The sequence below is a fragment of the Streptomyces sp. WAC03905 genome, from assembly GCF_057371075.1.
The window spans coordinates 3,406,315-3,516,564 of record NZ_JBXYDZ010000003.1 but is presented as its reverse complement, the minus strand read 5'-3'; the positions used below and the strand labels follow the sequence as shown (position 1 = coordinate 3,516,564).

The following is a 110,250-nucleotide window of genomic DNA, read 5'->3' as shown; positions in this document are numbered from 1 at the left end:
TGGGGGCCGAGGGCGGCCGCGGGTTGCTGCTCGTGGCGGCCGTCGCGGACCACTGGGGGACCGTGCCACGGGTGCCGGGGAAGACGGTGTGGTGCGAGTTCGCGGTCGGGGCGGGTGGGCCGCCGGACGGGCTCTAGGCTTGTGGCGACTGCTGTCGAAGCTCGAAGAGGCGACTGAAGATGAGCGCGTACGGATCCTTCCCCGGTTCGCGGCCCCGCCGGCTGCGCACCACCCCGGCGATGCGGCGGATGGTCGCGGAGAACCGGCTGCACCCCTCTGACCTGATCCTCCCGGCCTTCGTGCGCGAGGGCATCAGCCAGCCCCTCCCCATCTCGGCGATGCCCGGCGTCGTCCAGCACACGCGGGACACGCTGCGGAAGGCGGCCGTCGAGGCGGTCGAGGCGGGCGTCGCGGGGATCATGCTCTTCGGCGTTCCGGCGGACGAGAACAAGGACGCGCTCGGTACGGCGGGCACCGAGCCGGACGGAATCCTTCAGGTCGCGATCCGCGACGTGAAGGCCGAGGTCGGGGACGACCTCGTGATCATGTCCGACCTGTGCCTCGACGAGTACACCGACCACGGTCACTGCGGCGTCCTCGACGAGAACGGGCGCGTCGACAACGACGCGACGCTGGAGCGTTACGCCGAGATGGCGCAGGTCCAGGCCGACGCGGGCGTCCACGTCGTGGGTCCCAGCGGCATGATGGACGGCCAGGTCGGCGTCATCCGCGACGCCCTCGACGAGACCGGGCACGAGGACGTGTCGATCCTCGCCTACACGGCGAAGTACACCTCCGCCTTCTACGGTCCCTTCCGCGAGGCCGTCGCCTCCTCCCTCCAGGGCGACCGCAAGACGTACCAGCAGGACCCGGCGAACGCCCGCGAGTCCCTGCGGGAGCTGGCCCTCGACCTGGAGGAGGGCGCGGACATGGTGATGGTCAAGCCGGCCGGCCCGTACCTCGACATCCTCTACCGGGTGGCGCAGGCCGTGGACGTGCCGGTGGCGGCGTACCAGATCAGCGGCGAGTTCGCGATGATCGAGGCGGCCGCCGAGAAGGGCTGGATCGAGCGCGACCGCGCCATCCTGGAGACCCTGCTCGGCATCAAGCGCGCGGGCGCGGACACGATCCTCACCTACTGGGCCACCGAGGTGGCGGGCTGGCTCCGCGAAACCCGCTGAGGGGCGGGCCGGTAGGCGCGGCGGGGGGCTCCGGGGCTCGGGGTCCCGGACGGCCGGGATCAGAGATGTCCTGGGGTTTCCCGTCAGTCCCATCGTCTTCCGTGTCGGGCCGGCCCCTCAAGGGCGCTCCCTACGGTCGCGTCACTGCGTGATGGCCTTCGGCCACCCTTGACCGTCCGTCCCGCCACGGAAAGTCGAGGACTGTCGGGAAGCCCCCAGAAGAACGGGCCGGGCGTTCCGTTCCAGGGACGGGCAGATCACAGATGCGGGCCGGTGGTTGGGGTGCGCCCCACATCGCTACGCGCTCCTCGACGACGGCGTCCGCGAGCCTCTCGGGCTGGGCATAAGCCGCCATCGATCGCTACGCGCTTCTCGATCACGCGTCCGCAGGCCTCTGGGGCTGGTCATAGGCCGCCACCTGTTGCGCACGCTTCTGCCTCACGCGGCTGCGGTCCGTCCGGGGCTGGGCAGAGGCCGCAGAAGCCCTGTGTCTTCTTCTCGCGGTTGGCGTCCGGCGCTTGTTCGTGGTCTGGAGGGGCGATGTTGGGGGGCAGGGGAGCGATCCATCGGTTCAGCCGATGTCAACCCAGGAGAGCGGGGTGGTGGGATCCCACTCGCCGGTACAGACAGGGGTGATTGGGGCATATCGGCGGCTTTCTGAAGTGCCCACCCAGGCAGACATGGATTGGGTTCGCTTCAGCCGTCGTCTGAGGCTTTTCCACCCCTCGCGAGGGGCGATGGAAGGTTTTTGCGGCCTGCGGCCAGCCCAGGACGAACTGCGGAGGCGTGATCGAGAGCGCGCCACATCGATGGCGGCCCATGCCCAGCCCCAGGCGGGATCGCAGCCGCGTGAGAGAGAAGCGTGCGCGACAGGTGGCGGCCTATGACCAACGACAGGAACTCGCAGGCGCCGTCTCGCAGGAGCGCGTAGCGATTGGTGGCGGCTTATGACCAGCCACAGGAACTCGCAGGCGCCGTCCTTGAGTAGCGCGTAGAAAGCGGTGGCGGCCTATGTCGAGCCACAGGGGCTCGCAGGCGCCGTCGTTGAGGAGCGCGTAGCGATTGGTGGCGGCCTATGTCGAGCCCCAGAGGCCTGCGGACGCCGTCGTTGAGGAGCGCGTAGCGATTTGGGGCGCGCCCCCACCCCTGCCGCGTGTGGCCGACGCCCCGTCCCTTTGTCGAACGCCCGGCTCGTTCTTCTGGGGGCTTCCTGGCAGTCCTCGGATTTTCCGTGGCGGGGCGGGCGGTCAAGGGTGGAGCGCAGCGACATCGCGTAGCGACGCGACCGGAGGGAGCGCCCTTGAGGGGCCGGTCCGACACGGAAGACGATGGGACTGACGGGAAACCCCAGGACGGCTCTGATGCCGCCCTGCCGAAGTCCCGCTTACCGCACCCCGTCCCGCTGGCCACCCGCCTCCGCCCCGACACCGGCAGAGGCGGGTGGGCAACCACCGGCCCAGGGGGCTGGGCCGCGGGGGTGGAGGTCCCGCCCAGGCGGGAACCCCGTACAGCACCCCCCGGCTCCCAGCCCCGCTCGCGTCCGGCCGGGTGTGGGCGCACCCTGGAGGGAACGGGTGACCCCCTGGAGGTGATGCACCATGGCCACGCTCGTCGGGTGGCATGTGGAGCTCGAATTCACCGAGGAGGGCCACCGCACCAGTGCGGCGGCCCTGGTAAGGCTCGGGGACGGCTCCGAGATCAGGGCGCGGGGTTATGCCTTGCGTCATCCCTCCGACCCGGAGCAGATGAGGGTCGGGGAAGAGATCGCGGGCGCCCGTGCGCTCATGGATCTCGCGCAGCAGATGTTGCAGAAGGCCCACTCGGAGATCGACGAGGCGACGGGCCGTCATTCCTACCCGCTCAACCGCTGAGCGGCGGGCGGACCACCGGCCCGCTGAGGGGCTCTGGCGAGCCGCTCAGCGGGTCCTGCTGCGGAACAGGGCGCCGGCCAGGGTCACGGCCACGGCGGTGATGCCCGCGCACCAGGTCAGGGCCGTCCAGGGGGCGCTGCCCGCGGGCTGCGCGAGGAGCAGCGCGCGCAGGGATTCGATGACCGGGGTCAGCGGCTGGTGCTCGGCGAAGTCGTGCAGCCAGCCGGGCATGGTGTCGATGGGGACGAAGGCGCTGGAGGGGTACGGCAGGAACATCATCAGGAAGGTGAAGCCGCCCGCGGCCTCCGGTGTCCTGGCGAGCAGGCCGAGTACGGCGGCCAGCCACGAGATCGCCGTGATGTACGCCAGCAGCAGGCCGGCGGCGGCGAGGAGGGCGGCCGGGCCGGCCTGGGGCCGGAAGCCGATGGCGAGGGCGACGGCGAGGACGAGGGTGGTGGAGAGCAGGTTGCGCAGGACGGAGGCGGCGACGTGTCCGGCGAGGATGGGGATGCCCCCGATGTCGAGGGTGCGGAAGCGGTCGATGATGCCGGTCCGCATGTCGTCGGCGACGCTGACGGCGGTGGAGGCCGCGCCGAAGCCGGCGCAGAGCAGCATGGCGCCGGGTACCACGTAGGTGACGTACTCCGTGCCGGTGTCGATGGCCCCGCCGAAGAAGTAGACGAAGATCAGCATCAGCATCACGGGCAGCATCAGGGCGGCGATCAGGGCGTCCGGGCTGCGGCGGCTGATGCGCAGGCTGCGGCCGGCCAGTGCGAGGGCGCTCACGGGTACGGCGGCCACGGGTACGGCGGTCATCGGTCGGCTCCCGTCAGGGTGAGGAACACGTCGTCGAGGGTGGCGGTGCGGACGGCGAAGCGGTCCACGGCGGTGCGGTCGGGGTCGAGTTCGTCGAGGAGGGCGCGCACGTGGGCGGCGCTGCCGTCGGTGGCGACGCCGAGGGTGAGCTCGTCCGGCGCGAGGTGGACGGCGCGCGGGGCGAGTACGTCGTAGGCGGCCCGGGTGGTGAGGGTGAGGTCCAGGCGGTGGCCCGCGACGCGCGCCTTGAGTTCGGCAGGTGTCCCCTCGGCGGCGATCCGTCCGTCGGCGAGGACGGCGACGCGGTCGGCGAGCCGGTCGGCCTCCTCCAGGTACTGGGTGGTGAGCAGGACGGTCGTGCCGTCGGAGCGCAGTTCCCGTACGAGGTCCCACAGGTCCTGGCGGCTGCGGGGGTCGAGTCCGGTGGTCGGCTCGTCGAGGAAGATCACCTCGGGGCGGGAGACGAGGCTCGCGGCGAGGTCGAGGCGGCGGCGCATGCCGCCCGAGTACGTCTTGGCCGTGCGGGCGGCGGCGTCGGTGAGGCCGAAGCGGGTGAGGAGTTCGTCGGCGCGGGTGCGGGCGGCGCGCGGGGTGAGGCCGCTGAGGCGGCCCATCATGCGGAGCGTCTCGGCGCCGGTCTGGAGGTCGTCGACGGCTGCGAACTGGCCGGTGAGGCTGATGCGTTCGCGGACGAGGGCCCGCTCGGTGACGGTGTGGTGGCCCGCGACGCGGGCGGTGCCGGCGTCGGGGGCGGTGAGGGTGGCGAGGATCCGGACGGTGGTGGTCTTGCCGGCGCCGTTGGGGCCGAGGAGGGCGAGGACGCTGCCGCGGGGGACGGCGAGGTCGATGCCGTCGAGGACGCGGACGTCGCCGTAGGACTTGGTCAGGCCGGTGGCGTGGATGCCGAGGGCATGGGCGGCGGTGGAGTGGGGGGCGGTGGCGGGTGTCCGGGGGCCGGCGGTGTGGGTGCCGGAGGTGCCGGAGGGGTGTCCGGAGGCGTGCGTGGTCATGAGGGGTGGTGCTCCCTTCCCCGTCTTCTGCGTATGCCTTACGCTCTTCTGTGTAAGTAATACACAGAACTAGGATGGGGGTCAATCGAGGAGTGGGCGGTCATGGCGGACGAGGACGACGGCAGCGAGGGCGGCGAGGGGAGCGAGGGCGGGACCGGGCTCCCGGCGAGCCTGGAGATGGCCTGGGGCCTTCGGGAGCGCCCCGGCAAGGGGCCGCGCCCCACGCTCACACTGCCCCGCATCGTGGAGACGGCCGTGGCGCTGGCGGCCGGTGAGGGCATGGACGCGGTCTCCATGGGCCGGGTGGCCAAGGAGCTGGGCGTCTCGACGATGTCCCTCTACCGGTACGTCACGGCGAAGGAGGAGCTCTACATCCTGATGGCGGACGCGGGCGTCGGCCGCCCGCCGGCGCTGCCGCCCGAAGCGGACGGTTGGGGCTGGCGCGAACTGCTGACGCAGTGGGCCCTCGCCCAGCGGGCGGTGCTCATGGCCAACTCCTGGATCCTGCGCATCCCGATCACCGGCGCTCCGGTCAGCCCGAACCAGCTGGCGTGGATGGAGCGCGGGCTGGCGGCGATGGCCGGTGCGGCCCTGACGGAGGGCGAGAAGATCTCGACGATCATCCTGATCGGCGGTCTGGTCCGCAACGAGGCGACCATGGCGGCCGACATGATGGACGCCATCGTGAAGTCCGGCGTCTCACCGGACCAGGTCATGGGCCAGTACCTGCGCACGCTGCGGATGATGACCGGCCCGGACACGCACCCGGCCGTGACGCGGCTGCTGGAGTCGGACGCGTTCACGGGCGCGGACGAGCCGGACTTCCAGTTCCGCTTCGGCCTGAACCGCATCCTGGACGGTCTGGAGACGCTGATCGCGGGACGGGCACAGGCGCGGTGAGGCCGGGCCGCAGTGCAGCCGGGGCCGGGGTGGAAGCGGGGCCGGGGTGGAAGCGGGGCCGGGGTGGAAGCGGGGCCCGCGGTGCACCGCGGCGCGCCTTCCGCCTGCTGTCGCGCGGAACGTGGCAGGAGGCGGAAGGGACGGGAGCCCACCGGTCAGGCGGGCTGTTCCGGAGCGGTGGCCCTGATCACCGAGAAGACGCCGCCCTGCGGGTCGGCGAGGACGGCCATGCGGCCCGCCACCATGTCGAAGGCCGGCGCCATGACGCTGCCGCCGGCCCGGACGGTGGCGGCCTGGATCTCGTCGACGTCGTCGGCGTGGAAGTACGGCATCCAGTGCGGCGGCACCCCGGCCGGCAGCTTGGCGAGGTCCATCATCCCGCCGACGGCGCGGTCGCCGACCTTGAACTCGGTGTAGTCCCCGGCGTCGGGCATCTGCGACTTGGCCGTGGTGACGGGGAGGACGGAGGTGTAGAAGGCCGCGGCGGCGGGGACGTCGCCGGTGTTCAGCTCGCTCCAGATCAGCGCGCCGTGCTCGTTGACGATGCCCGCGCCGTCGAAGGTGCCGGCCTGCCACAGGCCGACCGCGGCACCGGTCGGGTCGACGACCACCGCCATCCGGCCGAGGTCCATGACGTCCATCGGACCCATCATCACGGAGCCGCCGGCGTCGGTGACGGACTTGACGGCGGAGTCGATGGAGTCCGTGGCCAGGTACGTGGTCCACGCGGTCGGCGGCATCGGGTCGGGCACGGTGCCGTCCGGGTTGGACGCCTTCATGATGCCGGCGACGGGCCTGCCCTTGAGGAGGCAGACGGAGTAGCCGCCCTGCTCGGCCGGGCCGATCTCGCCCTGCCAGCCGAAGAGGTCGCAGTAGAAGTCGAGGGCCGCCTGCTGGTCGGGGACCATCAGGTCGATCCAGCACGGGGTGCCGGGCTTGTAGGGGCCGTTCATGTCGGGCACGGATGCCTCCGCTGGTGGATGGGGGAAGGACGGGCCGTCCCCTACCCGGCCCCCCTGCCCCGAATCGACCCGTCCGGGTGAAGGCTGCGCGGCCCGTACGGGAGGTCGCGGACCGCAGGCGCCGGGCGGCGGCCATCGAGCGGATGCGGGAGATGGTGGACGGGGGCGAAATGGACTTCGCGGCGATCGGGCACCCTGACGCGGGCGAACAGGCCGAAGACAAGGGGCATTCGGCCGCGTGAGCGACGACTTCCTGATCGACAGCAGCGCTCTGGTGCGCTTCTACCGGCGTCAGGCCGGACCCGAGCGGGGCCGACTGGTCGAATCCGGCCGCGTGGGGCTGTGCGAGCCGGTACGACAGGAGTTCCTGCGCGCGATCTGCGGCCGAGCGGCCCACTGCGGCGGATCCTCGGCTGAGAACGGGGCTGCCCCCGGCCCACGGGCCGGGGGCAGCCCCGTCAGGTCGGTCAGAGCTTCTCGGGCGTGCGGATGCCGAGGAGGGACATGCCCTTGGAGAGGGTGCGGGCCGTCAGCTCGCACAGGAACAGACGGTTCTCGACCTGCTCCGCCGTGTCCGCCTTGAGGACCGGGCACTCCGAGTAGAACGACGTGTAGAGCGACGCCAGCTGGTACAGGTACGCCGCCAGCTTGTGCGGGGCGTGCTCCGCGGCCGCCTCGGCGATCAGTTCGCCGAAGGCGTCCAGGTGCAGGCCCAGCGCGCGCTCGGTCGGCGCCAGCGCCACCTTCGGGTGGGCGGCCGGCCCGGCGTCGCCCGCCTTGCGCAGGATCGACTGGATACGGGCGTACGCGTACTGCAGGTACACGGACGTGTCGCCGTTCAGGGAGACCATCTGGTCCAGGTCGAACTTGTAGTCCCGGGCGGCGGACGTCGACAGGTCGGCGTACTTCACCGCGCCGATGCCGACCTGGGCACCCCGCTCGGCGATCTCGGCCTCGGTGAGGTCCTGGGCCTTCTCGCGGACCACGGCCGAGGCGCGCTCGATCGCCTCGTCCAGCAAGTCCACCAGCCGGACCGTCTCGCCCTCACGGGTCTTGAACGGCTTGCCGTCCTTGCCCAGGACCGTGCCGAAGGCCAGCTGCACGGCCTTGACGCCGTCGTTCAGCCAGCCCGCCCGGCGCGCCGTCTCGAAGACCATCTTGAAGTGCAGCGACTGCCGCGCGTCGACCACGTAGATCAGCTCGGTCGCCCCGAGGTTCGTCACCCGGTCCCGGATCGCCGACAGGTCGGTCGCCGCGTAGCCGAAGCCGCCGTCCGACTTCTGCACGATCAGCGGGGTCGGGTTGCCGTCCGGGCCCTTGACGTCCTCGAAGAACACGCACAGCGCACCGTTGGAACGGACGGCGACGCCCGACTCCTCCAGCAGCTTGCACGTCTCGACCAGCATGTCGTTGTAGCCGGACTCGCCGACCACGTCGGGGTCCTGGATGTCCATGTCCAGCTTGTTGAAGACGGAGTAGAAGTAGATCTTCGACTCGTCCACGAACCGCTGCCACAGCGCCAGCGTCTCCGGCTCGCCCGCCTGCAGGTCCACCACCCGTGCCCGCGCACGGGTCTTGAACTCCTCGTCGGAGTCGAAGAGGGCGCGCGAGGCCTTGTAGAGGCGGTTCAGGTTGGACATGGCCTCCTCGCCGGAGGCCTGCTCGTCGCCGTCCGCGGACGTGTGGTCCAGCTCGTGCGGGTGCTCCAACAGGTACTGGATGAGCATGCCGAACTGGGTGCCCCAGTCGCCGATGTGGTGGCGCCGGACCACCTTCTCGCCCGTGAACTCCAGGATCTCCACCATCGCCGCACCGATCACGGCGGACCGCAGGTGCCCGACGTGCATCTCCTTCGCGACGTTCGGCTGCGCGTAGTCGATCACCGTCGTGCCGGCGGACGGGTTCAGCGGGACGCCGAGCCGGTCGTCGGCCGCGCGTGCGGCCAGCGTCGAGATGATCGCCCGGTCGGCGACGGTGATGTTCAGGAAGCCGGGGCCCGAGACCTCGATCTCCTGGATCAGCTCACCGGTCGGGATGCCCTCGACCACGGTCGTGGCCAGCTCGCGCGGGTTGGCCTTCGCCTTCTTCGCGAGCGCCAGGATGCCGTTGGCCTGGAAGTCGGCCCGGTCGCTACGTCGCAGCAGCGGGTCGGCGCCACCGGCCTCCGGCAGGGCGGAGGCGAGGGCGTCGGCGACGCGCTGGTTGACGGACGAAGCGAGCGAAGGGACCGAGGCCATGAGCTGCCGTTCCTGTGAGGTTCCGTACGTGGTTCGTACGGGGTGCGTACTTGGGTCTTCCGACAAGTGCCGAGTATCCCACGCGGGCGCCATCCGTTTCGCGGGATATCACGGGGCGGAAGCAACCCCGGAGTGACTGCTTCCGTCTGGGAGAATGGCCGAAGCCAGCATTCGAGATAGAAGGACGTGTCGTGGCTCAGAGCGCGCAGAGCAGCACCGAGACCGACTGGGTCTCCCGTTTCGCGGACGATGTCATCGCCGAGGCGGAGCGCCGGGCCCCGGGCAAAACCGTCGTGGTCGCCTCCGGCCTCTCCCCCTCCGGCCCGGTCCACCTCGGCAACCTCCGCGAGGTCATGACCCCGCACCTGGTCGCCGACGAGATCCGCCGCCGCGGCCACCAGGTCCGCCACCTCATCTCGTGGGACGACTACGACCGCTTCCGCAAGGTCCCCAAGGGCATTCCCGGCGTCACCGAGGAGTCCCACGCCCAGCACATCGGGCGCCCGCTGACCGCCGTCCCCGCCCCCGAAGGCTCCGCGTACCCGAACTGGGCCGAGCACTTCAAGGCGGCCATGGCCGAGTCGCTGGCCGAGCTCGGCGTCGAGTACGACCCGATCAGCCAGACCGAGCAGTACACCACCGGCGCCTACCGCGAGCAGATCCTGCACGCGATGAAGCACCGCGGCGACATCGACGCCGTCCTCGCCCAGTACCGCACCAAGGTCAAGCCCGGCGGCAAGAAGCCCCAGCAGAAGCAGGTCGACGAGGCCGAGCTGGAAGCCGCCGAGGGTTCCGGTGCCGCCGCCGAGGACGACGGCAGCGCCGGCGAGGGCGGCTACTTCCCGTACAAGCCGTACTGCGGCCAGTGCGGCAAGGACTTCACCAAGGTCACCTCGTACGACGACGAGACGACCGAGATGACCTACGTCTGCACCGAGGACGAGTTCACCGAGACGGTCAAGCTCAGCGAGTTCAACCGCGGCAAGCTCGTCTGGAAGGTCGACTGGCCCATGCGCTGGGCCTTCGAGGGCGTGGTCTTCGAGCCCTCCGGCGTCGACCACTCCTCGCCCGGCTCCTCCTTCCAGGTCGGCGGCCAGATCGTCCACATCTTCGGCGGCGAGCAGCCCATCGGCCCCATGTACGCCTTCGTCGGCATCAGCGGCATGGCCAAGATGTCCTCCAGCAAGGGCGGTGTCTTCACCCCCGGCGACGCCCTCAAGATCATGGAGCCGCAGCTGCTGCGCTGGCTCTACGCCCGCCGCCGCCCCAACCAGTCCTTCAAGATCGCCTTCGACCAGGAGATCCAGCGCCTCTACGACGAGTGGGACAAGCTGGAGGCCAAGGTCGCGGACGGCTCCGTGCTGCCCGCCGACGCCGCCGCCCACAGCCGCGCCGTCCGGGTCGCCTCCCACGAGCTGCCCCGCACCCCCCGCCCCCTCCCGTACCGCACCCTCGCCTCCGTCGTCGACATCACCGCCGGCCACGACGAGCAGACCCTGCGCATCCTGGCCGACCTCGACCCGTCGCAGCCGCTCACCTCCCTCGACGAGGTACGGCCGCGCCTGGACCGCGCCGAGAACTGGATCACCACCCAGGTCCCGGCCGACCAGCGAACCCTCGTGCGCGAGGACGCCGACACCGAGCTCCTGTCCTCCCTGGACGACGAGGGCCGCGAGTCCCTGCGCCTCCTCCTCGACGGCCTCGACTCGCACTGGTCGCTCGACGGACTCACCACCCTCGTCTACGGCGTCCCCAAGGTCATGGCCGGACTGGAACCCGACGCCAAGCCCACCCCCGAGCTGAAGGTCGCCCAGCGCACCTTCTTCGCACTGCTCTACCGGCTCCTCGTCACCCGCGAGACCGGACCGCGACTGCCCACGCTGCTGCTGGCGGTGGGCGCGGACCGCGTGCGCAAGCTGCTCGCCGTCTGAGACCACCGCACCGGCGGACACGCGGAAGGGCCCGCACCCCTCGGGGTGCGGGCCCTTCCGCGTACCGGTACCGGCCGGCGGTGCTACGCCGGCTCGGCCTCCCGGTCCTTGTGGTGCTGCTGCCGGAACGTCGCGATCATCCGCCGCAGGAGGGAGCCACTGCGCGGGTGCGTCACGCCATAACGGTCCGCCAGCACTATGTCGAGGGCTTCGGCGGTCGGATAGTCCTGCGTCTCCTCGGCCAGCGCACAGAACACCTTGTAGGCGATCTGCGCGAACTCGACCTCGTCAGGGGACTCCACCTCCGGCACCTGCTCCGCGAGGTACCCGTCCGGAGCCGCCTCGTGCCGCGGCTCCGGGATCGGGAGCTGCTGGGCCTGCTGCTCGTCCGGACCCATCGGGGGCAGCACCGGGGTCGGCTCCAGCCCCTCCACGTACTGCGGGTTGTAGCCGCCCTCGTACGCCGCCTGCGGCGCCTTCGGCGCTGCGAACCAGGCACTGTTGTGGGCCGCGGGCATCGCCGTCGGGTCCACCGCGAACGCCGGCGGGGCGTGGGCGACTCCTGCCGCCTGCCCGGCCTGCTGGTCCTGCGCCCCCTGCCGGCCGGGCTGCGGCTGCGGGAACTGCTGGGCCTGGACGTCCTGCGCACCCGGGGCGGCCTGCGCAGCCTGCCCGTCCCGCTCCGGGCCGCCCGCGGCCGGGGCCTCCAGCGCCGGAGCCGCACCCGCACCCGCACCCGCGAGCTGCTGCGCCAGCGGCGGCAGGACCGCCGGGTCGATCCCCGTCGCCGCCAGCGCGTCCGGCGCCGTCTCCGACAGCGGGACACCGATCCGCGCCAGCTTCAACGGCATCAGCGCCTCCACCGGAGCCTTCTGCCGCCAGAACCGCCCGTACCGGGCCTGCAGCCGCGCCTGGTAGATCAGCCGGTCCTGCTCCATGCCGATCGCCTGCTCGTAGGAGCGCAGCTCCCACAGCTTCATCCGCCGCCACAGCTTGAACGTCGGTACCGGCGACAGCAGCCACCGCGTGATCCGCACGCCCTCCATGTGCCGGTCCGCCGTGATGTCCGCGATCCGGCCCACCGCGTGCCGGGCGGCCTCCACCGTCACCACGAACAGGATCGGGATCACCGCGTGCATGCCGACACCGAGCGGATCCGGCCACGACGCCGCGCCGTTGAACGCGATCGTCGCCGCCGTCAGCAGCCACGCCGTCTGACGCAGCAGCGGGAAGGGGATCCGCAGCCAGGTCAGCAGCAGGTCCAGCGCCAGCAGCACACAGATACCGGCGTCGATGCCGATCGGGAACACCAGGGAGAAACTGCCGAAGCCCTTCTTCTCCGCCAGCTCGCGCACCGCGGCGTACGAGCCCGCGAAACCGATGCCCGCGATGACGACGGCTCCGGCGACCACGACACCGATGAGTATTCGGTGCGTACGAGTCAGCTGCATCGCGGCCACCCGCGATCCCCTCCCCTTGTCGAGCACAAACCGAGCGCTTACCGCGTCTTTACCGAGCCGCGGCAGGCACAGCGTACGGGTGACCGGACGTCAGCGCTCCAGGAGGCCCCGGCCCCGACCGGCCACCGCTCCTACTGGGGCGCGGGGGACTGCGGCTGCTCAGCCGGCTTGTTGGCGGTCGCGACCGAGGCCACGGCCTCCTTCGCCGCGGTGAGCGCGTCCTGCAGCAGCTTCGCCTGGTCCGGAGCGCCGGCACCCTCGTAGGCCGCGCCGTTGTAGTCGAGCGTGACCACCACGTTCTGGGTGCGCGCCACGATCGTGGTGTTGAAGAAGTCGACGTCCTTCTTCACCGAGTAGACGATCGACGTGCCCTGGTCGCCCAGGCCCTCGGCCGGCTCGGCCTTGACGTTCTGCGCGCCCTCGGTGGCCTTGGCCGCCTCGACCTGCTTGCCGTACTGCTCCTCGGCCCGCTTGTTGGCGTTGCCGAGCGAGGCGTGGGAGTCCGTACGGAAGAAGGAGAGCGAGAGCCAGCGGTACTGGGAGCCCTTCAGGCCGTCCTCGTCCAGGCCGTTCCAGGAGCAGCTGGCGCGGCTGGCCAGGTCGTTCGACTTCGTCGCCGTGCCGTTCTTGTCCTTCGCCTCCGGCACGAGCGTGTCTATCGTGCCCGTCTGGAGCGCCTTGCAGGGATCCGGGAGCGCGGCGAAGGCCGCCTTCTCCAGCTCCGGCTTCTTCGACTTCTCACCGGGCTTCGCCGAAGCGGACGAACCGGACTTCTTGTCGCCCTTCGCGGTCGATTCCTTGCCCGAGTCGGAGGAACACCCGGCCACGGTGAGGATCACCGGGACGGCTGCGCAGGCGAGAACGCGGGTGAGGCGCGAGGCTGATCGGTGCATGGTTCCTTCAGTGCTCTGGGGGTCTTCTTCGGACAGGGGACCCGGTCAACGGTAGCCCGATCGGGTGACCGGCTGCTGTGCGCGCTGTCACGCCCGGGCGCGGCGCGCACCGCTCACTCGTTGAAGCGCTCGGCCAGCGCCAGCGCCAACTGCCGTGCCCTGTCCTGGGTTTCGGCGCTCGGAGGCACCGTGCCGGGCAGGGCCGGCTGGACGCTGTACTCGACCTTGACGATGACATTCGAGGTACGGAACACAATCCGTACGGTGCGGGACTGCGCGGCCGTGGCCCCGGCGGGGCTCAGCTTGTCGTCGAGGAACGCCTCGGTGCCGAGCCCCTGCAGGACGCGCGAGCCGAGCTCGGGCTGCGGGGACGGGCTCGCGCCCGGCGCCGGTGTCCCCGAGGCCGGAGCGCCGGGCATCGGTGCGCCGCTCGCGGGCGGGGAGGCGTTCGCGGGCGGGGAGGCGGCCGGCGCGGCCGGGTCGGCGGGCGCGGCCGGGTTGGCGGCGCCCGGGCTCGGCGTCGTGGCGGGGCCGGGGAAGGGCAGGTGCGCGTCGGTGAGGAGGCGTACGTAGACCTGCTTGGCCTTGTCGTCGTCGCTGGCGGTGGCGCGGTCGTAGGAGACGACGCGTTCGAAGCCGACCGACAGCAGCCGGGTCTCCTCGGGGGTCTGCGACGTCCAGCGGCAACCGACGTGCCGGTCGCCGTCGTAGGAGGCGTCGGCGACGCCCGCGTACAGCTGGTCGAGCTGCTCGGGGGTGAGGTCGTCGGGCTCGGGGAGCATGGCCTTGAGCTTCTTGCTGTCCGCGCCGGCCTTGCAGGGCGCCGGCAGGCTGCGGTACTTGCCCGGCTGGGCCGGTGCGGCGGCGCTGCCGCCGGCCTTCGAGTCGCTGGTGCCCGCCCCGTCGCCGCCGCCGGTGCACCCGGTCAGGCCGGCCGCACCGGCCGCGAGCGCGGTGAGCATCGCGATGCCGGGCAGGACTCGCCGTACCGCCTTGCGCTGCACGTCCACTGGCTCCCTTCGACCGGCGGGCCCCCCGACGGTCCGGAAAATGCGTTGCCGCGACTTGGGCACGGCTGGACACAATGTCTATCGCACACGCTGGTGCTGGCGCCGGTCCCCTGTCGTCTTTGGGATCAAGAGCGAGGCTTTTGCGCATTCTCACTTTTCTGTTGGTTTCGGGGGATTGATTCCTTATGTCGTATGTAGAGGTACCGGGGGCACAGGTCCCGATCCGGATGTGGACGGACCCGGCGTCGGTCGAGGCCGGCGCGATGCAGCAGCTCCACAACGTCGCCACCCTTCCGTGGATCAAGGGCCTGGCCGTCATGCCGGACGTCCACTACGGCAAGGGGGCCACGGTCGGCTCGGTGATCGCCATGAAGGACGCGGTCTGTCCGGCGGCGGTGGGCGTGGACATCGGCTGCGGCATGTCGGCGGTGAAGACGTCCCTGACGGCGAACGACCTCCCGGGCGACCTCTCCAAGCTCCGCTCGAAGATCGAGCAGGCGATCCCGGTGGGGAACGGCATGCACCGAGAGGCGGTGGATCCGGCCCGCCTGTACGGGTTCACCGAGGCGGGCTTCGGGGACCTGTGGGAGCGCTTCGACTACGTCGCGGACGCGGTGAAGTTCCGGCGGGATCGTGCGATGCGGCAAATGGGAAGCCTTGGCCAGGGCAATCACTTCTGTGAAGTTTGCATCGATACCTCCGGTTCGGTGTGGCTCATGCTGCACTCGGGCTCACGGAACATCGGCAACGAGCTGGCTGCCTTCCACATCGGTGTCGCCCGCGGGCTGTCGCACAACCAGAACCTGGTCGACCGGGACCTGGCGGTCTTTCTCGCGGCCACCCCAGAGATGGAGGCGTACCGCAACGACCTCTTCTGGGCGCAGGAGTACGCCAAGTACAACCGTGCCGTGATGATGAGCCTGTTCAAGGAGGTCTTCCGGAAGGAGTTCCGCAAGGCGAAGGTCTCCTTCGACCGCGAGATCAGCTGCCACCACAACTACGTGGCGGAAGAGCGGTACGACGGCATGGACCTGCTGGTCACCCGCAAGGGCGCGATCCGCGCCGGCAGCGGTGACTACGGGATCATCCCGGGGTCGATGGGCACGGGCTCCTACATCGTGAAGGGCCTCGGCAACGAGAAGTCCTTCAACTCCGCCTCGCACGGAGCGGGCCGGAAGATGAGCCGGACGGCGGCGAAGAAGAAGTTCTCGGCGCGCGACCTGGCGGAGCAGACGAAGGGCGTCGAGTGCCGCAAGGACTCGGGCGTCGTGGACGAGATCCCGGGCGCGTACAAGTCGATCGAGCAGGTCATCGACCAGCAGACGGACCTCGTCCAGGTCGTGGCCAAGCTCAAGCAGGTCATCTGCATCAAGGGCTGACGCCCTGACGGCCTGACGCGCTGGCCGGCGAGCGGAGGGCCCGTACCGATCGCGGTCGGTACGGGCCCTCCCGTCTTGCACTGTCAGCCCCTACCCGTACGCAGGCGCCACAGCCGCATGGTGCAGCTCTGCTCGGTCCGCTCGAGCGCGACTGCTGCGGTAGCCGGGTCGTTCAACCGCAGAAGGGTCTCGTCGTCCGTCCGGTTCCACCGACGGCGGGGCGGGGCGACCCGCATCTCTGCTGGGCGGACCCAATCGCGGATCCCGGAGGCCTTTGCCTTCTTGCGCTCCAAGCCCAGGCAGCCGTCGTAGTAGAGGTGCGCGGCCAGCTCCTGAGCCGCCTCCTTGGTGTAGAGGATGTTGTAGATACCGTCCCGCGCATTGCGCTTGATGGTCCGCTCGGCTCCCGTCATCTTCCTGGCGTAGTGGCACAGGTAGGCAGCGAGCGCTGTGCTCGCGGTGGTGAGCGAGATGAACGGCAGTCCCTTGCTCGTGTGGCCGACGGATCCGTCCGCGTCGATCACTCCCCGCAGGTAGTCGCGACGTGAGAAGTCCACGCGGGGTGGCCTGATGTTCGTGGACTTGCGCCCGTAGGGGATCCCCAGCTCGTTGAGTGTGCTGCGGGCTTCGAGGGAGCACAGGCTCCATGTGGCGGAGGTGTGCGAGTCGGAGAAGTTGGTCGCTCGGGTGCGCTGGGAGATCGAGCTGTAGTAGGGCGTGAGACGTTGGAACGCGCGAAGGATGTCGATGTCCCGCGCGTTGACCTCGGCGGTGAGCTTGCCCTTCTGCCCAGTGCCCCGGGCCAGGTGTCCGTCGGCTTGCAGGAAGCCGAACATATAGGCATAGCGGGGGTCTTGGAGGTCCATGAAGCGTTCGGGGGCGCTAGGGTCCTGGTCAGCCACGAGGAAGCCTTTCTTCCCTGTTGGTGAGGCCCTCGGTCGGGACTGCCATCCCGGGCGGGGGCCGCTGTCGTGGCTGAACCTAGGGGTGGGTTCGTGGTGCGACGGGTCGATTGTGCGCCATTCACTCGAACGTATGGCGGAATCTAATGATCCGGAATGGGGCGGGGAGCGGCCTCGGCCGCCGCCGTGCCGTGGCCGAGGAGGGCCGGGGTGGGGCTAGAGCTCGCGGTGGACCTTGGTGTTGGAGGCCTGGGCGCGGGGGCGGACGACCAGGAGGTCGATGTTCACGTGGCTGGGACGGGTGACGGCCCAGGTGACCGTGTCGGCGACGTCGTCGGCGGTGAGGGGCTCGGCGACGCCCGCGTAGACCTTCTCCGCCTTCTCGGCGTCGCCGCGGAAGCGGGTCGTGGCGAACTCGTCCGTCTTGACCATGCCGGGGGCGATCTCGATGACGCGGACGGGCTGGCCGACGATCTCCAGGCGGAGGGTCTCGGCGAGGACGCGGGCGCCGTTCTTGGCGGCGACGTAGCCGGCGCCGCCCTCGTACGTGGCGTGACCGGCGGTGGAGGAGAGGACCACGACCGTGCCGTCGCCGGATGCGATGAGGGCGGGGAGCAGCGCCTGGGTGACGTTGAGGGTGCCGATGACGTTGACCTCGTACATGGTGCGCCAGTCGGCGGGGTCGCCGGTGGCGACGGTTTCGGCGCCGATGGCCCCGCCGGCGTTGTTGACGAGTACGTCGACCGAGGGGTAGCGGTCGAGGGACGCGGCGAGGGCGTCGACGGCGGCGCGGTCGGTGACGTCGAGGGCGTGGGCGGTCGCGGAGTGCCCGGCGTCGGTCAGCTCTGCGGCGAGGGCCTCGATGCGGTCCTTGCGGCGGGCGGTGAGGACGACGTGGTAGCCGGCGGCAGCGAGCTGCCGGGCGGTGGCCGCGCCGATGCCGCTGCTCGCGCCGGTGACTACGGCGGTTCGGGTGGCGGCCGTGCTCATGGGCGTGCTCCTCGGTCGTTCGTACGGGCGATTACCCGCCAGCATAGGCGCGACCGGGCCGGTCAGCGGCCGCGCGGGGCGTACATGATCACGGCCATTCCGGCGAGGCAGACGAGGGCGCCGACGACGTCCCAGCGGTCGGGGCGGTAGCCGTCGGCGACGGCGCCCCAGACGAGGGAGCCGGCGACGAACACGCCGCCGTAGGCGGCGAGGACCCGGGCGAAGTCGCCTTGGGGCTGGAGGGTGGCGACGAAGCCGTAGAGGCCGAGGGCGATCACGCCGGCGCCGATCCAGGCCCAGCCCTTGTGTTCGCGCACGCCTTGCCAGACCAGCCAGGCGCCGCCGATCTCCAGGAGGGCGGCGAGGGTGAAGAGGGCGACGGAGCGGGCGATCAGCATGGCTCAAAGGTACGCACGGCAGATGGGGGTGGGCGCGCCCTCGTTCGTGTGATGGTCCGACTGGTGGGTGGTGGTGCGGGCTAGCCTCCGCGCGAGACGCGAGGAGGTGGTGGCGGTGCGCCGTGTCGCCGTACGGAGTGTGGTGGTGGCGGGGTTGCTGGCGTTCGGGGCGGGTGTGCCCGGGCCGGCGCTGGCGTCGGCGGGGGCGCCGGCGGCGGGTCCGGTGCCGGGTCCGGTGCCGGGTCCGGTGCCGGTGGGGGCTCCGGCGGCGGCGGGGCCGGAGGCCGATGTGTCGTACCACGGCCGGGTGGCCCTGTCCGGGGCGCGGCTGCGGGTGTGGCTGGTTCCGGAGAACGACGGGCCGGCCGCGCTGCCGAACGCGACGCTGCGGGTGCGGCTGTCGGCCGACCTGGCGGACCGGCAGCGGCTGGCGGAGGGCTGCGCGCGGGCGGGACTGCGCGAGGTGGTCTGCGAGACGGGGCCGTTGCCGTTGCACGGGCGGGGCCGGCACGTGGGGCTGGCGCTGGAGCTGCGGGAGCGGGTGCCGGAGGTGGTGGTGCGGGTGGACACGTGGTGGAACGGCGGTGCGACGGACCGGAACCACGCGAACAACGATCACGTGGTACTGGCCCTGGACACGGGGGACGCCTACGCGTTCTAGGGGGTCCCGAATTCGACGAGGGCCTCGTCGACGATGCGCTCCAGGCGGGCGTGGTGGGCGCCGCGCCAGTAGACGCGTTCGCAGGCGCCGCACTGGGCGAAGACGTCGTAGGTGCGGTGCGTGCCGTGTTCCAGGCGGTCGCCGACGCTCTCCTTGTCGGCCTCGTGGAGCGGCCCGTTGCAGGCGGTGCAGCGGGTCCACGGGGCGAGGGCGGGGGCGAACCGGCCCAGGACGTCGCGCAGTTGCTCGTCGGGGTTGTCGCTGTAGACGTACGCGCCTGCGAAGATCTCGCGGCGGCGGAGCAGGCCGCGGTCGCGGGAGAGCAGGACGCGCTGTTCGGCGGCGGAGCGGGTGGCGAGGGCGGGGTCGCCGATGTCCTCGTTCTCGTAGGCGGCGTCGACGCCGAGGAGGCGCAGGCGGCGGGCGAGCGTGCCGAGGTGGACGTCGAGGAGGAAGCGGAGGGGGGCGCCGGGGACGTGCTGGGGGCGTTCGACCCCGAACACCTCGACGCTCTGGCCGTCCTGGGGCACGTAGGAGACGGGGACTTCGTGGCCGTCGACGAGGAGGCGGCCGACCTCGGTGAGCGGGACCCCGGCGGATTCGACGACGTGGCCGAGGCTGGACGTGCCGTCGGTCGCGGTCGGTACGCGGTCCGTGCGCCGGCTGGGTGGGGCGAAGAGGCGCAGTTCGGGGGCGAGGGTGAGCTGAATGCCGGGTCCGTTCACCTGGTCAGCATGCCATTGCGGGGTGCGTGGCCGCGCCTGATTTCAGGAGTCGGCGGTGGCCCGGTCGTAGGTGTCGCGGTGGGCGTTGACCTCGTCGAAGTGGTTCTCGGCCCAGTCCTTCACGGAGGAGAGCAGGCAGCCGAGGCTGCTGCCGAGGTCGGTGAGGCGGTAGTCGACGCGGACCGGGACGGTGGGGGTGACGTGGCGGGTGACGAGGCCGTCGCGTTCGAGGGAGCGCAGGGTCTGGGTGAGCATCTTCTGGCTGACGCCGGGGATCCTGCGGCCGAGGTCGCTGTAGCGCATGGAGCGGTCGTCGGACTCGCCGAGGGCGCTGACGATGAGGCCGACCCACTTGTCGCTGATGCGGGCGAGGAGCTGGCCGGTGGGGCACTCCTTGAGGAAGGCGTCGTAGGCGGTACGGGCTTCCTCGCGGCGGGCCGCGGCGGTGCTGGTGGCCATGGGTCCCCACTTCCAGGTCCGGTACGCACTTCGAAGTGCGTACTTACGGAAAGAGAGTACCTCTCCCTAGGTTAGTGCTCATCGGACGGGCCGGAACACGGACCGGAAATCGGAGCGGAACGGGGAGAGCGATGAGCGGGAAGACGATGCTGGCGGCCGTGGTGAACGGATTCGGGGGCCCGGAGCGGGTCGAGCTGGCGCAGGTGCCGGTGCCGCGTCCGGGGGCGGGCCAGGTGCGGATCCGGGTCGCCGCCGCGGGGCTCAACCCGGTGGACGGCGGGGTCCGCGCCGGGGTCTTCGGCGGCGCCGGGCAGCGGCTCGGCCTCGGCTGGGACGTGGCGGGGGAGATCGACGGGACCGGCCCCGGCGTGACCGGCTGGAGCCGCGGCGACCGGGTGGTCGGCCTGCACTACGGCACGGTGAAGCCGCTGGGCACGCACGCCGAGTACGCGGTGCTCGACGCGGACGCCGTGGCCGCGGCGCCCGCGACGGTGGACGTCCCGGCCGCGGCGGCGCTGCCCCTGGCCGGCCTGACCGCGGCCCGCGCCGTGGACCAGCTGGGGCTCGCGCCCGGGGCCTCGGTGCTGGTCCCCGGCGCCGCGGGGATGGTCGGCGGGCTGGCGGTGCAGCTCGCGGCGCGGGCCGGGCTGGTGGTGACGGCCCTGGCGGGTCCGCAGGACGAGCAGCTCGTACGGTCGCTGGGCGCGGCCGCCTTCGTCCCGCGCGGCGGGGCTCCGGCAGGGCCGGTGGACGGGGTGCTGGACGCGGCCGTGCTGGGCGGGGCAGCGCTGGCCCACGTCCGGGACGGCGGGGTCTACGTCGGCCTGATCCCGCACCACGCCCCGGCGGCGGAGCGCGGTGTCCGGGTGGAGGAGCAGGAGGTCGCCGCGGACGGGGAGCTGCTGGCGCGCCTGGTGGCGCTCGTGGACGAGGGTGCGCTCACCCTGCGGGTCTCGGAGGTCTTCCCCCTCGCGGAGGCCGCGAAGGCGCACGACCGGCTCGCGGCGCCGGGCGTGCGCGGCCGGATCGTGCTGACGGCGTGACCGCCCCCGCAGCGGGATCGTGCTGACGGCGTGACGGCGTGACGGCGTGACGGCGTGACGGCGTGACGGCGTGACGGCGTGCGGACGGGTCGCGCTGAGGGCGTGACCGTCCGCCGCCGGATCGTTCCTGACGGCGTGACGGTGCGCCGTCGGGTCATCCTGACGGCGTGACCGGCTGCGGCGGCCCCAGCCGGTAGCGCCAGTCGACGCTCGGGTGGGGCACGCCGGGCGGGTACTCGAAGTCCACCTCGCCGAGGCGTTCGAAGCCGGCGCGCCGGCAGACGGCGTTGGAGGCGGGGTGGCCGGTCCCGGGGAAGGCGTGGACGCTGCCACGGGTGCCGTGGGCCCTCACGTAGGACAGGAGCTGCGTGAGGGCTGCGACGGCCAGGCCGCGGCCCTGGAACTCGGGCAGGATGCCCCAGCCGGCCTCGTAGACCGGTTCGCCCCGCCATGTGCGTTCCCAGAAGCCGATGGAGCCCGCGCTCTCGCCGGAGGCTTCCAGGACCACGCGGAACATCCGTCCGGCGGCGGGCTCCCGTGCGTTCAGGGCCTCGTAGCGGCGCTGGCGGTCGCGGAGCTTCTCGTCGGACTCGGGGCCGCCGAGGTACTGCGTCATGACGGGTTCGTTGGCGCGCAGCAGCAGCCCGGAGTCCGCCGGGGACCACGGCTCCAGTCGCACGTGTGCCTCCATGGGCCCACCCTACGGATCCCGGGATTCTGCCGCGGGCTCGCGGTCCGTCCGGGGGTGGTGGAACCGGACGGCGCGCGTCGCCGGCTCCGGGGCACGTGCCCGTGGTGGGCCGGCCGCAGGGCTGTACCCGGCCCTGCGGCCGCCCGCATCCCGCCCGCCGAGACGCTCCGCACGGGCGTACAGGTCAGCTGCGCTGGAAGAACTCCACCTCCGCCAGGGCGAGATGACCGTCCGCCGCCGAGCCCGCCGGTTCCGCGAGCGTCAGCCGGACGGTGGTGGCGTTGCTGATGCCGAGGGGGAAGGTCTGCGGTCCGGGTTTGTCGCTGAGGACGAGCTCCTTGTGGACCGTGGCGCCGTCCCGGTCCGTCACCTCCATGTCGATGCGCAGGGCCCGTCCCTGCTTGGCGTACTCCTCGGGGGCGGGTGAGGCGCCGTTGGTGATGATCACGTCGACGAGGCGGAACGGCTTGTTGAAGGTGTACGTCGCGGACGCGCCGGGGTCGGGGGAACCCCAGTAGCGGTTGCTGAGGCCGTCGGTGCTGTGGGCCACGGGGTGGCCGGGGAGTTCGGCGGTCGCCTGGACGCGGGCCGGGGTGACCGCCTTGGCCTTGCCGAGCTTGTCCCGGGTGTCCTCGATGAGGTGGCGTCCGGCCGGCAGCAGCAGGAACGCGGCCGCGCACAGGGCCAGTACGACGGCCAGGACCACCAGGAAGCGGGCCAGGCGGCCGGAGCCGGCGCGGGTGCGGCGGCGGAACGGCCAGACGGTCCGCCACCACGGCAGCGGGGCCGCGACGGTGGTGGGCGTGAGGGGCGTCGCGCAGCGGCGGCAGAAGCGGCGGTCGGGCGGGTTGGGGGTGCCGCAGGCCGGGCACGGGGCGCCGGTGACGTCGTCGCCGGCCGGGAGGGGCCGTACGACGGGTCGCGGCGCGACGGCCCTGGCGGGCAGCACGGGCGCCGGCGAGGCCGGCCGTCCCGGCGCCACGGGCGGGGGCGACCCCCCGGCCGCGGCCGCCGGCGCGACCGGGCGGGGCTGCACCCCACCGCCCCCCGCCGCCCCGGCCTCGGCCCCGGTTTCGGCTTCGGAGGGTGCGCCTGGCCGGGAACCGGTGGCTGCGGCGGGTGCAGACCTCCTGCGAGGCCAGGGCAGCCAGGGCAGCCACCGCTCCCCGCGGGATGCGGTCTGCGCCCCGGCGGTGACCTCCCGCGCGCCCCGCGGCGCCGAGGGCTCCTCCGGCGTATCGGCCCGCTCCGTGCGGCTCTGACCGGCGGCCTCCGGGGCCGCGGCCCGGCGGGGCGGGATGGCCTGGGGGGTGTCCGGCTGGGCCGACGTGGCCGGGCTGATGTCGCCCTGACCGGTGGCTCCTTGGGCCGTGCGGCTCTGGCCGGCGGTCCCTGGGGCTGTGCCTCGGCGGGGCGGGATGGCCTGGGGGGTGGCCGGTTGGACCGACCTGCCCGGGCTCACGTCGCCCTGACCGTCGGCGCCTTGGGGCGTGCGGCTCTGGTCGGCGGCCTCCGGGGCTGTGCTCCGGCGGGGCGGGCCGGCCTGCGGCAGGGCCGCCGGAGGCGCGTCCGGCTGGGCGGCCCCGTCCTGGGCGGGCCCGTCCGGGCTCATGTCCGGCTGGCTGGTGGCCCCTTGTGCCGTGCGGCTCTGGCCGGCGGCCTCCGGGGTTGCGGCCCGGCGGGGCGGGATGGCCTGAGGGGTGTCCGGCTGGGCCGACGTGGGCGGGCTGATGTCGTCCTGAGTGGTGGCTCCCTGGGGCGTGCGGCTCTGGTCGGTGGTCTCCGGGGCTGCGCCCCGCTGAGGTCCGTCGGCCTGGGGTGTGGCCGCCGGGGTGACGTCCGGCCGGGTGCCCCCGCCCTCGGCGTGTCCGTCACGGCTCATGTCGCCCTGGCCCGTGGCCCCTTCGGGCGTGCGGCTCTGGCCACCGGCCGCCTGGGCTGCGTCCCGGCGGGGCGGGCCGGCCGGGGGTGCGGCCGGCTGAGGGGCGTCCGGCTGGGCCGGGGCGGTGCCGGGTCGGGCAGCGGCCTGCCGCGGTGCGGGAGTGGCGCCCTGGGCCGCGCCGCTGCCGGGCGTCCCGCCTTCGGCGGTGGTCGCCCGGGGCGGGGCGCCGGCCGGGGTGGGGTCCTGGGCCGTCCCGGCCAGGGGTCCGCCGGGGGCGGTGTCCTCGCCGGTCCGGCCGGCCTCGGGGGTGTTCTGCGGGGCTCGACCTCCGTGGGCGGCCGTCCCGTCGGCGGGTGGGGCCGGTTCGGGGGGCGTGGCCCACCAGGGGGTGGTCTCCTCCGCCGGGGCGGCCTCGCCCCGGCTGGGGGAGGACCAGTTGAGGTAGGCGCCGCAGTTCGTGCAGAAGTCGTCCGTCGGGGTGGTGGACGCCCCGCAGGCGGGACACGTACGCATGGCCGTCAGCTCCCTTCGGCCGCGGGCGGCGGCCCGGGCAGGATCTCCACGCGGCAGGCCGTGTGGACGGGGCACAGGGTGTGGACGAGGGCGCGGACCCGGTCGGCGTCCACCTCGTACGCGGCGCCGGGGCCGCGCGGCCACACCCGTACGAGGACCTCGCCGGCCGGCGCCGGGGCCGGTTCGGTGCCGGCCGTCCGGGACCAGACGGCCGTGCCGTCGCCGCTGACGTCGGCGGACACGCCCAGGACCAGGCGCAGCGCCTCGACCAGTCCGCGTCGGGTGCCGCGCCACCGGTGGAGTTCCACCGCGCGGGCGACCGCCTCGCGCCGCAGCGCGGTCGGCCAGTCGGGGTCGTCCGCGCCGCCGACCCAGGTGGCCAGCCAGGCCAGGAAGTCGGCCGGGGCCAGCCGCGGGTCGAAGTACGAGGGCAGGTTGTCGAGGGTCGTGAACACCGGTGCCAGCACGGTGTCCAGGCCGGCGGTGAACCGCTGCGCGAAGTCGTCGTCGGCGTACAGCGCGGGCAGCTGCTCGCCGATCGGGTATCGGCTGGGCAGGCCGGGTACGGCGGCCCGGCTCATCCGTGCGCCTGCGCTTCCGGGCCGGTGACGACCACCTGGTGCTGGTAGGAGAAGACGAGCGTGCCCGTGCCGATGTCGATGCGGTCGACGGGGGCGCCGCGCCGTCCCGTGATCGGGTCGGCGGCGAACATCCGGATCTCCTCCACCAGGACGTCCCCCACGGCGCGTTGCAGTACGCCGAAGACCTCGCCGTACTGCACGGGCCGGCCGAACGGCCAGCCGGTGCCGTCGGGGCCGCCGTGCAGCGGGTTGAGGTGCCGGTACAGCGCGGCGAGCGCGGCGTCGCGCACCCGGTCGGTGTCGGCGGCGGTGGTCGCCGACAGCCGGGCGACGACGGTGACGCCCTGGTAGACGGGCGGTTCCACGACGAGGCTGGTGCCGATCAGGCGGCGTTCGTCGAGGGTGTCCGTGATCGCGGTCAGGACCTGGTCGGAGGGGATCAGCTGCTCGAAGCGGAGCCGGTCGCCCTCGTCGGCGACGGCGTCCGGTACGACCAGGACCCGTACCGAGCCGGCGCCGCGTCCGCCCTCGGTGGCGGGCAGGCAGCGGACGCGGCGCACCGAGGGAGCGGCCCGGCGGGCGATGATCTCGTAGTCCTCGGCGGTCACGGCCCGCTCCTGCATGCGCAGGGCCTCCGGGGCGCGCAGCTTGGCGTTGTCGATGGTCTCGCCGGCGACGCCGCCGCGTGCCGCCTCGCGGTTGGTGACGCGGGCGACGTACGGGACGGAGCTGCGCAGTACGGAGATCGCGCCGCGCGAGACGTTGCCGGCGGGTCCGCCGCCCGTGCGGTAGCGGCTCACGCGGATCTGGGAGCCCTTGGGGGGTACGGCGCCGCAGGCGCGCAGGGTGCCGTCGGCCTCGCGCAGGACGGGCGGGAAGGAGAACTCGCCGGTGGTGGCGTCGACGCGGACGTGCCGGTCGTCGGGGCCGGAGCGGCCGAAGTGCTCGACGACGTCCCAGCGCTGCCAGCCGTCGGGTGAGGACACCTCCACCACCGGGGGTTCCCCGTCGAGGAGTACGGGCGGCCGGCCGAGGCGGAAGGTCTGCCCGGCCACGCCTTCGGACGCGCCGAGGGGTACGTCGGCGACGCGCTCGGCGTGCTCCACGGTCATGGTGCCGCCGACGGTGAAGACGGCGGCCTCGCGGACGGTGGGGGACTCGGAGTAGAAGGGCTGTCCGGGCTCGGGCTCGGTGACCCGGCAGCGCAGCCAGCCGGCGCGGGTCCCGCTGATCACGGACGCGGTGTGCCCGGCGGGCACGTACACGATGATCTCGCCGGGCCGGTTGAGGCCGCCGGTGCTGTCGGAGTCGGTGGCGCAGCGCTGCCAGCGGCCGCCGTCCCAGGCCTCCCACACCAGCGGGGGCTGGCGCGGGTCGACGCCGACGCCTTCGACGCGGCTGTCGAGGCGGACGGCGACGACGCAGCGGGGCACGGCCGTCGGCAGGCCGAAGAGCAGGGCGTCGCCGGGTTCGGGCGTGGCCTGGAAACACGGTATGTCGCGGCCCTCGGTGAGGGCGCCGGTCCGGTCGGCGGGTTCGCCGGCGCGGGGCGCGGAGACCAGCCGGGTCAGTTCGCTGGGCAGGATCCGCAGGTCGTCGGTGGTGGCGAAGACGACGGCTTCCTCGGTGTCGCCGGCGGCGGTGGTCACCTCGGTGGTGACCTCGGTGCCCGCGGGCAGGGTGACGGTGTCGGGCTGGGGGGCCGACAGCCAGAAGTCGACGTCGGCGGAGGCCGCCGACGGCGGGTACAGCTGGATGCCCAGCAGGTCGAGGAAGGCCAGGTAGTTCTTGTCCGGGACCCGGTTGAGCCGGTACAGGAGCTGGTCGACGAGGTAGGCGAACGTCTCGATGAGGGTGACGCCCGGGTCGGAGACGTTGTGGTCGGTCCACTCGGGTGCGCGCTGCTGCACGTACCTCTTCGCCTCGTCGACGAGCTGCTGGAACCGTCGGTCGTCCAGGTTGGGGGAGGGCAGGGCCATCAGTCCGCGACCATTTCCTCGGCCCCCTCCTCGGAGGGGATCGTGTAGAAGGGGAAGACCAGGTTGCGCCGGTCGTTGGTGGTGCGCACCGTGTAGTGCACATCGATGTAGAGGGTGCCCGCCTCGACGGCGTCGAAGGCCACGACGACGTCGTCGACGGTGATCCGCGGCTCCCACCGTTCCAGGGCCTCGCGGACCTGTTGGGCGACGCGGCCCGCGGTGTCGCCGTCGCCGGGGGCGAAGACGTACTCGTGGATGCCGCAGCCGAATTCGGGCCGCATGGGGCGTTCGCCGGGCGCGGTGCCCAGGACGAGGCGGATGGCCTCCTCCAGTTCGCGTTCGCGTTCGACCATGGCGATCCCGCCGGTCGGTCCGACGCGCAGCGGGAACGCCCAGCCGCGGCCGATGAAGCGTTCGCTCATCACACGCCTCCGACCAGGACGTTCATGGCGCCGGTGAGGACCTGTGCGCCGCAGGCGGTCTGGTCGCGGGCGCGGGCGGCGGGCAGTCCGCCGATGAGGACGGTTCCCGCGGTGAGGGCGGCCGGGTTGGGGACGACCACGTTGGCCGGGCCGAGGGCGGCGTGGGGCGGTACGACGCACACGTGCAGGCTGCCGACGACGGCGGCGGGCCGGCCGCCGATCAGCACCGTGGCCACCTGCGCGGCGGCGCCGGGCGGTGGCGTGGCGAGCCGGCCACCGTGGTTGGTGGGGTCGCCGGTACGGGCTGCGGCTGGCATCGGGGGCTCCTCGGGGACGGCGGTGGTCGTGCGCGGGGTGTGTGGAGGGGGTCAGTTGATGCGGATGAGGCGGGCCTTGAGGACGGCGAGCAGGCCGCCGTTGACGGTGACGTCCGCGGTGCCGTTCACCTTCACCGACCGGCCGCCGATGCTGACGCCGGCGGTGCCGTCGATGTCGACCTGCCGCCCGGACACCTTCACGGTGCCCTGCCGGGCGTCGAGCGTGATGCCGTTCTTGTCCATGGAGACGGAGGTCAGCGGTCGGCCCCGGCCCGCGTACACGGTGAGTTCGATGCGGTCCCGGCGGTCGTCCATGCGGACTTCGAGCCGCTCGTCCCCGGTCACCAGGCGCAGCCCGGAGGGGCCCGGCGCGGCCGCGTCCAGCAGTTCCACGCGGTGGCCCGAACGCGACACGATCGAGCGGCGGTTGACCTTGCCGCTGGTCCTGTCGATCAGCGGCACGTCGTGCGGCGAGGGCTGGTCCACGCCGTTGTAGAGGCCGCCGATGACGTACGGGCTGTCGAGCAGGCCCTGCTCGAAGCCGACGAGCACCTCGTCGTTGACCTCGGGGCTGACGACCCCGCCGCCGCCCCTGCCGCCCCACTGGACGGTGCGCACCCAGTCGCTGACGTAGGTGTCGTCCAGCCAGGGGAACTTCAGTCGTACGGCGCCGCGTTGGGAGCCGTTCGGCTCGCGTACGTCCGTGACCACGCCGATCGCGAGGCCGGGGATGCGCGGCCCGCGCCCGGGGGCGTTGGCGCCGGTCACCAGGCCGGTCAGGGAGCGGTCCGGGCTGGCGCTGACCCACACGGTGGTGCGGAAACCGCCGTGCGGCTCCAGGACGTGCTGGACGGCGGTGGCCGTGTACCGGCCGGAGAACGCCTGCCCGACGTTGCCGAGCGCGACCGGCTTGCCGGCTCGCAGCAGCGGGTTGCCCTCGGCGACCGCCTCCAGCTCGCCGAAGCCGGCACTGACCTGGGCCGCCGCCGCCTTCGCGACCGCCGTCGTCTCGGCCTGCGTGCGGTAGGGGGTGTCGGTGACGGTCACGGCCGCCGTCCCGAAGCGTGCGGCGGTCTGCGGGCCGAGGCCCGGCACCACCGTGTCGCTGACCACGGACGCCTGCTCGGCGACCAGCGGCCGCTTCGTGGTCACGTCCCAGCCGCGCACCTGCACCTTCGAGGCGCCGTCGGCGGCCGTCAGCGCGGCCCGCAGGGCGAGCAGGTTGCGCCCGTACTCCAGGACCATCGGGTCGCGGACCGCGGACGTCGACGGGGCGGGCGCCCCCGACGCCTTCACGGGCCGGGTGAACTGCAGCAGCCCCTTGTCGTCGACGCGTACCTGCGCGCCGCTCTCCCCGGCGAGGAACTGCAGGAAGTCCCAGTCGGAGACGTTCGCCTGGGACAGCTGCTTGTACGTGACCGGTGCCGCCTCCACCTTCCCGACGGCGAGCCCGGCGCCGGCGGCCACCTTGCGGACGATGGCGGCGGCCGTCATGTTCCGGTACGCCACCACCTTGCGGCCGCGCTGGAGGCGGTGCGCCTTGGAGTAGGCGCGGACGACGGTGAACGAGCCGGTGCGGTCCCGGTCGATCTCCAGGGCCGTGACCTCGCCGTTGAACAGCCGCTCCCGCGACTGCCCCTTCACGGTCGCCACCGACACCCGCAGCGGGGTGCCGATGGTGATGCCGGTGGTGCGCAGGAACTCGTGGTCGGGGTCGCGGTAGGTGAGCACCGCCGTGTCGGGCAGGCCCACGTTCTCGTCGACGACACAGCTGACCAGCTGCGCCGCCCAGATCTGCGGCAGTTCGCCGGGGGCTTCCACGATGGGGTCGGCCGCGAACGACCGGCCCCCGGTCTCGGTCCCGCTCACCGCTGTTCCTCCTCGCCGTGCTGGTCCCGCGTGCCCGGCACCACGATCTCGGTGCCGGGGACGAGGGCCATCGGGTCGTCTATGCCGTTGGCCTCGGCGATGACCCGCCAGGCCGTCGCGTCGCCGTATTCGCGCCAGGCCAGCATGGCCAGGCTGTCGCCCGCCACCACGGTGTGCGTGCTGCGGGCGGTGCGGGAGCCGGAGGTCGGGTTCTGGCCGGGCGGGTCGACGCTCGCCTCCTCGATGGACAGCGAGCAGGTCGCCCGGAGCGGCTTCCCGTCCACGTCGAAGAGCGTGTACGACACCGACAGGTTCGACAGGACCCCGTCGAAGGAGGTCGTCCGGGCGCTGCCCCACTCGAAGCGCACCCAGGGGCTCGCCGGCTTCTTGCGGCCGAGGCTGGCCGGGGTCGGCACGCACGCCTTCATCAGCTTCTCCACCGCCTGTTCCACCGAGTTGTCGTGGGTGGCGGTGGCGTCGAGGAACACCTCCAGGCTCAGGGTGCGCGGGCCGCTGCCCACGAACTCGGGCAGTGCCGACTGGCCCGCCATGCGGGACGGGGAGCGCCGCCATTCGGTGGTCTTGCCCAGTTGCAGGGTCGACGGGTTGAACTGCAGGTCGAGCCGGGCGATCGTCCCGCCGGGCTTGGCACCGACCGAGGCCGGGGGCTCCTTGAGGGTGAGCTGGGCCCGGGCGCGGCTGGCGCGTGCCGATGGTGCCATGCCGTGGACTTCCTTCCGGGGCGGCGGCGAACGGGTCTCGGGAGAGCGGTGGGCGGGGTCGTCAGGAGGGGAGCAGGCCCTGGTGGGCGATCTCCAGGGTCTCCACCGCCGCCGCGGAGTTGGCCGGGTCGAAGGACGGCCCCTGCCAGCGCACGGGGACGATCCCGAAGACCTGCCAGCTGATGATCCGGCTGAGGTCGGGACGCAGCGCCACGATCTCGCCGTCCTTCGGTTCGACCCGCCGCAGCGTCTCGTCGAGCCAGCGGGCGATCTTCGCCGTGTCGGCGGTGACGGGCCGGGTGAGGGTGATGTTCGACCACGTCACCCGGCCGGGCAGCTGCCAGGTGAAGCCGTTGTTGCCGCCCTCGGCGTAGCTCTCCATCTCGACCTCGGCGCCCATGCCCGAGCAGGTGTGGAAGGCGCCCAGGTCGTTGCCGCCGATCGCCAGCCGGAAGAACACGCTGGTAGCGAAGATGTTGTCCGTCATCGGTCCGTCGTCCGTTTCTCGTTCGTACGTGTGCTCAGCGGCGGCCGTCGAAGGGCCTGCCCGCGCGTTCCCGGCCGCGCCGCAACTCGGTGCGCAGCAGGCGGGCGACCGGATCGAGCAGACGCCGCGCGAGGTCGTCGAGGTCGAGGTCGCCGCCGCCGTGCGCCTGCGCGTCGCCGGGGGCCCGGGCGGGGGAGGTCCGGCCGGGGGAGGTCCGGCCGGGGGTGGCCGGGCCGCCGGCCGGGTTCCGCTGCACCGGGGGCGGTCCGCTCACCGGGGGCGGAGGCGGTGGCACGGGCGTCTCCGCGGCGGCGGCCGCGGGTCGAGCCGGGGCCGGCGTCCTGGGCCGTACGACGGGCACCGGCCCGGCGGCCGGGCCGGCGGGGGCCGGCTGGACCACGAGCGGCGGGGTGTACGGGCCGGTCACCGGCAGCGGAGCCGCCGTGGCACGGGCTGCGGATGAGGCGGTCGCCGGACGCACGGGGCGCACCGCGCGCGGGGGTGCGGCGGCCGGGGTGCGCGCCCCGTCGGCGGCACGCTGGATCGGCGGCGGCTGTGTCGGAGCGTGCCGCGCCTGGCGGGATGCGTCGGTGGACGGGGCGGACCAGCGGGCCGGGACCACGGGCCGGGCCGCCCGGCGGGGGCCGGCGGGAGCGGCCGGAGCGGCCGGAGCGGCGCCCATGTCCGCGACGGCCAGGGTGCCGAGGGACAGGGGCCGGGCGGGCAGGAGCTGGACGGCACGGGGCGCGGTCGCCTCCGGAGCGGCAGCCTTGCCGCCCACGGCGCGGGCGGCGACGAGCGGCACCCGGCCGGAACGCCGCGGGGCCGCGGCGGCCCGCTGGACGCCGGTACGGGGCTGCGCGGCGGGCGCACCCGTGACCGGCAGCGGAGCCTGGCCCCGGGGCCCGGCGGGCGCGGGTGCGGCGGCACTCACCGGCATCGACGGCAGGGGCGCGCCGAGACCACTGCGTACCCGGGGGGTCGGCGGGGTGGCTATGGGCGGGAGTTCGGTGAGGGGTTCGCCGAGGGGTGCGCGGGTGCGCATCCGCGGTACGGGCGTCTCCGCGGCGGGGGTGTTCCCGGCGGGCTCGGCCCGGCGCTGCACGGTGGGCAGGGCGGGGCCAGGAGAGGCTGCGGCCGGGGCCGGCGGGGTGGCTGTGGGCGGGAGTTCGGTGAGCGGTTCGCCGAGGGGTGCGCGGGTGCGTATCCGTCGGCCGGGCGTCTGCGCGGCGTCGGCGGTGGGGCCCGACGGGGCCGCGACGGTAGGGGGTTCGGCTTCCGCGCCCCGCTGCACGGTGGGCAGGGCGGGGCCCGGAGAGGCTGCGGCGGGGGTCGGCGGGGTGGCTGTGGGCGGGAGTTCGGTGAGGGGTTCGCCGAGGGGTGCGCGGGTGCGTATCCGCGGTACGGGCGTCTGCGCGGCGGGGGTGTTCCCGGCGGGCTCGGCCCGGCGCTGCACGGTGGGCAGGGCGGGGCCCGGAGAGGCTGCGGCGGGGGTCGGCGGGGTGGCTGTGGGCGGGAGTTCGGTGAGGGGCTCGCCGAGGGGTGCGCGGGTCCGCATCCGCTGGACGTCCGGACCGGCGGCCGGGGCGTGCGCCTGCCGCCGCACGGCCGGCGGGGCGGGGGCGGGGCCCGACGTGGACGTGCGGGTGTCCCGGCCCGGCACGGCGGGAGCGGCAGGGGCGGCCGGGCCGCGGCCCGGGGAGCTCCGCCTGTCGCTGCACCGTCGGCATCGCGGGCGCCGGGGTCTCCGGGGCGGAGCCGGACGGTGCCTGTGCGGAGGGCAGTCCGGGGAGCGGGGCGCCCAGCGGGGCGCGGGTCTGGGCACGCTGCACGGGTGCGGCCGGGGCGGTGGCCGGCGCGGGGGAGGGCCGTACGGCGGACACGCGGCGCCGCGGCGTGGCGGGGACCCGCGCGGCGGTGAGCGCACGACCTACGGGACGCGGCCGGACCACCGCGGGCGTTCCCTCGGCCGGACGGCCCGCCCGGGCCTGCGTACCGGCAGCGGCGGTGCGCTGGACGGGCGCGCCCGCCGGGCTGTCGGCGGATGCCCCGGGGATCACCGCGACCCGGCGGACCACCGGGAACTGCGTGGGCGGGGCCACCGTACGGCCGGGCCCGGCGGAGGGGGCGGCGGCCCGCTGCACGGCGGGTGCGGACGCTCCGAGCACGGTTGCGGAGTGCGTGGGGGTGAGGCCCCGACTGCGGGGCCCCGACCCGTCCCGGGAGCCGTCCCCGGTCGGTGCCGCGGAACTGGTCGCAGATGCCGGGGCGCCCGGCTCCGGGGCGCCCGCGCCGCCCCGGGCGGGGGTACGCGGGGCGACCGGGTCCGGGGCGTGACCGGCGGCGCGGGAGGTGTCCGGCGCGGTCGTGGGTTCCGGACCGGTGGCGGGGACGGGCGTCGTCGTGCCCGGCCCGGCCGAAGGAGCGCCGCCCCGTGCGGGGGCCCGCGAGACGACCGGACCCGGCGCGGCGGGGTCCGCGCCGCGGTCCGCGGCCGCTGCCGGCCGTACGGGATCGGGCGCGGATCCGGTCCCGGCCCGGCTCGGCGTCGCGGCACCGGGACGCGTGCGGCGGGAGACCTGCGGGGTGTCGCGCCGCCGGGCCGAGGGCACCGACACCGGCTCCGGCTCCGCGCCGGGCTCGGTGGGCAGGGCCCGCAGCAGCAGCGGGCCGCCGCCGCTGTGCGTAGGGCCGGCGGTGGCGGGGCGGGCCACCCCGCGGACGAGACCCGCCGGGGCGGACGGCAGCACGCCGTGGCCGAGCCCCGTGTCGAACGACGGGTCCCGCCACGCGGCCAGGCCGGAGCGGAAGGCGAGCCCGTCGCTGACGCCCAGGGCCGCGCGCGACACGGTCAGCAGGGGCGGGGCGGTCATGCGCCAGCCGCCGTCCCAGTCGCCGGGCACGCCGACCGAGGCCGACGTCGAAGCCGAAGCCGAAGCCGAAGCCGAGGCCGAGGCCGTGGCCGACGTCGAGCCGGACGTCGAGCCGGGCGCCGACTCCGATGCCGACGCAGGCGTGGGCGCCGGCCCCGAGGAGGCCGGCACCGTGGCCGCCGGGTCCGGCACGGCGGTGCGCCGACGCAGCCTGTCCCGCCATGCCATCTGTTCAACCGCCTTCGTTCACACGGGTGTTGATCCGAGCTATCTCGGTGACCCAGTCCTGCCGCTCGCCGTGGGTCAGGTCGAGGATCTCGTCGCGCTGCCAGTGGAAGTGGTAGGCGATGTACGCGATCTCCTCCCGCAGCCGGGGGAGCGCGTACGTCACGATTCCCCCAGGCGCCCACCGGAGAGGTCGACCTCGAAGCCGCCGTCGCAGTGCGGGCACGTGACCGCCGCGCGGGTGTGGCCCTCGCTGTTGACGCGCCGGTAGAAGTCCTGGAGGAACGCGACGTCGGTCGCGTACATCCGCTCGACGACCCCGGCGTGCACGTCGGTGATGGTGCCGAGCCGGGTGATCACCTGGCTCAGCAGCACCACGCTCAGGTATGCCGGGTTCTCCTTGACCCGCAGGTCGATCTGCGGGCGCAGCTCGTCGCGCGCGGTCGCCAGGCGCATCGCGCCGTGCCGGTGCACCGTGCCCGCCTCGTCCACGTACCCGCGCGGCAGCTCGAACTCGAACTCCGTGCGCAGCCCGTGGTCCTCGCGCGGGGCCGGAGCGGCGGCGGCCGGGGGCGCCGCCGCCTGCTCCGGGGTCTGGGCGGGCGCCGTGACCTGGAGGATCTCCTCCAGGCTGCCCGCGGTCACGGTACGGCGCCTCATTCGACGATGATCTCCTCGAACACGATGGTCACGGACTCGGTGGCCGCGGCCGACTCGCCGGCCTTGAGGGAGGGGCCCTCCCACTTGGAGGCCCAGCCCTGCATCAGCTGGATGCGGCGGATGGTCGCGCCCGTGGAGTCCTTGATCTCGATCGTGAGGTTCTGCCGAGCGGTGTCGACGGCCCCGTTGTTGAGGGTCTCCTTGATCCACTTGGTGAACTCGCTGCTCTTGTCGAGTCCCCGGGTGATCGTGACCTCGCCCGCCTGGCGCGCGCCGGGCTGCTTGCGGATGATCTGCTTGCCCTCGGCGCTGACCTGACGGACCTCGACGACCTCTTCCTCGACGGTCAGGCCGCTGATCTCCTGGATCGATTCGACCAGGTAGCCGCCGAGCTGCACGCCGAAGATATGGGTGGAAAGAGCATCGCCCTCTGCCATGACTGTCCTTCACCTTTCCTTACTGCTGCTGCGGGGTGCTGCCGTTGCCCGGGAGGGTCACTCGTCGACGAGGCTGGTGCTGTCGGAGAACTGCGCCAGCCGGAACACCACGAACTCGGCGGGCTTGACCGGCGACACGCCGATCTCACAGACCACGCGGCCCTGGTCGATGGACTCCTGCGGGTTGTTGTCGCGGTCGCACTTGACGTAGAACGCCTCCGCCGCCGTACGGCCGAACAGGGCGCCGCGGCGCCACTCCTCGGTCAGGAACGCGGTGACGTTGCGCCGGATGCTGGACCAGAGCCGGTCGTCGTTCGGCTCGAAGACCACCCACTGGGTGCCCAGGAGGATGGACTCCTCCAGGTAGTTGAAGAGGCGGCGCACGTTCAGGTAGCGCCAGGCCGGGTCGGAGGAGAGGGTGCGCGCGCCCCAGATCCGGATGCCGCGGCCGGGGAAGGCCCGTACGCAGTTCACGCCGATCGGGTTGAGCAGGTCCTGCTCGCCCTTGCTCAGGCGCAGCTCCAGGTCGACCGCGCCGCGGATCACCTCGTTGGCCGGTGCCTTGTGCACTCCGCGTTCGGCGTCGCTGCGCGCCCACACACCGGCGATGTGGCCGCTCGGCGGGACGGTCGTGTTGCGGCCGGCGGCCGGGTCGAAGACCCGCACCCACGGGTAGTAGAGGGTGGCGTAGCGGGAGTCGTAGCCCGCCTCGTCGTTGCGCCAGGTGCGCACCTGCTGGGCGGAGAGGCCGGGCGGGGTGTCGAGGACGGCCACCCGGTCGCCCATCTGCTCGCAGTGGGAGATCACCGCGAGCTGCACGGTGCGCACGCCCTCGGCGTCGATGTCGCCGCGCTCGTAGGCGCTCATCAGGTCCGGGACCGCGACCATGGTGATCTCGTCGATGGTCTCCAGGCCGGCGAAACCGGTGCGGGCGGCCGCGTCGCCGACGTACTCGGCCGGGTCGAGCCGTGCCACGGTGCCGTTGCCGGTCGCGGTGGGCACGGCGGCCGGGGCGTCGGGCAGGGCCACGGTCTGGCCGGCGGGCCGGGTCTGGGACGCGGACCGCTGCTCGGTGACCTCGATCAGCTTCGAGGCGCGGGCCTGGGTGACGAGGTAGCCCTTGACGTTCTTGCGGGCGGAGACCTCGAAGGTCTCGGCGACCTGCTCGCCCTGGCGGACGAGGAGCTTGAAGCGGTCCTCGGGCGGGTTCTCCCCGTCCGCGTCGGCGATCTCCACGGACACGCCGGTGACGCCCGGGCGGGCCGTGATCAGGAAGCCGCCGAGCTCGACGGGTGCCGCGGCGCGCGGCTGGGGGACCGTGCCCGCGGTGGCCGGGGCGGCGGAGGCGTCGGCGCGGTCGGAGCCGCCGATGCGGACGACGTACGCGGCGCCGCCGCCGTTGGCGAAGTAGCCGTATACGGCGTGGGGCAGGTAGGTGCCCTCGGTGAAGCCGCCGAAGTGCTGGGAGTACTGGTCCCAGCTGGTGACCAGCGTCGGTTCGTGGAAGGGCCCGCTCTGGGCGAACCCGACGAACGCGGCGACGGCGGTGCCGACCCCTTCGATCGGGCGAGCACCGGACTGCACCTCCTCCACGTACACGCCCGGGGTGAGGTACGTCGGCATGCTCGCTCCTTCGTCACGGCTTGCAATCAGGTCTGGTCACAGCCTCGTGCGCGGGAGCGTGGGGTGGGAGGGGCGTGCGGACCTGGTCAGGGGCAAGTGCGCTGCCCTCGACGTCATGTGCGCCGTGCCGCCCGGGCAGCGCGTCCGCCCCGGCGGGGCTCACACGTCCGTGACCTGGCCCAGGTACGGTCCGAACTCGCCCTCCAGGACCAGGCGTCCGAGCTTGCGGTACTCCTGGGCGACGGCGGTCATCACCTGGCGCATGGTCAGCGCCCCGCCGGCGGCGGCCGCGAAGTAGGCGGCCGTCACCGCGCAGGACCGGATGGAGCCGCCGGCCAGTTCGAACCGGTCGGCGCAGAAGCCCAGGTCGACGTCGTCGGCCCGGGGCAGCCGGTCGCCCAGGCAGCGTTCCCACAGGGCGCGGCGCTGAACGGCGTCGGGTACCGGGAAGTCCGCGATCACGTCGAGGCGGCGGGTGAACGCCTCGTCGAGGTTGGCCCGCAGGTTCGTCGTCAGCACGGCGATCCCGTCGAAGGACTCCATCCGCTGGAGCAGGTAGGCCGACTCCATGTTGGCGTGCTTGTCGTGGGAGTCCTTCACGTCCGAGCGCTTGCCGAAGATCGCGTCGGCCTCGTCGAAGAGCAGCACCGCGTTGACCGCCGACGCCTCCGTGAAGATCCGTTCGAGGTTCTTCTCGGTCTCGCCGACGTACTTGTCGACGACCGTGGACAGGTCCACCACGTACAGGTCCATGCCCAGGTCTGCGGCCACCACCTCGGCGGACATGGTCTTGCCGGTGCCGGAGGAGCCCGCGAACAGGGCGATCACGCCGCGTCCGCGGCCGCCGCCCGGGCGCATGCCCCACTGGCCGAGCACCTGGTCGCGGTGGCGTGCGCGGACCGCGAGTTCGCGCAGCCGGCGGTGGGTGGGGGCGGGCAGCACCAGGTCGTCCCAGCCCACGGCGGGCTCCACCCGGCGGGCGAGGCGGGCCAGGCCCGCGCCGTTCTGGGCCCGTACGGCGGCGCGCAGGTCGGCGGGGGAGACGGGGCGGCCGTCGAGCGAGGCGGTGCGCGAGGCGGTGTCGGCGGCGCGCCGCAGCTGCCCGGCGTCGAGGCGGTGTGCGGACACGGACAGCGCGAGCGCTTCCGCACCGGCTTCTCCTGCTTCTCCGGCTTCTCCTGCCTCTCCGGTCCTACCGGCCTCTCCGGCCGCACCGTGCTCGGCGACGGCCCGTTCCAGCGCGTGCCGCCAGCGCACCGCCTGCCGGTCGGGGGAGGGGGCCGCCACCGTCAGGGAGACGGGGGTGACGGCCGCCCAGGCGGGCTCCCAGCCGCCCGTGCCGTGCGTGAACAGGGGGACGCCGCGCAGCGCCGTGCACAGCGTGCGCAGGACGTGGGCCCGCTCGTCGGGCTTGTCGGGCAGTTCCTCCAGCGGCCCGAGCAGCACTCCGGCGCCCAGCAGCCGGGCCTCGCGCGCGGCGGCGCGGGCCAGCGCGGGCAGGGCGCGGGCGCGGTGGGTCAGCGCGGCGGGGTCCAGGACGAGGGGGCGCAGCCCGCCGGCCCGCAGGGCTGCGGCGGCCAGCCCCTCGGGGTCCCCGCCACGGGTGCGCAGGTGGACGTGGCCGGTGCCGCTCAGGGCCGCGGCGGCCGCCCGGTGCAGTTCGCCCGGGTCGACGGCCGGGTCGTCGGCGGCCTCGCCGAGCACCTCGGCCAGCCGCGGATCGGGCGCGGCGTCGCCGAGCAGGTGGGCGGTGACCCGGTCCGGTACGGCCAGCACCCGGGACAGGGGCGGCCGTTCGGGCTCGGTGACCTCCAGCAGGCCGCCCTCCACGAGCGGCGCTCCGGGAGCGAGGCGGAAGCGTGCGGCGGCGACCCGGGCGCGGCCGCACAGTTCGAGGGCGAGCCCCACGGTGGGCCGACGGCGCGTCAGGTCGTCGTTGAGGTAGCCGTAGAGCTTCTCGAACCGGGCGTCCAGGTCCGGGGCGAGGGCGACCAGGAGCAGGTCCAGGTCCAGCGGTTCCAGGCCGAAGCGCGTGGCGAGGACGTCCAGCGGTGACCCGGGCGGCGGCGGGCCGGCCGGGGCGAGCGCGGGCAGGTCCGGCGCTGCTTCCCCGTCCAGGATCCGGGCGACCGCCTCGGGCGTCAGGTACTGGCCCCGGTAGGGGTCGTCGGGGTCGGGGTCGACGGCGCGCCGCCGGTCCACGGCCAGCCGGACCCGTTCCTCGACGACCCGGAGCCGTGCCCACAGGTGGGGGAGGTCCCCGTCGGCGGCCCGGTGCGGTGCCGGGGACGGCGGGGACGGGAGGGTGTGCGTCACGGCTGGCGTTCTCCTCGTCGCCGGCGGGCGGGGGCCTTGGGCCGTTCCCGGGATCCGCCGAAGCCTTCCGGTCCCGGTGCGTCCAGCTCGACGTAGCGCAGCCGGCGCCGGCTCCCGCCGTCGTCGCCGTCCGGTCCGCTCTGCGGTACGGAGTTCACCACGAGGCCCTGGGTGACGGGCGGGGCGGTGACCGTGCTGATGCCGGCCAGCGGGGCCTTCACGCGCAGCCCGAGGGACGGCTTGAGTTCGCCGCCCAGCGCCGACCACACGTCGGAGGCGGCCGGCGCGTCCATGCCGGTGCCGCCCGCGTCCACGTCCACGAGCAGCCCCAGGTCGGCGAGGGTGCCGGTGAGCAGCCGCGGCGGCAGCGTGTCGGTGTTCACCAGGCAGGACAGCACCTGTGACAGCAGCCGGTGCTCGTCCTGCGGCCGGCCGGCCCAGGCGGTGACCAGGTACGTCAGCTCGAACCAGCGCGGCGGGGTGCGGCGGGCGACGACGAAGCCGTCCGCGTCGTACACCTCGCCCGCGCCGCTGCCGCGCCGGGTCGGGTCCTCCCGGATGTCGTACAGGAACACGCAGACGGTGGGCGCGCTGCGGCGGGCCGCCCAGTCACGGGTGGGCGCGTCGAAGACGACCTCGATGCCCGACGCCTCCAGGCCGGACTCCGCCAGCAGCCGCCGCAGTCCTTCGTCGACCTCGTGGATCACCGGCGGGCCACCTCGTCGGGCGGCTGCACGGTGCCGTTGACGACGAGGAAGTCGGTCTGCACCGGGGAGAAGCCGGGGCCGCTCGCGATGATGACGCGCGGCCCGGTCTGGTCCTTGGCGAGGATCAGCAGCTGGCCGATGAACGTGCCGTCGGCCTGCGGGAGGGTCGGCGCGGCCGCGGCCGTGATGCCGGGCTTCCACGTGAACCGCACCGGCGCGCCGGGCGGGAAGTCCTCGCCGCGCACCGAGGTGACGAAGCCGGGCCGGCCGATGGGCGGGACGGCGACGATGCGCGGCTGGAGGATGCGCAGTTGCTGCTGGGCGGTGTTGTCGCCGGGGTCGGCGTCCGTGCCGGTGGTGGTGAGGTTCGCGGTGACCTGGCCGGTGAGCGCCTTGTCGGGGCTCAGGACGACCCGCAGGACGGTGCGGGCGCCCGGTGCCAGGTCCGGAAGGGTGCACGTCCAGTTCCGGTCGCAGCCCGGCGGCGGGCCGTCGTGGGGGACGCCCTGGGGCAGGCCGATGCGCAGCCGCAGGCCGGTGGCCAGGGCGCTGCGGCCGTTGGCGACGGTGTAGGTGACGACGACGCGGCCGCCGACGTAGCCGGGGTTCGGCTGCGCGGTGATGCTCACGCCGGGGCCGGCCTCGGGTGCGGGCGGCTGCGGTGCGGGCGTGGGCGTCGTGGGCGGGGTCGTGGGCGGGGTCGGCGTCGGGGTGGGCGGGGTCGGCGTCGGCTTCGGCGGTACGGGGGCCTCGCGCACCGGCACCACGGTCCGGCCGGCGTTGTCGCTGGGGCGGGGGTCGAGGACGGTACCGGTGACCGACCACTCCACGGGCTGCTCGCCCGGGGTGACACCGGTCAGGGTGGCGGTCACCGGGACGGTGGTGCCGGGGCGCACCACGCCCAGGGTGCAGGTCAGCGCGGCGGCGTCGCAGGTGGCGCCGGGCGCGGTGAGCGCGGTGACGCCCACGCCGAGCGGGGGTACGACGGTCAGCCGGGTGCCGGGGGAGGCGGCCGGGCCGTGGTTGACGACGTCCACCCGGACGGTGGACGAGCCGCCGACGGTCAGCGGCGGGGTCTTCGCGGGCGCCCGTACCGCGAGGTCCACCGACTGCTGGACTGCGGGCTCCTTCTGACGGCCCGGCAGGCCGGTGACGAGCAGGTTGTGCGCGCCGGTCGCCACGTCCACCAGCTTCAGCTTCTCCGGGCTGTTGACGGCCCGGGAGCCGCGCCCGGTGAGCACCAGGCTCTTGCCGTCGGCGGTCCAGGCGGCGTCACGGGGCTGGAAGGGGCCGGAGCCGGTGGTCTCGGGCAGTTCGCGGCCGCAGGCGCCGGGCTTGTCGCGGGCGGCGTCGGGCAGCAGGACCCGGCAGGTGCCGCCGTCGGCGGAGGCCAGCAGGATGCCGCTGCGCTCGTCGACGCGGCCGCCGCCGTTCTTGCGGTTGAAGGCGATGGTGGTGCCGTCCGGGGAGAAGGCCGGGCTGTCGTCGATGACGTCGCAGGCGCCGGGGCACAGGGTGGCGCTGAGGTCGCGCTGCCGGTCCAGGTGATCGACGGGCACGGTCCAGATGTGCTTGTTGCCGCCGTGGCCGTTGATCACCAGGTTGCGGGTGAAGGCGAGGGTGGTGCCGTCGGAGGACCACGTGGGCTGGGCGTCGCCGCCGCGGGGCTGGTCCGCGGGCGGGGTGATCTCGCTGCGGATCGCGCCGGTGGCGGCGTCGGCGATCAGGATGCGTCCGGGGCCCGCGGCCTGGCCGACGCCGCCGGGCGAGGTGCGCGTGAAGGCGAGGAACCTGCCGTCGGGGGAGAAGGTGGGGTCGGTGTCCCAGTCCTTGGGGCCGCGGCCGGCGAGCGGCAGGGGCGAAGGATCGGTCCCGTCGGCGTCCGCCGTCCAGATCCGCAGGACACGGGCGTCGGGCTTGCCCTCGAAGCGGGTCACCACGATCCTGCGCCCGTCGGGCGTGTAGGACTGCCGCTCCGTCCACGGGTCGTGGCCCGGGGCCGGCTGGAACAGCGGGTCCTTGGCCGGGTCGGTGTTGGTGTCGGCCGCCGGGTCCTCGTCGAGGATGGGCAGGCCCAGGTCGCGGGGGTCGGAGCCGTCCGACCGCGCGTCCTGCAGGGTCACGGCGTGCGGGCCGGCCGCCGAGATCCGCTCGACGACGGCGCCGCCGCCCTTGAGGGGGCCGAGCCAGGTGGCCGAGGTGATCTCGCGGTTCTCGCTGTAGACGAGCTGCGGGGTGTCCGCCGAGTGCGCGGGCACCTGGAAGACGTGGTCCCAGTCGCCCTTGCAGTCGCAGGTGCGGTCCGGGCTGAGGAACAGCAGGCCGTTCCCGTCGGGCAGCCAGGCTGCCCCCCGGGTGCGCCAGTCGGCCTGCTTGCCGGCCAGCAGCGGGCCGCCGGCGCGGCCGTTCGTCCACCGCAGGCGGGGCCCGGAGGGCCCGGTGGCGGTGTAGGCGACGATGTCGCGGTTGGTGGCGTCGTCCACCGGGTTCCACACCGGCTCGGTGGCCGGGCCGCCCGCCGGGTCGGTGAGCCGGGTGGCGGCGCCGCCGCGCAGGGGGCGTACGTAGACCTGCCGGCCGGCGGCCGGGTCGCCGTCGGAGGAGTACGCCATGCGGGCGCCCTCCGGGGAGACGGTGGGGTGCTCCTCGTTCGCGGGGGTGTCGGTCAGCCGGGTCAGGCCGGTGCCGTCGGTGCGCACCAGCCACAGGTCGCGCTGGACGCCGCCGGCCGCGGCGCGCTGCGCCGAGTCGAAGACGACGGACCGCCCGTCGGGCGTCAGCCGCGGGTTGCCCGCGTCCATGCCGCTGGTCAGCCGGCGTACCGAGCCGTCCGCGGAGCGCAGGTAGACCTGCGGGTTCTTCTCGTCGCGCCGGCTGGCGAAGACGAGCTGGTCGCCGAGGGCGGCGGGCTGGACGTCGAGGTGGACCGGGCCGTCACCGAAGAGCGGGGTGCTGGTGTCGGACTTGCCGCTCACCACCCGCCCCAGGCTGCGGTGGCGCGTACCGGCGTACGCGACCCGGCTGTCACCCGCGTCGGCCGCCACGGGCCGTGCCCCGGCCTCGCCCGGTCCGGCGGCCGCCGTCACCGCGAGCAAGGGCGCCAGCAGCAGCATCGACGCGCCGGCCCTCCCCCAGCGGTGTCGCCGACTGCCGGACCCATCCGTGCTCCTCACGGCCCACCTCTCAGTCCGGTCCAGCATGCTGCCTGTCACCCCGCCACCCTGCGGCCGGGACCTGTGCGCGCGGCAGGGCCGTGGGGCCGGATGCGGGGGAAGCGTGCGGTGCGCTTTCGGGCAGTGGCGGGCGGCCGTCCCCGCCCGCCACCGTCCGTCCGTCCGTCCGGTCAGATCAGCCCGTTGCGCAGGGCGTAGCCGACCGCGTGCGTCCGGTTGCGCAGCTGCAGCCGCGTGATGACCTCGTGCAGGACGTTCTTGACGGTCCGTTCGGAGTACGAGGTCTTGCGTGCGATCTCAGCGGTGTCCAGGCCCTCCGACACCAGGCGCAGCATGTCCGCCTCGCGGGAGGTCAGGGTGGACAGGGACACGGAGCGCGGGTCGAGCGCGGAGCGCTGGAGGCTGCCCACGTGGTCGAGGAGTTTCGCGAGGAGGTCGCCGGGCAGGACGCCCTCGCCGTTGGCTATCGCCAGCACCAGCCGCAGCAGCCGGTCCTGGTCGGCCTCGGCGCGCCGCAGCACCGCGCTGACCCCGCATTCGATGGCGCGCTGCAGGGCGTCACCGGATTCGAAGGTGCCGACCACGAGCCCGGTGCGGGTGTCGGGGTTGTGCCGCAGCCGGTACAGCAGTGCGGCGGTCTCGTCGTCCACGCTGTCGACGGTCACCAGCGACACCTGCGCGGTGTCGGCGTCCGTGTCGGGGACGAGTTCGATCTCGGGGCGTTGGCGCAGCTGGTGGACGACCCCGACGCGCAGGATCGGGTCCGACGCGTACACGGCCACGGTCACCCGCCGGCCGGTTCTGCGTGCCGGGGCCGGGATGGAGGGCTGGGACGTGCCGGTGTGGGACGTGAGGACGGGGCTGGTGGTGTCAGCGCAGCGCATGTGTCGTACCTGTTCCGTGATGCGAAGGTGGGGTAACGGAATTGGCCGGCCCGGTCGGATCTCGACGCTGAGACCCAACCGATGTCCGTACATGAGGAGTTGAAGAGTCCGTGGGGGCACCCGGACTGCCCGGGGCCTTGCCCCCGCGTCCGTGGGGGCGGCGGGGGCGGCGGCGTAGCGTCGTGGCGTGACATCCCCAGCTGCATCTCCCAGCCCTGGCGCGCCCGTCCTCGACATCGAGCCGGTGTCGGTGATGCCGGGCGGTACCGCCACCACGAGCCTGACCGTCCGCAACGACAGCGACATCGTCGAGGCGTACCGCCTGGAGGTCGTCGGCGACTGCGCTGCCTGGACCACGGTGGAGCCCGAGCGCGTGTCGCTGTATCCGGGTACCTCGGAAACGGTGACGATCCGTCTGGCGCCACCCCGCTCGCCCCAGGTGCGTGCCGGGGACGTGCCGCTCGGCGTGCGCGTGCTGCCGACCGAGCAGCCCGAGGCGGTCCGGGTGCCCGAGACCACCGTGCACGTCGAGGAGTTCCGGGAGCTCAGGGCAGAGAGCGCTCCCAAACGCCGCCGCGGCTGGCTCCGCGGGCGCTACCGCATCGCGGTGCGCAACGAGGGGAACTCCCCGGTGCGGGTGGGCTTCACGCCCGCGCAGCCCGGTGAGGACCTGAGGTTCGACTTCGCCCCGGCCACGCTGAAGCTGGAGCCGGGCGAGTCCGCCGAGGTGGTGCTCAAGGTCCGCGCCGGTGGTCCGGTGTGGTTCGGAGCCCCCGTGACCTGGCCGTTCACCGTCGAGGTGGCCGAGGCCGAGGAGGGCGAGGACGGCAACGCCGCCGCGGCCCGCCCCGCGCCGGAGACCGTACGGGCGCCGCTGGAGGTGGAGTTCGTACAGATCCCGATCTTCCCGACGTGGCTGCTCGCGGTGCTGGCCGCGCTGCTCGCGCTGCTGCTGGCCTGGTTCATGCTGGTGCGCCCCGCCGTGCGGAGCACCGCCAAGGAGGCCGCCGCCGAGGCGGCCAAGAACCCGGCGCCCGCCGCGGACGGTGCGGGGCAGACCCCGGTGACCGGCGACGGCAAGCAGCCGGGCGGTGGGGGTACGGCCCCGGGCGCCGGGAAGGGCAACCAGCCCGGCGGGAGCGGCGCGACGGGCGGCGGCGGAACCGGTGGCGGCGGGGGCGGGGGCGGGCTGCAGAGCTCGGCCACGATCGACCTGCAGACCGGCGGCGGCCAGTCCAAGACCGGCTCCTACACGGTGCCGGCGGGCAAGGTGTTCGGGATCACGGACCTCGTCGTCGCCAACTTCCAGGGTGACGAGGGCGTGGTGACGATCAACTTCGGCGACCGCAAGATCACGACGATCGCGCTGGAGACGTTCCGCAACCAGGACTACCACTGGGTCACCCCCATCAGCATCACCGAGAGCCAGACTGTGACCGTCCAGGTGACCTGTGCAAAGCCGGGCACGCCGGCCACCGGCCGTCAGGCGCAGGAGTGCCACGAAGTCCTCAACGTGAGTGGTGTGCTGAGCGACCTCAGGTGACCCGAGCGGCACGGACATCGTCCGTCAGGCTCGCCCAGGAACAAAGCGGACCCGCACCGGTCCGTCCGGAAAGTGCTTACCGGACGGACTGGTGACGGGTCGTCGGCATAAGCGCGTTCCGGTGCGGTTACGCCGTTCCACGGCTATTGCCGACCTACTGGACGGTAGTAAGGCAGCCGAAAAAATATGGCTGTAATTCGATCTTCGCTTCGGGCTGCCCGCTTCCCGCTCCCCGCCGCCGTGGGGCCGTGGGTGCGGGCACCGTCATGTTCCGGCCGGGGGCCGCGCCGCCCGAGTGCGCGGAACGTCCGGGATCAGGGCCAGACCAGGCAGTACGGCTGGTGGCCCGCCTCGTGCAGGCGGTGGCTGAAATCCTGCCACTCGTGCAGCAGCTGGTAGACGTTGAAGGCGTCGCTCGGACCGCCGCGGTCCGGGACCGTGGACCAGATGAAGGCGGCCGCGCCCACGGATTCCTCACCGATCCCGCGCAGCGGGTCGACCACCGTCATGGGGAGCTTGACCACCGCGTAGTCGGGGTGGAGGACGACCAGCTCCAGCGGGGGCACCTTGTGCAGGGGTATGCCCTCGATGCCGGTCAGGACCATCGCGGCCACCGTCTCCGGCTTGATCTTGGTGAAGAGGCCGCCCATGCCGAGCTCGTCGCCGCCGAGCTCCTCCGGCCGCATCGTCACCGGGACCCGCGCCGCCGTGGCGCCGTCCGGGGCGCCGAAGTACTTGTACGTCACTCCCATGCCGCGGCCCCTGGGCAGCTCCTCCGGGGCCGTCGTGGGCTCCGGCGCGGCGTCGGCCGCCTCGGTGGCGCGTCGGCGGTGCTTGCCCCGGCGGCGGGCCTCGCGGGCTTCGCGGGCGCGCTGCGGATCGAGGCCGTCCGTACCCTCGCCCGGTCCACCACCGCGTTGCATATCTCCACCCGACTGGTCTTGCTTGCCACGGCCCCGCGTCCCCCGCCACGCAGCCTGATCATCATGGCAGTGACCTCCCCCGCGGCGACGCGGTGAAACGCCCGCCCGCAAGTCTGTCGCGGCCTCTGAGACCATGGCTGGTGTGAGCTACCCGTACCCGTATGAAGCCCCAGTTTCGCAGACGCTCTTCGAGCGCGCCTCCCTCGTGACCCCCGGCGGCGTGAACTCTCCCGTGCGCGCCTTCCGTGCCGTGGGCGGTACGCCCCGGTTCATGGTGTCCGGCACCGGTCCGTACCTCACCGATGCCGACGGCCGCGAGTACGTGGACCTCGTCTGCTCGTGGGGGCCGATGATCCTCGGCCATTCCCACCCCGAGGTGATCGAGGCCGTCCAGGCGGCCGTCGCCCGCGGTACCTCCTTCGGCACGCCCGGTGAGGGCGAGGTGGCGCTCGCCGAGGAGATCGTGGCGCGCATCGAGCCCGTGGAGCAGGTGCGGCTCGTCTCCTCCGGCACCGAGGCGACCATGTCGGCGATCCGACTGGCCCGCGGCTTCACCGGTCGCGCCAAGGTCGTGAAGTTCGCCGGCTGCTACCACGGACACGTGGACGCGCTGCTCGCCGCCGCCGGTTCCGGGCTCGCGACCTTCGCGCTGCCCGACACCCCCGGTGTCACGGGCGCGCAGGCCGGCGACACCATCGTGCTCCCCTACAACGACCTCGAAGCGGTCCGGGCGGCCTTCGCCGCGCACCCGGACGAGATCGCCTGCGTGATCACCGAGGCCGCGCCCGGCAACATGGGCGTCGTCACCCCCGCCGAGGGCTTCAACCAGGGGCTCGCGGACCTCTGCCGCGAGAACGGCGCGCTCTACGTCTCCGACGAGGTCATGACCGGCTTCCGGACCTCCCGGGCCGGCTGGTACGGCGTCGACGGGGTCCGGCCCGACCTGATGACCTTCGGCAAGGTCATGGGCGGCGGCTTCCCGGCCGCGGCCTTCGGTGGCCGTGCCGACGTCATGGGCCACCTCGCCCCCGCCGGGCCCGTCTACCAGGCGGGCACGCTCTCCGGGAACCCCATCGCCACCGCCGCCGGCCTCGCGCAGCTGCGCCTGCTCGACGCGGCCGCGTACGAGAAGGTCGACGCCGTCTCGGCGCAGATCCAGTCGCTGGTCACCGGGGCGCTCGCGAAGGAGGGCGTGGCGCACCGCCTGCAGACCGCGTCCAACATGTTCTCCGTCTTCTTCACGCAGGACGTGGTCCGCGACTACGACGACGCCAAGAAGCAGGAGAGCTTCCGCTTCAACGCGTTCTTCCACTCGATGCTGGCGCAGGGCGTCTACCTGCCGCCGTCCGCCTTCGAGTCCTGGTTCGTCTCCACCGCCCACGACGACAAGGCGATCGAGCGCGTCGCGGCGGCACTGCCGGCCGCCGCCCGAGCCGCCGCGGAGGCCACCGCATGAGCAACGTCGGCCGCGACGAGCAGTCCGACCTCACCGTCGTGCACCTGGTGCGCCACGGCGAGGTGCACAACCCGGACGGGGTCCTGTACGGGCGCCGCGAGGGCTACCACCTCTCCGAGCTGGGCCGCCGGATGGCGGACCGGGTCGCCGAGCACCTCAAGAGCCGGGACATCGCCTACGTGGTGTCCTCCCCGCTGGAGCGGGCGCAGGAGACGGCCGAGCCGATCGCCAAGGCCCACGGGCTGGACCTGGCGACGGACGGGCGGCTGCTGGAGGCGGAGAACGTCTTCGAGGGCAAGACCTTCGGTGTCGGCGACGGCGCCCTGCGCAAGCCCGGCAACTGGAAGCACCTGACGAACCCGTTCAAGCCCTCCTGGGGCGAGCCGTACGTCGAGCAGGTGGTCCGGATGATGAGCGCGCTGGAGGCGGCGCGCGACGCGGCCCGTGGCCGTGAGGCGGTGGCGGTCAGCCACCAGCTGCCGATCTGGATCGTGCGCAGCTTCGCGGAGAAGCGCCGGCTGTGGCACGACCCGCGCCGCCGGCAGTGCACGCTCGCGTCCCTGACGTCCTTCACGTTCCAGGGCGACACGCTCGTGTCGGTGGGCTACAGCGAGCCGGCCCGGGACCTGGTCCCGGTGCACCTGCTGGCCGGTGCCAAGCCGGTGAAGGGCGCGTCCAAGGCGTTCGGCGCCTGATCCAGGTCCCCTCCGGATCGGCTTCGGAGCCGATCCGGGTCTGGTCCGACGGTCTGTTACGGGCCGTTACAAGCCTGTCTCATTAAATACAAGATGCGCGGGAATCACCGTGTCAGCACACATGTCCGGTCAGCTTGTCCGTTTATATGGGCTTTGGCTTGGACGTGTTGACGACGACGGGACGGTGACATGCGCGACAGCAGGGGAGTCAGTCGGAGGGGGCTGCTGGGACTGGGACTTGGCGCCGCGGCCGCGATGGGAGTCGCCGGCTGCGGTCTGCCCGACGTGTCCGGTCCCGGCGCTCCCGGGCCCGTGAAGGACCCGGGGTCCGGCGAGGAGCGCCCGGCCCGGCCCATCGGTGACGGCTCCACCGCCGACACCGGCCCGCAGCCGCACCAGCCCGGCCCGCCGGTGCCGCTCCAGCCGGGCGAGACGCCGCCGCAGTTCGTCGTCTTCAGCTGGGACGGCGCGGGGGAGATCGGCAACGGTCTCTTCCCGCGCTTCCTCAAGCTCGCCAAGGACCACGGCGCGGCCATGACCTTCTTCCTCTCCGGCCTCTACCTGCTGCCCGAGTCCCGGCGGAGCCTCTACCGGCCGCCCAACAACCCGGTCGGCGCCTCGGACATCGGCTACCTGAAGGACGAGAACGTCCGCGCCACCCTGAAGTACGTCCGCGAGGCGTGGCTGGACGGGCACGAGATAGGGACGCACTTCAACGGCCACTTCTGCGGGGGCCCCGGCTCCGTCGCCCGGTGGACCCCCGAGGACTGGCAGAGCGAGATCGACCAGGCCGTGTCCTTCGTCACGAACTGGCGCACCCACACCGGCTTCACCGACGTGGACCCGCTGCCCTTCGACTACCGCAAGGAGCTGACCGGCTCCCGCACCCCCTGCCTGCTGGGCCGGGACAACCTCCTGCCGACCGCCCGGAAGCTGGGCTGGCGCTACGACTCCAGCTCGCCCGGCGGCCTCCAGGTGTGGCCCGTGCGCCGGTCGGGCGTCTGGGACCTGCCGCTGCAGTCCCTGCCCTTCCCGGGGCACTCCTTCGAGGTGCTGTCGATGGACTACAACATCCTCGCCAACCAGTCGAAGCACACCACGCAGGGCGTGCCCGCCAACTACCCCGCCTGGCGCGCCCAGGCCACCGCCACCTACCTCGGTGGCTTCCGCCGGGCCTACGAGACCAACCGCGCACCCCTCTTCATCGGCAACCACTTCGAGGAGTGGAACGGCGGCATCTACATGGACGCGGTCGAGGAGGCACTCAAAGGCATGGCGGACAAAAGGGATGTAAGGCTCGTATCCTTCCGGCAGTTCACCGACTGGCTGGAGGTCCAAAACCCCCAGGTACTCGCCCGCCTGCGCACTCTCGGCCCCGGTCAGGCGCCCACCGGCGGCTGGAACACGTTCCTCACGGCCGCCTGAGCCGTGTGACCATCCTCTGACCAGGGCATTGACAGCGGGGCGGGGGGCGCGGTAGATCGCGGAACCGCTCATGCGAAACTTTTCACATGAGCCTTAGCCGCGCCCCCCGACGCCGCTCGACCGGCGGCCGCGCCCTCCTGCTGACCGCGGTGACCCTCACCGGCGCCCTCACCCTCACGGCGTGCTCCGGGTCGGACAGCGGCAAGCCGACCGGCAGCGGCGGGAACTACGTCACGGGCGCGAAGGGCGTCTCCACCGCCGCCAAGGGCGAGCGCACCGAGGCCCCGGGGCTCGACGGCGAGACCGTCGACGGCAAGACGCTCGACACCACCGCCCTCAAGGGCAAGGTCGTCGTCCTCAACGTGTGGGGCTCCTGGTGCCCGCCGTGCCGAGCCGAGGCCCCGTCCTTCGCGAAGGTCTCCAAGGAACTCGCCGACGCCGGCAAGGACGTCGTCTTCGTGGGCGTCAACGTCCGCGACAACAGCAAGCAGAACGCCGCCTCCTTCGAGGAGACCTTCCAGATCACCTACCCGAGCCTCTACGACCCGGACGGCAAACTGCTGCTGCGCTTCCCCAAGGGCAGCCTCAACCCCAACGCCATCCCGTCCACGCTCGTCCTGGACCGGGAAGGCAGGATCGCGGCGCGCACCCTGGCCCCCCTCAGCGAGGAGCAGCTGCGCTCCATGATCGACCCCGTCCTCGCGGAGCAGTGACCTCGTGGTCCCGTACGTCCTCGCCGCCGAGGCCACCGGTGTCAACGAGACGGTGCTGAACGGCGCTCTGCTCCTCGCGCTGCCGATCGCGCTGCTCGCCGGTCTCGTCTCCTTCTTCTCCCCCTGCGTACTGCCGCTCGTCCCCGGCTACCTCTCCTACGTGACCGGCGTCAGCGGCGCCGACCTCGCCGAGGCCCGCCGCGGGCGGATGCTGGCGGGCGCGCTCCTGTTCATCGCCGGCTTCACCGCCGTCTTCGTCTCCACCGGCGCGCTCTTCGGGTACTTCGGCGAGACCCTCCGGGAGAACAACGAGATCATCTCCCGCGTCCTGGGCGGTGTGGTGATCCTCATGGGCCTCTTCTTCATGGGGGCCATCCCGGGTCTGACGATGCGCGAGTTCCGCTTCCACCGGAAGCCGACGGCGGGCCTGCTCGGCGCGCCGCTGCTCGGCGTGCTCTTCGGCGTCGGCTGGACCCCCTGCATGGGCCCGACCCTCGCCGCCGTCACCACCCTCTCCCTCGACCAGGCGAGCGCCGGCCGCGGCGCCCTGCTGACCGTGGTCTACTGCCTGGGCCTCGGCGTGCCCTTCGTCCTGGCCGCGATCGCCTTCCGCAAGGCGCTCGGCGCGTTCGGCTGGGTGAAGAAGCACTACGCGTGGGTGATGCGCATCGGCGGCGGCATGCTGATCCTGACCGGTCTGCTGCTCGTCACAGGAATGTGGGACAGCATCGTCAGCGACATGCAGAGCTGGACCCAAACCTTCACGGTGGGGATCTGAGGACTTAACGGACATGAGTACGACAGACAAAGCGTCCTCCGGGGCGTCGCACGAGCCCGCCGGGCCCGCCGGGCCCACGGCCGGGGCCGCCGACTCCGGCGACTCCGCCTCCCTCGGCGAGGCGGGCGCCCAGCTCTCCACCGCACCCGTCGAGGACCGCGGTCCCGTCGGCATCGGCGTGATCGGCTGGGTCCGCTGGTTCTGGCGGCAGCTCACCTCCATGCGGGTGGCGCTGATCCTGCTCTTCCTGCTGTCGCTGGGCGCCATCCCCGGCTCCCTCGTGCCGCAGACCAACGTCGACGCGCTCAAGGTCGCCCAGTGGAAGAAGGACCACCCGTCCTTCGTCGGCGTCGCCGATGCGCTCCAGCTCTTCGACGTCTACAGCTCGGTGTGGTTCTCCGCGATCTACCTGCTGCTGTTCGTCTCGCTGATCGGCTGCATCATCCCGCGCGCCTGGCAGTTCGTCGGCCAGCTCCGCGGCCGCCCGCCGGGCGCGCCCAAGCGCCTCGACCGGCTGCCCGCCCACACCACCTGGCGCACCGGGAAGACCCCCGAGGAGGTCCTCGCGTCCGCGAAGGCGCTCCTCGGGGAGCGCCGCTTCCGCACCGAGGCGGGCGGCGACCACGTCGCCGCGGAGAAGGGCTACCTCCGCGAGGCCGGGAACCTGATCTTCCACGTCGCGCTGATCGTGATGCTGGTGGCCTTCGCCTGGGGCCAGTACTTCAAGTCCGAGGGCGGCAAGCTGGTCCTGCGCGGCAGCGGCTTCTCCAACACCCTCACCCAGTACGACGACTTCAAGCCCGGCACGCTCTTCCACCCGGACGACCTGCCGCCGTTCAGCTTCACGCTGGACCGTTTCGACGCCACCTACGAGATGTCCGGGCCGCAGCGGGGCACCCCGCGCGACTTCAAGGCGTACGTCACCTTCCGCGACGGCGCGCACGGCGCACCGCAGAAGCGCGAGATCCAGGTCAACAAGCCCCTGGAGGTCGACGGGTCCAAGATCTACCTGCTCGGCCACGGCTACGCGCCCGTCATCTCCGTGACCGACCCCACCGGGAAGGTGATCTACAAGGACGCCGTCCCGGTCCTCCCGCAGGACGGCAACCTCACCTCCACCGGAGCGATCAAGGTCACCGACGGCTACAAGGACAAGGACGGCAAGAGCGAGCAGCTCGGTTTCAACGCCGTCTTCGTCCCGACCTTCGCCGGCGAGGGCATGGGCACGATGTTCTCGCAGTTCCCCGCCCCCCTGAACCCCAAGCTCATGCTCAACGCCTTCCACGGCAGCCTCGGGGTGGACTCGGGCCTGCCGCAGAACGTCTACCGGCTCGACACCACCAAGCTGGTGCCGTTCACGGACGGGTCGGGCCAGCAGTTCAAGCAGAAGCTGGCGCCCGGCGACACGATGACCCTGCCGAACGGCGCGGGCACCGTGAAGTTCGAGGGCATCGAGCGGTGGGCCACCTTCTCCGTCACCCACCAGCCCGGCAGCGGCCTCGCCCTCGCGGGCGCGATCGCCGCCATCGCGGGCCTCGCCGGATCGCTGTTCATCCAGCGCCGCCGGATCTGGGTCCGCGCGGTGACCGGCAAGGACGGCGTCACCGTCGTCGAGATGGCGGGCCTGGGCCGCAGCGAGTCCGCCCGGCTCCCCGAGGAACTGGCGGACCTCGCCGCCACGCTGCACCAGCAGGCGCCGAGCGCGCCCACCGCACCGGACGCACCACGAGTCGAAGAAACCCCTGAAGGAGAGCGCGGATGACGCCGCTCGCAGCCGCAGCCAACGAGAACCTGGCTCAGATCAGCAACTACCTGATCTATTCGTCGATGGCGGTCTACACGCTCGCCTTCTTCGCGCACATCGCCGAGTGGACCTTCGGCAGCCGCAGCAAGGTGGCCCGCACGGCCGCCGCGCTCACCGGGACCGAGGCCGCCCCGGCCCCGGCGGTGCAGGTCCGCGGCAAGGGCGGGGCCACCGCGGTCCTGGACCGGCCGAAGGTCACCACCCGCTCCGGCGCCGGCACCCGTGACGTCCCGGACGGCCCCGGCGCCGCCGGCGGCACCGTGCAGGGCGACCTGTACGGCCGGATCGCGGTCTCGCTGACCGCGCTCGCCTTCCTCGTCGAGGCGGCCGGAGTCGTCGCCCGCGCGATGTCGGTCGAGCGGGCCCCCTGGGGCAACATGTACGAGTTCTCGATCACCTTCTCCACGGTGGCCGTCGGCGCGTACCTGGCGCTCCTGGCGCTGAAGAAGAACGTCCGCTGGATGGGCCTGATCCTGGTCACGACCGTCCTGCTGGACCTCGGGATCGCCGTCACCTGGCTCTACACCGACAGCGACCAGCTGGTCCCGGCCCTGCACTCGTACTGGCTGTGGATCCACGTCTCCACCGCCATCTTCTGCGGCGCCGTCTTCTACCTGGGCGCGGCCGGCGCGGTCCTCTACCTCTTCCGCGACGCCTACGAGGGCAAGCTCGCCGGTGGCGGCAAGCCCGGCCGGATCACCACCTCCATCCTGGAGCGGATGCCGTCCGCGGCCTCGCTGGACAAGTTCTCCTACCGCATCAACGCGGCCGTCTTCCCGCTGTGGACCTTCACGATCATCGCGGGCGCGATCTGGGCCGGCGACGCCTGGGGCCGCTACTGGGGCTGGGACCCCAAGGAGGTCTGGTCCTTCGTGACCTGGGTGGCGTACGCCGCCTACCTGCACGCCCGCGCCACCGCCGGCTGGAAGGGCCGCAAGGCCGCCTACCTGGCGCTCTTCGCCTTCGCCTGCTGGATCTGGAACTACTACGGCGTGAACATCCTGCTCAGCGGCAAGCACTCGTACGCGGGCGTCTGACCGGCGGGAGTGGGACGCTGGTGGCATGTCCCTCGTGAGCCATGCCACCAGCGAACGGCGCGGCGAGAACCACTGGCTGCTCCGCTTCGAGCTGCACCTGCCGTACTCCTACGAGGTGCTCTGGCACGCCCTGACCACGCCCGACGGGCTGCGCGGCTGGCTGGCCGCGGCCGACGTCCTGGAGCGGCACCTCGGCGGGGCCGTCACCCTGCGCTGGCTGAACACCGGGTCGGTGGTGAGCGGCCACGTCTCGGCCTGGGACGTGGAGCGCGTCGCCGAGTACACCGTCGGCGGGCACGGACGGATCCGCTTCCACCTGGAGGCCGTCGGCACCGACTCGACGGTCATCCGGTTCGTGAACGAACGCGGCGGGTCCGACGAGGACCGCCTCGACTGCCTGGCCGGCTGGCACGAGCACTTCGAACTGCTGGAGGCCGCGCTGGCCGGACGCCCCACGGACTGGTCCGCCTGGACGGACACCCGCTGGGCGCGGCTGCGCGAGTCCTACGCGTCCTTCACCAGCGCCCGCAGGGCCTCCTGAGGGGCCCGGCGCCCCGGTGCCCGCGGGGGCCTCGGGGCGGTCACCACACCGGGCGCAGAGGCGGCAGCCCCTCCTCGCCGTGGAGCGCGCGCACCACGCGGGACAGTTCCCGGCGCAGCGCGCCGATGTCGGCGCTGCCGTCGAGCTCCGCCTCCAGCTCGTGCAGGACCCGCCCCCCGACGTGGAGGTGCCGGCGGGCCTCGGCGGTCAGGACGACCAGCTTGCGGCGGCCGCCCTCCGGGTGCGGCTCGCGGCGCACGTAACCGCGCCGCTCCAGGTCGTCGACGATCTGCCCGGCGGCCTGCTTGGTCACCCCGAGCCGCTCGGCGAGCTCGGTGGCGGTGGCGCCGTCGCCCTTGAGCGCCTGGAAGGCCATGCCGTGCACGGGCCGCAGGTCCGCGTACCCCACCTCGGCCAGGCGCCGGGTGAACTCACCCAGCACCAGCTGGAAGCCGAGGCCGAGCAGGAAGGTCAGCTCGACGCCCTCGCCGGGCCCGTTCCACGTCATGTCGTCTCTCACGGAAACATGGTGACACGCACGAGTAAAGGTGCTTTACTCATTGCGAGTAAAGCACCTTTACTCGATACGTCAGAGGAACTGGGGATCGTCATGCACGTCATCACCGCTTCGCCCGACCACGTCACCACCACCCCGAACGCCACCATGACCGCGTTCGCCGCCCCCAGCCGCGGCAGCTCCGAGCTGTCCACCTGGCACGTCGACATGCCCGCCGGCGCCACCGGTCCCGAGCACGCCGTCAGCCGCGAGCAGGTCTGGACCCTGACCGCCGGCTGCCTGGAGGTCACCTGCGACGGCCGCACCGAGAAGGTCACCACCGGCCAGACCCTGGTCCTGCCCGCGGACGTACCGCGCCGGATCCACGCCGCCGAGACCTTCCGGGCCCACGTCGCGATGCGCGCGGACGGCGAGGTGACGGTCACGGGCGAGTCAGAGCCCCGCACCCTCCCGTGGGCCCGCTGAAACGTCCGCGCCCCCGCCCGGGGGCGCGGACCGGGACTGCCTAGTCGGCGTCCTTGTCCTTGTCCCGGTCCTTGTCGCGGTCCTTGTTCTCCTGCTCCTCGCGCAGGGACTTCAGGAACTCCGGGTTGTCGTCGGGCGCCACCCACTGGCCGCGGCCCCGGGGACCGCGCCCGCCGCCGGAGGCCACCCGCTTCTTGCCCGCGAACAGCCACACCACCGGCCCCACGATGGAGAAGAGCAGGATGATGAGCACCCACATCGCCTTGGGCAGGTGCTTGACCTCCTCCTCCGGCGTGTTCAGGCAGTCGATGAAGGCGTAGATGGTCAGCGCGATGATCAGCAGGAACGGCAGATAGCGCAGCACGGTGTGGGACCGACTCCCGGGCAGTGACGGCGGGCCCGCAGGGGGCCCCGGTGACGCCCCCAGCGTAGTTGGTGACGGATACTGGCCCCTATGGCTTACGACGATCTCCGCTCGCTGCTCCGGGCTCTGGAGCGAGAGGGCGACCTCAAGCGCATCAAGGCCGAAGTCGACCCGTACCTGGAGGTCGGGGAGATCGTCGACAGAGTGAACAAGGCGGGCGGTCCCGCGCTGCTCTTCGAGAACGTCAAGGGCTCGGCGATGCCGCTGGCCATGAACGTCTTCGGCACCGACCGCCGCCTCCTGAAGGCCCTCGGCCTGAAGTCCTACGCAGAGATCAGCGAGAAGATCGGCGGCCTGCTCAAGCCCGAGCTGCCGCAGGGCTTCATCGGGGTCCGCGAGGCCTTCGGCAAGCTCGGCTCGATGGTCCACGTGCCCCCGAAGAAGGTGAAGGGCGACTCCGCGCCCGTCCACGAGGTCGTCCTCACCGGCGACGACGTCGACCTGGACCTGCTGCCGGCCCTCTTCACCTGGCCCAAGGACGGCGGCTCCTTCTTCAACCTCGGCCTGACCCACACCAAGCACCCCGAGACCGGCGTGCGCAACCTCGGCCTCTACCGGCTGCAGCGCCACGACAAGCGCACCATCGGCATGCACTGGCAGATCCACAAGGACAGCCGCAACCACTACGCCGTCGCCGCCGCCCGGGGTGAGCGGCTGCCGGTCGCGATCGCCTTCGGCTGCCCGCCCGCCGTCACCTACGCGTCCACCGCGCCGCTGCCGGGCGACATCGACGAGTACCTCTTCGCCGGCTTCGTCGCGGGCAAGCGGATCGAAATGGTCGACTGCAAGACGGTCCCGCTGCAGGTCCCCGCCCACGCCGAGGTCGTCGTCGAGGGCTGGCTGGAGCCCGGGGAAATGCTTCCCGAGGGCCCCTTCGGCGACCACACCGGTTTCTACACCCCGCAGGAGCCGTTCCCGGCCCTGAAGATCGACTGCATCACGATGCGCAAGCGCCCGCTGCTGCAGTCGATCGTGGTGGGCCGCCCCCCGACCGAGGACGGCCCGCTGGGCCGCGCGACGGAGCGGTTCTTCCTGCCCCTGCTGAAGATCATCGTCCCGGACATCGTGGACTACCACCTGCCCGAGTCCGGCGGCTTCCACAACTGCGCGATCGTCTCGATCGACAAGAAGTACCCCAAGCACGCGCAGAAGGTCATGCACGCCATCTGGGGCGCCCACATGATGTCGCTGACCAAGCTGATCATCGTGGTGGACAAGGACTGCGACGTCCACGACCTGCACGAGGTGTCCTGGCGGGCCCTCGGCAACACGGACTACTCCCGCGACCTCACGGTCGTCGAGGGCCCGGTGGACCACCTCGACCACGCCTCCTACCAGCAGTTCTGGGGCGGCAAGGCGGGCATCGACGCGACGAAGAAGCTGCCCGAGGAGGGCTACACCCGCGACGGCGGCTGGCCCGACATGGTGGAGTCCGACCCGGCGACGGCGGCCCTGGTGGACCGCCGCTGGAAGGAGTACGGCCTGTGAGCCCGATCGTGGTGGGCGGCCCCGCCCTGTTCCTCGGCGACGGCACGCCGTGCGTGGCCCTGGTGCGCCCGGAGCTCGACGTGAACGACCCCGGGCTGCGGTCGGCCGCCGAGCAGGCCGGCGTGACCCCGGAGGAGTTCGCCGGTCCGTCCGACGTCTGGCAGGTGATGGCGGACCGCCAGGACGGCGAGGGCCGCACCTTCGACCTGGCCGACCTGTCCGACGGGGACGTGGCGGTCTTCACCGAGGAACTGCTGGCCGCCCTGTCCGGCACCGGCACCGGTGGCGGCGCCGAACTGGAGCTGTCCGACGGCGCCCTGACCGTCACCGTCGAGTCCGCCGGTGACGACCGCGTCGCCCTGACCGCCCGGGTCGTTCCGCCGGCCGGCGGTGACGTACCGGCGGGGGAGAGCAGCCCGCTGGACCTCGAACTGGGCACCCTGCCCGCCGCGGAACTCCGCGACGAGATCGCCTCCTTCCGCCGGAGCCTCGCATGATGACCACCGCCGACGGAGTGGTCGGGCAGGGTCCCGCGCCGGAGGCCGCCAACAAGGTGAAGGCCTTCCTGCGGCTGGTGATGATCGAGCACTCGGTCTTCGCGCTGCCCTTCGCCTACATCGCGGCGCTGACCGCCATGTTCCAGCTCGACCGGACCGTGCACTGGGGCAAGCTGCTGCTGGTCACCGTCTGCATGGTGGGCCTGCGCACCTTCGCCATGGCCGCGAACCGGATCATCGACCGCGAGATCGACGCCCGCAATCCGCGGACCGCGGGGCGTGAACTGGTCACCGGCGCGGTGTCGGTCCGCTCGGCCTGGACCGGCGCCGCGATCGCACTCGTGGTCTTCCTCGGGTCGGCGGCCCTGCTGAACCCGCTGTGCCTGGCGCTGGCACCGGTCGCCGTCGTCCCGATGGTGGTCTACCCGTACGGCAAGCGGTTCACGAACTTCCCGCACGCCATCCTGGGGCTGGCCCAGGCGATGGGCCCGGTCGGGGCCTGGCTGGCGATCACCGGTGAATGGTCCTGGGACGCGGTGGTCCTCGGTCTGGCGGTCGGCGTGTGGATCGGCGGCTTCGACCTCATCTTCGCCTGCCAGGACGTCGCCGCCGACCGTGCGGAGGGGGTCAGGTCCGTCCCGGCCCGCTTCGGCGTCCCGGCCGCCCTCTGGGGGGCGCGCGGCGCGCACGTCGTGACCACGGCCCTGCTGGCCTGGTACGCGCTCGCCACGGACGCGGGCCCGCTGTTCTGGGTCGGCCTGGCGGTCGTCGCCGCCGCCTTCGTGTACGAGCACACGATCGTGACGCCGCACGACCTGTCCCGCCTGAACCGGGCCTTCTTCACCGTCAACGGCTTCATCGGCATCGCGCTCTTCGTGTGCGCCCTGGCCGACCTCGTGGCCCGCGGCCTGACCGTCTAGGGGGACACCCCCTGGCCGCACCCCCCGGCCGTGTCCGGGGTCCCCGCCGTCGTCAGCCGGTGAGGGCGGCCGGCCGGCGGGGCGCCGGGCGGCGGAAGTACAGGGCCGTCACGATGCCCGCCACCAGACCGCACAGGTGGCCCTGCCAGCTGACGCCCGAGTCCGTCGGGAGGATCCCGGAGACGATCGTGGTGCCCCAGACGGCGGCGACGCCCACGGCCACCGCGACGCCCAGCGCCCTGCGCTCGACGAAGCCCCGCACGAGCAGGTAGCCGAAGAGCCCGAAGACGACGCCGGAGGCACCCAGCGTCATGGTCCCGGACGGGGATATCAGCCAGGTGCCGAGGCCGTCGGCCAGCAGGATCAGGCCGCACACGGCCAGGAACCGGCGGATCCCGGACAGGGCGGCGATGAACCCGAGGACCAGCAGCGGGACGCTGTTGGACGCGACGTGGTCGAAGCCGAAGTGGAGGAAGGCCGCGGAGACGACGCCGGGGAGGCTGTCGGGGTCGCGGGCGACGATCCCGTACTGGTCGAGGGCGTGCCCGGTGGCGTGGTCGACGGCCTCCAGCACCCAGAGCAGGGCCACCCAGCCCAGCATCAGCTTGGCCGCGGCCTTGGCCCGCTCGGTCTGCGACCAGCCGGTATCCACCGTCGTGCTCATCTTCGCCCCCTTCGCGGCTCCCCTCACGGGAACGTCCGGTCACCTTACTGAGTGCCCGCCCGGCATGGCCGGATAGTCTCGGAGGTATGACAGAGCGCAATCGCACCCCGTGGGTGGTCGGGGTTTCCGGAGCGTCCGGGACGCCGTACGCGGCGGCGGTGCTCCGCGGCCTGCTCGCCGCGGGGGAGAGCGTCGACCTGGTCGTGAGCCGGGCATCGCGCCTCACCCTGCTGGACGAGACGGGGATCGCCTTCCGCGACGCGCACTGGCGCGACGACCTCGCGGAGTGGCTGGCACGCGGCGCCGACGGGAAACCGGGGACCTTCGAGGGCCTCGGGGAGGACGCGGACGTCCGGTACTGGGGTGCCGGGGACCTGGCCGCGGGCCCGAGCTCGGGCTCGTACCGGGTCAAGGGGATGCTGATCGTCCCCGCGTCCACGGCGTGCGTGGCGGGGGTGGCGCTCGGGCTGTCGAAGGACCTGCTCCAGCGCGTGGCGAGCGTGACGCTCAAGGAGCGGCGCCGGCTGGTGGTCGCGGTGCGGGAGACCCCGCTGAACGGGCAGACGCTGAAGCATCTGGTGGCGCTGGACGAGGCGGGCGCGGTCGTGCTGCCCGCCTCTCCGGCGTTCTACGCGGGGGCGACGCACATCCAGGATCTGGTGGACTTCGTCGCCGGGCGGGTGCTGGACGCGGCAGGGGTGCCGCACCGGCTGTACCGCCGCTGGGAGGGGGAGCTGGGAGGCTCCCGCTCCCCCCGGGAGGCGAACGGTGGCTAGGCCTTCTTGCGGCCCAGCGGCTTGCGGGCCTTGTCGACGCGGGCGGCCGCGGCGGGCTGGTGGGCACGGGATCGGTTGGCCAGCTCCTGGAGCTGTCGCATGTGTGCGTGCGCCATCTCGATCGTGATCACGGTGTTCCACTCCTGAAGATCGTCGTTGATCTGCTGAAAGAAATCGCAGGGTGTTGACCCTGTGTGCCTTAGATTCTATACCTAGACTTGCAGGATCGCCGAATAATGGAAGGCTCCACGTAATGGACACGGTGGACAGGCAGCTCATCCAGGCACTCCGGGAGAACGGTCGTGCCTCGTACGCGGAGCTGGGCCGTCTCGTGGGCCTCTCCGGCCCCAGCGTCACCGACCGCATCAACCGTCTGGAGACGGCCGGCGTCATCACCGGCTACCGCGCGACGGTCGACTCGGCCTCGCTCGGCCTCGGCGTCACCGCGCTGATCGGCATCTCCCTCTCCGACGCCGCCGACCACGAGGACGTGGCCCGCCGGCTGCGCGACCTCGCGGAGATCGAGGACTGCTGGTTCATCGCCGGCGACGACTCCTACATGCTCAAGGTGCGCGCCAGCGACGTGGACGGCCTGGAGAGGATCATCCGCAAGCTCTCCGGCACCAAGGGCGTCTCGCGCACCCGCACCACCATCGTGCTCTCCACGAAGTGGGAGAACCGGGTCGGGGAGCTGCCCGAGGAAGCCTGAGAGTACGGTTGGGGAGGGTTTGCAGCACAGGCAGACAGAGGCATCTAGAGGAGGCGACCGGTACATGGACGCTGGGCTCAAGCGTGAGCTGGAGGAGAAGGTCCGCTCCGGCGAGCGGCTGACCCGTGAGGACGGCATCGCCCTCTACGAGTCGGACGACCTGGCCTGGCTCGGTGGCCTCGCCCACGAGGTGCGCACGCGCAAGAACGGCGACGTCGTCCACTTCAACGTCAACCGCCACCTCAACATGACGAACGTGTGCACCGCGTCGTGCGCGTACTGCTCGTTCCAGCGCAAGCCGGGCGAGAAGGACGCGTACACGATGCGCATCGAGGAAGCCGTGCGCCTGGCCAAGGCCATGGAGAACGACAACCTCACCGAGCTGCACATCGTCAACGGGCTGCACCCGAACCTGCCGTGGCGCTACTACCCGCGCTCGCTCTCCGAGCTGAAGAAGGCGCTGCCGAACGTCTCGCTGAAGGCGTTCACGGCGACCGAGATCCACCACTTCGAGACGATCTCGGGGATGTCGGCCTCCGACATCCTCGACGAGCTGATCGAGGCCGGCCTGGAGTCGCTCACCGGCGGCGGCGCGGAGATCTTCGACTGGGAGGTCCGCCAGCACATCGTCGACCACCGCACCCACTGGGAGGACTGGTCGCGCATCCACCGCCTGGCGCACGAGAAGGGTCTCAAGACCCCCTCGACCATGCTCTACGGGCACATCGAGGAGCCGCGTCACCGCGTGGACCACGTGCTGCGGCTGCGTGAGCTCCAGGACGAGACCGGCGGCTTCCAGGTCTTCATCCCGCTGCGCTACCAGCACGACTTCGTGGACATGCAGGACGGCAAGGTGCGCAACAAGCTCCAGGCGCGCACGACGATGGCCACCGGCGCCGAGGCGCTGAAGACCTTCGCCGTCTCGCGACTGCTCTTCGACAACGTGCCGCACGTGAAGGTCTTCTGGGTGATGCACGGCGTGCAGACCGCCCAGCTCGCGCTCCAGCACGGCGCGGACGACATGGACGGCTCGGTCGTCGAGTACAAGATCACGCACGACGCGGACAACTACGGCACCCCGAACAAGCTGGGCCGTGAGGACCTGCTGGAGCTGATCCGGGAGGCCGGTTTCCGTCCGGTCGAGCGCAACACGCGCTACGAGATCATCCGCGAGTACCCCGGCCCGGACGCGGCCCTGCGCGAGACCCCGCAGGCGATGCGCGTCTGAGCGCGTCCGCCCCGCGCCACAGCCGCTCCCGGCGAGTTAACCCCGGCCCATGGGCCGGGGTTTAGCTTTTTCTGGACGAGCGGATGGGGTAATGGTTAAAATCGCAAAATGACCCTTACTTTCACCCTGGATCCGGTCGTCGGACCCTCCCTGCGTGATGGAATCATCGAGCTCTGGACGGACGTCTCCAACGCGGGCGGCGCCGTGGGCTTCGTACCGCCGGTCACCCACGACGACGTCCGCCCCGCGCTCGACAAGCACCTGGCCGCCGTCGCCGACGGGACCTGCCGACTGCTCGTCGGGCACGACGCCGACGGCGCCGTCGCCGCCACCTCCTTCCTCACCCACAACGCGCACCGCCTCCAACGGCACTGGCTGTGGGCCTACACGGTGATGGTCCATCCGCGCCACCAGGGCAAGGGCCTCGGCCGCGAACTCATGGCCGCGACCGAGGCCGCCGCCCGCTCGGTCGAGGGCATCGACGCGGTCCGCCTCACCTGTCGCGGCGGCCTCGGCCTGGAGCACTTCTACGCCTCCTGCGGCTACAAGGAGGTCGGCCGCGTCCCCGGCGCCGTCCGGGTGGCCCCCGGCGACGACCGCGACGACATCACGATGCTGCTGCCGCTGTACTGACGGCCGCCGTGCCGGTGGTGGGCGGGGCGCGGCGGTGGGGGGTGCACCGGGGCCGGGGGTGTGCCGCCTCCGCACCCCCGGCGGGCCGCGGCCGGGCCCCGGCGTGCTTCACTGGACGGGCACGTGCGCAGCACGGCGCACCGACCGCGACCGCCACGACGAGAGAGAAGGGGTCACCGTGTCCCTCAAGCCGAGCGCAACGATCCGATACACCGCGATGCGCCTGGGCATCTTCGTCGGCTGCCTCGCCGTCGTCGCCGTCCTCGTCCGCCTCGGCTGGGTGCCCTCCGGACTCGGCGATGCCAACGGCGCCTGGGTCGTGCTGCTCGCCCTCGTCCTCTCCGCCCCGCTCTCCTTCATCCTCCTGCGCAAGCAGCGCGACGAGATGTCCGCGCAGATCTCCGGCCGGGTCGCGGGCGCGAAGGACAGGCTCGCCGCCAACCGCAGCCGGGAGGACCAGGCGGACGACGCCGCGCGCGTCGGGTCGTAACGTCCGGGTACGCCCCGTACCCGTTGGATTCGTCACACACCGAACGGCACGCCGAGCCGCACGCCGAGCCGCACACCTCACCGCCCCAGCACCGGGTCGCCGCCCGCAGCGCTGGGGCTTCGGCGTTCTCCGGGCCCGCGCAAGAGGGTCCCGTGCGCCGCTGTCTCAAAGGGCCCCTTTGAGTTTCCCAAAGGAGGAGTGTTAGCGTGTTCAACATGTCGACCACAGCTGCGCACCCGATGACCACGAGCGTCCCGCTCGTGTCGCGCCTGCACGTCGACCTCTGCCGCCGCGCGTCCGCGGCCTGTTGCTGTTGAGCTGAATCGATACAGCAGCGGTCCCGGCCGGCCCTTCCTGGCTGCTGCCGCACCGCAACACCACGCAGAACCACCCCCTCACTTCGTGCGCCACCTCCGGAGAGTGTCCGTGTCCGCGACCCCGCAGGCCCCTGCCAAAACCTCGTTCAAGTTCCCGTTCTGGGCCCAGATCGTCACCGGTCTGGCCCTCGGCGTCCTCTTCGGGTGGATAGCCCGCAGCCAGGACGTCAGCTGGCTCGCCACCACCCTGGAGAAGACCGGCGACATCTTCGTCCAGCTCCTCAAGCTGGCCATCGCCCCGCTCGTCTTCTTCGCGATCCTGGTGTCGATCACCAACCTGCGGAAGGTGAACAACGCGGCGCGCCTCGCGTCCCGCACCCTCCTCTGGTTCATGATCACCTCGCTGATCGCGGTCGGCATCGGCATCGGCCTCGGCCTGCTGACCGACCCCGGCGCGGGCACCGGCCTGACCGCCGCCGACGGCAAGGACCCGAAGAAGACCGGCTCCTGGATCGACTTCCTGACCGGCATCGTGCCCACCGACATCGTCACGCCGTTCACCGAGCTGAAGGTCCTCCAGATCGTCTTCCTGGCCGTCGTCGCCGGCATCGCCGCCCTCCAGCTCGGCGCCAAGGCCAAGCCGGTCCTCGACCTCGCCGAATCCGCCCTGGAGCTCCTCCAGAAGGCCCTGTGGTGGGTCATCCGCCTCGCCCCGATCGGCACCGTCGGTCTCATCGGCACCGCGATCGCCACCTACGGCTGGGACCTCATCGGCAAGTACGCCACCTTCACCGCCGACATCTACATCGGCTGCGCCCTCGTGCTGTTCGGCGTCTACCCGCTGCTGCTCGCGACGGTCGCCAAGGTCAACCCCATCCAGTTCTTCAAGGGTGCCTGGCCCGCCATCCAGCTGGCCTTCGTCTCCCGCTCCTCCGTCGGCACCATGCCCGTCACCCAGAAGGTCACCGAACGCCTCGGCGTCCCGAAGGAGTACGCCTCCTTCGCCGTCCCGTTCGGCGCCACCACCAAGATGGACGGCTGCGCCGCGATCTACCCGGCCCTCGCCGCGATCTTCATCGCGCAGATCTTCGACGTGCAGCTGGGCATCAAGGAGTACCTGCTCATCGTCTTCGTCTCGGTCATCGGCTCCGCCGCCACGGCCGGCCTGACCGGCGCGACCGTCATGCTGACGCTGACCCTCTCCACCCTGGGCCTGCCCCTCGCGGGCGTCGGCCTGCTGATGGCGATCGACCCGATCCTCGACATGATGCGGACCGCCACGAACGTCGCGGGCCAGGCCCTGGTGCCGGTCATCGTCTCGGCCCGCGAGGGCATCCTGGACAAGGAGGCCTACGCGACGGCCTCCGGCTCCCCGCTGGACGAGCCCGCAGCCGCCCCGGCCGTCATCGACGCCACGCCGCAGCCGGCCCCCGCGACCGCCTGAGCCCCCCCGCACCCGCCGCAGCCCCCGCCCCCGTCCGGGCGGGGGCTGCGGCGTCCGGCACGGGAACCGGCCCGCGGGGCGGCGGGCCTCAGACCGTTCGGGTGCGGACGTAGGCGAGCGTTGCGATCAGGACGGGGGTCGCGAACCACCAGCGGCCCAGCGTGCGGCGGTAGAGAGGTGTGATCGTGATCAGCAGGCCGAGCAGGCACAGGACGACCGAGAAGCCGCCCAGGAAGCGGACGTCCTCGCGCACCTGGTCGTGCGGCGAGGCCGGGCGCATCGCCAGGGCGAGGTAGCACGCGTACACCGCGGGGACGTACAGCACCACGAGCGGGATGCCGAGCACCCCGCGCAGGCAGCCGCGGTCCTCGGGCAGGTCGACGTCCTCGCGGGGCAGCCTCAGCCGAGCGTCCCGATACGAACCCACGCGATCACCCCCAGAACGAGCGGCGGCGCGAACCACCACGGGCCCAGCGCCTTGCGGACGGGCGGGACGAGCGTGACCAGGACCCCGGTCAGGCTCAGGCAGAGGGACAGGAAGACGGCCGCCGCCGTCCCCTCGTAACCCTGGTGGTCCCATGCGGCCTGCGGGCCGCGGGCCACGGCGGCGTGGACGAGAACGGCGTTCAGGGCGTGCACGAGGGCGAGCGGCAGCCCGAACGTCCAGCGCACCCACCGACGGTCCCCGGCCGGGACGGTCGTCCCGTGGCCGTCTGTCATCGCATCGCGTCCTTCACCTTGCCGAGAGCGTCGCCGAAGTCATCGCCGTAGTCCTGGGCCTTGCCCGACTGCCAGTACGGGCCGCCGTTGTAGCGGGCGGCGATCTCCCGCATCTGGGCGTCGGTCAGCTCCGCGGCGGGCACGTCGCCGTACCCGGCCTCGGCCTTGATCACGGCCAGGAAGCCCGCGGCGATGAACGCATTCTGCTGCGGGTCCTGCAACGACTCCTCCACCAGGTCCCGCTGGGCGTCCGTCAGGTGCGCCGGATCGTAGCCCAGCACCTCGGCGCCCCGGCGCAGCTGGATCGCGATCGGGCCGAAGGAGGTCTCGTCGGGCGCCCCGCCCAGCCGCCAGGGGAGGTCCCGCGCCGCCACCGGGCTCAGCGGCCGCTCGGCCGCGCCGCGCAGGGTGTCGGTGAGGTCGTCGGTGAAGCCGTACTGGCCGCCGATCTCCTTCCAGGCGATGCCCGCGACGAGCTCCTCGGGCAGACCGGAGTGCCGTGCGGCGGCCCGGAGCACCTCCTTGTTGTGGGAGATCCAGCGCGCCCGCTCCTCGTCGTCGCCCGGCGGGTCCCAGTAACTGTCGTCCGCCGGCGGCAAGGAGGCGATCCGCATCCGGATGTCCCGCAGCGCGGGCGACATCGCGTCGCCGCCGGGCGGCGGGGCCGTCTCCCGCTTCGGCCCGCTGCCGGGCAGGTGCGTCAGCGGGGAGCCGGCGGCCTCCGCGGCCTCCCGCCGGATGTCCGCCATCGCCGCGTACAGGTCCGGTCGGGCGCCGCCGCCCGGCACCCTGAACTCGGGCAACAGCTCGTACGCCTGCTTCAGGGCGTGGACGCACGTGGCGCGGGCCTCCTCCTCGACCGTCTTCGCCAGGTGGAAGCTGCCGCCCGCCGCGTCGTGCAGCCGGTCCGCCTCCTCCCGGATGTCGTCGACGTCCAGGGCGGCCTCGGCCAGGAAGTCCAGGAAACCGGTCGTGGCGCGCATGTCCTCCCACCGCCGCATCGGCTCCGCGGCCCGCGCGGCTCCGGTGACCGCCGTGCCCTTGGTGGCGATGAGCGCGGCGAGCGCCCGCTCGGTGTGCCTGCCGTTGCGGTAGTGGGACCGGGCCGTGGTGACGGCGGCGGCATAGGCGTTCAGGGCGCTGGCGGCCTTGTCGTACCCCTCCGCCATCCGGTCCACCAGCAGCCGTGCCTCGGTGAGGCGCGCGGTGTACGTGTGGCTGCCTTCGCTCTCCCACTCGGTACGGGTCTCCGCGCGCCGGACCGGTTCGCCGACCTGTACGAGGAGGTCGCGCAGGCGGCGGAACTCGGCGGCGTTCCGCTCGATGAGGGGCGGACTGCACCCGTCGAGGAACGCGACGTCCTCGCGGTGGCTGAGCCCGCTGCTCACTTGCACTCCGGCGGAACGTACCGCCCGGAGGAGAGGAGCGCGGAGAGAAAGGACCGGGCGGTGTCGTCGTCCACGCGGGCGAAGGCGGTTCCGGTGGTCTTCAGACGGGTGGCCAAGGCGGCGAAGAGGGCGACGGTGTCCTTGTACTGGTCGTCGGCGAACGCCGCGAAGCGCAGCGCCTGTTCGGCCACCTCGGGGTGCGCGCGGGGGGTCCGGGTCATGGTGCTCGCGTCACCGTCGGGGCGGCCCTCGTGCAGGAGCGCGGCGATCTCGATCAGGAGGTTCGCGTTGCCGTTGATGGAGGGGGAACCGGCCACGAGGGTCCCGGCGGGTCCGCCGACGCCCGCGTCGGCCGCCGGGGCCGGCGTCGGGGCCTGCCTCGGTGTCGGAGTCGTTGCCGACCGGGCGGAGGCCTTGTGCTGCGCCCATTCCGCGTCGAACGACATCCATCCCCCGCATAGTCGGCGACCGTTCATCGGGAGACGCGCAACGGGAGCGCCCGGTTCCGTCAGACGTCGGACGCGTGTGCGACGAACCCGGCCCAGGTCGACCGGCCGAAGACCAGGTGGGTGCGCGCGGTGTCCTTGGAGTCGCGGACCAGGACGGCGCCGGGGGTGTTGGCCACCTCGACGCAGTCGTTGATGTTGCTGCTGTCGCTGTAGCTGCTCTTGAACCAGTCGAGCCCGCGGTTGTCGGTCATCTGCTCCTGCCTTCGGCGTCGTCAGGTGTGGGCCACGAATCCGGCCCACGCGTCCGGAGCGAAGCTCAGGTGGGTGCGCGCGGTGTCCTTGGAGTCGCGGACCAGGACGGCGCCGGGGGTGGCGGCCACCTCGACGCAGTCGTTGATGTCGCCGCTGTCGCTGTAGCTGCTCTTGAACCACTCCGGCTCGGACGCGTGGATCATGTCTCTCCCAGCACTTGCTCGATGAATGCGATGGACTCCCGTGGCGTGAGAGCCTGGGACCGGATCATGGCATGGCATTGCTCAAGGATCCGGACCTGCCTCGGGTCTGAGACGGGGCGGCCGTTGAACGCTCCTTCAGAACGCCCCACCGCGGATCCGTCCGAGAATTTCAGCAGTTGGATCAGCCCACCCATTCCGGCGTGCTCTTCGAGATGGGTCGGCATGACCTGGATCGTGACGTGCCGCAGCTCGGCGATCTCCAGCAGGCGTTCGAGCTGGCCACGCATCACCATTGTCCCCCCGATGCGGCGTCGCAGGGTCACCTCTTCCTGGACGAAGCACAGAGCGGGCGCTGGGCTCCGCTCGAAGATCGACCGTCGCGCCATGCGTGCGGCCAAACCGCGTTCGACCTCTTCCATCGTCTGCGGAGGCTGCCACATTTCGAACAGGGCACGCGCATAGTCGTCCGTCTGCAACAAGCCATGGATGTTGTGGTTGCCGTAGGCCGCCAGTTCGACCGCTCGACCTTCCAGCTTCACCAGGTCCCGAACCTTTTTCGGGTACCGAACCTGTTCCAGGTCGGCCTTCATGGCGGCGATCTTGCCGCCTGCGTTCAGTGCTTCATCCGCCTTGTCCAGATACTCGGGGCGGGGGATCCGCTTGCCCGCCTCCACTTTGCGGACCTGGTCCTCCCCGTACTGGATGGCCGCCCCGAAGTCGGCGGCCCGCATGCCGGCCGACACCCGCCACGCCTTGAGCTGGCGGCCCAACGCCGCCACCACCGCCGCGCCCTGTTCGTCCTCCGGGTCGACGTCCCAGCCGGACTCTTCCGAACCGTCACTGCTGTCCACGCTCATTGCGCTCCCGCCTCCGACGAACCGATGTCCTCAGCGCCCCGTACCCGCCAACTCGGTCCGGACAGTCGGGACGGCTCCGGACAAGCTCCGGACAGTCCCGGGACGTACGGGCGGTGCCGCTTCCCACGGTACGCACGGACGGACACGCTGAGTGACGTGATTCCTCAACTCGTCGACTTCCAGGTCCAACTGTCCGCGACCACGCGCGCCGCCCGTCTCGCCCGTCTTCTGACGGTCGAGCAACTGCGCGGCTGGGGCCTGCCCCTGGTCGAGCCCGCGCAGGTCGTGGCCGAGCTGGCCGCCAATGCCGTGACCCACGGGCGCGTACCCGGCCGGGACTTCCGGCTGGCCCTCACCGCGACCCCGGAGACGCTGCTGATCGAGGTGACGGACGCGCGCGGCGACCGGGTCCCGCGGATCCGCGACGCGGGGCGCGGGCTGGTCATCGTCGAGGCGCTCGCGGAGCGTTGGGGCGTCAGGGAAGGGCCGTTCCCCGGCAAGGTGGTGTGGGCGGAGGTGTCCCTGACCAGCCTGGTCGCCGGGTCACGGGGGTCCGCGATCCGGCGCGCTTAGACGCATAAAGATCCAAAGAACCGGGAGAAAGAACCAACCCACCCACCAAACCCGGCCCGCGTCGCTCGGTCGGGTGAAAGGTGCCAACTGGGCTGGATTTCGGGTGGGTTGGCGGGCATATGCTCGCCGCGACAACTCCAGACATGAGACGGCCCCCGGTGGGACTGGCATCCCGGCCGAGGGCCTGACCAACAAGGAAGAGAACAGCTTCCCAATGGCTCCCCAGCACCCTAGCGCGCCCTCGCGCGCCGCGTCCCGAGTTCCCTCCGGCACCGCCCGATCCGGTGTCATCCACGTCAACACGCGGCACGCGAGTCACTACACCGTGGTCGGCAACCACCTCCTCCAGCACCGGGAGCTGTCCGCGACGGCGATCGGCGTAGCGGCCTACATCCAGTCGCTGCCAACCGGCGCCCCCGTCGGCATCAAGGCCCTCACCGGCCGTTTCCCGGAGGGAGAGGTGCGGATCGCCTCGGCCCTGCGGGAGCTGGAGCGGCACGGCTACTTGGAGCGGCGGCGCGAGCGGCTGGAGGGCGGGCGGGTGGTGACCCGCACGTACTCGTACAACAAGCCGGGCGGCTCCGACCCGGGCGGACCGCCCCCGAGCCCGCCCCCGCCCCCGCCGGGCGAGCAGCCCGTACCGCAGCCGGAGCCGGAGCCGGCTGCCGAGTCGGAGGCCGCGGAGGCTCCCGAAGCGCAGCCGCTGCACCCCGGCGCTGCCGACCTGCTCGCCGGACTGCGGCGCTACGACCCGCGGCTCCTCCTGGCCGAACGCGACGTACGACGGCTCGCGCCCTCCGTGTCGACCTGGCTGGAACGCGGTGTGGACCCCGAGACCGTCGCGCGGGTCCTGTCGGCGGGCCTGCCCGAGGACATGCGCTGCCCCGCGTCCGTGCTCGCCTACCGCCTCACCGTCCTGCTCCCCATGCACCTGCCGCCCGCTCCGCCGACCCCGGCGGCCCGCCCGCCCGCGCGTCGTCCGGACCCGCTCCAGAACTGCGACGGCTGCGACCGCGCCTTCCGCGCCCCGACCCCGGGCCGCTGCAGAAGCTGCCCGCCCGTCGCCGCGTAGGCCCGCGTAGGCTGCGCCGATGGACGCCTTACCGAACTGCTACGACGGCTTCGCCGAGGCGTACGCGGCGGAGAACGAGACCAGCCTCGTCAACGCCCACTACGAGCGGCCCGCGATGCTGGCGCTCGCCGGGGATGTGAGCGGCCGCCGGATCCTGGACGCCAGCTGCGGCGCGGGCCCGCTGGCCGAGGCACTGCGCGACCGCGGTGCCGTCGTCACCGGCGTGGACGTCAGCGCCGCGATGCTGGCCCTGGCGGGGCGGCGGCTCGGGGAGAGCGTGGAGCTGCACCGCGTCGACCTGCGGGACCGATTGCCTTTCGTAGACGGCCAGTTCGATGACGTGATCGCGTCGCTCGTCCTGCACTACCTGGAGGACTGGGGGCCGACGCTGGCCGAGTTGCGGCGCGTGCTGCGGCCCGGCGGCCGGCTGCTCGTCTCGGTGGACACCCCCTACACCTTCAAGGAACCCCGGCCCGACTACTTCTTGTCCTCCCCTCCTAGTCCTCCAGGAGGTCCAGCTCGGTGTCGGTGAAGTCGTTCGCGCACGCGTCCTCGGTGGCCGTCATCGTGGCCATGTCCAGCACTCCCGATGCGACGTGGCGGGCGTGGAGGGTCCATCCCTGCTTCTTGTACTGGGCCATGAGCATCGTGTCCCTGCCGACCGGGACCTCCTCGACCGGGCGGGACTCCTTCCAGCCGCGTTCCGCGAGTCCGGCGAGGGCGTCGCGGAACCGCTTGCGCACCTCGGCGCCGTCCTGCGCGGAGCCCGGGCCGTCGGCGGCCGACCAGCCGACACTGCAGACCGCCATCCGTGCCACCACCTCTTCCCTGGCCCGCTCCTTGTCGGTCGCAGGCGGGTCGGCAGGGTCGTGCGCGGGTGGGGCCGCGGGTGGGGCCGTGGGTGTCGGGGACAGGGGGGTCGTCTCCCCGGGAAGGCCGGCGGCCTCGGTGGCCGCCGCAATGTCGGCCCGTACGCCCGCCTTGCCGTAGGTCGTCGGCGCCGGGGTGGGGGCGGAGGGTGCGGCGGGTGCCGCCGCGCCCGGCTGCACGGCGCCGCCTCCGCATCCGGTGACGAGTATCGCGCCGACGACGGCCGCTGCGGCCCAGTTGGTTGCGGTCATGGCGGTGCGCATGCGGTGTCTCTTCCTCCGTGGTCGGTCGCAGGAGTCTCGCACGGCATCGCCGCAGTTCGCGGCGCCATGGCGCCCTCCGCCCAACTGGTACCGAGTTGCCTGCCGTTGAGTAGTTGATGATGATGGTGATAGCTTCAATGGCACCATGTTGCTGAGGCTGAACATCGCTGACCACCGCCCCCTGCACGAGCAGGTCGCCGGAGCCGTGCGGCGGGCCATCGCCGAGGGCGAGTGCGGGCCCGGGGACCGGCTGCCGCCCGCCCGGGACCTCGCGCAGGCGCTGGGGGTCAACACCAACACCGTCCTGCGCGGCCTGCGGGCCCTGCGCGACGAAGGGTTGCTGGAGTTCCGGCGCGGACGCGGGGTGACCGTGGCCGGTGGCGCGGACCGCCGCTCCGAGCTGCTGGAGCGCGTACGCGAACTGGTGGCGGACGGGGCCCTCCTGGGCTACGGGAAGGCCGATCTCATCGAGATGATCAGGGGGGTGCCGTGAACGACGGCAGGGGCAGGAGCAGGAGCAGGAGCAGGGCTTGGGGATTAGTGGGCTGGGCGGCCGGGATACCGGTGGTGCTGGTCGCGCTGCCGCTGGCGGCGCGCGGGCGGTTGCCCGAGCCGATGGCCACGCACTGGGGCGGCCCGTCGGGCGTGCCCGACGGAGCCTCCTCGTTCGCCGGCGCGATGGCATTCCCGGTGGCGGTGTGGGCCGTACTGGTCCTCGGGGTCGCCGCGTTCGCGGCCGCCCGCGCCTGGGCCGCGACCGCACTGCTGCCCGGCGGTGCGGCCCTGGCCGGCGCGCAGGCGGTGGTCGTACGTGCCAACCTGGACCAGGAGGACTGGCGCCGGGCGGACCTGCCGGACGCCCGCGTGGTGGCGGCGGTGTGCGCCGCGGTCGCGGCGGCCGCCGTGGCCGGGTGGTTCATCGACCGGCGGGCGGGGGTGCCGGGCGACGGCCGCCCGCCGGCCCGCGGCCCCGTCATGGACCTTCCCGACGGTGAGCGGCTCGTATGGCTCGCGCAGACGTCGAACCCGTGGCTCCGCCTGACCGCCGCCGTGCTGGGGGCCGCCGCGGCCGCCGGTGCGGTCGCCGGGGCGGGCGGGCTGGTGGCCGGACCGGGGGCCGTGCCGGTGTGGTTCGTGGTGCCGCTCGCCTGCGCGGCCCTGGCGGTCCTCGCGTGCTCCTCCGTACGGGCGCGCGTCACGGGAGAGGGCCTGGAGGTCGCCTTCGGCCCGTTCGGATGGCCCGTACGCCGCTGGCCGGCGGCCGCGGTCGAGTCGGCCCGGGTCGAGGAGCGCCGGCCGGCGCAGGTCGGCGGCTGGGGCTACCGGCTGAGCGGACTCGGTACGACGGTGATGCTGCGGGCCGGCGAGTGCCTGGTGGTCCGGGCCGGGGGCAAGGACTTCGCGGTGAGCGTGGACGACGCGGCGCGGGGAGCGGCCCTCCTCAATTCTTTCGCGCGGTGCGGTGGCGGCGGTGGCGGAGTGGAGCGTCGGTGAAGAACGGCTCCCGGGGCTGGTCGGGCGGGGTGACCCCTCCGTAAATTACCGGCGGTAACACTCGTGTGAGCCGAGGAGTGTGCGCCGTGGAAGCGGAGCCGAAGCTGGTGGAGCCCGTCCGGACGGTCGTCGACGGAGTGGTGCGCGAGGTACGGGTGCCCGCACTGGCCGCGGTTCCCGCGCACGGCTCCCTCGGGGACATCCCCTTCGAGAACGCCGCCCAGGCCCCGCAGGAGGCCGTACTCGCCCGCAAGACGGCCGACGGGACCTGGCGTGACGTCACGGCCGCCGAGTTCGCGGCCGAGGTCCTCGCCGTCGCCAAAGGCCTGATCGCCGAGGGGCTGCGCGAGGGCGACCGGCTCGCCATCATGGCCCGCACGACCTACGAGTGGACCCTGCTCGACTTCGCCGGATGGGCCGCGGGCCTGGTCACCGTACCGATCTACCCCACCTCCTCCGCCCTCCAGGCACGCTGGATCATCCAGGACTCCGGCGCCGTGGCCTGCGCCGTCGAGGACACCGCGCAAGCCCGCATCATCAGCTCCGAACGGGCCAACCTGCCCTGGATGACCCACCTCTGGGAGTTCGACACGGGCGCGATCGGCCGTCTGGTGAAGGCGGGGGAGCGCATTCCCGACGCCCTCGTCCACGCGCGGCGCGCCAAACGGACCCCGGACTCCGTCGCCACCCTCATCTACACCTCCGGCACCACCGGGCAGCCCAAGGGCTGCGTCATCACCCACGCCAACTTCTTCGCCGAGGTGGACAACTCCATCGAGCTGCTCCACCCCGTCTTCAAGTCGGCCAGCAAGGACCCCGCCTCGACCCTGCTGTTCCTGCCGCTCAGCCACGTCTTCGGCCGGATGGTCGCGGTCGGCTGCCTGCGGGCCCGCGTCAAGCTCGGCCACGCGCCCAGCATCAGTACCGAGGACCTCCTCGCCGACCTCGCCGGCTTCCGCCCGACCTTCCTGCTCGCCATCCCCTACGTGCTGGAAAAGGTCTACAACACCGCCCGCGCCACCGCCGAGAAGATGGGCCGCGCCTCCTCCTTCGACCGGGCCGCCCGCATCGCCCGCCGCATCGGCGAGAGCGTCGAGGGCAAGGCGCCCGGGCCGGTCCTGCGCGCCGCGCGGGCCCTGTACGACCCGCTCGTCTACCGGCGGATCCGGGCCGCGCTCGGCGGGCGCGTCCGCTACGTCCTGAGCGGCGGATCACCGCTGGGGCGCCGGCTCGCCGCCTTCTACACCGGCGCCGGCATCGAGGTCTTCGAGGGCTACGGGCTCACGGAGACCACCGGGGCCAGCACCGTCACCCCGCCGCAGCGCCCGCGCCTGGGCACGGTGGGCTGGCCGCTGCCCGGTACGGCGGTACGCATCGCACCCGACGGGGAGGTGCTGCTGGGCGGGCGGCACGTCTTCGCGGGCTACTGGAACAGCGGGCAGGCGCTCCCGTACGGCAGCTGGCTGGCCACCGGTGACATCGGCGAGCTCGACGCGGACGGGTACCTCACCATCACCGGCCGCAAGAAGGACCTGATCATCACCTCCGGCGGCAAGAACGTGGCCCCCGCGCCGCTGGAGGACTGGCTGCGGGCCCACCCGCTGGTCGGGCAGTGCATGGTCGTCGGCGACAACCGGCCGTACATCGCCGCGCTGATCACCCTGGAGCCGGACGGGCTGTGGCACTGGCGCCAGATGCGGAAGAAGCAGAACGTGCCGATGCGGGAGCTCGTCCGGGACGAGGAGCTGCTCGCCGACCTGCAGCGGGCCGTCGACGAGGCGAACCAGCTGGTGTCGCGGGCCGAGTCGATCCGCCGGTTCGCCGTCCTGCCGGGCGACTTCACCGAGGCGCGCGGCCACCTGACCCCGTCGCTGAAACTGCGGCGGGGCGCGATCGCCCGCGACTACGCCGACCGCATCGACGAGCTGTACCGAGGACCGCGCGAGGGCTGAGGCCACCCCTGGGTGTCGGCCGCCTGCGGTGCCAGTCGTCCGTTGGTCGATAATCCGCGACGGATCGACTTTGGCTAGGCTGGCCGCCATGACAGCCATGGCACCCACCCGCACCGAACCGGACCTGTCCTTCCTGCTGGACCACACCAGTCATGTGCTCCGCACCCGGATGGCCGCGCGGCTCGCCGAGATCGGGCTCACCCCGCGCATGCACTGCGTACTCGTCCACGCGCTGGAGGAGGAACGCACCCAGGCGCAGCTCGCCGAGATCGGGGACATGGACAAGACCACGATGGTGGTCACGGTCGACGCGCTGGAGAAGGCCGGCCTGGCGGAGCGCCGGCCGTCGAGCACCGACCGGCGGGCGCGGATCATCGCCGTGACGGAGGCGGGGGCGAAGGTCGCCGAGAAGAGCCAGGAGATCGTCGACGGCGTGCACTCGGGAGCCCTGGACTCCCTGCCGGCGGACGAGCGGGAGGTACTGCTCCGCGCGCTGGGCCGGCTGGTCACGGGACATCTGCAGACGCCGGTCGAGGGGCCGCGGCCGGCGCGGAGGGCGCGCCAGAAGGGGTGAGGTGACGGGACGGGGGCAGTGGACCCACATCTCAATCCGTAGAAGATAGTCTGCAACAAAACTATCTGCTACGGTCTCTCCTGTTGGCTCCCGACGACAGGAGAGACCGCCGTGTCCACCACCTCCGCACCAGCAGCCGCACCGGACGTGACCGCACCGGAACCCGGGGCGCCGCACGCGACCGCACCCGACGGGACTGCGACCGCACCGCGCGCCCCGCACGCGCACGGCGCCCGCCGGCTGCGACTCGCGCTCGGCGTGCTGGCGACCGGGATGCTGATGACCGTCCTCGACGGCAGCATCGTCACCGTCGCCATGCCGGCCATCCAGAGCGACCTCGGCTTCACCCCGGCCGGGCTGAGCTGGGTCGTCAACGCCTACCTCATCGCCTTCGGCTCGCTGCTCCTGCTCGCCGGCCGCCTCGGCGACCTGATCGGCCGGAAGCGGATGTTCCTCGCGGGCACCGGACTCTTCACCGCCGCCTCGCTGCTGGCCGGCGCCGCCGCCTCCCCCGGGGTCCTGATCGCCGCCCGCTTCCTCCAGGGCGTCGGCAGTGCGATGGCCTCCGCCGTCAGCCTGGGCATCCTCGTCACGCTCTTCACCGAGCCGCGTGAACGGGCCAGGGCCATCGCGGTCTTCAGCTTCACCGGCGCGGCCGGCGCCTCGATCGGCCAGGTCCTCGGCGGCGTCCTCACCGACGCGCTGACCTGGAACTGGATCTTCCTCATCAACCTGCCCATCGGCATCGCGACCCTCCTCGTCGCCTTCCGGGCCCTCCCCGCCGACCGCGGCCTCGGCCTCAAGGCCGGCGCGGACACCCCCGGCGCGCTGCTCGTCACCTCCGGCCTGATGCTCGGGATCTACACCGTCGTCAAGATCGACCAGTACGGGGCGGCCTCGGCCCGCACACTCGGCCTCGGGGGCCTCTCCCTCGCCCTGCTCGCCGGCTTCCTCGTCCGCCAGACCACCGCGCGCACCCCGCTGATGCCGTTGCGGATCTTCCGCTCCCGCAGCGTGACCGGCGCCAACCTCGTCCAGATGCTGATGGTCGCCGCCCTCTTCTCCTTCCAGATCCTCGTCGCGCTCTACCTGCAGAACGTGCTCGGCTACGGGGCCGGCGCGACCGGGCTCGCGATGCTCCCGGCCGCCGCCGTCATCGGTCTGGTCTCCCTCACCGTCTCGGCCCGCCTCAACGCCCGCTTCGGCGAACGCAGGGTCCTGCTGGCCGGACTCGTCCTGCTGATCGGCGTACTCGGCCTGCTGATCCGGGTACCCGGCAGTGCCGAACAGGCGAACTACCTCACCGACCTGCTGCCCGTCATGCTCCTCGCCGCCGGCTTCGGCCTCGCCCTGCCCGCCCTGACCTCCCTGGGCATGTCCGGCGCGGAGGCGGAGGACGCGGGCCTTGCCTCCGGCCTCTTCAACACCACCCAGCAGATCGGCATGGCCCTCGGTGTCGCGGCCCTGTCCACCCTGGCCGCCTCCCGCACCGAGTCCCTCACCGCGGCGGGACGCCCCGCGGCCGAGGCCCTGACCGGCGGCTACCACCTGGCCTTCGCGGTCGGCGCGGGCCTCCTCGTCACCGCCCTCGCCGTGGCCGCCACCGTCCTGCGCCGCCCGGCCCGGTCCCTCGCCCCCTGACGCGCCGGCGGGACCGGCCCGTAGGAGGGGCGGTCCCGCCGACGCGTCAGGCGACCCTTCCGGTGGACGCGGGCGCGCCCCGGGAAGCGGGTCGCATGGGGACGAGCGTGCCGGTGGCGGCGCGCTCCCTGGCGTCTCCGATCAGGCCGGGCGCCACCCGCAGGGCTCCCACGGCGATGGCGGCCTTGAGCAGGGCGAGGCGGTGGATGCTGGTCATGACGTACTCCGTGGGGGTGAGGGCGGTGGCGTCCGGCCGGCCCGTGGCGGGTGGCCGAACCTGGTACGACCATTGCGCCCCACCGCCCCCACCCCGTCACGCCACGGCAAGTCGTGCCTTGACACCCACCCCACGACCCGCCTCCGCCGAGCGGGGGCGCCGGGGAGCGGGACCCACTGGACCGGCATCGGAGATGTCCTGGGGTTTCCCGTCAGTCCCATCGTCTTCCGCGTCGGGCCGGCCCCTCAAGGGCGCTCCCTACGGTCGCGTCGCTACGCGATGGCCTTCGGCCACCCTTGACCGCCCGTCCCGCCACGGAAAGTCGAGGACTGTCGGGAAGCCCCCAGAAGAACGGGCCGGGCGTTCCGTTCCAGGGACGGGCAGGTCACAGATGCGGACCGGTGGTTGGGGTGCGCCCCACATCGCTACGCGCTCCTCGAAGACGGCGTCCGCAGACCCCGAGGGCTGGGCATAAGCCGCCATCGATCGCTACGCGCTCCTCGAAGACGGCGCCTGCGAGCCCCGTGGGCTGGACATAGGCCGCGGCCCGTCGTGCACGCGTCTGCGATCCGTCCGGGGCTGGGGCGAGGGTCAGGGGTCGAAGTCGTACTCGAGTACGTAGGAGGCGGAGTCCAAGGTCATTTCGTTGATCTCGACGGCACGTCCACTTTCGGTGAAGGCGGTGCGGATGATCTGGATGACGGGTGTGCCCATGGAGAGTGCGAGCCGCTCGGCCTCGTCGGCCGAGGGCATCCGAGAGCGGATTTCCTCGCGGAAATGAACGGGCGCATGCCCCAGTTCTGCCAATCGGGCGTACGCCCCACCGGGGCCGGTGTCGGTCTGCGTGATGGGGGATTCGCCGACGACGTCCGACGGCAGGTACGACGTCGCGAACAACACGGGCTTGCCGTCCAGGACGAAGCGCCGGTTGCGAACCCACACCTGAGCGGCCGCCGGAAGGCCGAGCGCGGTGGAGATACGGTCGTCCGCCTGTACCTCGTTCACTGCGATGCGATCGACGACCAGCTCTCGGTCTCCGGCGTCGTCGGACCATACGGACCGCCCCGCGCCCCACTGTTCGTGGGCCAGGCGTTTGATACCTCGCCGTCGCAGGGGCTTGAAGGCTCGTACGAATACGCCCGCACCCTTGCGTGCCTCGGCGATGCCCTCGTTCTGCAGCACGCCGAGCGCCTGACGTGCGGTCATGCGCGCGACCTCGTAGGTGGCCATGAGGTCGTTCTCGCCCGGCAGCCGATCTCCCGGGCCGTACTCACCCGCCTGAATAGCCGTCCTCAGCGCATCAGCGATCCGCTGGTACTTCGGCTGACGGGCGCTGCCCTGGCTGGTCATGAACCGATCACTCCTTTCCTCTCTAGACACCCTAGGGCCATGGGTATCCACCCGCACGCACCGCGATCGAGCTAGATCTCTAGAGATCTCTTGACTTCGGGCGGTCGAATCCGCTGTAGTTGACACATCTCTAGAGAGATGGAAGGTGTGTGTGAATCCGACGTGGGTAATCCGCCCACAGGTGTAGAGGTCGTCGAGCCCAGTGCGGATCTTCTGGACCGGGCGCTGGTCGGTTGGGGAGCTCTTCCTTGAGTCCTGGCAGGAGGCGTTCGATGGGTGAGTGATACGAGTGCGTGCCGCACCGGCTCCTGGGGCGCCGCGTACGCGACATCGCCTCCGGTGTTGAGGGTGAGCTGATGGCCGTGATCAATGAAAACGTCTCGGACGCCAGCGTCGAGCGCTGGGTGGAGCTCGCCTACGTTCGGGGCGCATCCGGACGCGAGTTCACGACTTCGGCCAACAACATCGTGCCTGCCCCAAGCGGAGAAAAGGCTGAGGTGATATCAATCCACCTGTGCAGGGGTGGCCGCCTGAGAAGGCCGTCGATCTGACCTGATTGCCCCTGTCTGTACCGGCGGATGGGATCCCATCATCGCCTTGTCCGGGGTTGGCCTCGGCTGGGCCGATGGATTGCCTTCCCTCCCGCCGATTTCGCCCTCCCGGCCACGAACAAGCGCCGGACGCCGTCCGTGGGGAGAAGGGGAACGCTTTCTGCGGCTTCTGTCCAGCCCCGGACGGACCGCAGACGCGTGAGGGAGAAGCATGCGCGACAGATGGCGGCTTATGCCCAGCCGCAGGGACTCGCTGACGCCGTCGTCGAGGAGCGCGTAGCGATTGGTGGCGGCTTATGACCAGCCCAAGGGGCTCGCGGACGCCGTCTGGCAGGAGCGCGTAGCGATCTGAGGCGCACCCCGACCACCGGCTCGCGTCGCTGAGGTGCCCGTCCCTGGAGCGGGACGCCCGGCCCGTTCTTCTGGGGGCTTCCCGACAGTCCTCGACTTTCCGTGGCGGGGCGGGCGGTCAAGGGTGGCCGAAGGCCATCACGCAGTGACGCGACCGCAGGGAGCGCCCTTGAGGGGCCGGCCCGACACGGAAGACGATGGGACTGACGGGAAACCCCAGGACAGCTCTGATGCCGGCCGAGTGGATCCCGCCCTCCCGAAGCCCCCGCCGCGCCGTGGTTGGCCCCCCTCGTAGCTCCCGCCCCCCGTAGCTCCCGCCCCCCGTAGCCCCCGCCCCCCGTAGTCCCCGCCCCCTCGTAGCCCCCGCCCCCCGCCCCGTGCGTTATCGCGGGCGTCCCGTGGGTATCGCCTGCACGGGAGAGGGGGCGTCGTGCGCGCTGTTGTGCGGGGGTTGGGGCGGGGCGTGGCCGGGGCCGGGGTCGTGGGGACGCTCGCGGTGGCCGGGTGGCTGCTGTGGGTGCTGCCCGGGCCGCAGCTGGGGGCCGTGCTCGGCTTCGGGCCCGTCGACGGGGTCGTCTCGGTCAGCCGGTGCTACGAGGCCGCCGACGCCGAGGGCTATACGACCGGTACGGACTGCACGGGCTGGTACACGCCCCGCCGGCCCGGGGAGGCGGCGCGCGAGATCGTGCTCGACACCGCCGCCGAAGAGTACCGGCGGGGCGCCAGGGTGGAGGTGCGGACGGCGAGGGGCAGGGCGTACGAGCTGTCGGGGACCGCCGTGTTCAACTTCGGCTCGGCCACCGGCCTGCTGCTCGTGCCGTTCCTGGCCCTCGCCGCCTGGCTGTTCGCCTGCGCGCGCAGCGGCGAAATCGCCGACGGTGACGGCTACTTCCTGCTGTCCCTGGTCGGCCTGTTCGCCGCCGTCGTGCTGGCGGCGGCGGCCGGGCTCCTGGTCGGGATCGCGACCGCCGTCTTCTGACCCCGTCAGGCCGCCGGGCGGTAGGTGCACACGTGCACGCCCGCGGGGCTGATGGCCGTTGAGGCGAGTTCCAGCGTGTGCAGGCCGCCGTCCTCCGGGAAGATCGACTTACCGCCGCCGAGCAGCACCGGCATGATCATGAGCCGGAGTTCGTCGACGAGGCCCTCGCCCAGCAGGGTGCGTACGAGGGTCGGGCTGCCCATGACGACCAGGTCGCCGCCCTGGCCGTCGCGCAGCTCGCGGATACGGGCGACGGCCTCGGAGCCGTCGATGCGCGTGGTGTTGGTCCAGGTCAGTTCGTCGTCGCCCAGGGTTCGCGAGACCACGTACTTCGGGACGCTGTTCATCCGGTCCGCGAAGGGGTCGCCGGCCCGCTCGGGCCAGGCCGCTGCCATGTTCTGCCAGGTGCGGCGTCCGAAGAGCAGCGCGTCCGCCTTCTCCAGGGCCTCGGTGAAGGAGCCGCCGACGACCTCCGGGTCGAAGAAGGGGTGCGACCAGCCGCCGTGCGCGAAGCCGCCGTCGTTGTCCTCGCCCTGGCCGCCCGGGGCCTGTACGACGCCGTCGAGGCTGATGAATTCGGTGATGACGATGCGCATGAGTGCGTTCCTCTTCCGTCCGGGTCGGTCCGTACGCAACTGAGACCGCCGGGCGCCGCGGAATGTATCGGTCGCCGCGACTCTCCTTGCGTGATCTGGGTCACATCGCCGTGCGTGCTGCGCGAGGGCGTGAGGAACCCGCCCGAGATCCGCAGATGTGTTCGGCCATTCGAACGGGCGGGATCTGGCTGGAAATAGGTTGTCATCAGGCCATTTCGGACGGAGAGTTGACAGCGTTGTCCGTTCTGTCGTCAGACCCCGCCAAACGCAAGACGAATGGTGCGCCACATCTGCCGGGCGCACGGCGAGTCGGGTCGGAATACCTGATAGACAGTGGATATTCGCGGTCGCTCCGGCCGTATACCTCTGAACGGCTCCTTGGGGGGATTGCCGCACTGTGAAGCCGCTTCACCGCCACCTCGTCAACACCTCGCGCAAGGTCCTGTGCACGGCCGCGCTCGCGGCCAGCCTGACCACTGCCGCGGTCGTGTCCACACCCTCGACCGCGGATGCGGGAGAGTCCGAACCGACCCCGGACAGTCCGCAGGCCACCGATCGCGGTGACGCCCGGCTGGACCTGCCGGACATCGTCGCCGACCCGCCGCCCGCCGCAGGCACGGGCACGGGCGCGCAGGAGGGCACGAGCGGGATACCCGCGACCGCCCTCGACGCCTACAACCGTGCCGAGGTGGCCGTGGCGGCCGCGCTCCCCAACTGCAAGCTGCCCTGGCAGCTGCTCGCGGGCATCGGCCGGGTCGAGTCCGTCCACGCCTCCGGCTACGGCCTCAAGGCCGACGGCTACACCGAGAAGCCGATCCGCGGCCCGCGCCTCGACGGCAACGGCTTCGCCGAGATCCGCGACACCGACCGGGGCGAGTGGGACGCGGACGTGGTCTACGACCGTGCCGTCGGCCCCATGCAGTTCATTCCGTCGACCTGGCGCACCTGGGGCGCCGACGGCAACGGCGACGCCAAGCGCGACCCGAACAACATCTACGACGCGGCGCTGGGCGCCGGCCTCTACCTCTGTGCGGGCGACCGGGACCTGTCGGTGGCCGCCGAGCTGGACAGGGCGATCCTCAGCTACAACGCCTCCCGCGAGTACGTGAACACCGTGCTCGGCTACATGAAGCAGTACCAGCAGGGCGCCACCGAGGTGGCCAACCCGCCCGTCGGGAACTACCCGCCGGCGCAGCCGGGCACCCTGCCCACGCCGCGCCCGCAGAACCCGATCACGCCGACGCCGACCCCCAAGCCGACGCCGTCGACCACCCCCAAGCCGACCCCCACCCCGACGCCCACCCCCACCCCGACCCCGACTCCGACTCCGGAGAAGCCGGCCCCGCACCTGCAGGACCTGACGGTCCTCGACGGCCCGGGCCTCACCGCCGAGACGGGAGCGGCCTTCACCACCGTCCCGCGGGTCAAGCTGCTCCTCAGCGACGGCAAGCCCGCCGCGGGCCGGGAAGTGATCTTCGCGGTCGAGGAGGACGCCACCGGCACCCCCGGCACCCTCTTCGGGACGTCGAAGTCCCTGGTGGTCAAGACGGGCGCCGACGGCACCGCCGCCGCGCCGGGCCTGAAGGCAGGCGCCACGGCGGGTACCTTCACCCTGCGTGTCTCGGCCTACGACACCACGAGCCGCCTCACCGCCGGCTTCACGGGCAAGGTCACGGCTCCGGTCGCCGACCTGCTCGCCCGCCCGGACGGCTCGAAGCCGCTCGCGGCGGTCGCCGGCAAGAGCGTCAAGGGCATCGAGGTCCGGGCCACGGCCAAGGGCAAGGCCGTCGCGGTGTCCGGTGTCGTCGCCGGCTTCGGCCAGGAGAAGGACGGAAAGTGGGTGCCGGCCGACCCGGCGACCGCGAAGGGCCCGTACTTCAAGGACGCGAGCGGCAAGAAGGTCTTCGGCCTCAACCTGCCGGACACCGCCGCCGACGGCCGGATCGTCCTGCCGGAGCTGTTCACGGACGAGGACCTCGCCCCGGGCACCTACCAGCTCCGCCTGGTCACCCCGGACGGCGTGACCCTGATCCTCGACATCGAGATCACGGCCCCGGTCCCGGCCGCCACCCCGAAGTAACCCGCTCCACCCGCTCCACCCGCTCCACCCGCAATACGCCTCTGGGCCCGCACCGTGCACACGGTGCGGGCCCAGAGGCGTTTCACGTCCCCCGCCGGAGAGGAGGAAAAGGCAGGAGCCCCGCCGCTCTGCTCGCGCAGAGGGGACAGGGCTCCTTGGGTACTGCTTTTCCAACCCGCGATGAGGTTGGCCCTGGCGACTAGGCCGGGGTGACGTTCTCCGCCTGCGGGCCCTTCGGACCCTGCGTGACGTCGAAGTTGACCTGCTGGTTCTCCTCGAGGGAGCGGAAGCCAGAGGCGTTGATCGCGGAGTAGTGGACGAAGACATCCGGGCCGCCGCCGTCCTGGGCGATGAAGCCGAAGCCCTTTTCAGCGTTGAACCACTTCACGGTTCCGGTAGCCATGAGCCCTCCTATGGGCCAAAGGGTCGCCCTGCTCCAGAACCTGCTAAGAAGTCTGAAAACTACAAAAGCCTGCGGGTCACATTCTCCGCAGGCCTCGTACTGCAAGGGAAACCAAACTGCAACTTGCGGCGAGCCTAGCACGCACCATGCGGCCGAGACCAGAGGGAAAGATCACGTCACCCGGACGTTTGAGACCCGCCTCAAGGCTGACGCAGACCGTAGGACTAGTCTCGCGATGTGGACGTCTACCGCAGCCGGCCCCGCGTCGGCCACATTCAGTTCCTGAACTGCCTGCCCCTCTACTGGGGGCTCGCCAGAACCGGCACGCTGCTGGACCTGGAGCTGACCAAGGACACCCCCGAGAAGCTCAGCCAGAGGCTGGTCGACGGGGAGCTGGACATCGCCCCGATCACCCTCGTCGAATTCCTCCGCAACGCCGACCGGCTCGTCGCCTTCCCCGATCTCGCGGTCGGCTGCGACGGCCCCGTGATGTCGTGCGTGATCGTCTCGCAGGTCCCGCTGGAGCAGCTCGACGGGGCCCGCGTCGCCCTCGGCTCGACCTCCCGTACGTCCGTACGCCTGGCCCAGCTACTGCTCAGCGAGCAGTACGGGGTACGGCCCGACTACTACACCTGCCCGCCCGACCTGGGCCTGATGATGCAGGAGGCCGACGCCGCCGTACTGATCGGCGACGCCGCCCTGCGGGCTTCGCTCCACGACGCGCCGCGGCTGGGCCTGACCGTCCACGACCTGGGGCACATGTGGAAGGAGTGGACCGGGCTGCCGTTCGTGTTCGCCGTCTGGGCCGCCCGCAAGGACTACCTGGCCCAGGAGCCCGCCGTCGTGCAGAAGGTCCACGAGGCCTTCCTCGCCTCCCGTGACCTCTCCCTCGAAGAGGTCACCAAGGTCGCCGAGCAGGCGGCCCGCTGGGAGGCCTTCGACGCCGAGCTGCTGGAACGGTACTTCACGACGCTCGACTTCCGCTTCGGGCCCGACCAGCTCGCCGGCGTACGGGAATTCGCCCGCCGGACCGGACCGACGACGGGGTATCCCGCGGATGTGTCCGTGGAGCTGCTGAGCGCGGTGGTCCAGGAGTGCTGACCGGGTTTACCGCCGGGTAGACCTTAAGTGCCCGGCAGGTGAATGCCCGGTTTCCCGGGAATTCCCGCCCTTTCCGCATTTCTCCGCCGGGCGCGGGGAAATGCAAAAGGGTGACGGCGCGCCCCCGCCCACTAGGCTGCTGCTCGCCCGGTGCCACAAGGCGCCCGGGATCACGGGGAATTGGGGGGGCGCGATGCAACCGCTGGAAGCCGGTGAGCCGCGGACCATCGGCGCGTACCGGTTGCTCGGCCGGCTCGGCGCGGGTGGCATGGGCCGGGTCTACCTGGGCCGCAGCGCGGGCGGCCGGACCGTCGCGGTCAAGATCGTGCACCCGCACTTCGCCTCCGACGAGGAGTTCCGGGCCCGGTTCCGCCGTGAGGTCGAGGCGGCCCGGCGGGTCGGCGGCGAGTGGACCGCACCGGTCCTGGACGCGGACCCCGAGGCCGCGGTCCCGTGGGTGGCCACCGGTTACGTCGCGGGCCCCTCCCTGGACCGCGCGCTCGCGGCGCACGGGCCGCTCCCCGAGGCGTCGGTACGGGCCGTCGGCGCCGGCCTGGCCCGGGCCCTGGTGGCCGTGCACGGGCTGGGCCTGGTCCACCGGGACGTGAAGCCCTCGAACGTGATGCTGACCCTCGACGGGCCGCGGCTGATCGACTTCGGGATCGCGAGGGCCACCGACGGCACCGCCTCGCTCACCTCCACCGGTGTCTCCATCGGCTCGCCCGGTTACATGTCGCCGGAGCAGATCCTCGGCAAGGGGATCACCGGAGCCGCCGACGTGTTCTCGCTCGGCGCCGTCCTGGCCTTCGCGGCGACCGGCCGGCCGCCCTTCACCGGGGACAACAGCGCCACCCTCCTCTACAAGGTGGTCCACGAGCCGCCCGAGCTCGGCGAACTCCCGGCCGGGGAGCTGCGCGACCTGATCGCGGCCTGTCTGGCCAAGGCGGCCGCCGACCGGCCCGCCCCCGAGGCGGTCGCCGCCGCCCTCGCCGGGGCGCTCGGCGCCCCCGGCTGGCTCCCGGCGCCCCTGGTCGAGGAGGCCAGCCGGGCCGCGGTGGCCCTGCTGGACCTGGACGCCGGACCGGCCGAGCCCGCCGGGGGCGGAGCGGACGCCCGGCCGACTCCCGCCGGAGCCGGAGTCCCGGAGGCCGCCTCGGGCCCGGTCCCGTTCACCGCCGGGTCGTACGGCCCGGCCGGCGGGGGCTTCGGGGCGCCGGACCCCTCGTACGGGAGCGGAGCCCCGTACGGCAGCACGGGGCCGTACGACAGCACGGGCCCGTACGGCAGCCGTGGCGCGGGCTCCCCGTACGCCGCCCGGGCTGCGGCAGGCCCCTACGGCGCTCCGCCCGAGACCGCGGGCGGGACCCCGCATGCCGGCGGCGCGGCGCCGCCGCCGCGGACCGCGCCCGACGGGCGGCAGGTCACCGTGCGCGCCGCGGGGCGCCGGTTCAGCTGCACCGTCGTCCTGGCCGCGGCGGCGGTCCTCGCGGTGCTGTCCGGCGGGGTCTACTTCCTGGACCTGCTGCCCGGGCAGGGGGGCGGCCAGCGGGACCTGGCCGACTCCGGGGCCCGGCCCTCCGTCTCCTCGCCCGCGCCGGGCGCGTCGGCCCCCTCGGCCACCGCCGGCGGCGGGAGCTCCGCGGCACCGTCCGGGGGCCGTACCGACGTCCCCAAGGAGTTGATCGGCACCTGGAAGGGCACGGTCACCACCGCCCGCGCCGGACTCTCCACCGCATTCGAGATCACCATCAAGGCCGGCAAGGTCGGTGAGGTCGTCGGCCGGGACAAGTCGGTCCTGCCGCTCTTCGGGACCGACTGCAGCGGGGACTGGCGGCTGGCCTCCGCCACCGACCGCTCCCTCGTCCTGGACACCTCCGCCGGCCCCAACCCGGCCCCGGGCGTGTGCTCCAACGGCTCCACCGACGAGCGCTTCACCCTCAACCCCAACGGAACGCTCCACTACAAGTCGGGTGACGCCCCGGCCGGGAACCCCGAAGGAGACCTCACCCGCAGCCCCTGAAAACCGCCGCCGGGGGCTGGCGTAGGCTGGATCGGTCCGGACCTTGACACAGACACACCGCCGAAAGGTGACTCCCGGTGACCGACCAGGCCGTTCTCCAGTCTGTCCTCGACCGCGCCGCAGCGGGGGGCCGGATCACCAAGGAAGAGGCGCTCGACCTCTACCGCCACGCGCCGCTGCACGCGCTCGGCCAGGCGGCCGACGCGGTGCGCCGCCGCCGCTACGCCGGTACCGAGCACATCGCGACGTACATCATCGAGCGGAACATCAACTACACGAACGTGTGCGTCACGGCGTGCAAGTTCTGCGCCTTCTACGCGGCCCCCAAGGACACGAAGAAGGGCTGGTCCCGCGACCTCGACGACATCCTGCGCCGCTGCGCGGAGACCGTCGAGCTCGGCGGCACCCAGATCATGTTCCAGGGCGGGCACCACCCGGACTACGGCGTCGAGTACTACGAGCACCACTTCTCCGCCATCAAGAAGGACTTCCCGCAGCTGGTCATCCACTCCCTCGGCGCGTCCGAGGTCGAGCACATGGCCCGCATCTCGGGCGTCACGGCGCAGGAGGCCATCCGGCGCATCCACGCGGCCGGTCTGGACTCCTTCGCGGGCGCCGGCGCCGAGCTGCTGCCGGCCCGTCCGCGCAAGGCGATCGCCCCGCTGAAGGAGTCCGGCGAGCGCTGGCTGGAGATCATGGAGATCGCCCACGAGCTGGGCGTGGAGTCCACCTCCACCATGCTGATGGGCACCGGCGAGACCAACGCCGAGCGCATCGAGCACATCGCGATGATCCGGGACACGCAGGACCGCACGGGCGGCTTCCGCGCCTTCATCCCATACACGTACCAGCCCGAGAACAACCACCTCAAGGGCCGCACCCAGGCGACGATCTTCGAGTACCTGCGCATGATCGCGATCGCGCGCCTGTTCCTCGACAACATCGCCCACATCCAGGGCTCCTGGCTGACCGTCGGCAAGGAGGCGGGCCAGCTCTCGCTGCACTACGGCGCGGACGACCTCGGCTCGATCATGCTGGAGGAGAACGTCGTCTCCTCGGCCGGCGCCAGGCACCGCTCCAACCGCCAGGAGATCATCGACCTGATCCGCAAGGCGGGCCGCACGCCGGCGCAGCGCGCGACGACGTACGAGCACCTGCTGGTGCACGACGACCCGGCGAACGACCCGGCCGACGACCGCGTCGTCTCGCACATCTCCTCCACCGCCATCGAGGGCGGCACGGCGCACCCCGAGCTGAAGCTCATCTCCGCGAACTGACGCGTCCGACACGATGCTGACGCTGCACGCCGCCGAACTCCTCGTGACCGGACCGGGGTCCGCCCCGCTGGAGGGCGGCGCGGTCCTCGTCGACGGGGACCGGATCGCCCACGTGGGCCGGTACGAGCAACTCGGCGCGGCCCACTCGCACGCCCGGGTCCGCCGCTGGCCCGGGGTGCTCACCCCGGGGCTGCTGGTGCGCGGGGCGGACGAGCTGCTGGAGCGGACGTACTACCCGGACGACCCGTACGAGGTCACGGAGCTCGGCGCCGACCCGATCAGCGGACCGGAGGCGCTGGAGGCCCTGAAGCTGACCGAGCCGCGGTGGGGCAACAGTGCCCGGCGCGGCACGCAGCGGCTGCTGGCCCGCGGGGTGGTGGCGGTGTGCGGGCGCTTCACGGTGCCGGCGGTGCGCACGGCGGTGTCCCGCTCGGGGCTGACGATCCTGCCGCCCGCGCCCAGTGGGGGGCGGCCGGCCCTGGATCCCTTCGCGGGCCGGGAGTCGGCGGCGGAGGCCTTCCACGGGGTGCTGGAGCCGGGCGCCGCGGCGCGCTTCGCGGTGTTCGCGGTGGCGGACGAGGCCGAGCTGCTGGAGCGGGGCGCGACCACGTGCGTGGCCACGGTCATCGGGGGACGGCTGCTCCACCGCCGTCGCTGAGTCCGGCGGCGCTCCCTGCGGGGCGCGCGTCCCCGGGGCGCCGGCCGTCGGCCGGTCCGCCGTCAGAGGGTCTGCCGTCCGCGGGTCTGCCGTCGGAGGGTCTGCCGCAGGCGGGTGCGACGACTGCGGGTCCGTCGACCGCGGGGCGGATGTCGGCCGTGCGGCCGCCCTCGCGGGCGAGCGCGGCCAGCAGGCAGGCCTGGAGACGGCTGATCCCGCCCAGCTTGGCCCGTATGTTCACGACGTGGAACTTGACGGTGCTGACGGACAGTTGGAGTTCCACGGCGAGTTCCCGGTTGGAGGCGCCGGTGGCCAGGCACAGGAACACCGCGGACTCCTGCTCGGTCAGCAGCGCCTCCGTCGCCGGATCCTCGCGCGACCCCGGCGGCGCCGGCGGCCCGCCCGGTTCCTCGTACGAGGGGAACCACGTGGGGACGCTGAAGCTGACGACGCGCACGGTTCCCACTCCTCGATGCCCCCCGGGCGGCCCTCCGGCGGCCGCCCTCCGCCCTAGAGGACGGACGGACCGGACAGGTAGGTTCCCTGCGCGTCGAACGGCCAGGCGTTGGACTTGCATCCGCCCAGGCCCTTGATCTGCTGCATCATCGCCGGTGCGGGCTTTCCGGGGCCCGGGCAGCCCTCGTGGCCCCGGCCGAGCTCGTGCCCGACCTCGTGGTTGACGATCAGCGCCCGGTACTCCTCCACGGAGCCGCTGAACTGCGGCGAACCCTCCTTCCAGCGCTTGAGGTTCACCACCACGGTGTGACCGACCCGGCAGTTGGTCTCGCCGATGAGTTCCGGGGTGACCACGTCGCAGAGGAGGTCGGTGGTCCCGGGCGTCGCGATCTTGACGGTGAAGTCCACCGGCTGGCCGGCTCCCACGAGCTGGAAGCCGTACTGCGGGTCCCTGGTCCAGCCGCGCGGGTCCCCGAGGATCGCCTCGACCGAGCGGGCGGCCGCCTCGGGGTCGACCCCGCTGCCGTCCTCGACCTCCAGTCGCCAGCGCCGGGTCGTCCCCTTGCCCTGCGCGCCGCCGGAGGCGGACGATCCGGCGAAGGTGCCGGGCTTGCCCGGCGTCGCGGGGGCGCCGGTGGAGGCCGAGGGCGAGCCCGCGGGCCGCTGCGAAGGGGCGGCGGTGGACGGTGAGGGTTCGGGGGACTTCGCCCCGCCCTGCGGGAGCGGGTTGCCCGCTGCGTCGGTGCCCTCCCCGGCCGGTGCGTCGGGCCGGGCGGCGGTGCCGCCCTTGGCCGCCGTGGTGGTGTCGTCCTCGGGCAGCAACGCGTACGCGGTCGCCGAGACGGCGACCAGTGCGGCCGAGCCGAGGAGGATCGTGCGCCGCAGCCGCCTGCGCCGTTCGGCCCGGCGCCTGGCGCGCGGCCCGTCACGGCGGGAACGACCGGTGGAATGGCCTGCCGGCATCGTGAAGCTTCCTGTTCGCGGCGGCCACTGCCGGACCCGCCCACGGTTCGCGGTTCTGGTCCGGTGGGTGACCCTCACCGGGCCGCACCCTGGCAGTCAACGCGCATGCGGCGTAGCAGCGTAACTGTCCTTCGGAACAGTTCTACGGTCGGGTACGGAGCCGCCACGGCGCGCTGCGGCGGAGCCCGCGCCGTGCGGGCCGGCGCGGCCTGAGAGGATGGGGCCGTACCCGCCGATCCGCATCGCAACACGAGGGGCGAACGCCAGTGACAAGGGCCTCCCTGGACAAGCAGCCGCACGAAGTCGCCTCCATGTTCGACAGGGTCGCGGCGAACTACGACCTGACCAACGACGTCCTCTCCCTCGGTCAGGACCGGGTGTGGCGCAAGGAGGTCGCCAAGGCGGTCGGAGCGCGTCCCGGGCAGAGGGTCCTCGATCTGGCCGCCGGCACGGCGACGTCCTCGCTGCCCTTCGCCGCGACCGGTGCGTACGTCGTTCCGTGCGACTTCTCCCTCGGCATGCTCATGGAGGGCAAGAAGCGGAACTCCTGGCTCCCGCTGACCGCCGGCGACGCGACGAAGCTGCCGTTCAAGGACGACGTCTTCGACACGGTGACGATCTCCTTCGGCCTGCGCAACGTCCAGGACACCGACGCGGCCCTGCGTGAGCTGTACCGGGTGACCAAGCCCGGCGGGCAGGTCGTGATCTGCGAGTTCTCGCAGCCCACCTGGGCGCCCTTCCGGACCGTCTACACCGAGTACCTGATGCGCGCGCTGCCGCCCGTCGCCCGCGCGGTGTCCTCCAACCCCGACGCGTACGTCTACCTCGCCGAGTCCATCCGGGAGTGGCCCGACCAGCCGGCGCTGGCCGGCCTGCTGCAGAAGGCCGGCTGGTCCAAGGTCGCCTGGCGCAACCTGAGCGGCGGCATCGTCGCGCTGCACAGAGGCACCAAGGCCTGACCACCGTGCCCGACGCCCTGCTGCCCGACGCCGGGCCCCTGGACTACAAGCCCCTGCTGGAGCGGATCGCCGCCGACGTCGCCCCGCTGCTGGGCAGCGGCACACCCGCCGAGTACATTCCGGCGCTGGCGGCCGTGGACCCGAGGCAGTTCGGGATGGCCGTCGCCGACCTCGACGGCAACGTCTTCGGGGTGGGGGACTGGCGGGTGCCCTTCTCCGCCCAGTCGATCACCAAGGTCTTCGCCCTCGCCCTGGCGCTGGCCGGGGGCGGCGACAGCCTGTGGGAGCGGGTCGGCCGGGAGCCCTCGGGCAACCCGTTCAACTCGCTCGTACAGCTGGAGTACGAAAACGGCATTCCGCGCAATCCATTCATCAATGCGGGCGCCCTCGTGGTCACCGACCGCCTCCAGACCCTGACGGGCGACGCGAGCAGCGAAGTGCTGGAGTTCCTGCGGCAGGAGAGCCAGAACCCGGACATAGCCTTCGACGCCGAGGTCGCCGCCTCCGAGCAGGAGCACGGCGACCGCAATGCCGCCGTCGCCCACTTCATGGCCTCGTACGGGAACATCGACAACCCGGTGCCCGCGCTGCTGGAGCACTACTTCTGGCAGTGCTCCATCGAGATGACCTGCGCCGACCTGGCGCGCGCCGGGCGCTTCCTGGCCCGGCACGGGCTGCGCGCGGACGGTTCGCGGCTGCTGACGCGCAGCGAGGCCAAGCAGGTCAACGCCGTGATGATGACCTGCGGGACGTACGACGCGGCCGGCGAGTTCGCCTACCGGGTGGGGCTGCCCGGCAAGAGCGGGGTGGGCGGCGGGATCGTCGCCGTCGTCCCCGGGCGGTGCACGCTCGCCGTGTGGAGCCCGGGGCTGGACGCCCGGGGCAACTCGGTGGCGGGCGTGGCGGCGCTGGACCGCTTCACGACGCTGACGGGCCTGTCCGTCTTCTGACGCCCCGGTGCGGTCGGGGCCCGGCGCACGGCCGGCGGGCGGGCCGGACCGGGACTCCCCGGCACCGGCCCGGCGCGCGCCGCCCTGGCCGTCAGCGGTGCCGCGGCACGGCGCGCAGGTCCAGTTCGTAGCGGCGGGCCGGGTTCCCGCCCGGCGTGGTGAACTCCTCGGCCAGGGTCATGCCCAGCCGTTCCGCCACCGCCACCGAGCGGGCGTTGCCCGCGTGGATCATCGCCACCACCCGCGGGACGCCGGCCTCACGGACCCGCTCCAGCGTGGCCAGCGCCGCGGCGTACGCGTAGCCGCGGCCCCAGGCCGCCCGCCCGAGCCGCCAGCCGATCTCGATCTCACCGACGGGCCCCCAGGCCTTGTCCGACGGCCACGGCTGCGCTCCCGTGAAGCCGATGACCTCGCCGTCGCCGTCCAGCAGCGTCCACAGGCAGAGGCCGAGCTGTGCGTCGTGCATCCGCTGGCGCGCGGTGAACTCCTCGTACTCCGACAACTCGGCGGGGCCACCGAGGAATTCCATGACGTCGGCGTCGTTGAAGACGCCGTGCCAGGCGTGGGCGTCCTCGTCGGTGGGCACGCGCAGCCCTACCGCCGGGAGCGGGGGCCGGGTCGGCGAAGTCGTCATCGGGGCAGCCCTTCGGATCGCGATCTCTCTCGCTGCATAGACTGCACATGTCCGGTGCCGCCTGGCACCCTATATCGAGCCTTCGGGAGACCCCGCAGTGACCGAGCTCCTCTCCGAACACTCCGCGGACGTGATCGTCGTCGGGGCCGGGCCCGCCGGCTCGACCACCGCCTACTACCTCGCCAAGGCCGGATTGGACGTCCTGCTGCTGGAGAAGACGGCGTTCCCGCGCGAGAAGGTCTGCGGCGACGGGCTGACCCCGCGCGCCACCAAGCAGCTGGTGGCGATGGGCATCGACATCTCCGAAGAGGCCGGCTGGCTCCGCAACAAGGGCCTGCGGATCATCGGCGGCGGACAGCGGCTCCAGCTGGACTGGCCGGAACTCGCCTCCTACCCGGAGTACGGGCTCGTCCGCAAGCGCGACGACTTCGACGAGATCCTCGCCCGCCAGGCACAGAAGGCCGGCGCCCGGCTCTACGAGCGCTGCAACGTCGGCGAGCCCGTCCGCGACGCCCGCACCGGCCGCATCACGGGCGTGCAGGCCAAGCTGGGCGAGGAGAAGACCCCGGTCACCTTCCACGCCCCGCTGGTCGTCGCAGCCGACGGCAACTCCTCGCGGCTGTCCCTGGCGATGGGCCTGCACCGGCGCGAGGACCGCCCGATGGGCGTCGCGGTGCGCACGTACTTCACCTCGCCGCGGCACGACGACGACTACCTGGAGTCCTGGCTGGAGCTGTGGGACCGGCGCGGTCCGCAGGACCGGCTGCTGCCCGGCTACGGCTGGATCTTCGGCATGGGCGACGGCACGTCCAACGTCGGCCTCGGCATCCTCAACTCCTCCTCCGCCTTCAAGGAGCTGGACTGGCGCGAGGTCCTCAAGGCCTGGTGCGCGTCGATGCCGGAGGACTGGGGCTACACGCCGGAGAACATGACGCAGCCGATCCGCGGCGCGGCCCTGCCGATGGCCTTCAACCGGCAGCCGCACTACACCAAGGGCCTGCTGCTGGTCGGTGACGCGGGCGGCCTCGTCAACCCGTTCAACGGCGAGGGCATCGCCTACGCGATGGAGTCCGGCCAGATCGCGGCCGACGTCATCGTGCAGGCGCAGGCCCGCTCCACCCCGGCGCAGCGCGAGCTGGCGCTGCACAACTACCCGAAGGTGCTCAAGGAGACCTACGGCGGCTACTACACGCTGGGCCGTGCCTTCGTGAAGCTGATCGGCAACCCGAAGGTCATGAAGGTCGCCACGCAGCGCGGCCTGACCCACCCGCTGCTGATGAAGTTCACGCTGAAGATGCTGGCCAACCTGACCGACCCGGCGGGCGGCGACGCGATGGACCGCATCATCAACGGCCTCTCGAAGGTGGCCCCCAAGGCCTGACGGCCCGGCGCGCGCCCCAGGGAGGCCCGCTACGGACGGCGGTCCCGGATCCCCCCGCCCCCCGGCTCGGGGGATCCGTGCACCGTGCGCACGCACCGGGCCACCAGCACCAGGCCGCAGACCAGCAGGGCGCCCGACAGGGTCCAGCCGGTCGCCAGGAGGAGGGCGTGCCCCGGCTTCTGCCAGGGGCGCGTGGTGTTCAGCAGCCAGCCGCCGACGGCGAGGAGCCCGAGTCCGAGGGCGGCCCGCAGCGGGGTCGGGTCGGTGGCCTCGTGGCGCTCGTACGGCTGTGTGCCCACGGGACCACCACCTCCAGGATCTGACGCGCGGGGCTTGCCCCGCCATCTTCTCAGGCGCGGGCGGCTCCGGTCCCGCCCGCCCGGAAGGTGCACACAACGGGCAGCGGGGCCATGGGCAGCGGGCCATGGGCAGCGCGCATCGCGCAACGGCCGCGGGGCCGGTACTCCACCCCCGAGCGGGGGAGTACCGGCCCTGCGGCCGTGTGCGGTGCCGTGGCCCGAGCGGGGGCCCGGGGCGGGCTCAGAGGACGCGGACGGCGCCCGTCGGCTTGTCGTAGCTCAGGTTGCGCTCGACGATGCCCGTGCTGGGGTTCTGCGCGCCGACGAACTTGCCGCCGCCGACGTAGATGGCGACGTGGTACGCGCTGCCCTTGGAGCCCCAGTAGAGAATGTCGCCCGGCTGAAGGGCGCTCAGGGAAACGGACGTGCCGGCCGAGGACTGCGCCTGGGACATGCGCGGCAGGGAGATGCCGGCCTGGCGGTAGGCGGCCTGGACGAGGCCGGAGCAGTCGAAGGAGGACGGGCCGGTGCCACCCATGACGTAGGCCTTGCCGACCTGCGCACGGGCGAAGTTGACGATGGCGGCGGCGGAGCCGGTCGCCGGGGCCGACACGGTGCCGGTGCCCTGGGGGGCCTTGGCGGAGGCCGAAGTGCTCTTGAGCGAGGTGCGGTCGGAGTCGCGGGTGGCGCGCTCGGCATCGGCCTTGCGGTCCGCCTCCTCCTTCGCCTTCTTCTCGGCGGCCTTCTGGGCCGTCTCCTTGGCCTGCTTCGCCTCGGCGGCGGCGCCGGTACGGGCGCTCTCCTCCTGGGCGGTCAGTTCGCCTTCCACGGCGGCCAGACGGGTGTTCTCGGCGGCCGTGGTGACGGCGGAGGAGACCTCTGCCGCCAGGTCCAGGTTCAGGACCGGCATTTCGAGCGTCGTCTCGGCCACGGGCTCGGACGGGGACGCGCTCGCGGTGCCGGCCATGGCCAGGGTGCTGAGGACGCCACCGGCAACTCCGGCGCGGACCGCGAGCTTCGAGGCGCTGCGGCGGGGCTTCCGGTGGCTGGGTATGTGAGCGGTGTGGGACATGAGGACAACCGCTATCAGGGCGTCAGGGTTCCCTTCAAGAAACGTGGGGTGCGCCACAGTTGCTCCAGAAGTGCGCGAACCGGACGCGTCCCGCGTCTTATTGACGCCGTAAAGGGCGAAACGGACACGCCTTCACAAGGCTGTGATCATGGGGTTTCAGAATTAAGTCCGAATTGATCCTCGGACTACCATCCCGCCGCACAGATGGCCAAGCCCGCTTTCGGAACGCTCGATTCAGAGTGGCGCAGGTCACAGTGGGATCACGCCATGTGGACCCTGCGGCCGGGCCGTGACCTTCCTGTGAAGCGGCCGGGGCGGCTCGTGAACGGATGCACGCACTCGGCGGCCCGTCACCCCTCGCCTGCCCCCGCGTCCACCTCCGTACGCGCCGCCTCCCCCGACCGGGCGACGCGGATCCCTTACCACTGGCGGCGCCTTCGTGCCAATTTGCCTGCACCGTCCATCGTTTGATAGAGCAGCGCGCCCGCCACCTGCGACAACGGGCTCGAATGTCACCTTTGGTGATCATGCGGATGCTTCGCGTATGAAGATCACCACTCATCGGACTTCATGATCGTTCGTCAGGTGGTGGAGATCACAAACTCGGTGTTGTTACCCGTGTCGCAGATCACAGACGAGCAGGCATAAGATGCGCACCAGTCCGGCTTGTGAACTGCCTCACATGCAGCGCTTGATCAAGAGCGTGATCTTCGCGAGGCGGGGCACGCGGCGCCGGCGGCGGTCCAACGGTCAAGGACGACTGGAAGGAGCGAGGAGCGTGAATGCGTACGCGCCCATCCTCGTGCTCGGCGCCCTCGGCGCAGGGTTTGCGATCTTCTCCGTGGTCATGGCCACGCTGATCGGTCCAAGAAGGTACAACCGGGCGAAGCTCGAGGCCTACGAGTGCGGCATCGAGCCGACGCCGCTGCCGGCGGGCGGCGGCCGCTTCCCCATCAAGTACTACCTGACGGCGATGCTCTTCATCGTCTTCGACATCGAGGTTGTCTTCCTCTACCCCTGGGCCGTCACCTTCGACTCCCTGGGGATCTTCGGGCTCGTCGAGATGCTGCTCTTCGTGCTCACCGTCTTCGTCGCCTACGCCTACGTGTGGCGCCGCGGCGGCCTGGAATGGGACTGAGGGGCTGAATTTCCCATGGGACTGGAAGAGAAGCTGCCGAGCGGCTTTCTGCTGACCACCGTCGAACAGGCCGCGGGGTGGGTGCGCAAGTCGTCCGTCTTCCCGGCGACCTTCGGCCTCGCCTGCTGCGCGATCGAGATGATGACGACCGGAGCGGGCCGGTACGACCTGGCCCGCTTCGGCATGGAGGTCTTCCGCGGCTCCCCGCGCCAGGCCGACCTGATGATCGTCGCCGGGCGGGTCAGCCAGAAGATGGCGCCGGTGCTGCGCCAGGTGTACGACCAGATGCCCGCTCCCAAATGGGTCATCTCCATGGGGGTTTGTGCATCTTCAGGCGGAATGTTCAACAACTACGCGATCGTCCAGGGCGTCGACCACATCGTCCCGGTGGACATCTACCTCCCCGGCTGCCCGCCCCGCCCCGAGATGCTGATGGACGCGATCCTCAAGCTCCACCAGAAGATCCAGGGCGGAAAGCTCGGCGTGAACCGGGAGGAAGCGGCCCGCGAGGCGGAGGCGGCGGCGCTCAAGGCGCTCCCCACGATCGAGATGAAGGGGCTGCTCCGGTGAGCGAGACCCAAGAGCCGCGCGACGGCGACGGCACCGACGGCGGCGGCCTCCCCGCGCCGCGCGCCCAGGGCCCCGAGGTCATCGGCGTCCGCAAGGGCATGTTCGGCGCCGGGAACGGCGGCGACACCAGCGGCTACGGCGGCCTCGTCCGCACCGTCGCCCTGCCCGGCGCGAGCGCCCGGCCGTACGGCTCCTACTTCGACGAGGTGGCCGACGAGCTCGAAGGCGCCCTGGAGGAACAGGACCTCGTCCCGGAGAACGCCATCGAGAAGACGGTGGTCGACCGGGGCGAGCCACCTTCCACATCGCCCGCGAGCACCTCGTACGGGTCGCGCGCACCCTGCGCGACGACCCCGCCCTGCGCTTCGAGCTGTGCACCGGCGTCTCCGGCGTCCACTTCCCCGGGGACAAGGGCCGCGAGCTGCACGCCGTCTACCACCTGCGCTCACTCACCCACGGCCGGATCGTGCGGCTGGAGGTGTCCGTCCCGGACGCCGACCCGCACGTCCCCTCGCTGGTCTCCGTCTACCCGACCAACGACTGGCACGAGCGCGAGACCTACGACTTCTTCGGCCTGGTCTTCGACGGGCACCCGGCCCTCACCCGGATCATGATGCCGGACGACTGGCAGGGCTTCCCGCAGCGCAAGGACTACCCGCTCGGCGGCATCCCCGTCGAGTACAAGGGCGCCCAGATCCCGGCTCCCGACCAGCGGAGGTCGTACAGCTGATGTCCCCCATCACGAATGACGCGGAGAACCACTCCTCCGCCCGCGAGACGACCGAGGGCACCGTCTACACCGTCACCGGCGGAGACTGGGACGAGATCGTCCAGTCCGCGGCCAAGGCCGACGACGAGCGGATCGTCGTCAACATGGGTCCTCAGCACCCGTCCACCCACGGTGTGCTCCGGCTGATCCTGGAGATCGACGGCGAGACGGTCACCGAGGCCCGCTGCGGCATCGGCTACCTCCACACCGGAATCGAGAAGAACCTCGAATTCCGCAACTGGACGCAGGGCACCACCTTCGTCACGCGCATGGACTACCTGACGCCGTTCTTCAACGAGACGGCGTACTGCCTCGGCGTCGAGAAGCTCCTCGGCATCACCGACCAGATCCCGGACCGCGCCACCGTCATCCGCGTCCTGCTGATGGAGCTCAACCGGCTCTCCTCCCACCTGGTGTGCATCGCCACCGGCGGCATGGAACTCGGCGCGACCACGATCATGATCTACGGCTTCCGCGACCGCGAGCTGATCCTCGACATCTTCGAGCTGATCACCGGGCTGCGCATGAACCACGCGTTCATCCGCCCCGGCGGCCTCGCGCAGGACCTGCCCCCGGGCGCGGTCGACCAGCTGCGCGAGTTCGTGAGGACCATGAAGAAGAACCTGCCGGAATACGACAAGCTCGCCACCGGCAACCCCATCTTCAAGGCCCGCATGCAGGACGTCGGCTACCTCGACCTCGCCGGCTGCATGGCGCTCGGTGCCACCGGCCCGATCCTGCGCTCCGCCGGCCTGCCGCACGACCTGCGCAAGTCGGAGCCGTACTGCGGCTACGAGACGTACGAGTTCGACGTGCCGACCACCGAGACCTGCGACTCCTACGGGCGGTTCCTGATCCGCCTGGAGGAGATGCGCCAGTCGCTGCGGATCGTCGAGCAGTGCCTGGAGCGGCTGGAGCCCGGGCCGGTCATGGTCGCCGACAAGAAGATCGCCTGGCCGGCGCAGCTGGCCATGGGCCCCGACGGCCTCGGCAACTCGCTCGACCACATCAGGAACATCATGGGCACCTCCATGGAGGCCCTCATCCACCACTTCAAGCTGGTGACCGAGGGCTTCCGGGTGCCGGCCGGGCAGGCGTACGCGGCCGTCGAGTCACCCAAGGGCGAGCTCGGGGTCCACGTCGTCTCCGACGGCGGCACCCGCCCCTACCGGGTCCACTTCCGCGACCCGTCCTTCACCAACCTGCAGGCCATGGCCGCGATGTGCGAGGGCGGCCAGGTCGCCGACGTCATCGTCGCCGTCGCCTCCATCGACCCCGTGATGGGAGGCGTCGACCGATGACCACCAGTCCTCAGAACCGAGGGGTCCCGCTGGGCATGCCCCAGCTGCCCGCCCCCGACTTCCCGGCGGAGGTACGGACGCGCCTCGAAGCGGACGCGAAGGAGGTCGTCGCCCGCTACCCCGACAGCCGCTCCGCGCTGCTGCCGCTGCTGCACCTGTGCCAGTCGCACGAGGGTTACGTCTCCAAGACCGGCATCCGGTTCTGCGCCGAGGTGCTCGGCCTGACCACGGCCGAGGTCACCGCCGTCGCCACCTTCTACACGATGTACCGGCGGGGGCCCTCGGGCGACTACCAGGTCGGCGTCTGCACCAACACCCTGTGCGCGGTCATGGGCGGCGACGCCATCTTCGAGGAACTCAAGGAGCACCTCGGGGTCGGCAACAACGAGACCACCCCCGACGGCAAGGTCACCCTCGAACACATCGAGTGCAACGCGGCCTGCGACTACGCCCCCGTGGTGATGGTCAACTGGGAGTTCTTCGACAACCAGACCCCCGAGTCCGCGAAGGCCATGGTCGACGACCTGCTGGCCGGCCGCGAGGTCTCGCCGACCCGCGGCGCGCCGCTGTGCACGTACAAGGAGACCGCCCGGATCCTGGCCGGCTTCCCCGACGAGCGCGCGGGCGCGGTCGAGGCCACCGGCGGCGCCGGCCCCGCCTCCCTGATCGGCCTGCGCATCGCCCGCGGCGAGCCGCCGCACACCCCGATCGTCCACCCGCGCGGCGAGAGCACCACCGAGGGAGGGGAGTGATGTCCGTGTCCTCCGAACTGAGCAACGGGGGTACCTCCCGGCATGAGGCCGGGGGAGGCACCAGCCCGGAGAAGCTCCTCGCCCCCGTCCTCTCGGCCTTCTGGGACGAACCCGAGTCGTGGACGCTGGAGACCTACCGCCGCCACGAGGGGTACGAGGGCCTGCGCAAGGCGCTCGCGATGACCCCGGACGACCTCATCGCCTACGTGAAGGACTCGGGCCTGCGCGGTCGCGGAGGCGCGGGCTTCCCCACCGGCATGAAGTGGCAGTTCATCCCGCAGGGCGACGGCAAGCCGCACTACCTCGTCGTCAACGCCGACGAGTCGGAGCCGGGAACCTGCAAGGACATCCCCCTCCTCTTCGCCAACCCGCACTCCCTCATCGAGGGAATGATCATCGCCTGCTACGCGATCCGCTCGCAGCACGCCTTCATCTACCTGCGCGGCGAGGTCGTTCCGGTCCTGCGGCGCCTGCACGAGGCGGTGCGCGAGGCGTACGCCGCCGGATACCTCGGCAAGGACATCCTCGGCAGCGGCCTCGACCTCGACATCACGGTGCACGCGGGCGCGGGCGCGTACATCTGCGGCGAGGAGACGGCGCTGCTCGACTCCCTCGAAGGCCGGCGCGGCCAGCCCCGGCTGCGCCCCCCCTTCCCGGCGGTCGAGGGGCTCTACGCCTGCCCCACTGTCGTCAACAACGTCGAGTCCATCGCCTCGGTTCCCGCGATCCTGAACAAGGGCAAGGACTGGTTCAAGGCGATGGGGACCGAGAAGTCCCCCGGCTTCACGCTGTACTCGCTCTCCGGGCACGTCGCCGGCCCCGGCCAGTACGAGGCCCCGCTCGGCATCACCCTGCGCCAGCTCCTCGACATGAGCGGCGGCATGCGGCCCGGGCACCGGCTGAAGTTCTGGACCCCGGGCGGTTCCTCCACCCCGATGTTCACCGACGAGCACCTCGACGTCCCCCTGGACTACGAGGGCGTCGGCGCCGCCGGCTCGATGCTCGGCACCAAGGCCCTGCAGTGCTTCGACGAGACCACCTGCGTGGTGCGGGCCGTCACCCGGTGGACCGAGTTCTACGCGCACGAGTCCTGCGGCAAGTGCACGCCCTGCCGCGAAGGCACCTACTGGCTGGTCCAGCTGCTCCGCGACATCGAGGCCGGCAAGGGCGTCATGTCCGACCTGGACAAGCTGAACGACATCGCCGACAACATCAACGGCAAGTCCTTCTGCGCCCTCGGCGACGGCGCGGCCAGCCCGATCTTCTCCTCGCTCAAGTACTTCCGCGAGGAGTACGAGCAGCACATCACGGGCAAGGGCTGCCCCTTCGACCCCAGCAAGTCGACCCTCTGGGCCGACACGGAGGTGAACGCATGACCGTCACCACTACGGCCGCCTCCGGGGGAGAAGCGGCCCTCCCGCCGCAGGACATGGTCTCGCTGACGATCGACGGCGCCGAACTGTCGGTGCCCAAGGGCACCCTCGTCATCCGCGCCGCCGAACAGCTCGGCATCGAGATCCCCCGCTTCTGCGACCACCCCCTCCTGCCCCCGGCCGGCGCCTGCCGCCAGTGCATCGTCGAGGTCGAGGGACAGCGCAAGCCGATGGCCTCCTGCACCATCACCTGCACCGACGGCATGGTCGTCAAGACCCAGCTGACCTCCGAAGTCGCCGACAAGGCCCAGCGCGGGGTGATGGAGCTGCTGCTCATCAACCACCCGCTGGACTGCCCCGTCTGCGACAAGGGCGGCGAGTGCCCGCTGCAGAACCAGGCGATGTCGCACGGCAACGCCGAATCCCGCTTCGAGGGCAGGAAGCGCACCTACGAGAAGCCCGTCCCGATCTCCACCCAGGTCCTGCTGGACCGGGAGCGGTGCGTGCTGTGCGCCCGGTGCACCCGCTTCTCCAACGAGATCGCCGGCGACCCGATGATCGAGCTGCTGGAACGCGGCGCCCTCCAGCAGGTCGGCACCGGTGAGGACGACCCCTTCGAGTCGTACTTCTCCGGCAACACCATCCAGATCTGCCCGGTCGGCGCCCTCACCTCGGCCGCGTACCGGTTCCGCTCCCGCCCCTTCGACCTCGTCTCCTCCCCGAGCGTGTGCGAGCACTGCGCGGGCGGCTGCGCGACCCGTACCGACCACCGCCGCGGCAAGGTGCTGCGGCGCCTCGCAGCGGAGGACCCCGAGGTCAACGAGGAGTGGGTCTGCGACAAGGGCCGCTTCGCGTTCCGCTACGCGCAGCGCCCGGACCGGCTGACCACCCCGCTGGTGCGCAGCGCCGCCGGAGCGCTGGAGCCGGCGAGCTGGCCCGAGGCGCTGGAGGCCGCGGCGAACGGGCTCGCCGCCGCGCGCGGCCGAGCCGGGGTGCTGACCGGCGGCCGGCTGACCGTCGAGGACGCCTACGCCTACGCCAAGTTCGCCCGGGTGGTGCTCGACACCAACGACATCGACTTCCGGGCCCGCGTGCACAGCGCGGAGGAGGCCGACTTCCTGGCCGCCACCGTCGCCGGCACCGGCAAGGACCTCGACGGCGACGGCGTCACCTACACCTCGCTGGAGGCGGCGCCCGCGGTGCTGCTCGCCGGCATCGAGGCCGAGGAGGAGGCCCCCGGGGTCTTCCTGCGACTGCGCAAGGCCCACCGCAGGTTCAAGCAGCGGACCTTCGCCCTCGCGCCCTTCGCCACCCGCGGCCTGGAGAAGGCCGGCGGCACCCTGCTTGCCGCCGCCCCCGGCACCGAGCCCGACTGGCTCGACGCGCTGTCCTCGCGGACCGGCCTGGAGGCGGGCGGCGCCGATGCCGCCGAGGCGCTGCGCACGCCCGGCGCCGTCATCGTGGTCGGGGAGCGCCTCGCCGGCGTGCCCGGTGCGCTGACCGCCGCCGTACGGGCGGCCGCCGCGACCGGCGCGAAGCTGGTGTGGATCCCGCGCCGGGCAGGGGAGCGGGCGGCCGTCGAGGCCGGCGCGCTGCCGTCCCTGCTGCCGGGCGGCCGTCCGGCGACCGACCCGCGGGCCCGCGACGAGGTCGCCACCGCCTGGGGCCTGGACGAACTCCCGCACCGCTACGGCCGCGACACCGGCCAGATCGTCGAGGCGGCGGCCACCCGGGAACTGTCCGCGCTGCTGGTCGCGGGCGTCGAGGTCACCGACCTGCCCGATCCGGCCCGCGCGCGGACCGCCCTGGAGGAGGCCTTCGTGGTCTCCCTGGAGCTGCGGCCCTCCGAGGTCACCGACCACGCGGACGTGGTCCTGCCGGTCGCCGCGGTCGCCGAGAAGGCGGGTGCGTTCATCAACTGGGAGGGCCGGGTCCGGCCGTTCGAGGCCGCCCTCAAGCCCGACCAGATGACCCGCCGGCTCGCCCCGGCCGACGCCCGCGTGCTGCACATGCTCGCCGACGCCGCCGACCGGCCGATCGCCCTGCCCGACGTGCACGCCGTACGCCGGGAGCTGGAGCGGCTCGGCCCCTGGGAGGGCGGGCTCGCGGCCGAACAGTCCACCGACCCGGTGCCGCTGCCCCGGCCGGGCGTCGGCGAGGCGGTCCTCGCGGGCCACCGGCTCCTGCTCGACCAGGGCCGGCTCCAGGACGGCGACGAGGCCCTGGCCGGCACCCGCCACGAGGCGAGCGCCCGGCTGTCGGCCGCCACCGCCGCCGAGACCGGCGTCAAGGACGGCGACGTCCTCGCGGTCACCGGCCCCGCCGGCACCGTGGAACTCCCGCTCCGGATCACCGAGATGCCCGACCGCGTGGTCTGGCTCCCGCTGAACTCCACCGGCTCCGGCGTCCTCGCCGACGCCGGCGCCCGCCCGGGCACCCTCGTACGCATCGGCCCGGCGACCCCGGCCGGCGCAGGCGACACCACTGCGGAGGTGGGCGCGTGAACACCGTTCAACTCGCTGCCGAGGACCTGTCCCTCTTCGGACGGGACGTCTGGTGGCTCGTCGTCGTCAAGGCGGTGTTCTGCTTCGCCTTCCTGATGGTGACGGTGCTCTTCTCCATCGTGTGGGAGCGCAAGGTCGTCGCCTGGATGCAGCTGCGCATCGGCCCGAACCGGCACGGTCCCTGGGGCATGCTCCAGTCGCTCGCCGACGGGGTGAAGCTGATGCTCAAGGAAGACATCGTCGTCAAGCGGGCCGACAAGGTCGTCTACGTCCTGGCCCCGATCATCGCGGCGATCCCGGCCTTCATGGCCATCGCGGTGATCCCCTTCGGCCCGGCCGGCGACGAGGTCTCCATCTTCGGCCAGCGCACCTCGATGCAGCTGACCGACCTGCCCATCGCGATGCTCTACATCCTCGCGGTGGCCTCGGTCGGCATCTACGGCATCGTGCTGGCGGGCTGGTCCTCCGGCTCCACGTACCCGCTCCTGGGCGGTCTGCGCTCCTGCGCGCAGATGATCTCCTACGAGATCGCGATGGGAGCGGCCTTCGCCTCGGTCTTCCTCTACTCCGGGTCGATGTCGACCTCGGCGATCGTGGAGGCCCAGCAGGACCGCTGGTTCATCGTGCTGCTGCCGGTGTCCTTCATCATCTACGTCGTCACGATGGTCGGCGAGACCAACCGCGCCCCCTTCGACATGCCGGAGTCCGAGGGCGACCTGGTCGGCGGCTTCAACACCGAGTACTCGTCCATCAAGTTCGCGCTGTTCATGCTCGCCGAGTACGTCAACATGGTCACCGTCTCGGCCGTCTCGGTCACCCTGTTCCTGGGCGGCTGGCGGGCCCCGTACCCGATCAGCCACTTCTGGGAGGGGGCGAACCACGGCTGGTGGCCGCTGCTCTGGTTCGTGCTGAAGGTGCAGCTGCTCCTCTTCTTCTTCATCTGGCTGCGCGGCACGCTGCCGCGCGTGCGCTACGACCAGCTGATGAAGCTCGGCTGGAAGGTCCTGATCCCGGTCTCCGTGGTCTGGCTGATGATGGTCGCCACCGTCCGGGCGCTGCGCAACGAGGCGTACGAGATCGGCGACATCGCCCTCTACGTCGGCGGCGCCGTCGTGGCGATCCTGCTGCTCTCCCTCGTCGCGGACGTCTTCCGCGACAAACGCGAGAAGACCGCGGCCGCGAAGGCCGCCGGGGACGCCGAGCCCTTCGACCCGCTGGCGGGCGGGTTCCCCGTACCGCCCAAGCCCGGCCAGCGCCTGGCACCCGTACCGCGCAGGCGGCCCCGCAGCGAGCGGGAGCTGATCGTCAGCGGTGGCGCGAACCCCGACAGCGACCGAGAGGAGGCTTGAGAGATGTCTGACGAGAAGTGGCAGAACCCGGTGGCCGGCTTCGGCGTGACCTTCAAGGCCATGTTCAAGAAGCGCCTCACCGAGCAGTACCCGGAGCAGCAGAAGACCACCGCTCCGCGCTTCCACGGACGGCACCAGCTCAACCGGCACCCCGACGGTCTGGAGAAGTGCATCGGGTGCGAGCTGTGCGCCTGGGCCTGTCCCGCCGACGCCATCTACGTGGAGGGCGCGGACAACACCGAGGAGGAGCGCTACTCCCCGGGTGAGCGCTACGGCCGGGTCTACCAGATCAACTACGCCCGCTGCATCCTGTGCGGGCTGTGCGTCGAGGCGTGCCCGACCCGGGCCCTGACCATGACGAACGAGTTCGAACTGGCCGACGCCAGCCGCGAGTCGCTCATCTACACCAAGGAGCAGCTGCTCGCCGGGCTGAGCGAGGGCATGGTCGAGGCGCCGCACTCGATCTTCCCCGGCACCGACGAGCAGGACTACTACCGCGGACTGGTGACGGGCGCGGCTCCGGGCACGGTCCGGCAGGTGGCGGTCTCCAAGGGCGAGGAGCCGGCGGACGCCGCCGGCGGCAGCGCGGCGGAGGTGGGGGCATGAGCGCCATCGCCGCGACCGCCACCTCCGGCGGTGAGGCCGTGCAGTTCTGGATCCTCGGTACGGTCGCCGTCATCGGCGCGCTGGCCACGATCCTGATGAAGAAGGCCGTGCACAGTGCACTCAGCCTCGCCGGGACGATGATCATCCTGGCCGTCTTCTACCTCGCCAACGGGGCGTACTTCCTGGGCGTCGTCCAGGTCATCGTCTACACCGGCGCGATCATGATGCTCTTCCTCTTCGTGGTCATGCTCGTCGGCGTCACCGCCGCCGACTCCCTGAAGGAGACCATCAAGGGCCAGCGCTGGCTGGCCGTCCTGTGCGGCCTCGGCTTCGGCATCCTGCTGTTCGCCGGCATCGGCCACGCGGGGCTCGGCCAGTTCAACGGACTCGGCCGGATCAACTCCGCCGGGCACGTCGAGGGCCTGGCGCAGCTGATCTTCACCAAGTACGTCTTCGCCTTCGAGATCACCGGCGCGCTGCTGATCACCGCGGCCGTCGGTGCGATGGTGCTGACCCACAGCGAGCGCACCGAACGGGCCGCGACCCAGCGCGAGCTGGCCGAGCGCCGCGTACGCGAGGGCGTCCAGCTCCCGCCGCTGCCCGCGCCCGGCGTCTACGCCCGGCACAACGCGGTGGACGTCCCCGGCCTGCTGCCGGACGGCACCCCGTCGGAGCTGACCGTCAGCAAGACGCTGCGGGCCCGCGGCCAGGTCCGCGACGTCTCCGGCGAGGCGCTCGACGACCTCAAGGCGCTGGAGCAGCGCTCCGCGGAGCGCCTCGGCCGTGAGGAGGCCTCGAAGTGAATCCGGTCAACTACCTGTATCTGGCGGCGCTGCTGTTCACCATCGGCGCCACCGGCGTGCTGATCCGCAAGAACGCGATCGTGCTGTTCATGTGCGTCGAGCTGATGCTCAACGCCTGCAACCTCGCCTTCGTCGCGTTCTCCCGGATGCACGGCAACCTCGACGGCCAGATCATCGCCTTCTTCACGATGGTCGTCGCCGCCGCGGAGGTCGTGGTCGGCCTGGCGATCATCGTGTCGCTGTTCCGTACCCGCCACTCGGCCTCGGTCGACGACGCCAGCCTGATGAAGCTGTAAGGGGTCGCTGTGGAGAACCTGATTGCGCTGCTGATCGCGGCGCCCCTGCTCGGAGCGGTGGTGCTGCTCTGCGGCGGCCGGCGCCTCGACAAGACCGGCCACTGGCTCGGCACCCTGCTCGCGGCCGTCTCCTTCGGGATCGGCGTCGTGCTGTTCGCGGACATGCTGGGGCGCGGAGCCGAGGACCGGACGCTGACGCAGAACCTGTACACCTGGATCCCCGTCGAGGGCTTCCAGGCGGACATGGCCTTCCAGCTGGACCAGCTGTCGATGACGTTCGTCCTGCTGATCTCGGGCGTCGGCACGCTCATCCACGTGTATTCGATCGGGTACATGGAGCACGACGAGCGCCGCCGCCGCTTCTTCGGCTACCTCAACCTGTTCGTCGCGGCCATGCTGCTGCTGGTCCTCGCCGACAACTACCTGCTGCTGTACTTCGGCTGGGAGGGCGTGGGCCTCGCCTCGTACCTGCTGATCGGTTTCTGGCAGCACAAGCCCAGCGCGGCCACCGCCGCCAAGAAGGCCTTCCTGGTCAACCGCGTCGGCGACATGGGCCTGTCGATCGCGATCATGCTGATGTTCACCACGTTCGGGACCTTCGCCTTCGGGCCGGTGTTCGGCGCGGTGGGGGAGGCCTCCGAGGGCAAGCTCACCGCCATCGGCCTGATGCTGCTGCTCGCGGCCTGCGGCAAGTCGGCGCAGGTGCCGCTGCAGTCGTGGCTCGGTGACGCGATGGAGGGCCCGACCCCGGTCTCGGCCCTCATCCACGCGGCCACGATGGTGACCGCGGGCGTGTACCTCATCGTCCGCTCCGCCGCGATCTTCAACGGGGCCCCGGACGCCCAGCTGGTCGTCACCGTCGTCGGCGCGGTCACGCTGCTGTTCGGTGCGATCGTCGGTTGCGCGAAGGACGACATCAAGAAGGCCCTGGCCGGGTCGACGATGTCGCAGATCGGCTACATGATCCTCGCCGCGGGCCTCGGCCCGATCGGCTACGTCTTCGCGATCATGCACCTGGTGACGCACGGCTTCTTCAAGGCCGGTCTCTTCCTCGGCGCCGGTTCCGTGATGCACGGGATGAACGACGAGGTCGACATGCGCAAGTACGGGGGCCTGCGCACGTACATGCCGGTCACCTTCGTCACCTTCGGCCTCGGCTACCTGGCGATCATCGGATTCCCGGGCCTGTCCGGCTTCTTCTCCAAGGACATGATCATCGAGGCGGCGTTCGCGAAGGGCGGCACCGAGGGCTGGATCCTCGGCGGGGTCACCCTGCTGGGCGCCGGCATCACCGCCTTCTACATGACCCGCGTCATGCTCCTCACCTTCTTCGGCGAGAAGCGCTGGCAGCCCGACGCGCACGGCCACGAGCCGCACCCGCACGAGTCCCCGAAGTCCATGACGATCCCGATGGTCGTCCTCGCCTTCGGATCCGTCTTCGCGGGCGCCTTCTTCGAGATCGGCGAGCGCTTCCTGAAGTGGCTGGAGCCCGTCACGGGCTACTCGCACGGCAATCCGCCGGTCAGCGCCATGACGGTCACCGCGGCCACCATGGTGATGCTGCTCGTCGGAGTCGGCATCGCCTGGGCGATGTACGGCAAGCGGCCCGTCCCGGTCGTCGCCCCGCGCGGCTCCTTCCTCACCCGGGCGGCCCGCCGCGACCTGTACCAGGACGACTTCAACCACGTCGTGCTGGTGCGCGGCGGGGAGCACCTGACCCGCTCCCTCGTGTACGTCGACCACAGCCTGGTCGACGGCGTGGTCAACGGGACGGCCGCCTCGGTCGGCGGTCTCTCGGGCCGGCTGCGCAAGCTGCAGAACGGCTACGCCCGCAGCTACGCGGTCTCGATGTTCGGGGGCACGGCGATCCTGATCGCCGCGACCCTGCTGATGAGGGCGGTGTGACATGAACTTCCCGCTTCTGACGGTCACGGCCGCGGTGCCCGCGGTCGGCGCGATCCTCACGGCGGCCGTCCCGGCCGCCCGCCGGACCGCCGCCAAGTGGCTCGCGCTGCTCTTCTCACTGGCGACTCTGGCCCTGGCCGTACTCGTCGCCATCCGCTTCGAACCCGGTGGCGACCGCTACCAGCTCACCGAATCCCGCCCCTGGATCGCCGACTTCGGCGTCCGCTACGAGCTGGGCGTGGACGGGATCGGCGTGGTCCTCATCGGACTCACCGCGCTCCTGATCCCCTTCGTGATCGCGGCCGGCTGGCACGACGCCGACCCCCTGGAGACCAGCTCCCAGCGCTGGCGCCCGACCCAGGGCTTCTTCGCCCTGATCCTGATGGTCGAGGCGATGGTGATCATCTCCTTCGAGGCCACCGACGTCTTCCTCTTCTACATCTTCTTCGAAGCCATGCTCATCCCGATGTACTTCCTCATCGGCGGCTTCGGGGACCGGGCGCACTCCGGCAGCGACGAGAACGCGGCCGCGCAGCGCAGCTACGCGGCGGTCAAGTTCCTCCTCTACAACCTGGTCGGCGGCCTGATCATGCTGGCCGCGGTGATCGGCCTGTACGTGGTCGCCGGGAACTTCTCCCTCCAGGAGATCACCGCCGCCCGGGCGGCGGGCACCCTGGACATGGCGACCAACACCGAGCGGCTGCTGTTCCTCGGCTTCTTCTTCGCCTTCGCGGTGAAGGCCCCGCTGTGGCCGCTGCACACCTGGCTGCCGAACGCGATGGGCGAGTCCACCGCGCCGGTCGCCGTACTGATCACCGCGGTCGTCGACAAGGTCGGCACCTTCGCGATGCTCCGCTTCTGCCTCGGGCTCTTCCCCGACGCCAGCAAGTGGGCCACGCCGGTGATCCTCGTCCTGGCTCTGATCAGCATCGTCTACGGCGCGCTGGTGGCCGTCGGGCAGCGGGACATCAAGCGGCTGGTGGCCTACGCCTCCATCTCGCACTTCGGCTTCATCATCCTGGGCATCTTCGCGATGACCTCCCAGGGCCAGTCCGGCGCCACCCTCTACATGGTCAACCACGGCCTGTCGACGGCGGCGCTGATGCTGGTGGCCGGCTTCCTGATCTCCCGTCGCGGCTCGCGGCTCATCGCCGACTACGGCGGCGTCCAGAAGGTGGCCCCGGTCCTCGCCGGGACCTTCCTGATCGGCGGCCTCGCCACCCTCTCGCTGCCGGGCCTCGCGCCCTTCGTCAGTGAATTCCTGGTCCTGGTCGGCACGTTCGCCCGCTACCCGGTCGTCGGGATCATCGCCACCGTCGGCATCGTCCTGGCCGCGCTCTACACCCTCGTGCTCTACCAGCGCACGATGACCGGGCCCGTGAAGGACGAGGTCCGTACCATGCCGGACCTGCGCGTGCGCGAGCTGTTCGTGGTTGCTCCGCTGATCGCGCTGCTCATCGGACTGGGCGTCTACCCGAAGGTCCTCACCGACATCGTCAACCCGGCGGTGGAGCACACCATGTCGGACGTGAAGCAGACGGACCCGAAGCCCGAGGTCGCCGTCGAAGCCAAGAACGGGGAGGAGGCGAAGTGAGCGCACTGA

At 72.2% G+C, this 110,250-nt stretch carries 110 protein-coding genes and 2 pseudogenes (2 of these 112 cut by a window edge); 60 read left to right on the top strand and 52 right to left on the bottom strand.

What is annotated here, in order from left to right; genetic code table 11:
• From AC2RP6_RS18310 to AC2RP6_RS18300, 3 genes are all read left to right on the top strand, one after another.
• Positions 1 to 137, top strand: the 3' end of a protein-coding gene (locus AC2RP6_RS18310; protein WP_486447163.1) for an ATP-binding protein. It extends 403 nt beyond the left edge of the window; 137 of the gene's 540 nt are visible here — the last part of the coding sequence; its start codon lies off the left edge, out of view; its stop codon occupies positions 135 to 137.
• A gap of 42 nt (positions 138 to 179) precedes the next feature.
• Positions 180 to 1,181 carry a porphobilinogen synthase gene (gene hemB / locus AC2RP6_RS18305; RefSeq protein WP_486447162.1) on the top strand — a complete coding sequence of 334 codons (1,002 nt, stop codon included), beginning with the start codon at positions 180 to 182 and terminating at the stop codon, positions 1,179 to 1,181.
• Between the two features lie 1,598 nt (positions 1,182 to 2,779).
• On the top strand, positions 2,780 to 3,052 hold the full coding sequence (locus AC2RP6_RS18300; RefSeq protein WP_030027023.1) for a DUF1876 domain-containing protein: 273 nt from the start codon (positions 2,780 to 2,782) through the stop codon (positions 3,050 to 3,052).
• Between the two features lie 45 nt (positions 3,053 to 3,097).
• On the opposite strand, the gene AC2RP6_RS18295 is transcribed toward AC2RP6_RS18300, so the two are convergent.
• Both AC2RP6_RS18295 and AC2RP6_RS18290 read right to left on the bottom strand, forming a co-directional pair.
• Positions 3,098 to 3,868, bottom strand: coding sequence for an ABC transporter permease (locus AC2RP6_RS18295; RefSeq protein WP_486447161.1), 771 nt, complete (start codon positions 3,866 to 3,868; stop codon positions 3,098 to 3,100).
• Entirely contained in the window at positions 3,865 to 4,878 is a 1,014-nt protein-coding gene (locus tag AC2RP6_RS18290; protein ID WP_486447160.1) for an ATP-binding cassette domain-containing protein, read from the bottom strand. The genes AC2RP6_RS18295 and AC2RP6_RS18290 overlap by 4 nt, the downstream gene beginning before the upstream one ends.
• A gap of 102 nt (positions 4,879 to 4,980) precedes the next feature.
• On the opposite strand from AC2RP6_RS18290, the gene AC2RP6_RS18285 reads away from it, so the two are divergent.
• Entirely contained in the window at positions 4,981 to 5,778 is a 798-nt protein-coding gene (locus tag AC2RP6_RS18285; protein WP_486447159.1) for a TetR/AcrR family transcriptional regulator, read from the top strand.
• 155 nt (positions 5,779 to 5,933) lie between these two features.
• Here AC2RP6_RS18285 and AC2RP6_RS18280 read toward each other — a convergent pair whose 3' ends face one another.
• On the bottom strand, positions 5,934 to 6,731 hold the full coding sequence (locus AC2RP6_RS18280; RefSeq protein ID WP_486450370.1) for a VOC family protein: 798 nt from the start codon (positions 6,729 to 6,731) through the stop codon (positions 5,934 to 5,936).
• 86 nt (positions 6,732 to 6,817) lie between these two features.
• On the opposite strand from AC2RP6_RS18280, the gene AC2RP6_RS18275 reads away from it, so the two are divergent.
• Positions 6,818 to 6,982 (top strand): hypothetical protein, encoded by a 165-nt coding sequence (locus AC2RP6_RS18275; protein ID WP_486447158.1) that lies wholly within the window; start codon positions 6,818 to 6,820, stop codon positions 6,980 to 6,982.
• 225 nt (positions 6,983 to 7,207) lie between these two features.
• Here the strand turns inward: AC2RP6_RS18275 and argS are convergent, their stop codons facing one another.
• Entirely contained in the window at positions 7,208 to 8,977 is a 1,770-nt protein-coding gene (gene argS / locus AC2RP6_RS18270) for an arginine--tRNA ligase (RefSeq protein ID WP_486447157.1), read from the bottom strand.
• Positions 8,978 to 9,168: 191 nt separating this feature from the next.
• Here argS and lysS point away from each other — a divergent pair, with 191 nt between their 5' ends.
• Complete coding sequence (gene lysS / locus AC2RP6_RS18265; protein ID WP_486447156.1) at positions 9,169 to 10,908, top strand: lysine--tRNA ligase; 1,740 nt, start codon at positions 9,169 to 9,171, stop codon at positions 10,906 to 10,908.
• An 83-nt stretch (positions 10,909 to 10,991) separates the two neighbouring features.
• Here the strand turns inward: lysS and AC2RP6_RS18260 are convergent, their stop codons facing one another.
• The 3 genes from AC2RP6_RS18260 to AC2RP6_RS18250 all read right to left on the bottom strand — a co-directional run bounded on the left by AC2RP6_RS18260 (position 10,992) and on the right by AC2RP6_RS18250 (position 14,265).
• Positions 10,992 to 12,368, bottom strand: a complete 1,377-nt coding sequence (locus AC2RP6_RS18260) for a DUF2637 domain-containing protein (protein ID WP_486447155.1) — start codon at positions 12,366 to 12,368, stop codon at positions 10,992 to 10,994.
• Between the two features lie 131 nt (positions 12,369 to 12,499).
• On the bottom strand, positions 12,500 to 13,261 hold the full coding sequence (locus tag AC2RP6_RS18255) for a DUF3558 domain-containing protein (RefSeq protein ID WP_486447154.1): 762 nt from the start codon (positions 13,259 to 13,261) through the stop codon (positions 12,500 to 12,502).
• 113 nt (positions 13,262 to 13,374) lie between these two features.
• Positions 13,375 to 14,265 (bottom strand): DUF3558 domain-containing protein, encoded by an 891-nt coding sequence (locus AC2RP6_RS18250; protein ID WP_486447153.1) that lies wholly within the window; start codon positions 14,263 to 14,265, stop codon positions 13,375 to 13,377.
• A gap of 191 nt (positions 14,266 to 14,456) precedes the next feature.
• On the opposite strand from AC2RP6_RS18250, the gene AC2RP6_RS18245 reads away from it, so the two are divergent.
• A complete protein-coding gene (locus tag AC2RP6_RS18245; protein ID WP_045321422.1) occupies positions 14,457 to 15,650 on the top strand; it encodes an RtcB family protein in 1,194 nt (397 codons plus the stop codon).
• An 83-nt stretch (positions 15,651 to 15,733) separates the two neighbouring features.
• Here AC2RP6_RS18245 and AC2RP6_RS18240 read toward each other — a convergent pair whose 3' ends face one another.
• The 3 genes from AC2RP6_RS18240 to AC2RP6_RS18230 all read right to left on the bottom strand — a co-directional run bounded on the left by AC2RP6_RS18240 (position 15,734) and on the right by AC2RP6_RS18230 (position 17,940).
• Entirely contained in the window at positions 15,734 to 16,552 is an 819-nt protein-coding gene (locus AC2RP6_RS18240; RefSeq protein WP_486447152.1) for an LAGLIDADG family homing endonuclease, read from the bottom strand.
• A 216-nt stretch (positions 16,553 to 16,768) separates the two neighbouring features.
• The gene (locus AC2RP6_RS18235; RefSeq protein ID WP_486447151.1) at positions 16,769 to 17,542 is read right to left on the bottom strand and encodes an SDR family NAD(P)-dependent oxidoreductase; all 774 of its coding nucleotides are present in this window, start codon (positions 17,540 to 17,542) and stop codon (positions 16,769 to 16,771) included.
• 62 nt (positions 17,543 to 17,604) lie between these two features.
• Complete coding sequence (locus AC2RP6_RS18230) at positions 17,605 to 17,940, bottom strand: YnfA family protein (RefSeq protein WP_486447150.1); 336 nt, start codon at positions 17,938 to 17,940, stop codon at positions 17,605 to 17,607.
• A 115-nt stretch (positions 17,941 to 18,055) separates the two neighbouring features.
• On the opposite strand from AC2RP6_RS18230, the gene AC2RP6_RS18225 reads away from it, so the two are divergent.
• Entirely contained in the window at positions 18,056 to 18,601 is a 546-nt protein-coding gene (locus AC2RP6_RS18225; RefSeq protein WP_486447149.1) for a hypothetical protein, read from the top strand.
• On the opposite strand, the gene AC2RP6_RS18220 is transcribed toward AC2RP6_RS18225, so the two are convergent.
• Both AC2RP6_RS18220 and AC2RP6_RS18215 read right to left on the bottom strand, forming a co-directional pair.
• Positions 18,598 to 19,326: a Mut7-C RNAse domain-containing protein gene (locus AC2RP6_RS18220; protein WP_486447148.1), complete on the bottom strand. Its 729-nt coding sequence runs from the start codon at positions 19,324 to 19,326 to the stop codon at positions 18,598 to 18,600. The two genes, AC2RP6_RS18225 and AC2RP6_RS18220, sit on opposite strands and share 4 nt — an antisense overlap.
• A 42-nt stretch (positions 19,327 to 19,368) precedes the next feature.
• Positions 19,369 to 19,785: a winged helix-turn-helix transcriptional regulator gene (locus AC2RP6_RS18215; RefSeq protein ID WP_486447147.1), complete on the bottom strand. Its 417-nt coding sequence runs from the start codon at positions 19,783 to 19,785 to the stop codon at positions 19,369 to 19,371.
• A gap of 146 nt (positions 19,786 to 19,931) precedes the next feature.
• Here AC2RP6_RS18215 and AC2RP6_RS18210 point away from each other — a divergent pair, with 146 nt between their 5' ends.
• On the top strand, positions 19,932 to 20,828 hold the full coding sequence (locus AC2RP6_RS18210) for an NADP-dependent oxidoreductase (protein ID WP_486450369.1): 897 nt from the start codon (positions 19,932 to 19,934) through the stop codon (positions 20,826 to 20,828).
• Between the two features lie 154 nt (positions 20,829 to 20,982).
• Here AC2RP6_RS18210 and AC2RP6_RS18205 read toward each other — a convergent pair whose 3' ends face one another.
• The 18 genes from AC2RP6_RS18205 to AC2RP6_RS18120 form a co-directional block, all read right to left on the bottom strand.
• Positions 20,983 to 21,519: a GNAT family N-acetyltransferase gene (locus AC2RP6_RS18205; protein ID WP_486447146.1), complete on the bottom strand. Its 537-nt coding sequence runs from the start codon at positions 21,517 to 21,519 to the stop codon at positions 20,983 to 20,985.
• 184 nt (positions 21,520 to 21,703) lie between these two features.
• Positions 21,704 to 23,914 carry an NADase-type glycan-binding domain-containing protein gene (locus AC2RP6_RS18200; RefSeq protein WP_486447145.1) on the bottom strand — a complete coding sequence of 737 codons (2,211 nt, stop codon included), beginning with the start codon at positions 23,912 to 23,914 and terminating at the stop codon, positions 21,704 to 21,706.
• 5 nt (positions 23,915 to 23,919) lie between these two features.
• Positions 23,920 to 24,495, bottom strand: a complete 576-nt coding sequence (locus tag AC2RP6_RS18195) for a phage tail protein (protein ID WP_486447144.1) — start codon at positions 24,493 to 24,495, stop codon at positions 23,920 to 23,922.
• Positions 24,492 to 26,474, bottom strand: a complete 1,983-nt coding sequence (locus tag AC2RP6_RS18190) for a putative baseplate assembly protein (RefSeq protein ID WP_486447143.1) — start codon at positions 26,472 to 26,474, stop codon at positions 24,492 to 24,494. The genes AC2RP6_RS18195 and AC2RP6_RS18190 overlap by 4 nt, the downstream gene beginning before the upstream one ends.
• Positions 26,474 to 26,896: a GPW/gp25 family protein gene (locus AC2RP6_RS18185; RefSeq protein WP_030664125.1), complete on the bottom strand. Its 423-nt coding sequence runs from the start codon at positions 26,894 to 26,896 to the stop codon at positions 26,474 to 26,476. The genes AC2RP6_RS18190 and AC2RP6_RS18185 overlap by 1 nt, the downstream gene beginning before the upstream one ends.
• Positions 26,896 to 27,213, bottom strand: a complete 318-nt coding sequence (locus AC2RP6_RS18180) for a PAAR domain-containing protein (RefSeq protein ID WP_486447142.1) — start codon at positions 27,211 to 27,213, stop codon at positions 26,896 to 26,898. Before AC2RP6_RS18180 ends, AC2RP6_RS18185 begins: the two co-directional genes overlap by 1 nt.
• A 51-nt stretch (positions 27,214 to 27,264) precedes the next feature.
• Positions 27,265 to 29,082, bottom strand: a complete 1,818-nt coding sequence (locus AC2RP6_RS18175) for a VgrG-related protein (RefSeq protein ID WP_486447141.1) — start codon at positions 29,080 to 29,082, stop codon at positions 27,265 to 27,267.
• Positions 29,079 to 29,804, bottom strand: a complete 726-nt coding sequence (locus AC2RP6_RS18170) for a CIS tube protein (RefSeq protein WP_486447140.1) — start codon at positions 29,802 to 29,804, stop codon at positions 29,079 to 29,081. Before AC2RP6_RS18170 ends, AC2RP6_RS18175 begins: the two co-directional genes overlap by 4 nt.
• A gap of 61 nt (positions 29,805 to 29,865) precedes the next feature.
• A complete protein-coding gene (locus tag AC2RP6_RS18165) occupies positions 29,866 to 30,291 on the bottom strand; it encodes a phage tail protein (RefSeq protein ID WP_486447139.1) in 426 nt (141 codons plus the stop codon).
• A gap of 34 nt (positions 30,292 to 30,325) precedes the next feature.
• Positions 30,326 to 31,954, bottom strand: a complete 1,629-nt coding sequence (locus AC2RP6_RS18160; protein ID WP_486447138.1) for a hypothetical protein — start codon at positions 31,952 to 31,954, stop codon at positions 30,326 to 30,328.
• Positions 31,955 to 33,396: 1,442 nt separating this feature from the next.
• A complete protein-coding gene (locus AC2RP6_RS18155; protein ID WP_351292197.1) occupies positions 33,397 to 33,555 on the bottom strand; it encodes a DUF6760 family protein in 159 nt (52 codons plus the stop codon).
• Positions 33,552 to 34,049, bottom strand: a complete 498-nt coding sequence (locus AC2RP6_RS18150) for a hypothetical protein (RefSeq protein WP_328928063.1) — start codon at positions 34,047 to 34,049, stop codon at positions 33,552 to 33,554. Before AC2RP6_RS18150 ends, AC2RP6_RS18155 begins: the two co-directional genes overlap by 4 nt.
• A complete protein-coding gene (locus tag AC2RP6_RS18145) occupies positions 34,046 to 34,486 on the bottom strand; it encodes a phage tail protein (protein ID WP_030031999.1) in 441 nt (146 codons plus the stop codon). Before AC2RP6_RS18145 ends, AC2RP6_RS18150 begins: the two co-directional genes overlap by 4 nt.
• A 57-nt stretch (positions 34,487 to 34,543) precedes the next feature.
• A complete protein-coding gene (locus AC2RP6_RS18140; RefSeq protein ID WP_486447137.1) occupies positions 34,544 to 36,109 on the bottom strand; it encodes a phage tail sheath family protein in 1,566 nt (521 codons plus the stop codon).
• A gap of 159 nt (positions 36,110 to 36,268) precedes the next feature.
• Entirely contained in the window at positions 36,269 to 38,425 is a 2,157-nt protein-coding gene (locus AC2RP6_RS18135) for an ATP-binding protein (RefSeq protein ID WP_486447136.1), read from the bottom strand.
• Positions 38,422 to 39,132, bottom strand: coding sequence for a Pvc16 family protein (locus tag AC2RP6_RS18130; protein ID WP_486447135.1), 711 nt, complete (start codon positions 39,130 to 39,132; stop codon positions 38,422 to 38,424). Before AC2RP6_RS18130 ends, AC2RP6_RS18135 begins: the two co-directional genes overlap by 4 nt.
• Positions 39,129 to 42,245 carry a hypothetical protein gene (locus tag AC2RP6_RS18125; RefSeq protein WP_486447134.1) on the bottom strand — a complete coding sequence of 1,039 codons (3,117 nt, stop codon included), beginning with the start codon at positions 42,243 to 42,245 and terminating at the stop codon, positions 39,129 to 39,131. The genes AC2RP6_RS18130 and AC2RP6_RS18125 overlap by 4 nt, the downstream gene beginning before the upstream one ends.
• Positions 42,246 to 42,475: 230 nt before the next feature.
• On the bottom strand, positions 42,476 to 43,189 hold the full coding sequence (locus tag AC2RP6_RS18120) for a helix-turn-helix transcriptional regulator (protein WP_486447133.1): 714 nt from the start codon (positions 43,187 to 43,189) through the stop codon (positions 42,476 to 42,478).
• A gap of 187 nt (positions 43,190 to 43,376) precedes the next feature.
• Between AC2RP6_RS18120 and AC2RP6_RS18115 the strand changes: the two genes are divergently transcribed.
• Positions 43,377 to 44,732 (top strand): COG1470 family protein, encoded by a 1,356-nt coding sequence (locus tag AC2RP6_RS18115; protein WP_486447132.1) that lies wholly within the window; start codon positions 43,377 to 43,379, stop codon positions 44,730 to 44,732.
• A 314-nt stretch (positions 44,733 to 45,046) separates the two neighbouring features.
• Here the strand turns inward: AC2RP6_RS18115 and AC2RP6_RS18110 are convergent, their stop codons facing one another.
• Positions 45,047 to 45,655, bottom strand: coding sequence for a hypothetical protein (locus tag AC2RP6_RS18110; RefSeq protein WP_486447131.1), 609 nt, complete (start codon positions 45,653 to 45,655; stop codon positions 45,047 to 45,049).
• A 133-nt stretch (positions 45,656 to 45,788) separates the two neighbouring features.
• Between AC2RP6_RS18110 and hemL the strand changes: the two genes are divergently transcribed.
• The 8 genes from hemL (at position 45,789) to AC2RP6_RS18070 (ending at position 54,104) form a co-directional block, all read left to right on the top strand.
• A complete protein-coding gene (gene hemL, locus AC2RP6_RS18105; protein ID WP_486447130.1) occupies positions 45,789 to 47,111 on the top strand; it encodes a glutamate-1-semialdehyde 2,1-aminomutase in 1,323 nt (440 codons plus the stop codon).
• Positions 47,108 to 47,806, top strand: a complete 699-nt coding sequence (locus AC2RP6_RS18100; RefSeq protein WP_486447129.1) for a histidine phosphatase family protein — start codon at positions 47,108 to 47,110, stop codon at positions 47,804 to 47,806. The genes hemL and AC2RP6_RS18100 overlap by 4 nt, the downstream gene beginning before the upstream one ends.
• 189 nt (positions 47,807 to 47,995) lie before the next feature.
• Positions 47,996 to 49,231 (top strand): polysaccharide deacetylase family protein, encoded by a 1,236-nt coding sequence (locus AC2RP6_RS18095; RefSeq protein ID WP_486447128.1) that lies wholly within the window; start codon positions 47,996 to 47,998, stop codon positions 49,229 to 49,231.
• An 86-nt stretch (positions 49,232 to 49,317) separates the two neighbouring features.
• Positions 49,318 to 49,944 (top strand): TlpA family protein disulfide reductase, encoded by a 627-nt coding sequence (locus AC2RP6_RS18090; protein WP_486447127.1) that lies wholly within the window; start codon positions 49,318 to 49,320, stop codon positions 49,942 to 49,944.
• Between the two features lie 4 nt (positions 49,945 to 49,948).
• Complete coding sequence (locus tag AC2RP6_RS18085; RefSeq protein WP_486447126.1) at positions 49,949 to 50,722, top strand: cytochrome c biogenesis CcdA family protein; 774 nt, start codon at positions 49,949 to 49,951, stop codon at positions 50,720 to 50,722.
• Between the two features lie 13 nt (positions 50,723 to 50,735).
• Positions 50,736 to 52,484 (top strand): cytochrome c biogenesis protein ResB, encoded by a 1,749-nt coding sequence (resB, locus tag AC2RP6_RS18080; protein ID WP_486447125.1) that lies wholly within the window; start codon positions 50,736 to 50,738, stop codon positions 52,482 to 52,484.
• On the top strand, positions 52,481 to 53,563 hold the full coding sequence (gene ccsB, locus AC2RP6_RS18075; RefSeq protein ID WP_486447124.1) for a c-type cytochrome biogenesis protein CcsB: 1,083 nt from the start codon (positions 52,481 to 52,483) through the stop codon (positions 53,561 to 53,563). Before resB ends, ccsB begins: the two co-directional genes overlap by 4 nt.
• Before the next feature lie 25 nt (positions 53,564 to 53,588).
• Positions 53,589 to 54,104 (top strand): SRPBCC domain-containing protein, encoded by a 516-nt coding sequence (locus tag AC2RP6_RS18070; RefSeq protein ID WP_486447123.1) that lies wholly within the window; start codon positions 53,589 to 53,591, stop codon positions 54,102 to 54,104.
• 40 nt (positions 54,105 to 54,144) lie between these two features.
• On the opposite strand, the gene AC2RP6_RS18065 is transcribed toward AC2RP6_RS18070, so the two are convergent.
• Positions 54,145 to 54,612 carry a MarR family winged helix-turn-helix transcriptional regulator gene (locus AC2RP6_RS18065; protein ID WP_486450368.1) on the bottom strand — a complete coding sequence of 156 codons (468 nt, stop codon included), beginning with the start codon at positions 54,610 to 54,612 and terminating at the stop codon, positions 54,145 to 54,147.
• Between the two features lie 102 nt (positions 54,613 to 54,714).
• Here AC2RP6_RS18065 and AC2RP6_RS18060 point away from each other — a divergent pair, with 102 nt between their 5' ends.
• Positions 54,715 to 55,086: a cupin domain-containing protein gene (locus tag AC2RP6_RS18060; protein WP_486447122.1), complete on the top strand. Its 372-nt coding sequence runs from the start codon at positions 54,715 to 54,717 to the stop codon at positions 55,084 to 55,086.
• Between the two features lie 40 nt (positions 55,087 to 55,126).
• On the opposite strand, the gene AC2RP6_RS18055 is transcribed toward AC2RP6_RS18060, so the two are convergent.
• Entirely contained in the window at positions 55,127 to 55,450 is a 324-nt protein-coding gene (locus AC2RP6_RS18055) for a PLD nuclease N-terminal domain-containing protein (RefSeq protein ID WP_486447121.1), read from the bottom strand.
• A gap of 90 nt (positions 55,451 to 55,540) precedes the next feature.
• Between AC2RP6_RS18055 and AC2RP6_RS18050 the strand changes: the two genes are divergently transcribed.
• The 3 genes from AC2RP6_RS18050 to mqnP are packed head-to-tail and all read left to right on the top strand — an operon-like array spanning position 55,541 to position 58,415.
• On the top strand, positions 55,541 to 56,998 hold the full coding sequence (locus tag AC2RP6_RS18050) for a menaquinone biosynthesis decarboxylase (RefSeq protein ID WP_486447120.1): 1,458 nt from the start codon (positions 55,541 to 55,543) through the stop codon (positions 56,996 to 56,998).
• Entirely contained in the window at positions 56,995 to 57,495 is a 501-nt protein-coding gene (locus tag AC2RP6_RS18045) for a hypothetical protein (RefSeq protein WP_486447119.1), read from the top strand. The genes AC2RP6_RS18050 and AC2RP6_RS18045 overlap by 4 nt, the downstream gene beginning before the upstream one ends.
• The gene (gene mqnP / locus AC2RP6_RS18040) at positions 57,492 to 58,415 is read left to right on the top strand and encodes a menaquinone biosynthesis prenyltransferase MqnP (RefSeq protein ID WP_486447118.1); all 924 of its coding nucleotides are present in this window, start codon (positions 57,492 to 57,494) and stop codon (positions 58,413 to 58,415) included. The genes AC2RP6_RS18045 and mqnP overlap by 4 nt, the downstream gene beginning before the upstream one ends.
• Before the next feature lie 52 nt (positions 58,416 to 58,467).
• Here mqnP and AC2RP6_RS18035 read toward each other — a convergent pair whose 3' ends face one another.
• Positions 58,468 to 59,079, bottom strand: a complete 612-nt coding sequence (locus AC2RP6_RS18035; RefSeq protein ID WP_486447117.1) for a rhomboid family intramembrane serine protease — start codon at positions 59,077 to 59,079, stop codon at positions 58,468 to 58,470.
• Between the two features lie 86 nt (positions 59,080 to 59,165).
• On the opposite strand from AC2RP6_RS18035, the gene AC2RP6_RS18030 reads away from it, so the two are divergent.
• Positions 59,166 to 59,855 carry a UbiX family flavin prenyltransferase gene (locus tag AC2RP6_RS18030; protein ID WP_486447116.1) on the top strand — a complete coding sequence of 230 codons (690 nt, stop codon included), beginning with the start codon at positions 59,166 to 59,168 and terminating at the stop codon, positions 59,853 to 59,855.
• Here AC2RP6_RS18030 and AC2RP6_RS18025 read toward each other — a convergent pair.
• Entirely contained in the window at positions 59,852 to 59,986 is a 135-nt protein-coding gene (locus AC2RP6_RS18025) for a hypothetical protein (RefSeq protein WP_486450586.1), read from the bottom strand. The genes AC2RP6_RS18030 and AC2RP6_RS18025 overlap by 4 nt on opposite strands.
• Before the next feature lie 122 nt (positions 59,987 to 60,108).
• Between AC2RP6_RS18025 and AC2RP6_RS18020 the strand changes: the two genes are divergently transcribed.
• The 5 genes from AC2RP6_RS18020 (at position 60,109) to AC2RP6_RS18000 (ending at position 64,676) form a co-directional block, all read left to right on the top strand.
• Positions 60,109 to 60,564, top strand: coding sequence for an Lrp/AsnC family transcriptional regulator (locus AC2RP6_RS18020; protein WP_361591278.1), 456 nt, complete (start codon positions 60,109 to 60,111; stop codon positions 60,562 to 60,564).
• 64 nt (positions 60,565 to 60,628) lie between these two features.
• Positions 60,629 to 61,792: an aminofutalosine synthase MqnE gene (gene mqnE / locus AC2RP6_RS18015; protein ID WP_486447115.1), complete on the top strand. Its 1,164-nt coding sequence runs from the start codon at positions 60,629 to 60,631 to the stop codon at positions 61,790 to 61,792.
• A gap of 108 nt (positions 61,793 to 61,900) precedes the next feature.
• On the top strand, positions 61,901 to 62,425 hold the full coding sequence (locus tag AC2RP6_RS18010; protein WP_486447114.1) for a GNAT family N-acetyltransferase: 525 nt from the start codon (positions 61,901 to 61,903) through the stop codon (positions 62,423 to 62,425).
• 217 nt (positions 62,426 to 62,642) lie between these two features.
• On the top strand, positions 62,643 to 62,915 hold the full coding sequence (locus tag AC2RP6_RS18005) for a DUF4229 domain-containing protein (RefSeq protein ID WP_486450367.1): 273 nt from the start codon (positions 62,643 to 62,645) through the stop codon (positions 62,913 to 62,915).
• A gap of 420 nt (positions 62,916 to 63,335) precedes the next feature.
• On the top strand, positions 63,336 to 64,676 hold the full coding sequence (locus AC2RP6_RS18000) for a dicarboxylate/amino acid:cation symporter (protein WP_486447113.1): 1,341 nt from the start codon (positions 63,336 to 63,338) through the stop codon (positions 64,674 to 64,676).
• Positions 64,677 to 64,764: 88 nt separating this feature from the next.
• Here the strand turns inward: AC2RP6_RS18000 and AC2RP6_RS17995 are convergent, their stop codons facing one another.
• The 7 genes from AC2RP6_RS17995 to AC2RP6_RS17965 all read right to left on the bottom strand — a co-directional run bounded on the left by AC2RP6_RS17995 (position 64,765) and on the right by AC2RP6_RS17965 (position 68,545).
• On the bottom strand, positions 64,765 to 65,103 hold the full coding sequence (locus tag AC2RP6_RS17995) for a hypothetical protein (RefSeq protein WP_486447112.1): 339 nt from the start codon (positions 65,101 to 65,103) through the stop codon (positions 64,765 to 64,767).
• On the bottom strand, positions 65,076 to 65,396 hold the full coding sequence (locus tag AC2RP6_RS17990; protein WP_486447111.1) for a hypothetical protein: 321 nt from the start codon (positions 65,394 to 65,396) through the stop codon (positions 65,076 to 65,078). Before AC2RP6_RS17990 ends, AC2RP6_RS17995 begins: the two co-directional genes overlap by 28 nt.
• On the bottom strand, positions 65,393 to 66,784 hold the full coding sequence (locus AC2RP6_RS17985; protein WP_486447110.1) for a hypothetical protein: 1,392 nt from the start codon (positions 66,782 to 66,784) through the stop codon (positions 65,393 to 65,395). Before AC2RP6_RS17985 ends, AC2RP6_RS17990 begins: the two co-directional genes overlap by 4 nt.
• Positions 66,781 to 67,230, bottom strand: a complete 450-nt coding sequence (locus AC2RP6_RS17980; RefSeq protein WP_486447109.1) for a hypothetical protein — start codon at positions 67,228 to 67,230, stop codon at positions 66,781 to 66,783. The genes AC2RP6_RS17985 and AC2RP6_RS17980 overlap by 4 nt, the downstream gene beginning before the upstream one ends.
• Positions 67,231 to 67,292: 62 nt before the next feature.
• Positions 67,293 to 67,484, bottom strand: a complete 192-nt coding sequence (locus tag AC2RP6_RS17975; RefSeq protein WP_486447108.1) for a DUF397 domain-containing protein — start codon at positions 67,482 to 67,484, stop codon at positions 67,293 to 67,295.
• Between the two features lie 21 nt (positions 67,485 to 67,505).
• The gene (locus AC2RP6_RS17970) at positions 67,506 to 67,688 is read right to left on the bottom strand and encodes a DUF397 domain-containing protein (RefSeq protein ID WP_486447107.1); all 183 of its coding nucleotides are present in this window, start codon (positions 67,686 to 67,688) and stop codon (positions 67,506 to 67,508) included.
• Positions 67,685 to 68,545, bottom strand: coding sequence for a helix-turn-helix domain-containing protein (locus AC2RP6_RS17965; RefSeq protein WP_486447106.1), 861 nt, complete (start codon positions 68,543 to 68,545; stop codon positions 67,685 to 67,687). The genes AC2RP6_RS17970 and AC2RP6_RS17965 overlap by 4 nt, the downstream gene beginning before the upstream one ends.
• 156 nt (positions 68,546 to 68,701) lie before the next feature.
• Here AC2RP6_RS17965 and AC2RP6_RS17960 point away from each other — a divergent pair, with 156 nt between their 5' ends.
• The 3 genes and pseudogenes from AC2RP6_RS17960 to AC2RP6_RS17950 form a co-directional block, all read left to right on the top strand.
• A complete protein-coding gene (locus AC2RP6_RS17960; RefSeq protein WP_486447105.1) occupies positions 68,702 to 69,118 on the top strand; it encodes an ATP-binding protein in 417 nt (138 codons plus the stop codon).
• A gap of 325 nt (positions 69,119 to 69,443) precedes the next feature.
• The gene (locus AC2RP6_RS17955; protein ID WP_486447104.1) at positions 69,444 to 70,190 is read left to right on the top strand and encodes a helix-turn-helix domain-containing protein; all 747 of its coding nucleotides are present in this window, start codon (positions 69,444 to 69,446) and stop codon (positions 70,188 to 70,190) included.
• Positions 70,191 to 70,209: 19 nt separating this feature from the next.
• Positions 70,210 to 70,683, top strand: a pseudogene (locus tag AC2RP6_RS17950) (class I SAM-dependent methyltransferase); the annotation flags it as partial.
• A 4-nt stretch (positions 70,684 to 70,687) separates the two neighbouring features.
• Here AC2RP6_RS17950 and AC2RP6_RS17945 read toward each other — a convergent pair.
• A complete protein-coding gene (locus AC2RP6_RS17945; protein WP_486447103.1) occupies positions 70,688 to 71,311 on the bottom strand; it encodes a hypothetical protein in 624 nt (207 codons plus the stop codon).
• Between the two features lie 157 nt (positions 71,312 to 71,468).
• Between AC2RP6_RS17945 and AC2RP6_RS17940 the strand changes: the two genes are divergently transcribed.
• The 5 genes from AC2RP6_RS17940 (at position 71,469) to AC2RP6_RS17920 (ending at position 76,984) form a co-directional block, all read left to right on the top strand.
• Positions 71,469 to 71,816, top strand: coding sequence for a GntR family transcriptional regulator (locus AC2RP6_RS17940; RefSeq protein ID WP_486447102.1), 348 nt, complete (start codon positions 71,469 to 71,471; stop codon positions 71,814 to 71,816).
• A 47-nt stretch (positions 71,817 to 71,863) separates the two neighbouring features.
• Positions 71,864 to 72,817 carry a DUF1648 domain-containing protein gene (locus AC2RP6_RS17935; protein WP_486447101.1) on the top strand — a complete coding sequence of 318 codons (954 nt, stop codon included), beginning with the start codon at positions 71,864 to 71,866 and terminating at the stop codon, positions 72,815 to 72,817.
• 77 nt (positions 72,818 to 72,894) lie between these two features.
• Positions 72,895 to 74,769 (top strand): AMP-dependent synthetase/ligase, encoded by a 1,875-nt coding sequence (locus AC2RP6_RS17930; protein ID WP_486450366.1) that lies wholly within the window; start codon positions 72,895 to 72,897, stop codon positions 74,767 to 74,769.
• An 88-nt stretch (positions 74,770 to 74,857) separates the two neighbouring features.
• On the top strand, positions 74,858 to 75,343 hold the full coding sequence (locus tag AC2RP6_RS17925; protein ID WP_486447100.1) for a MarR family winged helix-turn-helix transcriptional regulator: 486 nt from the start codon (positions 74,858 to 74,860) through the stop codon (positions 75,341 to 75,343).
• Positions 75,344 to 75,616: 273 nt separating this feature from the next.
• Positions 75,617 to 76,984: an MFS transporter gene (locus AC2RP6_RS17920; protein WP_486450365.1), complete on the top strand. Its 1,368-nt coding sequence runs from the start codon at positions 75,617 to 75,619 to the stop codon at positions 76,982 to 76,984.
• A gap of 46 nt (positions 76,985 to 77,030) precedes the next feature.
• On the opposite strand, the gene AC2RP6_RS17915 is transcribed toward AC2RP6_RS17920, so the two are convergent.
• Positions 77,031 to 77,201: a hypothetical protein gene (locus tag AC2RP6_RS17915; RefSeq protein ID WP_486447099.1), complete on the bottom strand. Its 171-nt coding sequence runs from the start codon at positions 77,199 to 77,201 to the stop codon at positions 77,031 to 77,033.
• A 591-nt stretch (positions 77,202 to 77,792) separates the two neighbouring features.
• Positions 77,793 to 78,551: a GntR family transcriptional regulator gene (locus tag AC2RP6_RS17910; RefSeq protein WP_486447098.1), complete on the bottom strand. Its 759-nt coding sequence runs from the start codon at positions 78,549 to 78,551 to the stop codon at positions 77,793 to 77,795.
• Positions 78,552 to 78,844: 293 nt separating this feature from the next.
• Between AC2RP6_RS17910 and AC2RP6_RS17905 the strand changes: the two genes are divergently transcribed.
• Positions 78,845 to 79,102: a hypothetical protein gene (locus AC2RP6_RS17905; protein ID WP_486447097.1), complete on the top strand. Its 258-nt coding sequence runs from the start codon at positions 78,845 to 78,847 to the stop codon at positions 79,100 to 79,102.
• Between the two features lie 781 nt (positions 79,103 to 79,883).
• Entirely contained in the window at positions 79,884 to 80,432 is a 549-nt protein-coding gene (locus tag AC2RP6_RS17900; protein WP_486447096.1) for a hypothetical protein, read from the top strand.
• Positions 80,433 to 80,437: 5 nt separating this feature from the next.
• On the opposite strand, the gene AC2RP6_RS17895 is transcribed toward AC2RP6_RS17900, so the two are convergent.
• Positions 80,438 to 81,028: a dihydrofolate reductase family protein gene (locus AC2RP6_RS17895; RefSeq protein ID WP_486447095.1), complete on the bottom strand. Its 591-nt coding sequence runs from the start codon at positions 81,026 to 81,028 to the stop codon at positions 80,438 to 80,440.
• 397 nt (positions 81,029 to 81,425) lie between these two features.
• Between AC2RP6_RS17895 and AC2RP6_RS17890 the strand changes: the two genes are divergently transcribed.
• Positions 81,426 to 83,108 (top strand): lytic transglycosylase domain-containing protein, encoded by a 1,683-nt coding sequence (locus tag AC2RP6_RS17890; RefSeq protein WP_486447094.1) that lies wholly within the window; start codon positions 81,426 to 81,428, stop codon positions 83,106 to 83,108.
• 199 nt (positions 83,109 to 83,307) lie between these two features.
• Here the strand turns inward: AC2RP6_RS17890 and AC2RP6_RS17885 are convergent, their stop codons facing one another.
• Positions 83,308 to 83,511 carry a cold-shock protein gene (locus AC2RP6_RS17885; RefSeq protein WP_007265804.1) on the bottom strand — a complete coding sequence of 68 codons (204 nt, stop codon included), beginning with the start codon at positions 83,509 to 83,511 and terminating at the stop codon, positions 83,308 to 83,310.
• A gap of 237 nt (positions 83,512 to 83,748) precedes the next feature.
• Between AC2RP6_RS17885 and AC2RP6_RS17880 the strand changes: the two genes are divergently transcribed.
• From AC2RP6_RS17880 to AC2RP6_RS17865, 4 genes are all read left to right on the top strand, one after another.
• The gene (locus AC2RP6_RS17880) at positions 83,749 to 84,612 is read left to right on the top strand and encodes a menaquinone biosynthetic enzyme MqnA/MqnD family protein (RefSeq protein WP_030653407.1); all 864 of its coding nucleotides are present in this window, start codon (positions 83,749 to 83,751) and stop codon (positions 84,610 to 84,612) included.
• Between the two features lie 193 nt (positions 84,613 to 84,805).
• A complete protein-coding gene (locus tag AC2RP6_RS17875; protein WP_486447093.1) occupies positions 84,806 to 86,632 on the top strand; it encodes a protein kinase domain-containing protein in 1,827 nt (608 codons plus the stop codon).
• A gap of 77 nt (positions 86,633 to 86,709) precedes the next feature.
• Positions 86,710 to 87,909, top strand: coding sequence for a cyclic dehypoxanthinyl futalosine synthase (gene mqnC, locus AC2RP6_RS17870; RefSeq protein ID WP_486447092.1), 1,200 nt, complete (start codon positions 86,710 to 86,712; stop codon positions 87,907 to 87,909).
• Between the two features lie 13 nt (positions 87,910 to 87,922).
• Positions 87,923 to 88,567, top strand: coding sequence for an imidazolonepropionase-like domain-containing protein (locus tag AC2RP6_RS17865; RefSeq protein WP_486447091.1), 645 nt, complete (start codon positions 87,923 to 87,925; stop codon positions 88,565 to 88,567).
• On the opposite strand, the gene AC2RP6_RS17860 is transcribed toward AC2RP6_RS17865, so the two are convergent.
• Together AC2RP6_RS17860 and AC2RP6_RS17855 are read right to left on the bottom strand one after the other, a co-directional pair.
• The gene (locus AC2RP6_RS17860; protein WP_486447090.1) at positions 88,533 to 89,024 is read right to left on the bottom strand and encodes a response regulator transcription factor; all 492 of its coding nucleotides are present in this window, start codon (positions 89,022 to 89,024) and stop codon (positions 88,533 to 88,535) included. The two genes, AC2RP6_RS17865 and AC2RP6_RS17860, sit on opposite strands and share 35 nt — an antisense overlap.
• A 53-nt stretch (positions 89,025 to 89,077) precedes the next feature.
• On the bottom strand, positions 89,078 to 89,986 hold the full coding sequence (locus AC2RP6_RS17855) for a DUF3152 domain-containing protein (protein WP_486447089.1): 909 nt from the start codon (positions 89,984 to 89,986) through the stop codon (positions 89,078 to 89,080).
• A 266-nt stretch (positions 89,987 to 90,252) separates the two neighbouring features.
• Between AC2RP6_RS17855 and AC2RP6_RS17850 the strand changes: the two genes are divergently transcribed.
• Entirely contained in the window at positions 90,253 to 90,945 is a 693-nt protein-coding gene (locus AC2RP6_RS17850; protein ID WP_486447088.1) for a demethylmenaquinone methyltransferase, read from the top strand.
• 38 nt (positions 90,946 to 90,983) lie between these two features.
• Positions 90,984 to 91,895: a glutaminase gene (locus AC2RP6_RS17845; protein ID WP_486450364.1), complete on the top strand. Its 912-nt coding sequence runs from the start codon at positions 90,984 to 90,986 to the stop codon at positions 91,893 to 91,895.
• Between the two features lie 91 nt (positions 91,896 to 91,986).
• On the opposite strand, the gene AC2RP6_RS17840 is transcribed toward AC2RP6_RS17845, so the two are convergent.
• Positions 91,987 to 92,529: a GNAT family N-acetyltransferase gene (locus tag AC2RP6_RS17840; RefSeq protein WP_486447087.1), complete on the bottom strand. Its 543-nt coding sequence runs from the start codon at positions 92,527 to 92,529 to the stop codon at positions 91,987 to 91,989.
• Positions 92,530 to 92,626: 97 nt separating this feature from the next.
• On the opposite strand from AC2RP6_RS17840, the gene AC2RP6_RS17835 reads away from it, so the two are divergent.
• The gene (locus AC2RP6_RS17835; RefSeq protein WP_030653424.1) at positions 92,627 to 93,910 is read left to right on the top strand and encodes a geranylgeranyl reductase family protein; all 1,284 of its coding nucleotides are present in this window, start codon (positions 92,627 to 92,629) and stop codon (positions 93,908 to 93,910) included.
• A 29-nt stretch (positions 93,911 to 93,939) separates the two neighbouring features.
• On the opposite strand, the gene AC2RP6_RS17830 is transcribed toward AC2RP6_RS17835, so the two are convergent.
• Both AC2RP6_RS17830 and AC2RP6_RS17825 read right to left on the bottom strand, forming a co-directional pair.
• A complete protein-coding gene (locus tag AC2RP6_RS17830) occupies positions 93,940 to 94,209 on the bottom strand; it encodes a hypothetical protein (protein ID WP_486447086.1) in 270 nt (89 codons plus the stop codon).
• A 241-nt stretch (positions 94,210 to 94,450) separates the two neighbouring features.
• Positions 94,451 to 95,281 (bottom strand): C40 family peptidase, encoded by an 831-nt coding sequence (locus AC2RP6_RS17825; protein WP_486447085.1) that lies wholly within the window; start codon positions 95,279 to 95,281, stop codon positions 94,451 to 94,453.
• Between the two features lie 778 nt (positions 95,282 to 96,059).
• On the opposite strand from AC2RP6_RS17825, the gene AC2RP6_RS17820 reads away from it, so the two are divergent.
• From AC2RP6_RS17820 to nuoN, 14 genes and pseudogenes are all read left to right on the top strand, one after another.
• Complete coding sequence (locus tag AC2RP6_RS17820) at positions 96,060 to 96,419, top strand: NADH-quinone oxidoreductase subunit A (RefSeq protein WP_486447084.1); 360 nt, start codon at positions 96,060 to 96,062, stop codon at positions 96,417 to 96,419.
• A gap of 15 nt (positions 96,420 to 96,434) precedes the next feature.
• On the top strand, positions 96,435 to 96,989 hold the full coding sequence (locus AC2RP6_RS17815) for a NuoB/complex I 20 kDa subunit family protein (RefSeq protein WP_030028258.1): 555 nt from the start codon (positions 96,435 to 96,437) through the stop codon (positions 96,987 to 96,989).
• An 80-nt stretch (positions 96,990 to 97,069) separates the two neighbouring features.
• Positions 97,070 to 97,719, top strand: a pseudogene (locus tag AC2RP6_RS17810) (NADH-quinone oxidoreductase subunit C).
• Positions 97,719 to 99,059, top strand: coding sequence for an NADH-quinone oxidoreductase subunit D (locus AC2RP6_RS17805; protein ID WP_486447083.1), 1,341 nt, complete (start codon positions 97,719 to 97,721; stop codon positions 99,057 to 99,059). The pseudogene AC2RP6_RS17810 and the gene AC2RP6_RS17805 overlap by 1 nt, the downstream one beginning before the upstream one ends.
• Positions 99,056 to 99,811, top strand: coding sequence for an NADH-quinone oxidoreductase subunit NuoE (gene nuoE, locus AC2RP6_RS17800; protein ID WP_486447082.1), 756 nt, complete (start codon positions 99,056 to 99,058; stop codon positions 99,809 to 99,811). The genes AC2RP6_RS17805 and nuoE overlap by 4 nt, the downstream gene beginning before the upstream one ends.
• Positions 99,811 to 101,187 (top strand): NADH-quinone oxidoreductase subunit NuoF, encoded by a 1,377-nt coding sequence (nuoF, locus tag AC2RP6_RS17795; protein ID WP_486447081.1) that lies wholly within the window; start codon positions 99,811 to 99,813, stop codon positions 101,185 to 101,187. The genes nuoE and nuoF overlap by 1 nt, the downstream gene beginning before the upstream one ends.
• The gene (locus AC2RP6_RS17790) at positions 101,184 to 103,688 is read left to right on the top strand and encodes an NADH-quinone oxidoreductase subunit G (RefSeq protein WP_486447080.1); all 2,505 of its coding nucleotides are present in this window, start codon (positions 101,184 to 101,186) and stop codon (positions 103,686 to 103,688) included. Before nuoF ends, AC2RP6_RS17790 begins: the two co-directional genes overlap by 4 nt.
• Positions 103,685 to 105,037 (top strand): NADH-quinone oxidoreductase subunit NuoH, encoded by a 1,353-nt coding sequence (gene nuoH, locus AC2RP6_RS17785; protein ID WP_486447079.1) that lies wholly within the window; start codon positions 103,685 to 103,687, stop codon positions 105,035 to 105,037. Before AC2RP6_RS17790 ends, nuoH begins: the two co-directional genes overlap by 4 nt.
• A gap of 3 nt (positions 105,038 to 105,040) precedes the next feature.
• Positions 105,041 to 105,643: an NADH-quinone oxidoreductase subunit NuoI gene (nuoI, locus tag AC2RP6_RS17780; protein WP_030958922.1), complete on the top strand. Its 603-nt coding sequence runs from the start codon at positions 105,041 to 105,043 to the stop codon at positions 105,641 to 105,643.
• The gene (locus AC2RP6_RS17775; protein ID WP_486447078.1) at positions 105,640 to 106,446 is read left to right on the top strand and encodes an NADH-quinone oxidoreductase subunit J; all 807 of its coding nucleotides are present in this window, start codon (positions 105,640 to 105,642) and stop codon (positions 106,444 to 106,446) included. Before nuoI ends, AC2RP6_RS17775 begins: the two co-directional genes overlap by 4 nt.
• Complete coding sequence (nuoK, locus tag AC2RP6_RS17770) at positions 106,443 to 106,742, top strand: NADH-quinone oxidoreductase subunit NuoK (protein ID WP_030653455.1); 300 nt, start codon at positions 106,443 to 106,445, stop codon at positions 106,740 to 106,742. The genes AC2RP6_RS17775 and nuoK overlap by 4 nt, the downstream gene beginning before the upstream one ends.
• Positions 106,743 to 106,751: 9 nt before the next feature.
• Positions 106,752 to 108,647 (top strand): NADH-quinone oxidoreductase subunit L, encoded by a 1,896-nt coding sequence (nuoL, locus tag AC2RP6_RS17765; protein ID WP_486447077.1) that lies wholly within the window; start codon positions 106,752 to 106,754, stop codon positions 108,645 to 108,647.
• Position 108,648: 1 nt separating this feature from the next.
• Positions 108,649 to 110,241 carry an NADH-quinone oxidoreductase subunit M gene (locus AC2RP6_RS17760; protein WP_486447076.1) on the top strand — a complete coding sequence of 531 codons (1,593 nt, stop codon included), beginning with the start codon at positions 108,649 to 108,651 and terminating at the stop codon, positions 110,239 to 110,241.
• A 5-nt stretch (positions 110,242 to 110,246) separates the two neighbouring features.
• Positions 110,247 to 110,250 carry the 5' end (the start) of an NADH-quinone oxidoreductase subunit NuoN gene (gene nuoN / locus AC2RP6_RS17755; protein WP_486450363.1) on the top strand. 1,643 nt of this gene lie beyond the right edge of the window, so 4 of the gene's 1,647 nt are visible here — the first part of the coding sequence; the start codon lies at positions 110,247 to 110,249; its stop codon lies off the right edge, out of view.

Excerpts from the sequence above, each read along its gene's own strand:
- hemB (WP_486447162.1), top strand. The coding sequence starts at position 180 with ATGAGCGCGTACGGATCCTTCCCCGGTTCGCGGCCCCGCCGGCTGCGC.
- AC2RP6_RS18300 (WP_030027023.1), top strand. The coding sequence starts at position 2,780 with ATGGCCACGCTCGTCGGGTGGCATGTGGAGCTCGAATTCACCGAGGAG.
- AC2RP6_RS18295 (WP_486447161.1), bottom strand. The coding sequence starts at position 3,868 with ATGACCGCCGTACCCGTGGCCGCCGTACCCGTGAGCGCCCTCGCACTG.
- AC2RP6_RS18290 (WP_486447160.1), bottom strand. The coding sequence starts at position 4,878 with ATGACCACGCACGCCTCCGGACACCCCTCCGGCACCTCCGGCACCCAC.
- AC2RP6_RS18285 (WP_486447159.1), top strand. The coding sequence starts at position 4,981 with ATGGCGGACGAGGACGACGGCAGCGAGGGCGGCGAGGGGAGCGAGGGC.
- AC2RP6_RS18280 (WP_486450370.1), bottom strand. The coding sequence starts at position 6,731 with ATGAACGGCCCCTACAAGCCCGGCACCCCGTGCTGGATCGACCTGATG.
- argS (WP_486447157.1), bottom strand. The coding sequence starts at position 8,977 with ATGGCCTCGGTCCCTTCGCTCGCTTCGTCCGTCAACCAGCGCGTCGCC.
- AC2RP6_RS18255 (WP_486447154.1), bottom strand. The coding sequence starts at position 13,261 with ATGCACCGATCAGCCTCGCGCCTCACCCGCGTTCTCGCCTGCGCAGCC.
- AC2RP6_RS18245 (WP_045321422.1), top strand. The coding sequence starts at position 14,457 with ATGTCGTATGTAGAGGTACCGGGGGCACAGGTCCCGATCCGGATGTGG.
- AC2RP6_RS18235 (WP_486447151.1), bottom strand. The coding sequence starts at position 17,542 with ATGAGCACGGCCGCCACCCGAACCGCCGTAGTCACCGGCGCGAGCAGC.
- AC2RP6_RS18230 (WP_486447150.1), bottom strand. The coding sequence starts at position 17,940 with ATGCTGATCGCCCGCTCCGTCGCCCTCTTCACCCTCGCCGCCCTCCTG.
- AC2RP6_RS18215 (WP_486447147.1), bottom strand. The coding sequence starts at position 19,785 with ATGGCCACCAGCACCGCCGCGGCCCGCCGCGAGGAAGCCCGTACCGCC.
- AC2RP6_RS18210 (WP_486450369.1), top strand. The coding sequence starts at position 19,932 with ATGCTGGCGGCCGTGGTGAACGGATTCGGGGGCCCGGAGCGGGTCGAG.
- AC2RP6_RS18205 (WP_486447146.1), bottom strand. The coding sequence starts at position 21,519 with ATGGAGGCACACGTGCGACTGGAGCCGTGGTCCCCGGCGGACTCCGGG.
- AC2RP6_RS18200 (WP_486447145.1), bottom strand. The coding sequence starts at position 23,914 with ATGCGTACGTGTCCCGCCTGCGGGGCGTCCACCACCCCGACGGACGAC.
- AC2RP6_RS18195 (WP_486447144.1), bottom strand. The coding sequence starts at position 24,495 with ATGAGCCGGGCCGCCGTACCCGGCCTGCCCAGCCGATACCCGATCGGC.
- AC2RP6_RS18190 (WP_486447143.1), bottom strand. The coding sequence starts at position 26,474 with ATGGCCCTGCCCTCCCCCAACCTGGACGACCGACGGTTCCAGCAGCTC.
- AC2RP6_RS18185 (WP_030664125.1), bottom strand. The coding sequence starts at position 26,896 with ATGAGCGAACGCTTCATCGGCCGCGGCTGGGCGTTCCCGCTGCGCGTC.
- AC2RP6_RS18180 (WP_486447142.1), bottom strand. The coding sequence starts at position 27,213 with ATGCCAGCCGCAGCCCGTACCGGCGACCCCACCAACCACGGTGGCCGG.
- AC2RP6_RS18170 (WP_486447140.1), bottom strand. The coding sequence starts at position 29,804 with ATGGCACCATCGGCACGCGCCAGCCGCGCCCGGGCCCAGCTCACCCTC.
- AC2RP6_RS18165 (WP_486447139.1), bottom strand. The coding sequence starts at position 30,291 with ATGACGGACAACATCTTCGCTACCAGCGTGTTCTTCCGGCTGGCGATC.
- AC2RP6_RS18150 (WP_328928063.1), bottom strand. The coding sequence starts at position 34,049 with ATGAGGCGCCGTACCGTGACCGCGGGCAGCCTGGAGGAGATCCTCCAG.
- AC2RP6_RS18145 (WP_030031999.1), bottom strand. The coding sequence starts at position 34,486 with ATGGCAGAGGGCGATGCTCTTTCCACCCATATCTTCGGCGTGCAGCTC.
- AC2RP6_RS18140 (WP_486447137.1), bottom strand. The coding sequence starts at position 36,109 with ATGCCGACGTACCTCACCCCGGGCGTGTACGTGGAGGAGGTGCAGTCC.
- AC2RP6_RS18125 (WP_486447134.1), bottom strand. The coding sequence starts at position 42,245 with ATGCTGCTGCTGGCGCCCTTGCTCGCGGTGACGGCGGCCGCCGGACCG.
- AC2RP6_RS18120 (WP_486447133.1), bottom strand. The coding sequence starts at position 43,189 with ATGCGCTGCGCTGACACCACCAGCCCCGTCCTCACGTCCCACACCGGC.
- AC2RP6_RS18110 (WP_486447131.1), bottom strand. The coding sequence starts at position 45,655 with ATGCAACGCGGTGGTGGACCGGGCGAGGGTACGGACGGCCTCGATCCG.
- hemL (WP_486447130.1), top strand. The coding sequence starts at position 45,789 with ATGGCTGGTGTGAGCTACCCGTACCCGTATGAAGCCCCAGTTTCGCAG.
- AC2RP6_RS18100 (WP_486447129.1), top strand. The coding sequence starts at position 47,108 with ATGAGCAACGTCGGCCGCGACGAGCAGTCCGACCTCACCGTCGTGCAC.
- AC2RP6_RS18095 (WP_486447128.1), top strand. The coding sequence starts at position 47,996 with ATGCGCGACAGCAGGGGAGTCAGTCGGAGGGGGCTGCTGGGACTGGGA.
- AC2RP6_RS18090 (WP_486447127.1), top strand. The coding sequence starts at position 49,318 with ATGAGCCTTAGCCGCGCCCCCCGACGCCGCTCGACCGGCGGCCGCGCC.
- resB (WP_486447125.1), top strand. The coding sequence starts at position 50,736 with ATGAGTACGACAGACAAAGCGTCCTCCGGGGCGTCGCACGAGCCCGCC.
- ccsB (WP_486447124.1), top strand. The coding sequence starts at position 52,481 with ATGACGCCGCTCGCAGCCGCAGCCAACGAGAACCTGGCTCAGATCAGC.
- AC2RP6_RS18070 (WP_486447123.1), top strand. The coding sequence starts at position 53,589 with ATGTCCCTCGTGAGCCATGCCACCAGCGAACGGCGCGGCGAGAACCAC.
- AC2RP6_RS18065 (WP_486450368.1), bottom strand. The coding sequence starts at position 54,612 with ATGACGTGGAACGGGCCCGGCGAGGGCGTCGAGCTGACCTTCCTGCTC.
- AC2RP6_RS18060 (WP_486447122.1), top strand. The coding sequence starts at position 54,715 with ATGCACGTCATCACCGCTTCGCCCGACCACGTCACCACCACCCCGAAC.
- AC2RP6_RS18050 (WP_486447120.1), top strand. The coding sequence starts at position 55,541 with ATGGCTTACGACGATCTCCGCTCGCTGCTCCGGGCTCTGGAGCGAGAG.
- mqnP (WP_486447118.1), top strand. The coding sequence starts at position 57,492 with ATGATGACCACCGCCGACGGAGTGGTCGGGCAGGGTCCCGCGCCGGAG.
- AC2RP6_RS18035 (WP_486447117.1), bottom strand. The coding sequence starts at position 59,079 with ATGAGCACGACGGTGGATACCGGCTGGTCGCAGACCGAGCGGGCCAAG.
- AC2RP6_RS18030 (WP_486447116.1), top strand. The coding sequence starts at position 59,166 with ATGACAGAGCGCAATCGCACCCCGTGGGTGGTCGGGGTTTCCGGAGCG.
- AC2RP6_RS18020 (WP_361591278.1), top strand. The coding sequence starts at position 60,109 with ATGGACACGGTGGACAGGCAGCTCATCCAGGCACTCCGGGAGAACGGT.
- mqnE (WP_486447115.1), top strand. The coding sequence starts at position 60,629 with ATGGACGCTGGGCTCAAGCGTGAGCTGGAGGAGAAGGTCCGCTCCGGC.
- AC2RP6_RS18010 (WP_486447114.1), top strand. The coding sequence starts at position 61,901 with ATGACCCTTACTTTCACCCTGGATCCGGTCGTCGGACCCTCCCTGCGT.
- AC2RP6_RS18005 (WP_486450367.1), top strand. The coding sequence starts at position 62,643 with ATGCGCCTGGGCATCTTCGTCGGCTGCCTCGCCGTCGTCGCCGTCCTC.
- AC2RP6_RS17990 (WP_486447111.1), bottom strand. The coding sequence starts at position 65,396 with ATGACAGACGGCCACGGGACGACCGTCCCGGCCGGGGACCGTCGGTGG.
- AC2RP6_RS17980 (WP_486447109.1), bottom strand. The coding sequence starts at position 67,230 with ATGTCGTTCGACGCGGAATGGGCGCAGCACAAGGCCTCCGCCCGGTCG.
- AC2RP6_RS17975 (WP_486447108.1), bottom strand. The coding sequence starts at position 67,484 with ATGACCGACAACCGCGGGCTCGACTGGTTCAAGAGCAGCTACAGCGAC.
- AC2RP6_RS17970 (WP_486447107.1), bottom strand. The coding sequence starts at position 67,688 with ATGATCCACGCGTCCGAGCCGGAGTGGTTCAAGAGCAGCTACAGCGAC.
- AC2RP6_RS17965 (WP_486447106.1), bottom strand. The coding sequence starts at position 68,545 with ATGAGCGTGGACAGCAGTGACGGTTCGGAAGAGTCCGGCTGGGACGTC.
- AC2RP6_RS17945 (WP_486447103.1), bottom strand. The coding sequence starts at position 71,311 with ATGACCGCAACCAACTGGGCCGCAGCGGCCGTCGTCGGCGCGATACTC.
- AC2RP6_RS17940 (WP_486447102.1), top strand. The coding sequence starts at position 71,469 with ATGTTGCTGAGGCTGAACATCGCTGACCACCGCCCCCTGCACGAGCAG.
- AC2RP6_RS17925 (WP_486447100.1), top strand. The coding sequence starts at position 74,858 with ATGACAGCCATGGCACCCACCCGCACCGAACCGGACCTGTCCTTCCTG.
- AC2RP6_RS17920 (WP_486450365.1), top strand. The coding sequence starts at position 75,617 with ATGCTGATGACCGTCCTCGACGGCAGCATCGTCACCGTCGCCATGCCG.
- AC2RP6_RS17915 (WP_486447099.1), bottom strand. The coding sequence starts at position 77,201 with ATGACCAGCATCCACCGCCTCGCCCTGCTCAAGGCCGCCATCGCCGTG.
- AC2RP6_RS17910 (WP_486447098.1), bottom strand. The coding sequence starts at position 78,551 with ATGACCAGCCAGGGCAGCGCCCGTCAGCCGAAGTACCAGCGGATCGCT.
- AC2RP6_RS17895 (WP_486447095.1), bottom strand. The coding sequence starts at position 81,028 with ATGCGCATCGTCATCACCGAATTCATCAGCCTCGACGGCGTCGTACAG.
- AC2RP6_RS17885 (WP_007265804.1), bottom strand. The coding sequence starts at position 83,511 with ATGGCTACCGGAACCGTGAAGTGGTTCAACGCTGAAAAGGGCTTCGGC.
- AC2RP6_RS17875 (WP_486447093.1), top strand. The coding sequence starts at position 84,806 with ATGCAACCGCTGGAAGCCGGTGAGCCGCGGACCATCGGCGCGTACCGG.
- AC2RP6_RS17865 (WP_486447091.1), top strand. The coding sequence starts at position 87,923 with ATGCTGACGCTGCACGCCGCCGAACTCCTCGTGACCGGACCGGGGTCC.
- AC2RP6_RS17855 (WP_486447089.1), bottom strand. The coding sequence starts at position 89,986 with ATGCCGGCAGGCCATTCCACCGGTCGTTCCCGCCGTGACGGGCCGCGC.
- AC2RP6_RS17840 (WP_486447087.1), bottom strand. The coding sequence starts at position 92,529 with ATGACGACTTCGCCGACCCGGCCCCCGCTCCCGGCGGTAGGGCTGCGC.
- AC2RP6_RS17825 (WP_486447085.1), bottom strand. The coding sequence starts at position 95,281 with ATGTCCCACACCGCTCACATACCCAGCCACCGGAAGCCCCGCCGCAGC.
- AC2RP6_RS17815 (WP_030028258.1), top strand. The coding sequence starts at position 96,435 with ATGGGACTGGAAGAGAAGCTGCCGAGCGGCTTTCTGCTGACCACCGTC.
- AC2RP6_RS17805 (WP_486447083.1), top strand. The coding sequence starts at position 97,719 with ATGTCCCCCATCACGAATGACGCGGAGAACCACTCCTCCGCCCGCGAG.
- nuoE (WP_486447082.1), top strand. The coding sequence starts at position 99,056 with ATGACCACCAGTCCTCAGAACCGAGGGGTCCCGCTGGGCATGCCCCAG.
- nuoF (WP_486447081.1), top strand. The coding sequence starts at position 99,811 with ATGTCCGTGTCCTCCGAACTGAGCAACGGGGGTACCTCCCGGCATGAG.
- AC2RP6_RS17790 (WP_486447080.1), top strand. The coding sequence starts at position 101,184 with ATGACCGTCACCACTACGGCCGCCTCCGGGGGAGAAGCGGCCCTCCCG.
- nuoI (WP_030958922.1), top strand. The coding sequence starts at position 105,041 with ATGTCTGACGAGAAGTGGCAGAACCCGGTGGCCGGCTTCGGCGTGACC.
- AC2RP6_RS17775 (WP_486447078.1), top strand. The coding sequence starts at position 105,640 with ATGAGCGCCATCGCCGCGACCGCCACCTCCGGCGGTGAGGCCGTGCAG.
- AC2RP6_RS17760 (WP_486447076.1), top strand. The coding sequence starts at position 108,649 with ATGAACTTCCCGCTTCTGACGGTCACGGCCGCGGTGCCCGCGGTCGGC.